Raw genomic sequence first — 115,343 nt, forward strand, 5'->3', positions numbered from 1 at the left:
CAAGAGGAATTCCTTTAAAAGAAGCCAGAGCTTTATTAATGTATGCTTTTGCAAACAACGTTTTGGAAAGTGTAAGAATCCCTGAACTTAAAAAGAGAATTACCTCTCAAATAGCATTAAAATTAGGAGTTAGTCTAGGTTTCGACCTTTAATAACAAGCATAAAAGCTCACTAAGATAAGAAGTATGAAAGTTGCCGCAGAAAACCTAGCACTTAATATAGAGAATATCCGTAATGATTTTCCTATCCTAAAAAGGAAGGTGAATGGATATCCTTTGGTGTATTTTGATAATGCTGCGACTTCTCAAACTCCTCAACAGGTAATAGATGCCATTGTAGATTATTATTCCAACTACAACGCAAACATCCATAGAGGTGTACATACTTTATCTCAGGAAGCTACCGATAAATATGAAGCAGCGAGAAAGACAGTGCAAACTCATTTCAACGCTGCAAAGTCGCATGAAATAATTTTTACTTCAGGAACTACCCACGGAATTAATCTTGTGGCCAGTGGATTTGCATCACTTTTAGAAGAAGGAGATGAAGTTATAGTTTCTGCCCTAGAGCATCATTCCAACATCGTTCCTTGGCAAATGCTTTGTGAAAAAACAGGAGCTTTGTTGAAAGTAATTCCAATGAATAATGAAGGGGAATTAGTGGTGGATAAATTTCAACAACTACTTTCAAACAAGACAAAAGTTGTTTTTTTAAATCACGTGTCCAATGCTTTAGGAACTATTAATCCCATTGAAAAAATTATAACTGAGGCTCATAAAGTTGGAGCTGCAGTATTAATTGATGGTGCACAGGCTGCACCACATATTAAAGCCGATGTTCAAGCTTTAGATGTTGATTTTTACGTAGCATCTGCTCATAAGATGTGTGGACCAACCGGAGTTGGGGTTTTATATGGAAAAGAAGAGTGGTTGAACAAATTACCTCCATATCAGGGTGGCGGGGAAATGATTGCAACAGTAAGCTTTGAAAAAACCACTTATGCCGATCTGCCTCATAAATTTGAAGCTGGAACTCCCAATATTTGTGGAGGTATTGCTTTTGGTGTTGCACTCGATTATATGAATGCTATTGGATTTGATAAAATAGCATCCTATGAAGAGGAATTGCTACATTATGGGACAGAAAAACTTCTGAAAATCGAAGGGTTGAAAATCTACGGAACGTCTACTAAGAAAACTGCTGTAATCTCCTTCAACATTGAAGGAATACATCCTTACGACATAGGTACTATAGTAGACAAATTAGGAATTGCCGTGCGAACAGGGCATCATTGTGCGCAGCCAATTATGGATTTTTATAAGATCCCGGGTACTGTACGTGCTTCATTTTTATTTTATAATACCAAAGAAGAAATTGACTTACTTGTAGAAGCCGTAAAACGCGCTAAATCTATGCTGCAATAGTAAGACTACCAATATTTACCTTTATTGAAAATGCGCCTATACTGTTTAGGTGCATTTTTTTGTAGTATCTTAATTGTTATAATTTTAAAAGCTATGAAATATATTTTCCTCACCTTATTTACAACTATGAGCATTTTGGCTTGTTCTTCCTTAAAAAACGAACAGGTTAACGACTATGTTATAACCTACAATGCTTATTCTAGAGGGTTTTCTAGCACTTATATAATTGATAAAAATCAAATTACAGTTAAAAACGGCAGGGATGACGATCAGGTAAAATCAAGTGTGATTTCATCTGCGGAAAGAAAAAAATTGGATTTAATTTTAAAATCAATAAATTTATCACAACTAAATGACTACCAACCTCCTAGCGAAGAAAGAACAAGAGACGCAGCACCACACGCCGATCTAAGTATTCAATTTAAAGGCAAGACTTATACATCTCAAACTTTCGATCATGGAAATCCCCCATTACAAATAGAAGCATTGACTAAGACTATAATAAGATTGGCGGAAACTGTTGAATAGCACTTCCTGTTATTGTACTTTTGCATAAAATATATAGCAATGAATATAAAAGAAATTCAGCAAGATATAATTGAAGAATTCTCCATGTTTGATGACTGGATGCAGCGCTATGAATATATGATAGAGCTTGGGAAATCTTTGCCGCTAATAGATGAAAAATACAAAGTTGATGAAAATTTGATAAAAGGTTGCCAAAGCAAGGTATGGGTACATGCAGAGCTGGAAGGCGATAAGTTGGTTTTTACCGCTGATAGTGATGCCATTATAACCAAAGGTATTGTAGCAATTCTTATTCGTGCATTTTCAAATCAGCATCCATCTGATATTCTCGAGGCTGACACACAGTTTATTGATGAAATTGGCTTAAAAGAACATCTTTCCCCTACCAGAGCAAATGGATTGGTGAGCATGATCAAACAACTAAAAATGTATGCAATTGCATACCAAACACAATTAGATTAATAATGGAAGAAGAAATAAACACACAGGAATTAGGTGAGAAAATTGTAAGGGTATTAAAGACCATTTACGACCCTGAAATCCCTGTAGATATATATGAGCTAGGTCTTATTTACGATGTCATGGTTAACACCGATTATGATGTAAAGATTCTTATGACCTTAACTACTCCAAACTGCCCAGTAGCAGAAACTTTACCTAGAGAAGTAGAGGAAAAAGTAAAATCTCTAGATACAGTGAAAGATTGTGAGGTCGAAATAACTTTCGATCCGCCATGGACACAGGAGTTAATGAGTGAAGAAGCTAAGTTGGAATTAGGACTGTTATAATCCTTTAGCATAAGAATATAATTATTTGAAATATGTCTACTGAAATTATTAATCGCGTAGCGAATAGCAAACTAGTTACTTTTGATCTGGAAGATTATTATCCTATCGGCAACAGAGTACTCTTTGATATTAAAGACTGGCTTTTGGAAGGTTTTGTGCTTAAAGAAATTTCTTTTAGAGAACAGGCTAAGGAGCATGACTGGAACCAATATCAGGATAGCTACGTAGCACTTACCTGCTCTACCGATGCAATAATTCCGGCATGGGCATATATGCTTTTGGCTACCTACCTGCAGCCATTTGCTAAAAAAGTTGTTACCGGCGATTTAGAAATACTAGATACCATTCTTTATACAGAAATTATCCAGAACCTGGATATTACTAATCTTACTGGAAAACCTGTAATTATTAAAGGTTGTTCTAATAAACCGGTTCCTAAGAATGCCTATTTACTTTTAATCGAAAGGCTGCAACCCGTGGCAAAAAGTCTTCTTTATGGAGAAGCCTGTTCCTCGGTGCCACTTTTCAAGCAAAAACAATCCTAACAACCTAACAAAATGAAAAAACTAGTACTATTATTAGCTGTTCTTTTTGCCGCAAACCTAGTTTCAGCACAGGAAGAAGAAAAAAAAGAAGACGAAGTACCACCAAACGGATGGTCTAAAACAGGAACTATTCAACTTTTATTCAATCAATCTTCATTCAATAATGAGTGGATTGGGGGAGGAACTTCAAGCATCGCAGGTAATCTTACCCTAAATTATGATTTCAACTATAGAATGGATGATTTCACATGGGACAATAAAATACTTGCCAACTATGGTCTTACTAAATTAAAAGGAGATGATTACGCTAGAAAAACAAGTGATCGTTTGGAATTCAATTCTATCGCAGGAAAGCAATTACCAAATTCCAACTGGTATTACTCTTATTTTTTAAATTTCAGAACTCAGTTCACTAAAGGTTATGTGTATAGTGAAGATGCTGAGACCGGGGAAACCATTAGAACCGAAACCACACACTTTTTATCTCCGGGATACCTGCAAACAGGACCGGGCATGATGTGGAAGAAGAATGAGAATTTGTATGTTAATATAGCACCTGCAACAGCAAGATTAATATTTGTAGACAGCGATTTCACTTCTACTCCGGGATATGTTGATGGTCAATATTTTGGTGTAGACCAAGGAAAATCTACAAGATTTGAATTTGGAGCATCTGTTAGTGCATTCGCAAAATATGAAATTCTAGAAAACGTAGTTATGGAACATTCTCTTGGATTGTATTCTAACTATTTAGACAAACCGGGCAATATAGATATCGATTATTTGATGAACCTTCAATTGGGAATCAACAAATACATATCTGCCAACTTATTATTTCAAGCTATTTACGACGATAATGCCGTTGCTGCATTTCAAATTAGAGAAGTATTTGGTCTTGGTTTAAACTATAACTTCTAACAGGATTTAGCATTATAGCTATATTTTTTAAAAGTCCGGAGCAGTTTGCATCGGACTTTTTTTATTCCCTTTTTTAAGGAGTTAAATTTTTGTTGAATTTCAATAACTTAAAATCGGTATTGCATACTATTGTGTAACTTTGCTTCTATGATAGAAAAGACTGACTTAACATACGAGAAGGCTGTTTTAATAGGGATTGTTACCAGAGAGCAGGATGAAGATAAATTGAATGAATATTTAGACGAACTCGAATTTCTTACCTATACCGCCGGAGGGGAAGTATTAAAACGCTTCACTCAAAAAATGGATAAGCCTAATCCAAAAACATTTATTGGAACAGGTAAAATTAATGATGTAAAGGAATTTATAGAAGTTAATGAAGTGGGAACGGCCATATTTGATGATGAGCTAACTCCTGCACAGCAAAAGAATATTGAAAAAATACTAAACTGTAAGGTTCTGGATAGAACCAACCTTATATTAGATATCTTTGCTCAGCGCGCGCAGACCAGTAATGCAAGAACACAGGTAGAACTCGCTCAATATCAATATTTATTACCTCGCCTTGCCGGAATGTGGACACACTTAGAGCGCCAGCGTGGAGGTATAGGTATGCGTGGTCCAGGGGAAACAGAAATTGAAACTGACCGCCGAATAGTACGCGATAAGATCTCCCTTCTGAAGAAAAAAATTGAGACCATAGATAAACAAATGGGTGTTCAGCGTGGAAATCGCGGACAACTCATTCGTGTTGCTTTAGTAGGTTATACCAACGTAGGAAAATCTACTTTGATGAACGTGATTAGCAAAAGTGAAGTTTTCGCCGAAAATAAACTATTTGCAACTTTAGATACTACCGTTAGAAAGGTAGTTATAAGAAACTTACCTTTCCTTCTTACCGATACAGTAGGATTTATTAGAAAACTCCCTACACAATTGGTAGAGTCTTTTAAATCTACTTTAGATGAAGTTAGAGAAGCAGATTTGCTGTTGCACGTGGTAGATATTTCTCATCCCAACTTTGAAGAACATATTGCTTCTGTTAATCAAACTCTGGCCGATATTAAGAGCGCAGATAAACCTACTATTATGGTTTTCAATAAAATTGATGCTTTTCAGGAAGAAAAGATCGATGAAGATGACCTGGTAACTGAAAAAACTGAAGTCCATTATTCTCTGGAAGATTGGAAGCAGACTTGGATGAACCGAATGGGTGATGACGTATTATTCATTTCTGCATTGAATAAAGACAATATGGAAGAGTTCAGAAAAAAAGTTTATGAGAAAGTAAGAGGAATACATGTAACTCGCTTTCCCTATAACAACTTCTTGTATCATGAATATGACGAACAGGGAGAAGAAGAGTAGCATTTTTTAATCTTAAGTTAAAGCCCTCAGGAATTCAATTCACTGAGGGTTTTTTAGTTTCCGGTTATTCTAATATTATCTATATCGTAGGTAGTAGTTTTATCTGGCACGGCTCCTAAATATTTAAAAGCAATATTTACCTTTCCTGTTAAACAAGAAATATCTAATATAGATTTTTTAAAACTAACACCATACTGGCTTGCTGGGCCTACAGGAATATTCGCCTCGAGAGTTTGCCAATTGGTAGTTAAGGGATTCCCGGTAAAATCTGTAGTTACTAGAACACTGAGTATTGTAGCATTGTCATAAGACGCCTTGATCTCGAAGGAGAGCACTTCTTGCGTACTGGTGTCGAGATTTACTGCTGGAGTTATAAGCCAGGCCTCCAATGGATTTTCTCCTGTATTGTAAGCAGAGATTCTAATAAATCGATTTCCATTTAAAATTCCATCTTCAAAACGTTCATTTCCTCCATTTATATTCACATTTGTCCATCCCCTGCCATCTAAAATATTCTCATTACTAATCCCTACAAAGTCTTCTTCAAATAGCTGCTTACTGCCTTGTAGAATATTACTACCACAATTTAAAAAAACCGGATCACAGCGGTCGTTTTCCATAAATTCTAGATCTTCAGGAGTATTTAAAACAATCACATAATGATCATCATAAAAATTTCGAGTAAGAACACCATTTAAGTTACCTGAAAATTGCGGCAGTAAGAGCGATTTAAAATCAGAATAAGTGCTGGTACTCAACATTACTGCTGAAGAACTTAAACAACTCTCCAATTGTCTTTCTCCGTCATACTGATCGGTAACCTCAGCAGCAAAAGTGTAACGTTGCTCTTCTCTAATAAGATTCCTGTTGAACTGCACATCCTCTAACCGGATATAAATATTCTTATAGGTTTCATTGAAATCAACTATATCTATTTGGAGGGGTTTGATCTCTGCTTTTTCGAGTGATCGAATAAGATGTTCATCAATTAAAGATTGCGGGATTACAACTACTTCCCCTCTATTTTGAATACCCAATTGATGACTGCCATTGTTATACCCTAAACTTAAACCATCTAATTTCACATACACTTTCCTTCCAAATTCATAAAAATCGGAAAGTGAAGAATCATCGATCAAAATTTGAATCCCTGAGCTTGGGTTTTCGGGTTTGTCCTGCAAGATCAGTTTCTTGTAAAAATTTCCTGCTTCATCGCTCGAGACAACATATCCTACAATATAGGTATCGGTATTTTGAAAAGTATAGATATCTCCTATTAAAGGTTTATAATTTCCTTTAATAGCAGAAATACTTGAGATCACTCCGTCAAAATCATCTTCCGGTACTTCTGGAGTTGGAATCTCAAAATCATCTGTATTAACACACGAAATAAGTGTGAATATAATTGAGATTAATAGCCCTCTAAAAAAGAAAATTGCTTTCATATTAAAATAGTTATCAAAATCTTATATAGAAATTAGAATAATAGGAGGCTCCTGTTCCATACCAGTATTTATTAGCAAAAATGGGGGTTTCCCTATCCCTGTCTTCCTTTAACTTAGTATAATTCACATTTCGGGATTGTTCATAACCTCCCGTTTTATAGCGTTTATCCAGAATGTTATTTAAACTCATAAAAAAACCAACATACTTATCTTTAATACGCCAGGACTTTCCTCCCGTCGCATTTAGTAGAAAATATTCTTGAAATTTTTCTTGTTTCAAGAGCTGATTTGCAGTTACAGGGTTATAAGTAAGTATAGGCAATCCATCAACATCGGTTGAAAAATTACCGGTTCTAAGTAGCGGACTTATATCAGAAAAAGCATTCGCAAAATAATTAAGGGTAGTTCCAAACCACCAAAACTCCGGATCTCGATACTCAAAGCCAATTTGTGCTGCTGTTTGAGGTCCGTTAGGCAATCTATAATCTTTTAAAAAGGAAGGCCCATAATCTAACCTGCCTGAAAAATCATCGGAAGTGAGGTGTAAATTTGGATTGTTGGCATACGTAAACTGCCCGATTCCAACTACCGATTTCAACTTTAACGTAGAAGTGAGTTGGGCTTCTACTCCCAATTCTACTCCAAAATGCTGTTTTTCAATTCCTGTAAGAACCTCTTGTACAAATGCATTGCTATTATTTCTACCCAAGCCTGAAAGTCCATCGGCATAATAAAATGAAATTTCTGTTACATCCTCGATCTTGGTAAAATAGCCGGTAAGCTTGCTTTTCAAAATTCCACTTCTAAAAATATAGCTTAGATCTACAGAGCTTAGCTTTTCCGTTTGAAGACCTTTAACGATCTCATTATTCTGCCTTGAATTGGAAAAGCTATTCATTAGCGTAGGTGGCTTTCCATAAACTCCGAAATTTAAATCTACAAGATGCTTGCCTGTAATTTTATAGGTAAAGCCGGCTTTTGCTCCAAAAGTTATAAAATTGAGGACTTCACTTTTCCCAAAAGAATTTTCCGGATAATTTCCATTCTTATATAATCCATTTCTTTGATAAGAAGTTTGTTTTGCTTCTGCTGCAACATATGCATCAAACTTCTTATAAGTAAATCTGGTATTGGCAAATGCTTCGAATTGTTGGGCTTCCAGTTCAAAATTATACTTGAACCGTTCCCCTTCCATAGCAATTCTATTTCGATTAAATAAATCGCTTTGCGCTCGATTATCAGAAGTTATTTGAGAATCACCTTCCGCAAAAAAGTCGATATCTAAATAGCCAATGCCCCCTAGTAGATCTTTTACATTGGCGAAATTTTCACTTAATAAATGGGTGTAACTTAGTTTAGCATTCAATAATATGTTAGAATTAATTGTGACAGTTGCAATGGAGTTTAATATAAGATTTGTGTCGTCATTCCGGTCTTCAGCAATGACATAAACAGAATTCCCCCCATTTTGTACAACTATTCTATTGGCCTCATAAAGATCATCCCACTCAAGCTGACCATTTTCCATGAAAGTCTGTTGCGCTCTATAAGCTGATTCAAAATTTTGATCTCCATCAAATCTTAAAAAATAACTCGGCATTTTTTGGTAATAAGATGGATCGGGGTTACTCCCTCCACCTATAAAGCTTTCCTGTCCATTTTGTAGCACTAACCGCGTCCCTCCATAGTCTATACGGCTATTTCCGATAGACCCGAATTGATAAAATATGTTGGTATTGATCATTGCTTTATCTGTTAACTTCCAGAAATGATTCAACATAAGCACTGGTTCTTTTACCTCTTTAATTCTGGAATTCCTGACCTTTCCATTTTGCATACCCCAAAATGAATTATAGATTGTACCTTTTAAATCAAAAACTTCCTGGGTATTTGCTGAAGATTTCCCCCGAGAATTAGGGGTATAAAATGCTGTAAAATTTAAACTATGTGCAGAAGTTATTCTTTTTTCTACTGCCAGAAAAAAACTATTAGCATCATAAACGGTTCCATCTACAAATCCTTCTGTTGCAAAACGTCTGGAAGCAGAGGTTGCAATCCACCACTCACCTGGTAATTCTCCAGAACTGTAACTTGCCATTGCTCTTCCTGTATAACTTCGATTAGATGCAGCATAGGAAACTCGAGCCGACTTGCTATACTGGGAGGCCCTCATAATAATGTTAGTAATTCCAGCCGCTCCACCAAAACTAACCTCTCCGGGTACCAGCCCCATATTAAATACCTGATTGCGTTGCATATCATTCAAACCACCCCAATCTGCCCATTGCGGTCTGCCATTAAACAACTTATTCATCTCTATACCATTTATTAACAGTGCTCCATAGTTACTATCTAAACCACGGGGTTTAAAAAAACTGGCGCTGAAATCGAAAGAAGCAGCATTCAAAAACACATCTCTGGCTGCCTGCAGTAATCCCGATACACTTTCCACACCAATACTTTCTTCGTTAAGTTCACTATCGGATAGGCTTATAATGCTCGCCTGCAGCTGTTCTCTAACAAAATCGGGTTGTAGTAAAATAATATCCAGATCCTTTTGTTCACCCTTTATTAAAGTAACAGGTAAGCGCAAGTTAGTAGCACCCGGCTTAGAGAACAGAAATACATACTCTCCAGAGGGAAGCTCTTCAAGGGAAATACTAAATTTACCATCTACATCGGTTTGAGTTATATAGCTAGTACTCTCAATTGTGATGCTAACCGCTTCAATTTTATCAAAAGAATTGGCGTCTACTACAATACCTTTTATGGAAGTATTTTGAGCAGAAATGTTACAAAATAAGGACAAACCAAAAAGGAGAAATAAAAACCGGTGTTTCATATAAAGCACTCAATTACAAAGATTAAAGTAGAACTAAAATCGAATGGTATTCAATTAATTTTTACCTTAATCCACATTTTCAACTTATATTATATGAAACGTTCTAATAATCAAAAATCCTTGAGTAAGATTCTTTTATGTGTCCTCTTGGGTATGATTTCCATTAATATTGCCTACTGCCAGGAGACCAGAAATTACCAGATAAATACAGTTGCGTTTTACAATGTTGAAAATCTCTTTGATACCGAAAATGATCCGGTGACTTTCGACGATGACAGAACCCCTCTGGGAAAAGATGCTTGGACAGAAGATAAATATGAGGATAAACTAAAAAATATCGCGAAGGTTTTATCTGAAATTGGACAGGACGGATCTCACAATTCGCCGGCTATTATTGGTATCTGTGAGATTGAAAATTTGAAAGTTCTTGAAGATCTTACTAATCAACCTTCCCTTATTAAATATAATTACGGTATTGTGCATTATGATTCCCCTGATATGCGTGGAGTGGATGTTGCTTTACTTTACCAAAAATCTCATTTTAAACCCTTGAATTCCCAGTCAAGAAGATTGCTGCTTTACGAAAAAGAAGCTCCTTCAAAACGTGTATATACCCGAGATCAACTGGTGGTAACCGGCTTATTAGACGGTGAAAAAGTTCATTTCATTGTAAACCACTGGCCTTCAAGAAGCGGAGGAGAAGCCCGTAGCAGTTACAAACGCGAAAAAGCTGCCGAATTGAATAGATTGATCATAGATTCGCTTCAACAAATAGACCCTTATGCTAAAATATTGAACATGGGTGACTTCAATGACGACCCTACAAATAAGAGCATAAAAAAGGTGCTTAAAACATCAGCTACTAAGAATAAAACCCAGTTCAAGCAACTTTACAACCCGATGGAAAACATGATTAAACAAGGGAAAGGAACACTGGCCTATAGAGATAAATGGAATTTATTCGACCAGATTCTCCTTACCAATCCTTTGATAAATGAAAAAGATAAAGGCTTTCAGTTCTACAAAGCAGGAATCTTCAATAAGGAATATTTAATTACAACTTCCGGCCAATTTAGAGGATATCCAAAGAGAAGTTATGGATATGCCGGTTACGAAGGCGGATATAGCGATCATTTTCCAGTATATGTATATCTTATTAAACCAGTAGAATAAACTAAAAAAGTTTCAGCTGCCCATTTTTGTACTGCTCATGAAGATGACAGTTCAAATCAGGTTTTACCCGTCCTGAAAGATATTTTTTTCTAGCTATTCGGAACTGTTGCTCTACTTGCTCAGCAATAGTACCAGAGCCTCTCATACGTCTGCCATACACGCTGTCGTTTAAATTTCCGCCATGACATTCCTGAATTTGATGCAATACTTTATCGGCTCTATCTGGCATTGTCTTTTTAATCCAATCGGTAAAAATTCCACCTATAGCTCCGTTCAAACGCACCATTGTATAGCCTACTCCAAGTGCACCTTTTTCAGAAATCGCTTTTACCAAAGGTAAGACCTCATGACTGTTGATCCCGGGAATAATAGGGGCCATCATCACGCTAACCGGAATGTTTGCTGAAGAAAGCTTTTCTAGAGTTTCCAAGCGCTTTTTCACACTCGCTGTTCTAGGTTCTAACAACCGCCTTATTTCTTCATCTAAAGATGTAATTGAAAGATTTACATGAACCAAATTGTCTGCTGCCAATTCCCTTAAAATATCAATATCACGCTGGATAAGAGCATTTTTAGTTATAATACCTACCGGATGCTTATATTTCAGAAATGTTTGTAAGAGGTGACGAGTAATTTTCAGTTTTTTCTCTATAGGCTGATAACAGTCTGTGTTACCAGAAAGCACAATGGGTACCGCTTCCCAACGAGGACTTTGGAGTTTCTTTTCTAATAAATTCACCGCATTGCGTTTTACTAATATCTTCTGCTCAAAATCTAAGCCTGCACTGTAACCCCAATATTCATGTGAATTTCTTGCATAGCAATACACACAACCATGTTCACATCCCTGATATGGATTTAAAGAAAAGCCCATTCTAATGTCTGGACTATTTACTTTGTTCACAATAGTTTTAGGAAAAGTATCTATCAATGAAGTTTTGGAATCTTGCGCCTCTTCTCCTTCCAAAGCGCAATAATTGAGAAAATCATCTCGATACTCGTGATTTTGAGCATCAAATTTATTACTAACATTAAGCTGCGCACCTCTTCCTTTAATTATATGATTTCCCTTCGACATAAAAACAAAAATATGGAATAATTCCTTTTAAAAGGAATTATTCCATATTTTTATATTGTTGAAATTCGAATGTGGAGATTACTTACCCGGAAAATCTGCTCTGCGTTTATTTAAAAATGCTGTCGTTCCTTCTTCAAAATCTTCTGTTCCAAAACATTTACCAAATTCTGATATTTCAGTTTTAAAACCATCAACCCCGGTTTCATAGTTCGCGTTCACAGCTTTAATAGCCGATTTTATGGCTACCAGCGAATTTCTCATAATTTTTCCAGCTAATCTTTCAGCAAATTCAATTAACTCTTCCTGAGTGGTAACATGGTTCACTAAATTATATTGCAATGCCTGATTGGCATCTATCATTCCTGCGGTCATGATCATTTCCATGGCACGACCTTTTCCAACCAGTTGAGGCAATCGCTGTGTCCCTCCATATCCGGGAATAACTCCAAGAGATACCTCTGGAAGCCCCATTTTGGCATTCTCACTGGCAATTCTAAAATGTGCAGCCATTGCCAACTCTAATCCGCCGCCCAAGGCGAATCCATTTACAGCAGCGATCACCGGCTTTGAAAAATTAGCTACGAAATCGAATAATTTGGCCTGCCCTTGAGCAGCCAGCTCTTCCCCTTCTTCCGGAGAGAAATCTGAAAATTCACTTATATCGGCTCCTGCCACAAAAGCTTTTTCTCCGCTTCCGGTAAGAATAATCACTTTCACCTCATCCTCCTCCGCCGCAGCTTTAAAAGCCTGATGAAGTTCGTCTATGGTCTCTTTATTCAAGGCATTCAACTTAGAAGGCCTGTTAACGGTTATTTGTAGTATCCCGTCCTTATTCTCTGATAGTACATTTTGAAAATCCATCATTTAAGTATGTTTTTGGTTAGTTGAAATCTTAGAGGAACCATGCGTGCCTCTGTTTCAAATTCATTATTCCTTTGGAAATCTAACGCTAAAGCTAGTTCCCTTATTTTTTTGTGAAGTAAAACTAATACTTCCCTTATAGGTTTCCACTAGGTTCTTAACCATGGCTAAACCTAATCCCATCCCACTGCTTTTAGTAGTAAATTTAGGCTCGAATACCTTGTCCTTATTTTCTTCATCTATTCCAATTCCATTATCAGAAACAGAAATACAAACCATCTTCCCTTCTTCTTCAACCCTTACGAGAATTCTCGGATCTGGGATATCCTGCAAGGCTTGAGTAGCGTTTTTTACCAGATTGGTAACTACGCGAATTAACTGGGTACGATCGAATTTTGCCAGGATTTCTTCTTTTTCTGAAGTAAAAATAATGTAATCTTCATTAAAGATATCCAACGCTAATTTCACAATTTTTGGAACGTTCAAGATCTCATTTTGCTGAGCAGGCATTTTTGCAAAATTCGAAAATGCCGATGCAATTGCGCTCATGGTATCTATTTGATGGATAAGCGTATTGCTGTATTCTTCTACTTTTTGGTGAATAGTAGGATCTTGAGGGTCGAACTTAAGCTGGAAACTTTGTACGCTTAACCTCATTGGGGTTAGCGGATTCTTAATTTCATGCGCGACCTGCTTAGCCATTTCTCTCCAAGCCTGTTCCCGCTCCCCTGTAGCTAATTTTACTGCGCTCTCCTCCAGCTCATCGATCATACTATTATAAGCAGCCACCAAAGTGTAGATTTCTTCAGAAGCATTATCGATATGGATCTTTTGATTGCGCTTATCCAAACGTGTTTCAATGATTTTTTCAGAAACGATTTTTAGAGATTTTGTAATGTATTTGGAAAGGAAATAAGACATCAATATAGCCAGAACGAGCATAAATAGGTAAACTTCCCCCATTTTCATCAGGAAATCGTTCAAATCCTTCTGTAATAATTCGTCATCTTGCAAATAAGGCAAGTATAGAATTGCAAGAGGTTTGAATTTACTATCAGTAATATACGTATAAGAGGATTGAAATTTTTGTCCGTTGATCTCCGATTTCTTTAAAAATCGCTTATTTCTTGATGCCTCCAGATTTTCTAAGATATACTTAGGAATTTGAATATTGGTAGTATCCCTAAAAAAGGATTCATTAGATTTTATAAGCAACTTTCCGTTAAGATCGTAAACATTAAGCTGCATCTCGTGCACTTGTGAGATCTCGTAAATCTTCTGGCGTTCTTTTAAGATAACCGCCATATTCTCTGTATTTACCAGATGTGTAGTTCCTGAAAGTACGAACTTGATATTTTCACGAATAGCCTGTTCCTTTCGCTCTAACCGTTCTCTATGATAATCTTCTGATTCTTGCTTGTACTGAAAAACCGTAACCCCTGCAATAAGTATAGAAGCCCCCAAAACCAATAAGATCATGGAAATGAAAATACGGTTTCTTAGAGATAATTTTAAAAGCTTCATAGAGTTAAGGAGTAATTAGCGTAGAAATATCAATTATCACACCATATCAGGCTTTAGAGTTTTTAGATCGAATGCGCTGGTAGAATTTAAAGCCAAGCATTAATATTACGGCTAATAGAATTAAGGCTATCACCCCATATATCCAATTAACGGCATCACGTACTATAACCAGAAAGATAACAGAAAAAAGGATCATTGTAGAACCTTCATTCCACAATCTCATTTGGTTGGAAGTCCATTTAATTTTATCATTTTGAAGATCTTTATAGATGAAGTGACATTTAATATGATAGGCATACAACAAGACTACAAATCCCAATTTTACAAGCATCCAATCCTGCTTTAACCAAAACGGCATTAAATACAAGAGTAGAAAAGCAAAGATACTCGCAAGGATTGCCGAAGGCCAGGTGATGATCTTCCAGAGGCGCAATGTCATTAGCTTTAATTGAGCTATCAAAATAGATCTTTCCGGCTCAGGCTTTTGTGAGGCTTCAATATGATACACAAACAGCCTTGGAATATAGAATAGACCCGCAAACCAGGTAATCACAAAAATTAAATGTAAAGACTTTATATAGTTGTAATATTCGATCACAGGCTAAAATTTAATTCAAATTTACTGAAATAAAATCATCTCCAACATCTATTGACTATTGAACAGGTTGAGCTTTTAATTTCAGCCTTATCTCTCTGTTCAAAAAATATCCCGTAACAATTGTAGACAAAATATCGGCGACCGGGAAAGCTAACCAAACCCCAATTTCTCCATAATATTTAGGGAGAATCAATACCAAAGGTATAAAGAAAAAACCTTGTCTAGAAAGGGTGAGCAAGAATGCCGGAACCGCTTTCCCTATGGCCTGGAAATAAGCGGAGCCTATAAGTTGAAGTGCGATAATTGGAGTTGCCGCAAATACCCAACGCATAGCCGTTGGTGTTTCAGCAATAATTATAGGGTTATCTGTAAAAACCCTTACGATATCTTCAGAAAAGAACATGATTCCGGCAAAAACCACAAGTCCTAAACCGCAGGCATAGAGAATTGCTGTGTTAATGCTCTTTCGTACTCGCTCCCACTCTCTTGCTCCATAATTGTATCCTGCAATTGGCAGAAACCCTTGGGTGACTCCTAACACAGGAAAAAGTGCGAACATGAGCATTCTTCCAATTATTGCGTAAACAGTTACAGAGTCTTCTCCTCCCAATTCGAATAAAATATTGTTCATCAGTAAATAAGTGATACTCACCACTGCTTGTCTTGCCAGAGTAACAAATCCGAGGCTGGAAATCTCACGAAGTACCGAGAGATCGAATGCAAAATGATGCAGACCTATTTTTAATTCTGAATTCTTCGAAAGAAAGAACCAAAGCACATAAGAGAAACAACACATATAGGAAATTGTTGTAGCCCAGGCAGCTCCTTCCATCCCCATATCCATAACATTAATGAAGATATAATCTAACAGCAAATTCCCCACAGAAGGAATAATCATGGCTATCATAGAAAATTTCGGCTTTCCTTCAGCTCGAATCACATTGTTCCCCATCATGCAAAGTGCTAGGAAGGGGACTCCATAAAGAACTATGGTATAATAGATCTTTGCATGCTCGAAGATATCTCCTTTTCCACCGAATGCAGGAATTATACTATCTATATAGACAAGTCCCGTGGTCACTAATAAAATAGTAAGAATAAGCGTCAGACTAATTTGATTCCCAAAGGTTTTTAATGCTTTTTCTCCTTTTCCTGCGCCCAGTGCACGTGAAATTATAGAAGAACCACCTATTCCTATGGCCATTCCTAAAGCAGCAATGAAAAAGGAAACCGGTAATACCACATTTATGGCAGCAATAGCAATAGAGCCTATCCAGTTGCCCACAAATATGGTATCAACTAGAATATTCAAAGACATTACCAGAATTCCTACCGAAGCGGGTGCGGCCTGTTTTATTAACAGTTTCCAAATTGGCTCTTTCCCTAAGGCGGTGGAATTGATTTGTTGCATTATGCTTCTACTGGATTTGAGAATGCCCATTCATCAATCCATCGGGATAGCACCTTTACCCAGTCTTCCCGGTCATTCAAACAAGGGACTACAGTAAATTTTTCTCCTCCTACTTCATGGAAGATCTCTTCCCCTTCCATGGCAATCTCTTCCAATGTTTCTAAGCAATCGCTTACAAATGCAGGAGTAACTATGGCCAGGTTCTTCATGCCTTCTTTTCCAAATCGCTCGATGGTTCTATCGGTATAAGGTTGCAACCATGGATCGAAACCTAATCTGGACTGGAAGGAAACACTATAGCTATTTTCTTTTAATTCCAAATATTCAGCTACCAAACGGGTAGTTTCGTAACATTGATGTCTGTAACAAAATTGATGAGCGGCAGAGGCTGTCTTACAGCAACTTCCGTCTATCTTACAATGGGATTTTGTAACGTCACTTTTGCGAATGTGTCTTTCCGGCACTCCATGGTAGGAGAATAAAATATGCTCGTACTTAACATCTTTTAATCTTTCAGCAACACTATTTGCCAATACTCTTATATAATCGGGATGATTGTAAAAAGCCGGAATAGAAGTAAAGGACATGTCAGGAAAAAATTCCTTTCTCAATTCTTCGGCTAGAACAAGAATGGTTTCGGTTGTAGCCATCGCAAACTGAGGATATAATGGAAAGATCAACACTTCATCTACTCCTTTATCATGTAATTCCTGCAATCCCGATTTGATATTCGGCGTTCCGTATCGCATAGCTAAAGCTATTGGCAAAGAGGTTTGTGCGTCTATCTTATCTCTTAATCTTTCGGAAAGCACAATTAACGGAGAACCTTCTTCCCACCAAATTTTTTGATAAGCTTTGGCCGATTGCTTAGGACGAGTATTCAAAATGATTCCTTTAACCAGTAAGGTTCGCGCCCATAAAGGCACATCTATCACTCGTTCGTCCATTAAAAATTCACCTAAATACTTTTTAACATCTTTAGGATTGGTACTATCGGGAGATCCCAAATTTACCAAGAGTACACCTTTACTCATTCTTTTTCTTTTTTCAGTAATTCTTTTTCGTGAATAAAATTACAATTATATACTAAGAGTGTTTGATAGTTTAAGTCGATTTCTGTAATTCTATCATTGCTAAAATCGATTGATCTTAATTAGTAGGAAGCGACAAAGACATAATGTACTTTTTTGGAGTTGTTCCAAACTTCTTTTTAAAGGCTGCAATAAAATGACTGGCAGTACTGTAGCCTACTTTTAATCCTACCTCATTCACATTATACTCTCCGGAATCCAACAACTTACGGGCAAACTCCATTTTATAATCAAATAGGAAACTGTAAACCGAATCTCCATAAATTTGCTTAAAACCCTCTTTCAACTTCTTTAAACTCAACCCAATTTCATTAGAAAGTTCCTGCAAAGACGGAGGTTCTGCCATTCGTGAAATAACCAGATCCTTAGCTTTCCTAATTTTAAGAACATTTACTTCATCTACCAGAAAAGGGCATTGCTCTACATTGGCATCTTCAGCGCGATTAAAATACAGGCTTAACAGTTCGTAAGCTTTTGCCTTGAAGTACAGCGCTTTTACCGAGGCCATCAAATTGAAGTTCATTACTTGATTTAGGGCAATTGCCATAGAAGGAGAAATATCTCCATCTTTATAATACTTCTTATCCCTGTTCCCGTCACTCAAAAATGGAATATAACTTGCCTCTTGTGAAAATAGCGAATGAAATTTCTTGATTGAAATTACCAAAGAAATCACCCAGGATTTGGGTTGCAGCTCTAAATTAAGCGGTAGATCGCGCTGTGGATTGTACAATAACAAGGAATGCTCTTCATTTAAAGGCAATTCATAACTGCTGTTGTTGAAAAGAAATTTGCTCTTTCCCTTAATGCAAAAATGAAATTGAATATAACTGCTGTCTATTTCCCGCGTTATCTTTTGAGGTTCATTCTCTTCATTTTGAAACTTTAAAATGAAAAACCCATCATCTATCTTTGTTTCATCAACAAACCCTCCAGCGGTATTTTTTTCCTTATCCATCATGTGTTTAATTGAAGTTTATTTAGAATAAATCTAAATTGAAATGTATCAACCTACCGATTAATACACAAAAATAGCCATTTTTCAAAAATCGACTCCTAATTATATGATAATTATCAGCAATCGATACATTTAGTACTTTGAGCGTTGTTTTTTGAACTATATATCATTTACTTTTGCCAAAGAATTCCTAAATCGGTTCATGGAAAACTATCACATTTCAAGAGGTAAACATTTCTACACTATAGGTTTAAGTTATAAAAAAGCTGATGCCGACATAAGAGGCCACTTTAGTTTAACTGAAGAGGGCAAACTGAATTTGCTGAATCAAGCCAAATATGAAGGCATAGATGGTCTTATTGTTACTTCCACCTGCAACCGTACCGAAATTTACGGGTTTGCCCAACATCCCTATCAACTTATAAAGTTACTTTGTGAGCATACTCATGGTACCGTAGAAGAATTTGAGAAGGTAGCTTATGTTTATAAAAATAAAGAGGCTATTTCCCACATGTTTAGAATGGGAACCGGCTTGGATAGCCAGATTCTTGGAGATTTCGAGATTATCAGTCAGTTAAAAATCGCTTTTGTGACCTCTAAAAATGCAGGTGTTGCAAATCCTTTTTTAGAGCGCCTCGTAAATGCTGTTATTCAGGCAAGCAAGCGTATTAAAAATGAAACGCAAATATCAAGTGGGGCAACCTCCGTTAGCTTTGCATCTGTACAATATATATTAAGAGAGGTTGAAAATATCTCAGAGAAGAATATTCTCCTTTTTGGAACAGGAAAGATAGGAAGGAACACTTGTGAAAATTTGGTGAAGCATACTAAGAATCACCACATCACTCTTATTAATCGCACCAAAGATAAAGCTGAAAAAGTAGCCGGAAAATTTGATCTTACGGTTAAAGATTACGCCGATTTGCAAACTGAAATTCGGGATGCCGATATCCTGATAGTGGCTACCGGAGCACAAAATCCCACCATCTCTAAAGAGCTTATCTATTCTAAAAAAGAGCTGCTTATTTTAGACCTTTCTGTTCCTAAGAATGTAAATGAAGATGTGCTGGAACTGGAAAACGTGAAATTAGTGCACTTGGATCATCTTTCTCAAATGACAGATGAGACCTTAGAGCGAAGAAAACAATTTATACCACAGGCACAGGAAATTATCTTAGAAGTGGAAAGCGATTTCAATAAATGGCTGGAAACCAGAAAATTTGCTCCTACTATAAAAGCTTTAAAGAAAAAGCTAAAGACTATGAAGGATGCCGAATTGGACTTTCAACGTAAGAAGATAGCCGATTTTAATGATGAACAGGCAGAAATTGTTAGTAATAGAATTATTCAAAAAATAATGAATCATTTTGCAAATCACTTAAAAGATGATTCTAACACCACTGATGAAAGTTTGGAGCTTATCCAAAAAATGTTTCAGTTGGAAGATTCCGTAAAATGAATAAAGTAATTAGAATTGGAACCCGCGACAGCGAATTAGCGCTTTGGCAGGCAACAACTGTACAGAATGCGCTTGAAAACCTAGGGCATAAAACTGAGTTACTGCCGGTAAAATCTACCGGGGATCTTAATTTAGATCAGCCATTATACGAAATGGGAATCACAGGGATTTTCACCAAAACCCTCGATGTTGCCATGCTTACCAATAAAATTGATATTGCGGTACACTCTATGAAAGATGTGCCAACGGCATTACCAAAGGGAATCGTAGAGGCTGCAGTTCTTAAACGTGCCACTTCTAAAGACATACTTTTACATAAAGGCTTAAATTTCCTTAATTCAAAAGGTACTATCGCTACGGGGAGCCTTCGTAGAAAAGCCCAATGGCTGAATAAATATCCTCATCATGCTGTGGTAGATTTACGTGGAAATGTAAATACCCGCATGAAAAAATTAGAGGAAAGCGACTGGAACGGGGCTATTTTTGCTGCTGCCGGACTCGAACGCATCAGTCTAACCCCCGAAAATTCTATAGATCTTGATTGGATGCTCCCCGCACCCGCACAAGGCGCAATGCTTGTTGTTGCCATTCAAGAAGATGAATTTTGCCGAAAAGCTTTGCAAGCTTTGAATCACGAACATTCAGAGATTTGTGTGCATGTAGAGCGTGAATTCTTAAAAGAATTGGAGGGCGGTTGTACAGCACCTATTGGAGCTTTGGCAACTATTGAAGGAGATATGCTTCACTTTAAAGGTGCTTTATTCAGTTTAGATGGCAGCCAAAAAGTAGAAGTAGAAAGAGATCTTCCTCTGGCAGATGCTTCTTCTATTGGAAAAATTTGTGCGCAGGAAGTTCTTCAAAATGGTGGAGCAGCTTTAATGCAACAAATAAAAGAGCTATTAAATTGATTTGATATGGCTAGCATTCTTTCCACTAAAAAACTTGCAACCAACCAGAAACAGTTGTTGCTAAATTCTGGAATTGGATTAGTGGAATATGATGCCATAAAAATTGATATTTTAAAATTCCAGCTACAAGATCACTTTTCAAAAGATGTTATTTTTACAAGTAAAAATGCAGTAAAAGCGGTTTTAGAAAATGCTCCAGATTTTAAAAAGCTACATACAGGAAAGGTCTTTTGCGTAGGTGCAAAAACTAAAGAGTTTCTGGAAGAGCTAAAAATAAATCTTACCGCTCATGCCGATTATGGCTTAGAGCTAGGTAAAATAATAGCTACTTCATATAGCGATCAAAAATTCATCTACATCTGCGGAAATAGAAGAAGAGATGAGTTCCCTGAATTTCTAAGTTCTGAAAAGATCAACTTCTCAGAAATAGAAGCCTACAAAACCTCTCTAAATAAACAGCATTTCGGTCAGGAATTTGATGGAATTCTCTTTTTTAGTCCGAGCGGAGTGCAAAGTTATACCGCAACAAATAACATAAACAACAGTACTGCTTTTTGCATTGGGCACACTACGGCGAAAGAAGTTGAAAAGCACACTTCTTCATTTGAAATTGCGAATAAACCCAGCGTAGAGAATGTAATTGTGCAAGCAGTTAATTATTTCAAAAAAAATCGTCATTCAAATAAGGTTTAACCATTTTTCAATAGACGTACTATAAGTTATGACACATATTAAAAACGATTTGTTCTTAAAGGCCCTTAGAGGTGAAACCGTAGAAAGACCTCCGGTTTGGATGATGCGTCAGGCAGGAAGATACCTACCGGATTTTATGAAGTTAAAGGAACAATACGATTTCTTCACTCGTTGCCGCACCCCAGAACTAGCCACGGAAATCACTGTAATGCCTATCAAACAAATAGGTACAGATGCGGCTATTTTATTCAGTGATATTCTGGTAGTTCCTCAAGCTATGAATATTGAGGTGGAAATGAAACCGGGCTTAGGCCCATGGCTTCCCAATCCTGTTAGAACCAGCAGCGACGTAGAAAAGGTGTTTGTACCAGATATTCAGGAAACGCTTGGTTATGTGATGGATGCCATTAAAATGACCAAACAGGAACTTAACGATGAAGTACCACTAATTGGTTTTGCGGGTTCACCATGGACCATTTTATGCTACGCAGTTCAAGGTCAGGGTTCCAAAAATTTCGATATCGCTAAGAAATTCTGTTTTACAAACCCGGCTGCTGCACATACACTATTGCAAAAGATCACCGATACCACTATAGCTTACCTAAAAGCGAAAGTGTCGGCAGGTGTAGATGCTGTTCAGATATTTGATTCATGGGGAGGAATGCTTTCGCCTACAGATTATCAAACTTTTTCCTGGAGATACATCCAACAAATTATCGATGCACTTAAAGATGAAACCCATGTAATTGCCTTTGGAAAAGGATGTTGGTTCGCATTGAATGAAATGTCAAGATCGGGCGCATCGGCTCTTGGAGTAGACTGGACTTGTTCTGCCAGAAATGCACGCTATTTATCTGGAGGAGAGATCACCCTGCAAGGAAACTTTGATCCTTCAAGATTATATTCACCCCCGGCAGAGATCAAAAAGATGGTGCATCAAATGATTAACGAATTTGGGAAAGATAAATATATCGTGAATTTAGGTCATGGTATCTTGCCCGATATTCCTGTTGAAAACGCGCGTGCCTTTGTAGATGCCGTGAAAGAATACCATATCTAGTTTATTTAAACTTAGACGAATATGTTAAGTAAGGGATTGCGAGACGAGGAGAACGAGAAGGTCAATCAAGTTTTCGATAAGATCATGAGTATTCAATTTGTTCCTGATCTATGGAAAAATGAACAACGAAAAGCTATGAATGTTCATCTTCAAAATTTACTAAATCTCACTTTAGACGATATAGAAAATAGAAGTGTGGAATCTTTATTAAATGATCTAAAAACCCATGATTTAGAGTTTGCTAATTATGAACTTTTTGGAGATCTGCTTTTAAAGCTACTTCCTTTTGAAGCCGAAACAAATCAAGCTAATCTTGCACAAAAAGCCCTTGCAGTTTTTGAAACCGCACAACAAGAAAGCAAAATATTCTCTTTCAGTTTAATTCAAAAGATAAATCACGCAAAAGCCTTGAGGTAATATCATATGAGAGATCAATTTTTTCAATATATACAAGAATTACAAGACCGAATCACTTCTAAACTCGAAGAAATAGACGGTAAAGCCAAATTCAAAGAAGATCTTTGGGATCGCGCAGAAGGTGGCGGTGGCCGAACCCGAGTAATAGAGAACGGGGATGTGTTTGAAAAAGGAGGTGTTAATATTTCTCAGGTCCATGGTCCTCTTCCTCCGGCTATGCAACAATATTTTAAGGTGGGAGATGTAGATTTTTTTGCATGCGGATTGAGCTTGGTGTTACATCCTAAAAACCCAATGGTTCCTACAGTTCATGCAAATTGGCGCTATTTTGAAATGTACGATAAAACCGGAAAGGTGATCGACCAATGGTTTGGCGGCGGACAAGATCTTACGCCTTATTATCTATTTGAAGAAGACGCTCAGCATTTTCATCAGGTTTGTAAGACTGCTTGCGATAAGCATCATCCCAATTTTTATTCTGAATATAAGCAGAAATGCGATGAGTATTTCTGGAATGCTCACAGAGATGAAGCCCGTGGAATAGGAGGTTTATTCTTCGATTACTGTAAAGCTTCCGAAGAAATGAGCATCGAAAACTGGTATAATTTTGTTACTGAAGTTGGGAACAGCTTTTTAGAATCTTATGTGCCTATAGTTGAAAAGAGAAAAGCACTGGCTTATACTGAAGAGCAGCGCACTTGGCAAGAGATACGAAGAGGCCGTTATGTAGAGTTCAATTTGGTGCACGATAAAGGCACTTTATTTGGGCTAAAAACCAACGGAAGAATAGAAAGTATTTTGATGAGTCTGCCGCCACATGTACAATGGGTATACGATCATCACCCTGAAACTGGAAGTAAAGAAGAGAAATTACTTAAGGTTCTAAAAGAACCTAAACAATGGACCTAACCTTCTTTTTATAAACACAACACGCTCAATATAAACAAGTTGAAGATATTCATCTTTGCAAATAGCTTTCAACTTTAAAATTCAATACAATGTATCCACTTAAAAGAAACCGCCGACTTAGAACTTCAGAAGTAATACGTTCTCTTGTTAGAGAAACTGCTATTACACCAAACGATTTTCTGGTTCCACTATTTGTAGTGGAAGGAAAGAATATAAAAGAAGAGATTGCAAGCATGCCTAATTATTATAGGTTCAGTCTTGATTTGTTGGAAAAAGAAGTGAAGGAGCTTTGGAATATGGGGTTAAAATCGGTGCTGTTGTTTGTAAAGGTGCCCGATAACTTAAAAGACAATGCAGGGACCGAAGCCATTAATGCTCACGGTTTGATGCAGCGTGCCATCAAAACTGTAAAGAATGTTGCGCCGGAGATGCTGGTGATGACCGATGTAGCTTTAGACCCTTACTCTTCTTTCGGGCATGATGGAGTAGTTGCCGATGGTAAAATATTGAATGATGAAACCACAGCCATTCTTGCTGAAATGGCACTAACTCACGCTAAAGCTGGTGCCGATTTTGTGGCGCCGAGTGATATGATGGACGGACGCATTTTCGAAATTAGAACCTTATTAGAAGATGAAGGTTATCATGACACAGGAATTATGAGCTATAGCGCTAAATATGCTTCCGCTTTCTACGGCCCTTTTCGTGATGCCTTAGATTCTGCCCCAGGCTTTGGTGATAAGAAAACATATCAAATGGATCCTGCCAATAGAGATGAAGCGATTAGAGAAACATTAATGGATATTGAGGAAGGAGCCGATATTGTAATGGTGAAACCAGGCTTATGCTACTTAGACATAGTAAGAGACCTTAAAAATGAAATCCATGTTCCTATAGCTGTTTACCAGGTAAGCGGAGAATATGCCATGATAAAAGCGGCTTCAGAAAAAGGCTGGTTAGATCATGACGCTGTAGTTATGGAGCAACTAACAGCAATAAAAAGAGCCGGTGCAAATATGATTGCCAGTTACTTCGCTAAAGATGCTGTTAAGCTGATATCTTAAATTATTTAGTTCACATTATTATTCATCCGTGCAGGTTTTAGACACTTGCACGGATTTTTTTATTTCCACATTAAAATAAGTTCCTAAAATTAACCTTCGAAATCACTTTCTACATACATTTGTAGTGTGAAATTCAAGAAATTAAATAGTCTTCTTCCAATACTGCTGTTAGCATTCTTAAATGTTTTCAGCAGCCTGGCTATTGCAAGCCCCGATGTTTCAAAAAATTTGAATTCGAGGGATTTTGATTATCTGCAAGCCGATCAAAATACCCAAGCGCTTTTTCTAGAAGAAATTACCGTTGCTAATTACCTTATTGCAGATCCTGAGAACTTATCGGGTGGAAGTAGTGTAATTATTACCGGTATTTCGGAAGTCACCTTTCTACGAAGTTCTTTTAATAGTTTTGCGGGGTGGACCTATCAACAGGACCAGCGTTCTATTATTTCGCATCATATCTTTCCTTTCCATTTTTTTTGGTGAAAACCCACGTTTTAATCGATTTCAACAAGCTTATATAAAAGCTTAACCATGTATTAGGTGCTTCTAAAACATGAAGATTCCTGTAAATACATTTATTTCAAAAATCATTAAAAAAAATAAAAAATGGATAACTCTTCAGCCACAATAGGCTTATTATTACTAGTGGCGTTTATTGGCCCGATCTTATTTATGATCTATAAACAATCTAATAAAGATAAAAAGCGCTTAAAAGAATTGAAAAACTTAAGTGCACAGCATAATATGAATTTAGATCATATTGAACTTTCTAACCTCTTAATTCTGGGCTTAGATTCAAAATCAAAAAAATTGATTGTAATGGAACCGGAAAATAACATGAGCTTTAATGTAATCGATCTACAAGATACCACCGGTCATATTTCTCAAAAGGGAATTCCTCTTCCAAATGCTCCAAAAAACAAAACGGCAATTACTCATATAAGTCTGGAGTTGCTTAAAAACAAGAAGGAAAAGGTTACTGAAATTGTCTTTTATGATGAAGATGATAACAACAGTTTAAATGCCGAAACCCAATTGTTTATAGCAGGAAAATGGGAGAAGCTTATTAGCACAAGCCTTTCAGCTTAATAGTATCAACTTTCAACTTAAAAAAGCTGCTGTAATTTAATTTACAGCAGCTTTTTTATTTCTTATCCTTAGCAAGTTTTCCTGTTATTCCCTAAATTACATTTTCAATTTATACCTGATGAGTAATACTCCCTCTTTAAAAGCACAACTTAAAACCCCTTTAGGGACTACCGAGATCTTTGGAGACGAAAGAGGTATTTCAAGAATTAGTATTACTAAGGAGGATATTACCGAAGACCAAGAGATTCCCCATTCTTTAAAGGATGCCGTGGCCCAACTTGACTCTTATTTTAAAGGAGAACTTAGAGAATTCGATTTAAAATTGAATCCGGAAGGAACCGATTTTCAAAAACGAGTTTGGGAAGCTTTACTCACTATCCCGTATGGAAAAACCTGTTCTTATACGGATCTTACCAAACAGCTTGGCGATATAAAAGCTATACGCGCTGCAGCAGCAGCCAATGGTAAGAATCCGTTATGGATAGTAATTCCTTGCCATAGAGTTATTGGTAGCGATGGTTCGTTAACAGGGTATGCTGGTGGATTGTGGCGTAAAAAGTGGTTGTTAGAACTTGAGACACCACCTATCCAAACCGAATTATTCTAACTGATTTCTCCCTCTCTTTTTTATATTAAAATTCACCGCAGCTTTAAAAAAATAAGTATTTTTAATAGCCCCGACGCCAATACTCAATTTTATATGTATTTGAATAAATTTCAATAATGCTGCACAATGCTTCGTAGACTCAATTTAGAACATATTCTTTTTTTAGACATTGAAACAGTGCCTGAAGAAAGGTCTTTTCAGAGTTTAACTCCTGAAAAACAAAGATTATGGGAAGAAAAATCCCAGTATCAAAGAAAGGAAGAAATAACTGCTGAAGAATTCTATAAGCGCGCAGGGATTTGGGCAGAATTTGGAAAGATCGTGTGTATTTCTGTAGGCTTCTTCAATATAAAAGAAGGAAATAGGCATTTCAGGCTTACCACCTTTAAAGGAAGAGAAGAAAACCTATTACTGGAATTTTCTAATCTGCTGGAAAAGCACTTTTATAAACCTCATCATTTGTTATGCGCTCATAATGGTAAAGAATTTGATTTTCCTTTCATTGCCAGACGAATGCTCATTCATAACCTGCCACTACCGGCGAAATTGGATCTTTTCGGAAAAAAACCCTGGGAAGTCCCCCATCTAGACACTTTAGAACTGTGGAAATTTGGAGATTATAAACATTACACTTCTCTTAAATTGCTTACCAATGTCTTGGGAATTACCTCCCCAAAAGATGATATTGATGGCTCTGAAGTGCGCGATGTTTTTTATGAAAGCCGGGAAGTGAACAGAATAATTACCTATTGCGAAAAAGATGTTATTGCAATTGCCCAGATAATTCTAAGATTAAGGCAGGAAGAACTATTGACAGATTCGGAGATAACTTCCGTTTGACCAATTTTGTGAAAATGGAAAGCTATCAAATAGAAAAAACCGCCTCTTTCGAAGCGGTTTTTTTTAGCTATAAAATTTAATTTATAGATCAAATTTGATTCCTTGTGCCAATGGCAACTCGGTAGTATAATTAATGGTGTTGGTTTGCCTTCTCATATACACTTTCCATGCATCCGATCCAGATTCACGACCTCCACCAGTTTCTTTCTCTCCACCAAAGGCTCCACCAATCTCAGCACCACTGGTTCCAATATTTACATTTGCAATTCCACAATCTGATCCATTTACAGAAAGAAAATACTCTGCTTCTCTTAAATTATTGGTCATAATTGCTGAAGAAAGTCCTTGATTTACTCCATTCTGAAGATCAATGGCATTTTCCACAGAACCTGAGTACTTCATCATATAAAGCACAGGAGCAAAAGTTTCATGCTGTACGATCTCAAAGCTATTTTCCGCTTCGGCAATTGCAGGTTTTACATAGCAACCGCTTTCGTAACCTTCACCTTGTAATACACCGCCTTCAACTATAAGATTTCCGCCTTCTTCAACTACTTTGGTCAACGCATTTTGATAGTTTTTTACAGCATCTTTATCAATAAGTGGCCCTACATGGTTTTTTTCATCTAAAGGATTTCCAATTTTTAACTGCTTATAAGCTGCAACAATAGCATCTTTCACCTTATCATACATAGATTCATGAATGATAAGTCTTCTAGTTGAAGTACAACGCTGCCCTGCTGTACCTACCGCGCCAAACACAGCACCAATAACGGTCATTTTTATATCGGCGTCTGGAGTTACTATAATGGCATTATTCCCTCCCAGTTCCAATAAGGTTTTTCCAAGACGTTCTGCTACTTTTGAAGCCACGATCTTTCCCATTCTGGTAGACCCTGTAGCTGAAATAAGCGGCATTCTTTTATCAGAAGTCATCATCTCTCCCACTTTATAATCACCGGTTACCAGACAAGAAATTCCTTCCGGCACTCCGTTCTCTTTAAATACTCTGGCAGCGATTTTCTGGCAGGCTACCGAGGTTACAGGAGTTTTTTCAGAACCTTTCCATACACAGGCATCTCCACATACCCATGCCAACGCAGTATTCCAGGACCATACTGCAACCGGAAAATTAAATGCAGATATAATTCCAACTACACCTAACGGGTGGTATTGCTCATACATTCTGTGTCCGGGACGTTCAGAATGCATGGTAAGACCGTATAACTGTCGCGAAAGCCCTACTGCAAAATCACAGATATCGATCATTTCCTGCACTTCTCCCAATCCCTCCTGATACGATTTTCCCATTTCATAGGAAACTAACCTTCCTAACGGCTCTTTCAAGCGGCGAAGTTCTTCATTGAACTTTCTAACAATTTCTCCTCTTTGTGGGGCCGGCATACTTCTCCAGGTCTTAAAACCCTCGGTTGCAGCACTCATTACCCTTTCATAATCCTCCTTTGTAGTAGCTTTCACTTTTCCTATTAAAGCGCCATCTACTGGCGAATAGGATTCTATAAGTTCTCCGCTCCCAAAGAAATCACTCCCGGTAGAAGTACCGTCATTTATATCAGCAAGACCCAGGTCTTTCAAGGCTTGTTTAATTCCAAATTTTTCAGCTATATCACTCATTAAATTTATCTTTTTATCTATAAAATTGTTTGTTCCTTGCGAAAATAAAAAATATTTAAGAAAAAGCTTAGTTTACTAATGCTTATCCTTCTGAAGCCGTAAAACGCTCGTCTACCGGCATCACTGTTCCACACTTATCACAGGTTCGTAGTTCTTTACTGCCATAAAAATGTTTAAAATGCTTTAAAAAATCGGTTTCAATATTTTCCAATGGAAAATATACTTCATGTAGTTTATGATTGCAGTTATCGCAGAACCACAGCAGGCCATCCTTGCCACCTTCTCCTAACCGCTTACGTTCTACAACTAAGCCAATAGATCCGTCATGCCTAACAGGAGAATGCGGTACTTTGGCCGGATGAAGGTACATATCGCCCGGGCCTAATTGCATGGTGCGTTTCTCCCCATCTTCCTGTACATGCACTTCTATATTCCCTTCCAGTTGATAGAAGAGTTCTTCTGTTTCATTATAATGATAATCCTTACGGGCATTGGGGCCACCTACAATCATCACGATATAATCGTCTGATTCTTTGTAAATATTCTTATTTCCAACAGGGGGCTTTAACAACTCTCTGTTTTGTTCTATCCAGGTATGGAGATTGAAAGGTTTATTGATAGCCATTTTTTAATTTTTCTTTTCCCTAAAATTAAACATTCTCATACAGATAGCTGTTATGCATCTCAAAATGTTTTTGGCGTGTGCTTAAAAGCACCGCACTATTCACTTCAAGTCCTCGTCCTACCCCGATAGTTATCGGGACGGGACTACGGGCTTTTCGTTGCTATCGCTCACGCATTTCAAGATAAGAATCTCAGGCTAAGAGTATTTTTGCTACTTTTATATATTATAGTTTAACCGCTTCAAATATGAAAAAATTACTACTTCTTTGCTGCCTAACAGTGGCTTTTGCATGCAATAATGCTTCCGAAGAAAAAAAACCAATAGGTCAACCCGATCCAGTTCCCACTTCGGATAAGGTGGAAACCGATAATTTTGGAATCGTACTGCACGGTGGTGCGGGGACTATATTAAAAGAGAATATGACAGACTCTCTCGAAAACGCCTATAAAATTGTTTTGGAGGAGGCTATACAAACAGGCCATGATATTTTAAAAAACGGAGGTACTTCTTTGGAAGCGGTACAAAAAACTATTAACATCCTGGAAGATTCTCCGCTATTCAATGCGGGGAAAGGTGCTGTTTTTGCAAACGATGAAACCAACCAAATGGATGCCGCAATTATGGATGGTGAAACATTGAACGCGGGAGCCGTTGCCGGAGTTACCACTGTTAAAAACCCCATCAATTTAGCTTTTCAGGTAATGGAGCATTCACCCCATGTATTATTATCGGGAAAGGGAGCAGAGCAATTTGCAAAAGAACGCGGACTCGAATTGGTAGATCCTTCCTATTTCTATACAGAAAATAGATTTCAATCCCTTCAGAAAGTAAAAGAAGCTGAGAAAAGGAAAGCAGATAGCCTAAATAATCAAACTGCATTTTACGACCCGTTTATCAAAGAATCTAAATTTGGAACCGTAGGCTGTGTGGCATTAGATAAGAATGGAAATCTGGCAGCGGGAACTTCTACCGGAGGAATGACCAATAAAAAATGGAACAGAATAGGAGATGTGCCAATTATTGGAGCAGGAACCTATGCTAACAATGCTACTTGTGCCGTATCAAGCACGGGCTGGGGAGAATATTTTATTAGAGGAGTGGTTGCCTATGATATTTCAGCTATGATGGAATACAAGAAAATGAGTCTGGAAGAGGCGGCGCAAGTTGTAATTCAGGATAAACTAACAGAACTTGGTGGCGAAGGTGGAATTATAGCCATAGACAAAAAAGGAAATATCGCTATGGAATTTAATTCGGCAGGGATGTATCGGGCTAGTATGAACAAAGAAGGAGAACTAACCATAGGTATCTACAAGCAAAATGAGGCGAAACCTGAAAATGAGAAGTAAACTTTCATAATAACCCACGTCTAAAGCCCCTGATTGAAAAACCAGCGGGCTTTTTCATTTTTAAATAAACACCTGTTTTATAATGTCTGGATATTCTTTTATTATATTTTTTTCCCAAAAAGAACACTATGAATTTTAAAGATCAACTTGTAAATAAGCAGTTTTACCTTACCTCCACTCTCATAGTTTTTATCATACTCTGTACATCATCAATAAAAACGCAGGCTCAAAGTCGATCCAGAGAAGAGATTAAGGATACTATTAAAAGTATGCCTTCATTTTCTATCTATCAGGACAACTATTTTATTTCAGGAGTTCCCACCAATAAAGAAATTACAAAACAAAATTCAGATATAAAATATCAAATTAGTTTTAAACAAATGGTGACAAGGGCAACCCTACCCTTTAATTCCTATTTATTCCTCACCTATTCTCAAAAAGCATTTTGGGACGTTTACAAAAGATCTAGCCCCTTTGCGGAAGTCAACTTCAACCCGGGAGTGGGCGTGGGAAAACCTGTTTTTAATAAAAATGATAAAATTGTGGGACTAGCAGAATTTAAAATGGAACACGAGTCTAATGGAAGAGATAGTATTGCTAGTCGAAGCTGGAATAGATTTACATTAACGTATAGCACTATGGTGGGTAGACATGGAATGCTAATCCTTCGAGGCTGGCTACCATTTGCTTATAAAGAAAGTAACGCTGATATCCTTGACTATGTTGGTTTGGGTGAAGCAAAATTTGAATACCATATTGTTGAAGACAAACTTATAACAGATATCACGATTAGGAAAGGTCTTAAAGATTGGCGGGGAGCAATAAGCAGTAGGCTACTCTATAAATTATTCAACAATTCCTCCAACCAATATTTAATGTTAGAATGGTTTGCCGGACATTCAGAAAGTCTTATCGATTATAGAGAATATACCAGCATGATTCGCTTGGGGTACGTAATAAAATCTTCCGACCTCAACTTACTGCGAGACAAATAAAATTAATTAACACAAAATTAAGTTTTGATTAGTTCGGTATTTCCCGAACTAATCCTAATTTTGCTGCCTTATTATTTTTTTATGAAAAAGGCAGAAATAATTTCCAGAAAGAACCAGCTTATTGAGCGCATGGGAGTGTACCTGGAAAATGAGGATAATATGGCGCCACTTGAAGCCAGAATATTTTCAACCCTCATTTTAACGGGAAAGAAAGGTATTACTTTCGAACAACTGGTTACAGATCTTTGTGCCAGCAAAAGTACTATCTGTACTCATTTAAACACCCTTCAAGTCTCTGGAAGAGCAAATTACTATACCAAGACCGGAGACAGAAAGCGATATTTTACCGTAGCTCCCAATAGGCTTATTCAGGTAATGGATGAGATGCTTCAAAAATGGAATTCACAATATGATATTCATAAAGAGGCTTTAGAGTACAAAGAATTGGTAAATACACTTGAAGAAACCTCTTTAGAACATGAATTCGACTTAGAATTCCACCAAGATTACCTTCAGTTCTTAGAGGAGGTTAGCGCTTCAGTACAAAAACTTAAAAATAAAATCATCCAAAAAGAAATACAGAATGAGAACAAGTAAATTTTTATATATCTCCCTTACCGCCATTGGCATGCTCGTATTTTTCACCGCATGTAATGACTCAGGAGCACAGCCTCAGGCACAAGCAGCTCCAGGTGCGTTCCCAACTGTAAAGGTTTCCAGTAGAGATGTAACTTCTTATAAAACATATCCAGCTAGGGTTGAAGGTACTATAAGTAGTGAGATTCGTCCAAAAGTTAGCGGATATATTCAGGAAGTAGCTGTGCAAGAAGGTCAGCGTGTTAAAAAAGGCCAATTATTGTTCCGCTTAGAGACCCAGTCTTTAAGTCAGGATGCCTCAGCTGCTAATGCGAATGTAAAAGCTGCACAGGTTGAGGTTGATAAATTAAAGCCGTTGGTTGATAAAAATATTATTAGTTCTGTTCAATTGGAAACTGCCAAGGCTAAACTTGCCCAGGCAAAAAGTGCTTATAATAGTATTGCAGCTAATATTGATTATGCCAGAGTAAAAAGCCCCGTAGAAGGCGTGGTGGGTTCCATCAATTTTAGAGAAGGCGCTTTGGTTAGCGCGCAAGATCCAAGAGCACTCACTACAGTATCAGACATTGCTGAGGTTTACGCCAATTTTTCCATGAATGAAAAAGACTTTATTGGCTTTTCTAAAAATGCCGAAGGAGCAAGTCTAGAAGAGAAAATTGCCAATCTGCCAGAGATCAAATTATTGCTTGCAGATGGATCGGAATATAGTGAAGCAGGAAAGATCGAAACAATTTCGGGAGATATCAATGCTCAAACCGGAAGTGTAACTTTCAGGGCAAAGTTCAGCAATTCTCAAGGTTTGCTTAGAAACGGTAGTAGTGTGAGTATTCTTATTCCCGAAATTTATAAAGATGTATTAGTAGTACCTACACTTTCAACTTTTGAAAGACAAGGCAAGACCTTTGTTTATAAAGTAGCAGAAAACGATAGTATTTACACTGCCGCTGTAGAGATAGCCGCTAAAGTGGATAATCTTAGCGTAGTTATTTCCGGACTGAACAACAACGATGAAATCCTGGCTAAAGGAGTTGGAAAAGTAAAATCGGGAATGATGATACAGCCCCAACTTACCAGCATAGACAGCATCACTAATTCATTTGAACCGGTATTTAAATAAAAAATATGCTTAAAACTTTTATACAACGACCGGTACTCTCTACCGTGATCTCTCTCTTATTATTAATTTTAGGAGTGATCTCACTTACCACATTACCAGTAACTCAATATCCCGATATTGCTCCTCCCACGGTACAAGTTAGTGCCGGATATCCCGGAGCGAATGCTGAAACTATCTTAGAAAGTGTTATAATTCCTATAGAAGAACAAATTAATGGGGTTGAAGGAATGACCTATATAACTTCTACTGCCAGCAACGATGGTTCGGCCAGCATACAGGTTTTCTTTGATCAGGACACCGATCCCGACATTGCTGCGGTGAATGTGCAAAACAGAGTATCCAGAGCCAATGCCTTATTACCACAGGCCGTGATCCAAAATGGGATTATTGTTCAAAAACAACAAACAAGTGCCCTGATGTATTTCTCTATCTATTCTGAAAATGACGAATATGATGGTACGTATCTTGAAAATTATATGAATATCAACATTATTCCTGAGTTACAAAGGATTAATGGGGTTGGGGAAGCCCGATCTTTTGGTGGGAAGAATTACGCTATCAGAATTTGGTTAGATCCTGAAAAAATGGCTTCCTATAGCCTGGTTCCTTCCGATGTTTCTGCCGCATTAAGCGAGCAGAGTTTAGAGGCTGCTGCAGGTTCTATAGGACAAAATAGCGGTCAGAATTTTGAATATGTGCTTCGGTATAAAGGAAGATATAAGACTGCCGAGGAATACGGAGATATTATTTTAAAGGCTCTGGACAACGGACAGATACTAAGATTACAGGATGTTGCCGAGGTAGAACTGGATGCACAAGGTTATTCTTCTAAAGCATTGGTGAATGGAAATCCTGGTGTTAACGTGGGGATTTTTCAAACTCCGGGTTCTAATGCTCAGGAAATCATTGAGGACATTCAAGTTAAATTAGAATCCCTAAAAAAGGATTTTCCGGAGGGGGTTAATTATTTCATCAATTACAACACAAACGATTTCTTAACAGCATCCATAGATAAGGTAACCGTAACTTTAATAGAAGCCTTTTTATTGGTGTTTATAGTTGTATTCATCTTCTTGCAAGATGTAAAAGCTACCGTTATCCCGGTAATAGCTGTTCCGGTTTCAATTATCGGAACATTTTTCTTCTTGAATTTATTAGGGTATAGTATCAACCTGCTTACCTTGTTTGCGCTTGTACTGGCCATTGGAATTGTGGTAGATGACGCGATTGTGGTGGTAGAGGCCGTATATGCCAAGATTGAAGGCGGCGCCAAAACTGCTGAAGAAGCCAGTATTTCAGCCATGGGTGAGATCTCAGGTGCTATTATCTCTATAACGCTTGTAATGGCAGCAGTATTTATACCGGTAACATTTCTAACTGGTCCAACAGGGGTATTCTATCAACAATTTGGGGTAACCTTAATTATTGCTGTAATTATTTCTGCAGTAAATGCTCTTACTTTAAGTCCTGCGTTATGTGCTATTTTCTTAAAACCTCATCAAGAGGAAGGCGAAAAGAAAAAAACTTTTCTTCAACGTTTTTACGATGCATTTAATACAGGCTTTGCAGCTTCCACCAGAAAATATGTACGAGGAGTACAATTTCTTACCTCGCATAAATGGATTACAGCTCTAGTATTGATAGCTGCTATTGCAGCTACATTTTGGGCGGCAAAATCTACACCTACGGGATTTGTTCCTACAGAAGACAGAGGAATCATCTTTATGAACCTTGAATTGCCGGAAGGCGCTTCTATGGATCGTACCGCTCAAGTAACTGAAACTTTATACAAGGAGATTATCAAGATACCCGGAGTACGTGGTGCTTCGATGATTAATGGTAGAAACTTTTTCTCTGGTGCAGGTGGATCTTATGCCCTCGGATTTATACCTCTGGATACATGGGATAAAAGGACCCACGACGATATTAGCATAGAAAGTATCACTGCCCAACTCAATAAACTGGCGGCAATGAATGCCCCGGATGCGAAAGTGATTTTCTTCCAACCGCCAAGTATTCCCGGTTTTGGGTCTTCAGACGGATTTGAAGCTAAGTTGTTAGACAGAACAGGAGGAAGTTTCAATGAACTGGATAAGGTAGCTTCCGATTTTACCGGTGCACTTATTCAAAAGAATGAGATAGCCTTTGCTTCCAATTCGTTTAGTACCAATTTCCCTCAATATCAAATCGATATCAACATTGCTACAGCAAAACGCGCGGGAGTATCGGTTAGTGACATTTTGAGATCGTTGCAAGGGTATGTAGGAGGAATTTTCGCAGCAGATTTCAGTCGCTTTGGAAAACAATACCGAGTATATATTCAAAGTTTACCAAACGATAGAGCCACGCCGGATGATCTCAGTAAGATGTTTGTGAGAAATAATCAGGGGCAAATGGCTCCAATAAGTGAATTTATCACTTTGGAAAGAGTATATGGACCACAATCGGTGAATAGGTTCAACCTTTTTAATGCCGTTACGCTCAATGGTTCTGCAGCCCCCGGATTTAGTTCAGGAGATGCCATTGCACAAATAGATCAATTAGCAGAAGAAACCTTGCCTGAAGGTTATGATATTGCCTATTCCGGTTTGACCCGAGAGGAGATCGCATCAGGAGGACAGGCTTCTACCATTTTTCTATTAAGTTTAGTGTTTGTGTATTTCTTATTGGCCGCACAGTATGAAAGTTATCTCATCCCATTTTCAGTATTGCTGACTTTACCTGTGGGAATTATGGGAGCTTTTCTAACTATAAAATTTGCAGGATTAGAAAATAACATCTTCTTCCAGATTGCGCTTATCATGCTTCTGGGCTTACTCGCAAAAAATGCGATTTTAATAGTTGAATTTGCTGTTCAAAGACGAAAGGATGGAATGAGCATTGTCGATGCTGCTATAGATGCCGCGCGAGTTCGACTTCGACCTATACTAATGACTTCTTTCGCCTTTATTCTTGGTTTGATGCCATTGGTGCTTGCTAACGGAGTGGGAGCTATAGGAAACAGATCTATTGGTACCGGTGCGGTAGGAGGACTTTTAGTAGGAACTATTTTGGGAGTATTTGTAACCCCTATCTTCTTTATAGTATTCCAAAGTTTACAAGAAAAGATCAGCAGAAAACCAAAACCGGACACTCAATCAATTTCAAAATATTAATGCTTTTATATATGAAAAAGCTTACCCTATATAAATCTTTTCTAATCGCAGCCATTCCTTTGCTTTTCCAAGCGTGTTTTGTTGCAAAAGATTATAAAAGAGAAGAGGCACTTGTCCCTCAAGAAAATCTTTTTAGAACCGATGCCATACCTCAAGATAGTTTGAGTATGGCAGAGGTATCTTGGAGAGAACTTTTTACCGACCCAATTCTAGCATCTTATATTGAAGAAGGTTTACAAAACAATCTGGATATTAGAATTGCTTTACAACAAATTCTAGCTGCAGAAGCTTATGTGAACCAGGGTAAGTCTGGATATCTACCAACTTTAGGAGCAAGTACGGGTGTTTCCCGTCAGGAGTTCTCCAAAAATTCAAACCCTAATCAAGCAGCTATTGGTAATTTTACCCAGTATGAAGTTGCAGCCAACCTTTCATGGGAAGCAGATATATGGGGGAAGATTCGCAGTAATAAACGCGCTTTCGATGCTTCATATCTTCAAAGCGTTGCTGCGCATCAAGCTGTTAAAACCAGATTGATCGCTTCTATTGCTACTACTTATTACCAACTTTTGGCTTTAGATGAACAAAGAAAAATTACCCTTGAAACTATAGATACGAGAAGTGAAAGCTTAGAAACCACTCAAGCCCTAAAAGAGGCAGGAAATTTAACAGAAGTGGGCGTAAAACAGACCGAAGCTCAATTAAATACGGCAAAAGCACTCTTACTGGATATTGAGAATCAAATTAGAGTTCAGGAAAATTCCCTCTCTATTTTATTAGGTCAGGCTCCACAGGCTTTAGAACGAGGAAGCTTAGAAAATCAAATTATTACTAGCGATTTAAATATTGGGATCCCTGCCCAATTATTAAGTAACCGCCCGGATATTTTGGAGGCAGAATATAATTTGATCAATGCTTTTGAACTTACCAATGTGGCAAAAAGTAATTTCTATCCTTCCTTACAGATAACCGCTTCCGGAGGATTTCAAAGTCTGGATCTGGAAAAACTATTTGATGTAAATTCTCTGTTTGCAAGTATGGTTGGTTCTTTAACGCAACCTATCTTTAACGGAAGAAGGATTAGAACCGAATACGAGGTTTCTCAAGCAAGACAAGAAGAAGCTAAATTGAATTTTCAACGTGCGCTACTTAATGCGGGAAAAGAAGTTTCTGATGCATTATACGCCTATCAATATAACACCCAGAAAATAGAAGTAAAATCTTTAGAGTTCGATGCTTACAATAAAGCTACAGGATATTCAGAAGAGCTACTGGATAATGGACTTGTAAACTATTTAGAGGTATTAATTGCCAGACAAAACAGTTTAAACTCTCAAATTGATATGGTAAATGCTAAATTCAGTCAGCTCGAAGCAATGGTAGAGTTATACAGAGCCCTTGGCGGCGGCTGGAGATAATTTGTTTTATGTTAATTGTTGAAAGGGACAGCCCCAAACTTTTAAAAGTTTGGGGCTGTTTTGTTTAAATAAAATTGGTTCGATACTTATTCAAGATATCCGAATTTTCCCATATTAACATCATTAAATGCCTGGATGATCTCCTGTTGAGTGTTCATTACAAAAGGACCATGTGCTGCTATAGGCTCATCAATTGGTTCTCCACTTAAAACCAACACTATTGCATCTTCCGTGGCTTCAATACTAAAATCTTCACCTTCATTCTCGAATAACACCAATTTATCAGTGCCCACAGTTTCTTCATTGTTTACCTTCACTTCCCCTTCAATTACAAGAATAACGGTATTATAATTGGCTGGAAAACTAAATTTCACTTTACCCCCTTCGTTCAACTTTGCATTTTGCATGTGCACAGGAGTGAAGGTGGAAGCTGAACCTTTAGTGCCATGATATTCGCCGGCAATAACCTCAACAATTCCTGCATTGTTAGGAAGTGTTACTTTATTGATATCGGCATTAGCTATTCCCTGATATTTAGGCGGAGTCATTTTATATTTTGCCGGTAGATTCACCCATAGCTGCACCATTTGGAAATCTCCTCCGGCTTTGCTGAACTCCTCCTCGTGGTATTCTTTATGTAAGATCCCCGAAGCTGCCGTCATCCACTGCACGTCACCTTGTGCAATCACACCACTATTCCCAGCACTATCATGATGCGCAATTTTACCCTGATACGCTAAGGTCACAGTTTCAAATCCGCGATGAGGATGCACACCAACCCCTCGCGCTTGTGTAGTTGGTGAAAAATAATGTTTAGAGTTATAATCCATCATTATAAATGGACTCATTCTTTCCATATCTAAGTGATATCCTCCCGGAATAAAGTTATGCACTCTAAATCCGTCGCCCACCATATGCGGGGCAGGTGGAGAAACAACTAATTCTATCTTCTTTGTTGCCATTTTTTATAGATTTTTAATTTACACTATAAAATTAAGCAGCTTTCTAAAGAATTACATTGATGTATGATAAGAAGTTATTTTGAATTCGGTTTAAAGTTACGACGTGCTAGTTCTTTTCGTACCCTGCTTAAACTTTCTGGGGTTATTCCTAAGTAGGAAGCTATCATCCACAGCGGCACTCGCAATAAAAGGTCTGGATAGAGCTCAATGAAATGCATATAGCGCTTTTCTGCGCTGGCACTTATAAGTAAATTTATTCTGGTTTGTAAATGCCGAATATGGTTGTGCAGTAAGCGTTCATTTTCCATCCTGAAAGAAGGACTTATTTCAGAGATTTTTGACACAAAATCCTTTTCTAAATAGATGATTTCGGCATCTTCTATAACATCTATATAAAGTTGTGAAGGTGCATCGAAGTAGGCACTGCTTCTATCGCTTATTATCCACTTTTCTGGTGCAAACTGTATAATGTGCTCCTTACCGTTTTCATCAAGAGTATAGGCTCTTAAAAGCCCTGTTTCAACAAAAAAGGAATGTGTACAAACCTGGTTTTCTTTTAGCAATAACTTTCCTTTCTCTACTTTTTCGCATTTCAATCCCATACCAATTTGCTCGAATTGAACATCGGTAATATCAGTATTTGTTTGAAGAAAATTCTTAAAGTTTTCCAGCATGAAATAAAGCTTATTTCAGTTTACTACCTTTTGCCGCCCACCAGGGGTGAACTTCAACTTTAAGACGACCGGCTTTTACCATAGGATCAAGTTTTGCCAAACTATCGGCCATTTTCATTGTAGGAGTGTTGTACACCACTATGCCCCTTATTTCTCCATCATCCCCAAATGGACCAATCAGGCTTGCATATCCTTCATCGGCCATTCTCCCTAAATGCTCCAAATGCTGTTTTTGTAACTGCGCAGTTTGTAGAGAATCCTGAGTTCTGTTTTCACCACTTTTCAGGAAAACTATATAATACTCCTGCATTAAATAGGTAGTATCCTCCTCTTTATAGGTAAAAGTTTGATGCCCATTAGCATTTAAATCTGCAACCTGTTGCTCTAAAGTAGGCTGTTCTTCTAAATCAGGTATTTCTAATTCTTTAACTTCTTCTTTTTTCTGCTGGCATGAACTAAGGCTTATAAGCACGCTTATTCCTAAAATTATTCTTTTCATCTGCTGATTTTTATTATAAAGTATCAATTCCCTTCTTTCCAGTTCTTATAGGGATTGCTGCTTAATTGAGAATTATAATAACGAACATCCCCCGTTACCTCTTTCCCCAACCATTCCGGTTTCTCAAAACTATCTTCTTCAGAAGTCAGTTCAATTTCGGCAAGCATTAGTCCTTCATTTTCTCCAATGAATTCATCTATCTCAAAAGTAAATTTTCCGGCCTTCACCAAATAACGGACTTTTTCAATCTTACCAGGTTCGCATAACAGCAAGAGTTGTTCAGCTTCATCAACAGCAATCTCTTTCTCCCATTCAAACCTGCTCATCCCGCTTTGTGAAGAACTGCCTTTTATTGTTAAATAGGCTTTGTCTCCATTTATTCTAATGCGTACACTTCTATCTTTATCGGTATTTAAATACCCCTGAAGAATTCGGGTATTTTGAAATGCTTCTTTTTTAAATGCGTCAGATTGCACTAAGAATTTACGTTCTATTTCTATCATTAGGCTGAAGCTATTTGCTGAATCTCATCAGATTCGATTAAAATTTTTGAATATCCAGAATTAGCACAAATGTGCATTGCTTGTGCTATAGTTTCCGGAGGTATCGACCTATATTTTTTTAAAGAACCAATTAATAAATAGTTGACTATTTTCATGCTCTGCTTGGCTAGATTCTCAAAGAAACGCTTCTCTGCCCTATCGCCAGCAATTAAGGAAGGCTGAAAAATATAGGTGCGTGAGATACCTTGTTCCAAAACTGCATGCTGCATTTCCCCTTTTACTTTATTATAAAAAACCTTGCTATTGGCATTGGCCCCTAAAGCAGAGATTACCAAAAAAGTCTCAATTTTATTTTCTCTGCATAGTTTGGCAGCACTTACCGGAATACCATAATCGATCTTGTGATACAAGTCTTTATTGGGTGTCTGGCTCTTAGTGGTTCCTATGCAGCAAAAAACTTCATCAGCCCTAAAAAAATCTTTATACTGTTGAAGTTGCAAAACGTCTATAAGATGCTCCTCTATCTTTTCATTTTGAATATTAACTGAAGATCGGGAAAACAAGATGATCTTGTTATATTTAGGATCATCAAGCAATCGGTTAAGTAAAGCTCTTCCAGTAAGGCCAGTAGCTCCCAATATAATAGCTGATTTCATAATCTTTAAGGATATATGCTCTCAAAGATAAAACTTTGAGCTTACTTATTGAGCTATAGATATTTTGTGATTTCTGAAAGCTCGAAAAATTTCTGTTTCCTTAAATTTGACTTGTGGAAGTTGGCAATATAAATCGGAAAATAATCCATGTCGACATGGATGCCTTTTATGCATCTGTAGAGCAATTGGATAATCCCGACCTGCGAGGAAAACCTATTGCTGTAGGTGGTAATGAAGAGCGAGGTGTGGTGGCTGCTGCAAGTTATGAAGCGCGAAAATTTGGAGTGCGTAGCGCTATGAGCAGTATGGTTGCAAAAAGAAATTGCCCGGAGCTCATTTTTGTGAAACCTCGTTTTGACCGATATATAGAGATTTCTAATCAAATTAGAGAAATATTTCTGGAATACACTAATCTGGTGGAGCCACTCTCTTTGGATGAAGCTTACCTGGATGTCACCGAAAATAAAAAAGGGAACCCCAGTGCCACAATGATCGCACAGGAAATTCGGCAAAAAATAAAAGAAAAGACTGGCCTGAATGCTTCTGCAGGTATTTCCCTCAATAAATTTATTGCTAAAGTTGCCAGCGACATCAATAAACCAAATGGTCAAAAAACAGTACCCCCGGAAGAAGTAGAAGAATTCTTAGAGAAATTGGAGATCAGGAAATTTCATGGTGTAGGAAAGGTGACTGCCGAGAAAATGTTTCAGCTCGGCATATTTAAAGGTATACAGCTAAAACAGAAATCGGAAGAGTTCTTAACAGAGCATTTTGGAAAGAGTGGTTCTCATTATTATAATGTTGTTCGCGGAGTGCATACCAGTGAAGTAAAACCTAATCGTATTCGAAAGTCATTAGGAGCAGAGAGAACTTTTAATGAAAATATTTCGTCTGAGATCTTCATGCTGGAACGCCTTGAAAATATAGCCGAAGAAATAGAGCGCCGCTTAAAAAAGAGCAAGGTTGCGGGAAAAACTGTCACCTTAAAGATAAAATATAGTGATTTCACGTTGCATACACGCAGCAAGACACTTCCCTATTTTATTGCCAATAAAGAAGTGATTTTAGATACAGCAAAAGAACTGCTTTATCAAGAAAAGATGAAAAATTCGGTGCGACTTTTAGGGATCTCACTTTCAAATTTGAATACTGATAAAAATGTCAAGGAAACACATAAGAAGGAAATTGCTATGCAGTTAAAATTTGAATTTTAATGTATAAAAAAACCTCTACATTATGCAGAGGTTTTTTATAATGAGAAACAATTAATTGTCTACTCTATTTCAGAAACACGAAGCGTGTTCACCATTCCTTTATCCATAATTGGCATAGCTGCTAAGTTAATAAGGAAATCACCTTCAGCCACATAACCATTGTCTTTAGCAATGTTATTCACATCTTCGATAGTTTGATCTGTACTTGAAAAACTGTCATAAAAGAAAGCTTTTACACCCCATAATAAACTTAGCTGAGATAAAATTCTCTTATTAGAAGTAAACACCAAAATATTTGATTCAGGTCTCCAAGCCGAGATCTGGAATGCAGTATACCCGCTATTTGTTAAAGTACAAATAGCTTTCGCTTTTATTTCATTCGCCATAATAGCAGCATGATAGCAAACTGCTTTTGTAATATATCGTTTAGTACGAACATGCGGTGGATCATGCGGCACTTTAATTAATGGAGAATTTTCTACACTTTGAATAATTTGTGACATCTTCTCAATTACCTGAACCGGGTAATTTCCTACAGAAGTCTCTCCACTAAGCATCACAGCATCTGCTCCATCCATTACAGAGTTTGCTACGTCATTCACTTCTGCTCTGGTAGGGGTAAGACTCGTGATCATGGTTTCCATCATTTGCGTTGCAATAATCACCGGAATTCTGGCTTTTTTGGCAACTAAAACCAGTTGTTTCTGAATTAAAGGAACTTCTTGGGCAGGAATTTCCACACCAAGATCACCGCGAGCAACCATCAACCCATCACAATAGGCTACAATTTTATCGATATTCTTAACTCCTTCAGGCTTTTCAATTTTGGAAATGATAGGAATTTTGTGTTCACTGTGTTCTTTGATCAAACTTTGAAGTTCCATCAAATCTTCGGCGTGGCGCACAAACGAAAGTGCAATCCAGTCCACCTCCAACTCACACGCGAAAATGGCATCTTTAATATCCTTTTCGGTAAGTGCCGGAAGTGAGATATTTGTATTAGGTAAATTAACTCCTTTTTTAGATTTAAGAGGACCTCCCTGAATTACTTTGGCTACAACTTCGTCCTTCTTATTGGTGCTCACTATCTCGAACATCAATTTACCATCATCCAAAAGTACACGTTCACCAGGCTGAACATCCCTAGGAAACTGATCGTAGTTCATATAAACCCTAGAAGCTGTTCCTTCAAATTCTTTTCCTGTAGCAAATGTGATAACATCACCCGGGTTTACCACAACCTCTTCTTTCATCTTCCCAACTCTAAGTTTTGGGCCTTGTAAATCGGCTAGTATCGCTGCACCAAATCCAAATTCTTCGTTTAATGAACGTATCATGGCTACACGTTCTCTTACATCTTCATAATCGGCATGGGAAAAATTGATTCTAAACACGTTAACGCCTGCTTCTAGCATATCTTTTAAAACAGATTTCTCACTGGTAGCAGGGCCTAAAGTGGCTACAATCTTCGTTCTTTTGTTTGTTGGCATTAGTCTAAAATTAAATTATTTTTTGATTTCAGTTGTTTTGGGTCAACTGTGTATGTTGTAATTATATTAGGAATAAGTGCTATCTGATTTAATAATTTTTGCAACCTAAGATCATCTATATCCTCTTCTATTTTCAAAAAGTAATCTACATCTCTATATTCTGGTATCAAATACGTGCTATGAGAAGTAATTTCCTCTTCAATAAATAAAGAACCGGAACTAATCACTTTCTTTACAGGTCCCTTATATTTATTTTTTATTAAATAACAGCTCCTATATTTAGCTGGTTCTTTAAAAACATATAACGGATATAAGGCTTGAATACTCCCATGATTAAAGTCTACATCACAACGGGCTCGTTTCAAGCAAAGATTTAGATGTTTATTAATAAAATAAGCCATTTTATATTCCTTGACAGAACTATGAATGGCAAACAAATGATACTCGTCTTCCACATCATCCATCATCAACTTGTGGGATAGCATATTCTTAATCTTTAATGCTAAAGATATAATAAGAATGCCAATTTATAGGATATTTGAGAGGATTTTTGGGATATTTCTACGAAAACGTTATAGTGCAATTGCCCGATATTATTCGATATCTATCTTATCTTGAAGTGCATAATATGCCCTTTTCGAAGCCTGCTCTTCAGCCTTCTTCTTCGATGTTGCTCGCGCCTTTGCAACCACCCTGTCGTCTATTCGCAATTTAACAGCAAAATGCTTTACTTCTTCATTTCCAGAATCCTCATAAACCTCGTAGTTGAAGGTTTTCTTTGTTTTTTGACACCATTCAATTAAAAGGCTTTTATAACTTATTACCTTACCTTCCAATTGTTCGATATCTACATAAGGATTGATCACTCTTTCGTAAACGAATTTCTTGGCATACTTATACCCTCTATCGCCATAAATAGCCCCAATAAGAGCTTCGAAGAGGTTTCCATGAATGTTAGCTCCAAACTGATCTTTGGGAATATTCGTTTGAACAAATTCGATTAAGTTTAAATCCTTACCTAATTCATTTAAATGCTTACGACTAACAATTTTTGAACGCATTTTAGTGAGATAGCCCTCATTTCCACCGGGAACAGTTTTAAAGAGGTAAGCAGCAATTATCGCGCTTAGCATAGCATCTCCCAAGAATTCCATCCTTTCAAAATTTACAGCATTCCCAAGCTTATCCTTCTGGTTTAGCGACCTGTGAGTAAATGCTTTTTGATAATGGGAAATATCTTTAGGCTTAAATCCTAAAATCTTTTGCAGGGCAATAAAAAAATTCCCGTCTTTAGAAGAACGGGAATTTAATATGTTTCGAATAACACTCATATCAGCTTATTCGTCTAATTTTTTAAATACTACACAGGCGTTATGACCTCCAAAACCGAAAGTATTACTCATAACTACGTTCACATCACGCTTTTGTGCTTTGTTAAGTGTAAGGTTTAATTCAGAATCTATATTTTCATCAAAATGCTCATGATTGATGGTAGGAGGAACTATTCCGTGCTGCATAGACAATATCGCAGATATTGCTTCTACGGCTCCCGCTGCCCCTAACAAGTGACCTGTCATGGATTTTGTTGAGTTGATATTAATATTTTTAGCATGGTCTCCAAATACTTTTCCAATGGCTTTTAATTCTGCCACATCTCCCAAAGGAGTAGAAGTTCCATGTGTATTAATAGCATCTATATCTTCGGGTTTCAACCCTGCATTTTGTAAACAATTCTGCATAACGGCAACCACTCCGGTTCCTTCAGGGTGTGGGGCTGTCATGTGATATGCATCAGATGATAATCCACCGCCAATGAATTCTGCGTAAATTTTGGCTCCGCGTGCTTTTGCGTGCTCATATTCTTCCAGTACTAGCGCTCCAGCTCCTTCCCCTAATACAAACCCATCTCGGGTTGCATCAAAAGGTCTGGATGCCGTTTCCGGACTCTCATTTCTAGTAGATAAAGCATGCATGGCATTAAAACCACCCATACCGGCTTTCGTAACCGCCGCTTCCGATCCTCCTGAAATAATTACATCGCTGTATCCCAAACGAATATTATTTAAGGCATCAAACATAGCGTTAGCTGCAGAAGCACAAGCAGAAACAGTAGTGTAATTTGCTCCCATAAACCCATGACGAATGGAGATATTACCAGGGGCAATATCTGCGATCATCTTAGGAATAAAGAACGGATTGAAACGCGGTGTTCCGTCTCCTTCAGAAAAATTGATTACCTCATCCTGAAAGGTCTCTAAACCACCTATTCCTGCTCCCCAAATTACGCCTACACGATTTTTATCCACAACATCAAGGTCTATCCCCGAGTCCTTTATCGCTTCATCTGAAGCAACTATGGCATATTGTGCAAATCTATCTAGTTTTCTTGCTTCCTTACGGTCAAAGAAATCAAGAGCATTAAAATTTTTGAGCTCACAAGCGAATTTAGTTTTGAATTTTTCGGCATCGAAATAGGTAATAGGAGCGCATCCGCTTTTACCGGCTACCAATGCTTCCCAATATTCTTCAATATTGTTTCCAATTGGCGTAAGGGCTCCTAAGCCTGTAACTACAACTCGCTTTAACTCCATATAGTACTACTCTTTTTTATTTTGCGTTTTCGATATAAGAAACTGCCTGACCAACTGTGGCAATGTTTTCTGCTTGGTCATCCGGAATTTGAATATCAAATTCTTTTTCGAATTCCATGATCAATTCCACAGTGTCTAATGAATCAGCGCCCAAGTCGTTGGTGAAGCTTGCTTCGTTAACAACTTCATTTTCGTCAACTCCCAATTTGTCAACGATAATCGCTTTTACTCTTGATGCAATGTCTGACATAATATTCTATTTTAATTTTGATTAGGTGGCAAAAATAAAAAACTTTATTTTAAAACCGGTTTTTACTTTAAAAATGTGAAGGTAATTTACGGAAATTTCATTTAAACCCTTTATTTTTACCCTTAATTATTGTTAACACAAATCAATTGACTTCAGCTAAACGCACATACACAAAGAAAGTAATAATATTTGCATCGGGTTCTGGCACCAATGCAGAAAATATCATTCGGCACTTCCAAAAAACTGATTTTGCTGATGTAATTGCTGTTTTTTCCAATAAAGCATCGGCTAAAGTGCTAAAACGAGCCCACGATCTGGACGTAAAAGCGCTATGTTTCGACAGAGAAGCATTTTTTAAAACCAATGATGTCCTTAATATTTTAAAAGATCTAAAACCTGATCTTATTGTGCTAGCCGGATTTTTATGGTTATTTCCATCAAAGATCATACAGGCATTTCCTAATAAAGTGATCAACCTTCACCCTGCACTTTTGCCAAAATATGGGGGAAAAGGAATGTTTGGAGAGCATGTACATAAGGCAGTGATTGCCAATAATGAACAAGAGACAGGTATTACCATACATTATGTGAATGAGCATTATGATGAGGGGAAAATAATTTTCCAGGCTACCGTTCCGGTTAATGCTACTGAAACCCCAGAGAGTTTGGCTTCAAAAATCCATGAACTGGAATATGAACACTTTCCTAAAGTAATTCAAAACCTTTTAGAGTCGCCTGTAAGTGAGTAATCCCGATGTGCACATTTATACCGATGGTGCCGCTAGAGGAAACCCAGGTCCTGGTGGTTATGGTATAGTGATGGAATGGGTTGGTAAACCTTATAGAAAAGAATTCTCTAAAGGCTTCAAGCACACCACCAATAATAGAATGGAGCTGTTGGCTGTTATAGATGCTTTAAAGAAACTTAAAAACCCGGGCACTTCGGTTCTCGTTTTCACCGATTCTAAATATGTAGTAGATTCAGTAGAAAAGAAATGGGTTTTAGGTTGGGAAAAAAAAGGATTTAAAGACAGAAAAAATGCCGATCTATGGAAAGATTTTTTGGTGGAATATCGAAAACATCAGGTAAAATTCAAATGGATAAAAGGTCACAATAACCATGTCCAGAACGAACGTTGCGATGTTCTTGCCGTAGCTGCATCTAAACAACCCAGACTTCTTATAGATAAAGGATTTGAAGAGTCATCTCTTTAGAACTTCCCAAAAATTTTAAAAATTCCATTTTGCTTAATACCTTCTAAAACAAAGCGTATATTTGCAGCAGAAATTTGAAATTAAGTTATGAGTAAATTATTGATAGTAGGCACAGTAGCCTTCGATGCAATTGAAACCCCATTTGGTAAAACCGATAAAATATTAGGAGGTGCCGCCACCTATATTGGCCTGTCTGCTTCTCAGTTCGATGTTGACAGTGCTATAGTTTCGGTTGTGGGAGAGGATTTCCCGGAAGAACATCTAAACTTATTAACCGGCAACAACATCAATATTGATGGACTGGAAATTGTAAAAGGAGGGAAAACTTTCTTTTGGAGTGGAAAATATCACAACGACCTTAACACAAGAGATACGCTGGACACTCAATTAAATGTTCTTGCAGATTTTAATCCTGTAGTTCCTGCAGCATATAAAGATGCCGAAATTGTAATGTTGGGAAATTTACACCCTCTTGTACAATTAAGCGTGTTGGAACAAATTACCAGCCCTAAGTTAGTAGTACTTGACACTATGAACTTTTGGATGGATAATGCTTGGGACGATCTTATGAAAGTAATTTCAAAAGTAGATGTTATCACTATTAATGATGAAGAAGCAAGACAGTTAACTGGAGAGCATTCTTTAGTGAGAGCTGCCAGAAAGATTGAAAAATTAGGCCCTAAATATGTAGTAATTAAAAAAGGGGAACATGGAGCACTACTGTTTCATAACGATCAAATTTTCTTTGCTCCTGCTTTACCTCTTGAAGAAGTATTCGATCCTACCGGAGCTGGAGATACATTTGCAGGAGGATTTACAGGATATATTGCTAAATCCAATGACATTTCTTTTGAGAATATGAAAAACGCTGTTATTTACGGTTCTACATTAGCTTCTTTTTGCGTAGAAAAGTTTGGCACAGAGCGCATGACTGGCTTAAACAAAAATGAAATCAATTCCAGATTGAAAGAGTTTAAAGACTTAACTCAGTTTGATATAGAATTAACACCAACTACTGCCCTGTAATTACAGGGCTTTTTTTGTTCCTTATTTTTTAACCCTATTTGATACCCGAAAGGAATTGTTATGAGTGACGCTTTAAAACACGAGTGCGGAATTGCACAAATTCGACTTTTAAAACCCTTAGAATATTATAAAGAAAAGTATGGTACCGCTTTTTATGGTGTAAATAAAATGTATCTCTTAATGGAGAAGCAGCACAATCGCGGGCAAGATGGCGCAGGCTTTGCCAGTATAAAACTTAATACCCAGCCGGGAGAACGTTATATTAGCAGGGTACGCTCCAATGCAGCACAACCTATTCAGGATATCTTTGCGCAAATTAACGAACGCATTAATACCGAAATTCAAGAGAACCCCGAGTATGCCAATGATGTAGCTTTACAAAAAAAGAACATCCCGTATTTGGGAGAGCTGTTTTTAGGTCACGTGCGATATGGAACTTTTGGAAAAAACAGCATAGAGAGCGTTCATCCTTTTTTACGTCAGAATAACTGGATGCATCGTAACCTGATAGTTGCCGGAAACTTTAACATGACCAATGTTTTTCAACTTTTCGATAATTTAGTTGAATTAGGACAACACCCCAAAGAGCGAGCAGATACTGTTACGGTAATGGAAAAGATTGGCCACTTCTTAGATTCGGAAGTGAGAAAACTTTACAAGAAACTTAAAAATGAAGGCTATTCAAAAGTAGAAGCTTCACCAATAATAGCAGACAGATTAAATGTTGCTAAAATTCTTCGGAAATCAGCTAAAAACTGGGATGGGGGATATGCCATGGCTGGTTTGTTAGGTCATGGAGATTCTTTCGTTCTTAGAGATCCTGCTGGAATTCGTCCCGCTTATTACTATAAAGATGATGAAGTTGTAGTAGTTGCTTCGGAACGTCCTGTAATTCAAACGGTTTTTAATGTAGATTTCGATGATGTTAAAGAGTTGGAGCCGGGACACGCAATAATCACCAAGAAAAACGGAGATGTTTCCATCAAAGAGATCTTAGAGCCATTAGAGCGCAAAGCCTGTTCTTTTGAAAGAATCTATTTTTCACGAGGCAGCGACGCCGAGATCTACAAAGAAAGAAAAATGCTTGGGCGTTTATTGATGCCTGAAGTGCTAAAATCTATAGATCACGATACGTTGAACACCGTTTTCTCATACATACCAAATACGGCCGAAACTTCTTTCTACGGAATGGTGGAAGCAGCACAGGACGAACTGAACCTTCAGAAAAACCAGGCCATTTTAAATGAGAAAGAAAATCTTACCGATGATCGTCTCCAAGAAATCCTCTCTCATAGATTAAGAACAGAAAAAATAGCTATTAAAGATGTTAAACTTCGCACCTTTATCACTGAAGACAGTAGCCGTGACGATCTAGTAGCACATGTTTACGATATAACCTACGGGGTAGTGAAACCTGAAGATAACCTTGTTATTATTGATGATAGCATTGTGCGTGGGACCACTCTTAAGAAGAGTATCATTAAAATGATGGATAGGCTAAATCCCAAACAATTAGTGGTAGTTTCTTCAGCACCTCAAATTAGATATCCAGACTGTTATGGTATAGATATGGCCAGACTAGAAGATTTAGTTGCTTTTAGAGCGACCTTAGAGCTTTTAAAAGAGACCGATCAATACCACATAATTGAAGATATCTATAAAAAATGTAAGGTTCAATTAGACCACGCAGATAAAGATGTTCAAAATTTCGTAAAAGAAATGTATGCGCCTTTTACCGATCAGCAGATTTCAGATAAAATAGCAGAGTTATTAAGTGAGAAAGACGTAAAAACCAAAGTGAAAATAATTTACCAAAGTGTTGAAAACCTTCATAAGGCCTGCCCTAAAAATTTAGGAGATTGGTACTTCACAGGAGATTATCCAACCTTTGGTGGAAACAGGGTGGTAAACAAAGCTTTTATCAACTTCTATGAAGGAAGTAAGGACAGAGCTTACTAATTTCTCTTACATATCATTTTCAAAACCCTGCAAGAATTGTATTTTAACTAATTTCCATGTAGTTTGTCTAAAAGTGTTTGGAGCAGCTCTTTTAATTTCTATATTAGCAGAGCCATAGCATAAGTAGGTTAAGTTCATGGTAGATTTGGGGCAAAAAAAGGTGGATTCTTAATCCGCCTTTTTTTATATCTAATTAAAAAATAAAAAAGCTTGCCAGAACAATATCTGGCAAGCTTTTTTATTTAATTGCTATATTGAAATAGCCTATTTCTCTTTAGAAAATCTAGCAGAAACCTCTTCCCAGTCAATCACATTAAAAAATGCATTGATATAGTCTGGTCTTCTATTTTGATAGTGTAGGTAGTATGCATGTTCCCAAACATCTATTCCTAAGATTGGAGTTCCACCACAACCAACACCTGGCATCAAAGGATTGTCCTGATTTGGGGTAGAACAAATTTCTACTTTTCCTCCTTCATGTACACAAAGCCATGCCCATCCCGATCCAAATTGTCCGGCAGCTGCTTTTGAAAACTCATCTTTAAATGCATCAAAAGATCCAAAGGCAGTATCGATGGCTTTAGCAAGATCTCCTTCTGGTTTTCCTCCACCATTTGGAGACATTATTTCCCAATATAACTTGTGGTTATAATATCCACCACCGTTATTTCTAACAGCAGTATTCGATTTATCTAAATTTTGAAGAATGTTCTCTATAGTCTTACCTTCATTCTCGGTTCCTTTTATAGCATCATTAAGTTTGCTTGTGTAACCTGCATGATGTTTACCATGGTGAATTTCCATAGTTTTTGCATCTATATAAGGTTCTAGTGCATCAAAGGCGTATTTTAATTGTGGTAATTCAAAAGCCATAATTATATATTTTTTTAAATTATTTAATCATTTGTCCCAAATTTAGCTATAAAGACCTTTATTAAAAATATTTTTGTGTTATAAAATACTTAAAGATTGTAGTCTCTCACAGGATATTTTAATCTTTGTAAGTCTAGGCTTATTCTTTAAGCTCCATTTATTCATTTCATTTTGAGAAACCAAAATACATTTACTGTTTACAATGCTTCAGCCGGCTCGGGAAAAACCTTCACCCTGGTAAAGGAATATTTACTATTACTTTTAAAGAGCACGAAGAAAGATGCCTATCGTAATATTCTAGCAATAACTTTCACCAATAAAGCTGTTGCTGAAATGAAATCGAGGGTAATAGCTGCGCTTAATGCACTGGCAACTACTCCTTGCCCCCAAAATTCTTTTGCCCTGATGGATACGCTTAAAGCTGAAACAGGTTTTTCAGAAATGGAGATTCAGCAAAAGTCAAAGGATATTCTTAAAAGCATCTTACATAACTATGCTGCTTTTGATATTTCGACTATCGACAGATTTACCCATAAAATCATTAGAACTTTTGCCAAAGACCTTGGCATACCCGTTAATTTTGAAGTAGAGCTGAACACCGAGTTTGTTCTGCAGGAAGCGGTAGACAGAGTTATTAACAGGGCGGGAGAAGACAAGAAGCTCACCAAAGTACTTTTAGCATACACCCTTTCAAAAATAGATGATGACAAAAGTTGGGATATTACTGCAGATCTATTTTCATTTTCAAGGTTACTCATACAAGAAAATCACCAACAGTACATTAAATTACTGTCAGGAAAAACTTTAAATAATTTTGAAGAATTTTCACAATCTGTAAAGACCGAAATCAGAGCTACCGAGGCTATACTAGACGAAATTTCGACACAGTTTTTCTCTCTTTGCAAAACTGAAGGACTAGAAAAAGCACATTTTTCAAGAGGCTTTGTCTATTCATATTTTAAAAAGTTAAGTGATAAAAATTACAAAGTAAGCTGGGGTGCACAGTGGCAGGAAAATATCGATACCGCGGCATTATACTCCAAAACAGTTCCCGCCTCAAAACAGGATAGTCTGGACCAAAATCAGGATTATATTTCTAGCCTTTTTAAGACATCCCGCTCTGCTATATTCAAAAGAGAATTTTTAAAAGAAGTCGCCAATAATATTACCCCATTATCTTTATTAAGTGAGATATCGGCAGAAATTCAGCATATAAAAACCGAACGAGCTTTGGTGCTCATATCAGATTTCAATCCCACAATTGCGAAAGAAATTAATAATCAGCCAGCACCATTTATTTATGAACGTTTAGGCGAACGTTATAAAAATTATTTTATAGATGAATTCCAAGACACTTCAGAAATGCAATGGCAAAACATGATCCCGCTAGTAGATCACGCCTTGTCTACCGAGCAAGTTAATAATGAAACTTCGAGCCTTACTCTTGTTGGGGATGCCAAACAATCAATTTACAGATTTCGCGGGGGTAAAGCCGAACAGTTTATAGACTTATACGGCTCAGGAAACCCATTCAATGTTGAGAAAAACATCGTCAATCTCCCAAGTAATCATAGAAGCGCCAGAAACATTGTAGAATTCAATAATTCATTCTTTAAATATGTTGCCGGGAAATTTGACAATCCTACTTACAAAACTCTTTTCGAAAATAGCTCTCAAGAAGTCATTAAAGATTTCGATGGCTATGTGAACATCTCTTTTCTAGAAACTCAAAACAAGGAGGAGGAAATGCAGGTTCATCCTGAAAAAGTCTTGGAAATAATACATAGCAAGGGATTAAAAAGAGGTGATATATGTGTGCTTACAAGGACTAAGAAGGAAAGTTTTGCAGTGGCAAATTATTTAAGTGAACAGGGAGTTGCAATAGTTTCATCTGAATCTTTATTGATCTCAAATTCTCCGGAAGTCAATTTCGTAAATGCCATTTTTCAGTTTTCATTAAGTCCGGAAGATAAAAACATCAGATGGGAGCTATTGAATTATTTAATTGAAAGATTGGAAATAGCTGATCCTCACAAAATCCTATTATCCAACTTACACCTTCCATATAATGAGTTTTTTGACTGGTTAAATGAGATTGAAATAAATTTTGACCTTGAAAAACTTCAGGTACTATCATTATATGAAGCGGCTGAATATATAATAAACTCCTTTTATCTTATTGAAACCTCCAATGCCTATTTACAATTCTATCTAGACTTCATTTTTGAACACACCAATAACAATTATGGGGGGATTCCTGAGTTCCTAGAGATCTGGGATCAAAAGAAGTCAAAACTCAGTATTCTAGCTCCAAAAACACAAGATGCTGTTCAAATAATGACCATCCATAAATCGAAAGGTTTAGAATTCCCGGTCGTGATCTATCCATTTGCCAATTCAAAAATTAAAGATGTTAGCAGGGAGAAAGTGTGGGTGCCTATGCCTGATGGTTTGGGTAATATTCCCGTAGGATATTTAAAAGCTTCCCAAAATATGCTTAATTGGGGCGAGGCAGCTTCCAATATCTATCTCGACCTGCTCGCACAAAATGAGTTTGATAGCATGAATGTTTTGTATGTAGCATTTACACGAGCATCACAACAGTTATACATTCTTTCAAATCTGGATACGGATTCAAAAGGAAATTTTTATGAAGATAAAGTCTCTGGACTTCTGACAGGTTATTTGAAATGGAAAAATCTTTGGGAGGAGTCTAAAACCTTTTATGAGATAGGAGAAAACCTTCATCTGGGGTTGCAAGCTGAAACAAGCAACTCAATAAAACCGAGTAAGAACATTTCATCTTTCACCCAAAATTCAGCAGTAAAAATTGTCACTAAAGCTGGGAGTCTTTGGGGATCGGAACAGGAAAAGGCCATTGAGAACGGAATCCTTGTTCACGATTTATTGGCAGAGATTGATACTCCTGAAGATATGCCAAAAGCCCTTGAAAAATATTCAAAGCTGAAGAAACTATCCGATTCCAAGACTAAGGAGTTAAAAGAATTGATTCTCCAAGTGCTCACGCATCCAGAGCTGAATGATTACTTTACTACCAACTATTCAATTTATCGTGAGAAAGATATCATTAGTCCAACCGGAGAGATTTTAAGACCCGACAGACTAAATTTTCAACAGAAGAAAGTAGTAATACTTGATTACAAAACCGGAAGCTCCAGCAACTCCCATATAACGCAAATGAATGGCTATGCCCAGATACTTTCTGAAATGGGTTTCGAAATATCTAAAAAAATCCTCATTTATATTAATAACAAGGTGAACATCCAATTTGTTTAAAAGATGTTTAATTTTGTAAAAAACTGAAACATGTACGGAAAAATAAAAGCACATTTAGAAAAAGAAATTGAAGAAATTAAAGAAAACGGTCTTTATAAAAAAGAGCGTATTATAACGTCCCCACAGGGCGCAGCAATAAAAATTTCTACAGGCGAAGAGGTTTTTAACTTCTGTGCAAATAATTACTTAGGCCTGTCTTCTCATCCGGAAGTAATACAAGCCGCCAAAGATGCCATGGACACTCATGGGTTTGGAATGTCTAGTGTAAGGTTTATCTGCGGAACTCAAGACATTCATAAAGAATTAGAAGCGAAGGTTGCCGATTTCTATGGCACTGAAGATACTATTTTATATGCTGCCTGTTTTGACGCCAACGGGGGGATTTTCGAGCCACTATTAAGTGATAAAGATGCTATTATCTCCGATTCTTTAAATCATGCATCTATTATTGATGGAGTAAGATTATGTAAAGCTGCTAGATATAGATATGAAAATGGAAACATGGACGATCTGGAAAAGCAACTTATAGCTGCCAATGAAAATGGAAATAGATTCAAATTAATTGTTACAGATGGTGTTTTCTCTATGGATGGGCTTGTTGCTCCTTTAGATAAAATTTGCGATCTGGCCGATAAGTATGACGCCCTTGTTATGGTTGATGAATGCCATGCTACCGGATTTATAGGAAAAACAGGGATTGGAACCCTTGAGGAAAAAGGAGTACTTGGTCGAGTAGACATTATAACCGGAACTTTTGGTAAAGCGCTTGGTGGAGCCATGGGAGGGTACACCACAGGTAAAAAAGAAATCATAGATCTTTTAAGACAACGTTCAAGACCTTATTTATTCTCAAATTCATTAGCCCCAGCAATTGTAGGTGCATCTATTAAGGTTTTTGAAATGCTTAAAGACGATACATCTTTGAGAGATAAACTGGAAGAAAACACTAAATATTTCAAAAAAGAAATTAAAGCCGCTGGCTTTGATATTATTGATGGTGATTCTGCTATTGTGCCAGTAATGTTATATGACGCTAAACTATCTCAGCAAATGGCAGATAAATTACTTGAAGAAGGTATTTACGTGATTGGCTTCTTCTACCCTGTTGTACCAAAAGAAAAAGCCCGAATTAGAGTTCAACTTTCTGCTGCACATAGCAAAGCGCATTTAGATAAAGCTGTAGCCGCTTTTACAAAGGTAGGAAAAGAATTGGGGGTTATTTAAAAATCCGAACTTGTTAAAATATTCAAAAATTAATAAATAATTAGAATAGTTTTAATGAATTTGTAATTTCGAACCTTGTTCTAGTAGTCGCTAATTTTTAGGTCATTACCCTTTAACGCCACATATAATAAGGGTTTCAAGCTCTAATTAAGAAAACTTTATTATTTTAAACTTTGTTAATATCGAATTAGCACATACTTTTGTTTCAATTAACACTTATAACTAAATAAACGAATATGAAACATCTTAGCAGATTTTTATTAGCATCCTTAGCTATCTTGAGCTTTTCTAGCATTCAAGCGCAGGATGAGAATAACCCTTGGGCCATTGGAGTTGGTACCAACGTTGTCGATTTTTACCCAACAGGTGAAGACGCTCCCGCAGGAGGTTGGTTTGACCAATACTTTAACGGAGACCACTGGAATGTTATACCAGCCGTATCCAGACTATCTGTAGGTAGATATATTGGAGAAGGTTTCGTTTTTGAGGCTGCTGGTTCAATCAATCAATTAGATAAATTTGGAGATGAGAGCTTAGATAAGCTGTCATACTATGCAGTTGATGGTTCTGTTAACTACAGCTTAAGAGCGCTTTTAAATGATGGATGGTTTGACCCACAACTTGGTGTTGGTGGTGGTTACACTTGGGTTGATAGTGAAGGTTTCGGAACTTTAAACGGTACCGCTGGTTTCAATATCTGGTTTACAGATAATATTGCTTTAAATGTACAGTCAACTTACAAGCATGCATTTCAGGATGAGAATAACCCTCATTTCCAACATGCAGCTGGTATTAAATTCGTTTTCGGAGGTAAAGATACTGACGGAGATGGAGTATATGACAAAAATGACGAATGTCCTGAAACTCCAGGTTTAGTTGAGTTTAACGGATGTCCTGATACCGATGGTGATGGAATTGAAGACCGAAAAGATGCATGTCCTGAGGTAGCTGGTTTAGCTGAATTTGATGGATGTCCTGATACCGATGGTGACGGAATTGCTGATCCTCAAGATGAATGTCCAAATGAAGCAGGAACTGCTGAAATGAATGGATGTCCTGATGCTGACGGAGATGGTGTAAAAGATAGCGCTGATGATTGTCCGAATGAGGCTGGTCCTGCTGCTAACAACGGATGTCCTTACCAAGACAAAGATGGTGATGGTGTTCTTGATAAAGATGACCAATGTCCAGAAGTTGCAGGAACTGCTGCTAACAACGGATGTCCAGAGCCAACTGCCGAAGCTATCTCTGAATTGAACGAGTATTCTAAAACTGTATTGTTCGACTTGAATAAAGCAACAATTCGTCCAGAATCTGCAGAAGCATTGAAAGCTGTGTCTGATATCATGAATGAATATCCTGCTACTGTATTCCACATTGAAGGACATACTGATAGTCAAGGAAGTGATAAATACAACTTGAATCTTTCAAAAGAGCGTGCTGCTTCAGTGAAAGAATTCTTAACCGCTAACGGAGTTCCTGCTAACAGATTAACTTCTGAAGGTTATGGAGAGTCTAGACCAATTGCAACTAACAAAACTGCAAAAGGAAGACAAGACAACAGACGTGTTGAGATTTCTTTAGACAAGGACAAAGAAATGAAAGACAAAGAATAATTAGTATATCTAATGTAGATAAAACTAAAAGTTTACATAAAAACGCTCCGATAACTCGGGGCGTTTTTTATTTTTATGCCATGACATCTTTCCTCTCCCACATTATAAAAGAATTGCTGGATAAGCATTCCAATATCTCTAATTTCAATTTTGTTCTCCCGAGTAAAAGAGCGGGTTCTTTTTTAAAAAAGGAGATTTCAAATTTTCTAGATCAACCGGTATTTTCACCTAATATAATTAGCATTGAAGAATTTGCTGAATCAGTTTCGGGATTAGAAACAATAGATTCCATTACAACGTTATTTGAATTTTACGAAGTATATAAAACTGCATCTCCAAAAGAGGATCTGGAAGATTTCGACAATTTTAGTACCTGGGCACAAACACTCATACACGACTTTAATGAGATTGACAGATATCTCATAGATCCTAATTCCATTTTTAATTATTTATCAGAGATCCAGGATATCAACCACTGGTATCTACAGGAAGAAAAGACAGATCTGGTAAAAAATTATCTGAAATTTTGGAAAAAATTACCCGCATATTATGCATCATTAAAAACAAATTTACTGGAAAAACACCAGGCCTATCAAGGGCTTGTATATAGAGAGGCATCTGAAAAGATAGAAGAATTTGCTTTAAACTCAGGTGCTAATTATATCTTCATTGGCTTTAATGCGCTTAATGCAGCAGAACAGTTAATCATTCAGAAAATGCTGGATCATGGAGCGCAGATCTTCTGGGATATCGATGAGGTCCATTTTCATGATCAGAATCATGATGCCTCCTTATTTATTAGAGATTACGCCGCTTCCTGGCCATATTATAAAACAAATACATTTAATCATATATCATCAAATTATGCAAAGGAGAAAAATATAGAACTGATAGGGATTCCCAAAAATGTAGGTCAGGCAAAATATGTAGGTGAGATTCTTTCAAATTTACCTGCTCAGGATTTAAGCAAAACAGCATTAGTACTGGGGGATGAAACATTATTACTCCCTATGTTGAATTCGTTACCTGAAAACATTTCGGCACTGAATATTACTATGGGATATCCTTTAAAATACAGTCCATTTTCCTCTTTATTTGATAAATTATTTGAATTATCTAAAATTGAAAATGATCAATTCTACTATAAAGATGTTATAAGTATTCTAAGTAATTCTGCTGTAAAGAAAGCTACACAACACCAATCAGATAAAGTTATCTCGATTATTAGAAAAGAAAATTTACTCTACTTATCAAAAGCTCAAATTCTAAGTTTTATCAATGAAAGTGATACAAGTATATTCCAGATTTGCTTTTCTGAAAAAGCTATTTCTCCCATACAACTTGTAAAAAATCTGCTCGAACTTGTTATCGGTCTTAAAGAGTATTTCAAAGAGGACGGGAATGCTTTAAGTCTTGAATTTTTATTTCATTATCATGAAGTTTTTGAGCACCTGGAGGAACTGTTAAATTCATTCACTCATATTAAGTCTATCACTTCCCTACATCATTTTTATAAAGAGTTAAGCAGTTCTCAAACCTTGGATTTTCAAGGGAAACCATTTCAAGGACTTCAACTTATGGGAATGTTAGAATCACGTGTGCTCGATTTTGAGACCATAATATTAACCTCTGTGAATGAAGGAACATTACCTGCCGGTAAAAGCAATAATTCATTTATACCTTATGAATTAAAAAAGACTTTCAACCTTCCCACCTATAAAGAAAAAGACGCCGTTTACACCTATCACTTTTATCACCTATTGCAAAGGGCTAAAAAGGTGTATTTGTTACATGACACCGATACCGAAAGTCAAATGGGTGGTGAAAAAAGCCGATTTCTTCTTCAGCTGGAAGTGGAAAAACAAGCGCTTCATAACATTCATAATTCGGTAGTTGTCCCAGAGGTGCCGAAAATTGAAAACTCTTTGCAAAGTATTCCTAAAACTCCCGAAATAATGGAGAGGTTGAAAGAATTGGCTAAAAGAGGTTTTTCTCCATCTGCGCTTACTACTTATATTAGAAATCCGTTAGATTTCTATAAACAATATATTTTAAGCATCAGGGATAAAGATGAAGTAGAAGAAACCGTGGCTCATAATACTTTAGGTACTGTGGTTCATGCAACTTTGGAAGCTTTTTACATGCCTTTAAAAGGAAGAACACTTGAGCTCGCACAACTGGAGGAATTTAAAAAGCAGATTGCCTTAGAGGTCACTGCCCAGTTTCAAAAGGAATATAGTAAGGTTCCACTTTCTAAAGGAAAGAACTTATTGATTTTAGAAGTGGTAAAGCGTTATGTTTCCAATTTTCTGAATATGGAAATGGAAGAAATAAAATCTGGAAACATCATTAGAATATTGGAAATAGAATCAAATCTAACGGCTGAAATTAATATTCCTGAATTAAATTTCCCTGTAATCATTCGAGGAAATGTTGACAGGGTAGATGAAGCAAATGGTATTTTAAGAATTATAGATTATAAGACAGGGAAAGTAATGCAAAACCAATTAGAGATACTAGATTGGGATGAGCTTACTACCGATTATGACAAGTACGCAAAACCGTTCCAGGTTTTGATGTATGCCACAATGCTCCTTAAAAACAAGGAAGTCACCTCCCCGGTAGAAGCTGGAGTGATCTCTTTTAAGAATTTAAAACCAGGATTTTTAAAATTTGCTAAAAAAGATAAACCCAGGGATAAGGACAAAGACTCTATTATTAGCGCTGAAACTTTAGAAAATTTTCAGCAGCAGTTAAAAGCTTTAATTCTGGAAATATGCAATCCAGACGTCCCTTTTGTTGAAAAAGAAATAAAATCAAATTATGGAAATTACTAAGATTAAAAATATTGAAGTTAAAGGAAATACTAAGAAACCTATTCTAACCGACCTCGTATTTTCTTCGGAAGAAAAACCTAAACCCGTCGTTATATTTTGTCATGGCTATAAAGGCTTTAAAGATTGGGGTGTATGGGATATGATGGCAAAAACCTTTGCTGAAAAAGGGTTTTTCTTTCTTAAGTTCAACTTTTCTCACAATGGAACAACTTTAGATAATCCAACCGAATTTATGGATATTGAAGCTTTCGGCGATAACAATTATACACAGGAATTAGATGACATTCAATATATAATCGATTGGCTCATGATGCCCGATTTTGAATATGCGCAACATCTTGATTATTCAAACCTCAATTTGATTGGCCATTCCAGGGGTGGAGGAATTGCAACTATTAAAGCTGCTGAAGAAGCTCGCATCAGCAAACTTATTACTTTATCTGCCGTATCCGATTTTGCTTCCCGTTTTCCGGAAGAAGAAGTATTGGAAAAATGGAAAGAAAAAGGGGTGAGCTATATTGTAAACACAAGAACGAAGCAGCAATTACCACATCATTTTCAATTCTACACAAATTTTAAAGAAAATGAAGAAAGGCTTACCATTTCAAGAGCTACTCAAGCTTTAAAAATACCTCATCTTATTGTTCATGGAAGTAAGGATACAAGTGTTTCCATTGCCGATTCCGGAAAATATTTTGAGTGGAGCCCGTTCCCGGAGTTATTATTAGTAGAAGGGGCCGATCATGTTTATGGAGCCTCACATCCTTGGGAAGCAAATGAACTACCTAATGATCTACAATATATCCTGGAAAAATCTTTTGATTTTTTAATCTCATCGAATGAAGAACTAATGGCCAACAGAAAGGGGTAAAACGAATAAGTATAGGATAAAACAGCTTCTTAGAAATTAGTTTTACCAAGTTGATTTTTTGTTTATCTTTGAAGCCAATCCCGGGGGATTAGCTCAGCTGGCTAGAGCGTTTGGCTGGCAGCCAAAAGGTCATCGGTTCGACTCCGATATTCTCCACAAAACCATCCTTTTTAGGGTGGTTTTTTTATTTTAAAAAGATCTCATTCGGCAGAAATATTGCCAATAAGGTCAAATTACTATCTTTAGACTTCCAAATTCTTTAGGTGCAAACTTCCATCAGTTTTAAAAACATCAATCGTCTAGCCATCCCCGCAATTATTGCAGGAATTGCAGAACCGCTTATTTCATTAACCGATATCGCAGTAATAGGAAATGTGGATAAAAATCCTATTGAATCACTGGCGGCAGCTGGCATTGTAGGTTCTTTTCTATCTGCAATTATCTGGATAGTTGCTCAAACCAAAACAGCTATTTCGGCAATAGTTTCAAGACATTTAGGAGCTAATCACCTTCATGCCGTAAAAACCCTTATCCCACAGGCTATCTTTTTTAATTTAGCTTTTAGCCTGGTAATATATGCCACCACAGCTTTTTTTGCGCATAGTATTTTTAGTGCTTATAATGCAGAAGGTTTAATCCTACAGTATTCTGAAGATTATTATCAAATACGCGCCTTAGGATTCCCTCTCACTTTGGTAACTTTTGCAATTTTTGGGGTATTTAGAGGTTTACAAAACACCTTATGGGCCATGAAATGCAGCCTAACAGGTGCTCTGGTTAATGTAGGTCTGGATTATTTATTGGTATATGGTGTAGAGGGCTATATCCCCGCCATGCATTTAAAGGGGGCTGCTTACGCCAGCTTAGCAGCACAGGCAGTAATGCTTATTATGGCTCTTTGGTTTTTCTTTAAAAAAACACCATTCAACTTAAAATTGAGTTTCAATATCAACCCTCGATTAAAGGGGCTCTTATTAATGGCTGCAAATCTATTTGTGCGCACTGCAGCATTAAATTTTGCCATCTATCTGGCAAATGCCTATGCCACAGGATATGGTAAAAATCATATTGCAGCACAAAGTATCCTTATGAATATATGGTTGTTCTTTTCATTTTTCATTGATGGTTATGCAAATGCCGGAAATGCAATTGGCGGGAAATTATTAGGTGCGAAAGATTATAAAAGTTTGTGGCAGTTAAGTAAAAAGATCAGTAAATATTCTGTTATCATTGCGCTTATTTTAATGGCTGTGTGCACCTTATTTTACAATCAAATTGGCTTGCTTTTTAACAAAGAACAAAGTGTGCTAGTGTTATTCTATTCTGTTTTCTGGATAGTGCTATTAATGCAGCCTATCAATGCCATCGCTTTTATGTTCGATGGGATATTTAAAGGTTTAGGCGAAGCAAAATATCTTAGAAACTTATTATTGGGGGCGACTTTTCTGGGCTTTGTTCCTACCCTGCTCCTTACCGATTACTTCGGTTTAAAACTACATGCTATCTGGATAGCTTTCTTTGTCTGGATGATTATTCGAAGTAGTGCTTTAGTAATCCAGTTCCGACGGAAATATCTTCATAAAGATTTGTGAAGAAGGTCTCTTAAATTGGTAAATCTGCGACAGTTCTTTTACATTTGGATAAATTCAGCAATCATGAGCACCACCAGAGAGAACGGTAGTTTATATACTCACACCGAAAATAAAATAGCCACTATAGAATTCGGACATCCCGCAAGCAATTCCTTTCCTTCAGAATTACTGGACCGACTTCAGAAAGAATTTCAGAAATTATCAGAAGATGACAATGTAAATGTAATCGTATTAAAGTCGGAAGGTGAAAAAGCGTTTTGCGCTGGCGCCTCGTTCGATGAACTTGTAGCAATTGATTCTCTGGAAGAGGGAAAAAAATTCTTTTCCGGGTTTGCGAATGTGATCAATGCCATGAGAAATTGTAAGAAATTAATCGTGGGTAGAATTCAGGGAAAAACTGTGGGCGGCGGAGTAGGTTTAGCTGCTGCATGCGATTATGCCATGGCTACAGAAGCTGCTTCCATTAAATTATCCGAATTAAGCATAGGAATTGGTCCTTTTGTTATTGCTCCTTCTGTAGAACGTAAAATTGGTGGAGCAGCGCTAGCCAATCTAAGTCTGGCTGCTCACGAATGGCAAAATGCCTATTGGGCAAAAGAAAAGGGCTTATATGCTAAAGTATTCGAAACTATTAAAGAACTTGATAAAGAAGTGGAGATCTTAACCGAAAAATTAGCCTCCTATAATCCTCAAGCCCTGATAGAGATGAAAAAAATCTTTTGGGAGGGCACCGATAACTGGACAGAACTATTACAGGAAAGAGCCGCTATTTCGGGCGAATTGGTATTATCAACCTTTACAAAGAATGCCTTGGCTAAATTCAAGAAGTAGAAGAATTAGGCTTTTAAACGTTATATAAAATATAAATTATGCCATTACAAATTGGAATTCCAAAAGACCAGCAACCTAGACCTGAACAGGAATGGGGATTTACTATCTGGGAGTTTATAATAGAGAATAAATGGTATTTAGCGGGTATATTATTGCTCCTCGCCATTTTCTTCTATGCCAGAAATTATATGAAAAACCACTGATTATGATTCAAAACGATGTTCCCGTAAGCGAGGAAACCTATACTATATTCAGTTTTTTAAGCGGCATGGGATTCTGGCTTCTTGTTGCCATTGCACTAATAGTGATAGTTCTTTATAAAAAATTCAAGAAATAATTAGCGGGTTTTCAACCAGCCGGTAATACTGAGTCGAGTTGTTTTAACAGGTTTCACCTCATGTTCCAGTAACTGACTTTCAAAAATAACGACTCTCCCGGGAAATGGATAAATGGTCTTTGCCACCTCTACTCCATGCTCTTCTTTATAGATCACCAGTTCCCCGCCATTTTCAGGCTTCCAGTCTTCATCATTTAAATAACATACCAAGGATAGCTTCCTTCTGTCATCATTCTGAAACGTGTCCAGATGTCTTTTGTAAAAAGTACCTTCAGGATATAGGGCATAGTGGAATTCCTTTTGAAGGATTCCTAAAAAACAGGTTTTATTCAAATATTCCACAAAAGAATTGATCTTAGAAAAAAATCGTTTTTCAGCCTCAAAAGCATTGGCTTCATTTATCCATAGAATAAAATCTCCGCGTACCGCCTTTTCAATGGTCTCATTCAGCTTATTTCCAATAGCTGCCTTTTTAAAACAATCTTCTTCATATTGCTCTAACAAATTTTCGCGAAGCTGCGCCACTTCTTCCAGGTCAAAGAAATTCTCTACAATACAATACTGATTTTCAAGGAGATCAGAAATGATCTTCTCGTATAGCGGATTTTCCCTAAACTCCAGTTGCTCAAACAATTCCACAGCTTCATTCATAATTTAAATTTTAAAAAGCCTGCAAATATACATTAGGAAGCCTTTGGTTGTATCTTAAATTTAGGCGATAAAAAACTATTATCTTTGCTGCAAATATGAAGTTATGAGTAAAATTAGGATCACCAAGCAATTCTCCTTTGAAACTGGCCATGCGCTTTATGGATATGATGGGAAATGCAAGAACGTACACGGACATAGTTACAAGCTTAGTGTAACAGTTATTGGAACTCCTATTACCGATACCACCAATGTAAAATACGGGATGGTTATCGATTTTGGCGATCTTAAACGCATTGTAAAGTCGGAAATCGTAGATAAGTTCGATCACGCCACCGTTTTCAATAAGAACACACCTCATGTAGAACTTGCTGCCGAGCTTCAGCAAAGAGATCATAACGTGATCTTGGTAAATTACCAACCAACCAGTGAGAACATGGTGATAGATTTTTCTGAAAAGATAAAAAAGAACTTGCCACCACACATCCAGTTACATTCCTTAAAACTTCAGGAAACAGATACTTCTTTTGCCGAGTGGTATGCCTGTGACAACCAGTAGGGCGCAACCCACCCGAAAAGACCGGGCGGGTCGGGCTGTTCGCTATATCCCCGATAAAAATCGGGGGATGCCGCTGCCATCCCTTGCGCAAGATTTCCTTTTATAAAAAGCCTCAATTTTAAGTATCTTTAAACGAATTCAATTAGTAATGAACATTCCTCAGGGCAAAAAAATATATTTTTCAAGCGATAATCACTTGGGAGCTCCCACTCAGGAAGCAAGCAAATTGCGTGAAAAAAAGTTTGTGCAATGGCTGGATGAAGTAAAACAAGATGCTGCTGCTATATTTTTATTGGGAGATCTTTTCGATTTTTGGTTCGAGTACAAACATGTAGTGCCAAAAGGGTTTGTTAGAACTTTAGGGAAATTAGCCGAGATTAGAGACAGTGGAATTCCCATCTATTTCTTTGTAGGTAACCACGACCTTTGGATGAACGACTATTTTGAAAAAGAATTAAATATTCCCGTCTTCCACGAACCAAAGGAATTTGAATTTAATGGAAAAAAATTATTGGTGGGTCATGGCGATGGTCTGGGGCCGGGCGATATTGGTTATAAGCGAATGAAAAAGGTTTTTACCAACCCTCTTTCAAAATGGTTATATGGCTGGTTACACCCCGATATTGGTGTGCCATTGGCGCAGTATTTTTCGGTAAAGAATAAAGCTATTTCCGGCGAGGAAGATGTAAAGTTTCTGGGGGAAGAGAAAGAATGGCTCATACAATATTGTAGACGCCGACTTGAAACACAACATTTCGATTATTTTGTTTTCGGCCATAGACACTTACCTCTGGAAATAGACCTGAATGGAAGCGCTACCTATGTTAATTTAGGAGACTGGATAAATTATTATACCTATGGGGAATTTTACGGAGAGAAGCTGCAGCTTAAAGAATATAAGATCTAGTTTTTACTGATATCTTTCAAGTAGCTGTCTAATTCTAAATGAAACAGCGTTCCTTCTATAAGATCGGCTATTTCACCTAACTCCGTTTCACTTACCACAAAGTCCATTTTCTGTAAGGGAGATTTCAACAAGATACTTCTACATTCTCCTGGGTTTTTGCATTTAGAACAGGCTTTTTTAGGTTTTGCTGCGCTAATATTCCGAGAGAAATCCTTTACCTCATCTTCTAATAAATAGAATCCCATATCCCGAAAAACAAGTTGGATCCTACCCATATTTTTTCTTTGAACACTCTCTTTCCATCTAAAAGCTATTCCAAAATTATTGTGGTAAATTACCTGTACATCATCCATCTTTGAATCGGTTTCTTCAAAGATAAAATTATTATTTAAAACGAATCTAAATAATAAGATTTTTTAGATCTTAAATAAAAATAATCCTTATAGGCTGATATCCTTAAGTCTTAACTGTAAAGACACATTTCCCTGCCATTCATTTTCATCTATCGCATATACCGCTTTTACCCTTTGGGAGTTGGCAAGTAGCTCACATTTCTGTCCCAGATTAAAGCCAATTGCATTTATGGCAAAATCTGAATTCCCTTGTTGTAATCGGCATTTTAAATGATCGGCTTCTGCTCCAACACATTTTGCGTAGCCGGTATCTTTCAAATTTTGGGTAAGAAAGGAAGGAGACATATTTCCGGGGCCATGTGGGGCAAATTGCTTTAAAATCCTGTGAAACTTGGGTGTGATATCTTCCAATTCTATCTCGGCATCTATCAATATCTCGGGGGTTAAAAGGTTTTTATCAATACTACCTGAGACCACCTCTTCAAACTTGCGTTTAAAATCTTCATATTGAGTTTCCGCCAGCGTGAGTCCGGCAGCATATTTATGTCCGCCAAATTGCTCGATATGTTCTTTGCAGGCCTCCAAAGCATCATATACATCAAAGCCTTTTACCGATCTTGCCGAAGCTGCCAACTTCTCTCCGCTTTTGGTAAACACCAAGGTGGGTCTATAGTAAGTTTCAGTTAATCGGGAAGCCACGATGCCTATAACCCCTTTATGCCAATCTTCCTGATATACAACGGTAGTAAAACGTTCTTGCTCCTTTAGGATTTCTATTTGAGAAAGTGCCTCCACTGTAATAGCCTTATCAGCATTCCTCCTATCAGAATTGAAAATCTCAATTTCAGAAGCGAAGAGTTTGGCGGTCTCTTCATTATCTTCCACTAAAAGATTTACCGCATGTAACCCATGCTTCATTCTCCCTGCAGCATTTATCCTTGGAGCTATTATAAACACCACATCGGTAATGGTAAGTATCTCTTTCTTTACCTGCTCCAGAATAGCCTTGAAACCTGTTCGTGGAGCCGTGTTAATAACATGCAGCCCGTGATATGCTAAAATTCTATTCTCCCCGGTTATAGGCACAATATCTGCACCAATTGCTGTAGCCACAAGATCTAAGTAAGGCAGTAAAATATCTATAGGGTCTCCATTCTTTTGAACCCAAGCCTGTAATAATTTAAAACCTACCCCGCAACCGCACAGTTCTTTATAAGGATACTCACAGTCTTCTCTTTTAGGATCCAACACCGCAACAGCATTGGGTATTTCTGCTCCTGGGCGGTGATGATCACAAATAATGAAATCTACATTTTTGCTTGAGGCATACGCCACTTTTTCAATAGCCTTTATTCCACAATCTAAAGCAATGATGAGGCTGATATCGTTATCGGCTGCAAAATCGATCCCTTTATAAGAAACTCCATAACCTTCATCATACCTGTCCGGGATATAAGTGGCAACATTAGGGTAGAAACTCTTCAAGAAAGAAGACATTAAAGCTACGCTCGTGGTACCATCTACATCATAATCGCCATAAACCATAATATTCTCCTCGCGCTCCACAGCTAAGGCTATTCTGTTCACTGCAGCTTCCATATCCTTCATAAGAAATGGATCGTGCAAGTCGTCTAATGAGGGACGAAAGAACTTTTTTGCTTCCTCAAAGGTCTCTATTCCTCGCTGTACCAAAAGTGATGCAATTGGGGTTTCAACTCCCAGATCAGAAGCTAATTTAGCCACGGTAAGGGAATCGGGTTTAGGTTTAAGCGTCCACCGCATAGTTCTGTAAAGTTTAAATGAAGATGACTGTAATTCCGGAAAAAACAGATCTCAAATTTAATATAATTAAACCTTCCTCCTATTTTAATTAGCCACTTTTTAGCAGCTGAATTCACGAAAAATGAAAAGAGGAAATTCGAACCATCGTCCAACTTCCTCTTATTATTTTATTAGGCTGAAAATGCTTATTTTTTACCGCTCACTACTACTACAATCTCCCCTCTGGGAGGATTTTTAGTGTAGTACTCTAAGACTTCTGCTACGGTTCCTCGTATGGTTTCTTCATGCATTTTAGTGATTTCTCGGGAGACAGAAATTTGCCTGTCTGCTCCAAAATATTCAATAAACTGACCTAAGGATTTTAAAAGCTTATGGGGGGATTCATAAAAAATGATTGTTCGGGTTTCTTCCGCCAACAACTTCAGGCGGGTTTGTCTTCCCTTTTTCACAGGAAGGAAGCCTTCAAAAACAAATTTATCGTTTGGAAACCCGCTGTTCACTAAAGCGGGAACAAAGGCCGTGGCGCCAGGCAGACAATCTACATCAACGCCTGCTTCTACGCAGGCTCGTGTAAGTAAAAATCCGGGGTCGCTGATTGCAGGAGTCCCTGCATCGCTTATAAGGGCGAAGGTTTCCCCATTCTGAATACGTCTTACAATGTTTTCCACCGTTTTATGCTCGTTGTGCATATGATGGCTTAACATGGGAGTGGTGATCTCAAAATGCTTTAAAAGCTTCCCGCTATTTCGAGTGTCTTCCGCTAATATAAAATCTACTTCCTTCAAAACCCGAATTGCTCGTAAAGTGATATCTTCTAAATTACCTATAGGAGTAGGAACCAAATATAATTTTGCCATTAATTATCTTTTATGCAATATTTTAGCGATCGAACTTATTTTCTACCAGCTCCATAAAACGCTGCTCATATTCCTCTTTTCCCATCCAGTTCTTGTAATCAGGTTTCACCACTAAGTGAATAAACTTATTGGCTTCTTCTAAGGAATGGAAAGTGTTTAACTGAGAAACAACTCTATTGTAATCCCCCGTATTACCGTCGAAAAGATGTTTAATAAAAGCCAGTCTATCATTCAAACCTATATTGATTCCTTTTTTTAATCGGTCGTTTAAAGATTTTGGCTTCTCCTTTTCCTGCTTTTTAAGTGGTTCAAAATTGGGTAAATTATCATAATCCACCCCAATATCTCTAAAATCGTTCTTTTTATAATCAGATGGATTTTCAGGAAACTTCATCTCTCCATTTCTAGAGAAGATGGTATCTACCATAGCATCTACCTTCTCTGTTTCAGGTGGCATTTGGGCAACTATATCCTTTATTTTCTCTGTATTAGGTTCGGTGATCTCTGTTTCATTGTATTCGGTGCCATCGGGAAGATATTCATCTTTTTCTTCCACTACTGGCTGGGAAGCTTGTTTAGCCTGTTCATCCATATCTACTTCTTCCTGTTTAGGAGCTTCGGCTACAATCGGTACCGGCACTTCTTTTTGCTTCTCCTCCACTCTTTCAACTTTATTCTCCACTTTAGAAGCAGGTGTGGAAAATGCTGCTAAATTTTCTTCAGTAAAAGCTAATACAGTAAGTTTCTCATAAAGTTCTCTTGCTTGTTCCTTAAGACTGCTCAATGAATTTCCTTCGGTATCTAAAAGTATTTTATTTGCCAGTTTTTTTAATTCTGCATTCAATTTATTTTTCATCTCGGGTGGTATTTAGGTTTAAGAGATAGGCTACCGGTATCATTGCAAAAATTTTACCATTCCCGGAGAGCCGGACTTTATAATTCTTTACACTTGGTTCACAAATTTAAAGAACCTGCACTCATAGCGGGTTGTATTTTTAATAAATTTGTGTCAACTTTATGCGGAATAGGGATATTTCCTTTTCTGCATTGAAAATTACAAAATGTTTCTCGAAAATACAGTAAATCACAAAGAGCAATTTGGTTGGATTGAAGTAATATGTGGATCGATGTTCTCCGGAAAAACCGAAGAACTTATCCGCCGACTCAAGCGCGCTAAATTTGCAAAACAAAAGGTGGAGATCTTTAAACCCGCCATAGATAAACGCTACCATGAAGAGATGGTAGTGTCGCACGATTCCAATGAAATTAGATCGACTCCCGTACCTTCTGCCTCAAATATTCGCTTATTAGCAGATGGTTGTGATGTAGTAGGAATAGATGAAGCCCAGTTTTTTGATGATGAGATCGTTACGGTTTGTAACGATCTTGCAAATAGAGGAATTCGAGTTATCGTGGCCGGATTGGATATGGATTTTAAAGGAAATCCCTTTGGACCGATGCCTAATTTAATGGCTACAGCCGAGTATGTTACTAAGGTACATGCAGTTTGCACTAGAACAGGTAACCTAGCACAATTCAGCTACAGAAAAGCTGTAAATGACGATCTGGTTTTTTTAGGAGAAACCGAAGAATACGAACCTCTTAGCAGGGCTGCATATTATAAAGCCATGCTTAAAGAACGTGTGAAATATTACCCTGTAAATGATGCTGAAACTGTTGATCCTAAACTAAACGATTAATGCCCATAGCCCACGAAACCCTTCTAGAAATTAATTTAGAAGCCTTAGCCCATAACTATCATTATTTAAGGTCTAAATTAGATACGGACATAAAAATGATGGGGGTTGTAAAAGCTTATGCCTATGGCGGAGAAGCTGTTACCATTTCAAAAAAATTAAGTGAGCTGGGAATAGATGCTTTTGCTGTTGCCTACACTTCGGAAGGTATTGCCTTGAGAGAAGCCGGGATAGAGAAACCTATTCTGGTACTGCATCCGCAATCCGTCAATTTTGAAAGCATTGTAGAGAACTGCCTAGAGCCGAGTATTTATAGTGTTTTTGTTTTAAAGGAATTTATAAAAACTGCCGAAAAATTGGGTTTGAAAGACTACCCTTTCCATCTAAAACTGAACACAGGGCTAAACCGATTGGGCTTTATAGAACCGGAATTAGAAACAATATTTGAAGTCCTTAAAAATACGGAGGCCGTGAAACTAAAAGGAGTTTTCTCTCACCTTGCAGCAAGTGAAGATTGGAAAGAACGTCAATTCACTCTTCAGCAAATTGGAAAATTCAGGAAGATGTCCTTTCAGATCATTGAAAACCTAGGCTATAAACCTTTACTACATTTAAGTAATACCGCTGGAATATTTAATTATCCGGAGGCTGCATTTGATATGGTTAGAAGCGGAATAGGGCTTTACGGTTTTGCAAACGACCAAAAAAATGATCCCTTCTTAAAACCCATTGCAACCTTAAAGACCATTATTTCACAAATCCATGAATTATCTGAAGGCGAATCGGTAGGGTATAACCGTGCTTTTACCGCCACAGGCAATATGCGAATGGCCACTCTGCCTATAGGCCATGCCGATGGTATTAACCGAAAATATGGCAATCAGAGAGCCGGGGTATATATTGATGGCCAATACGCACCTATAATTGGTAATGTGTGCATGGATATGATCATGATAGATATTACAGGAATTGATTGTAACGAAGGTGATGAAGTTATAATTTTCGGAGGGCCGCAACCAGCCACAAAATTTGCTGAAAAAGGAAATACAATCTCTTATGAACTAATTACCGGAATCTCGCAACGTGTTAAAAGAGTGGTGATTGAAAAGTAATTTTTTAATAATTTTATGATTTCATTAACATTTTTATGTAAATTCGCCAGTACTAACTAATTAATTTAATTATTATGGGATTCTTTAAAGACTTCAAATCATTTTTAATGAAGGGTGATATCGTCGCTCTTGCTACTGCGGTAGTAATTGGCGCAGCCTTTAACAAAATTGTTTCTTCTGTGGTTGCAGATATTATTATGCCTATTATTGGTGTTTTAACAGGAGGCACCGATTTTTCTCAAAAATTCATTTCCCTGGATGGGCAGTCATACCCAACCCTAGAAGCAGCACAAGAAGCGGAAGCTGCAATTATTACTTATGGAAATGTAATTCAGGCAATCATCTATTTTATAATTGTAGGACTTTTCATCTTCATATTACTTCGTTCTTATGAAAAAACTAAGAAAAAAGAGGAGGAAGCTCCGGCCGCACCAGCAGGTCCTACTCAGGAAGAATTATTGATGGAAATTAGAGATGAGCTTAAAAAGCAAAATCCTTAAAACATATTGTATATGAAGAATATTTACAGTTTTTACGTTGCTATCTTATTGCCATTAGGGCTTCTAGTTTCCCTATTGCGACTTGAACTAATTTCATCTACCTATTTTGTTATATTACTGCTTTCCTATTCTTTTTTATATAGGCCATTTATTGATGGAAGCAGACTGGTAGAAAAGAATATAATTTCAAAAAAAGATCGTTGGAAACTAATTAACCCGGCCTGTAGAAGTCAACATTTTAAAGAGCTGTATATTTTAAAATAAACGTTAGCGCACCGCTACATTTACATATTTCAATCCTAAACCCCGTCTTAAAGACGGGGTTCTTTTTTTACAAAAATTACAATTGTGTTCAATTTCAAATATCAAGGTTAAAATAATTTCTTCAACCGCTTGATTTTATTGTTTCTATAATACATTTGTAACTCAAGGATTTTAAGTAGATTAAACTTTAATTAGACAAACCCTCTCAAATAAGAGTGAAATAAGTGTTTTTATGAAAATAGCAGTAGTAGGCGCTACAGGTATGGTAGGCCAAGTAATTTTAAAAGTATTAGAAGAAAGAAATTTTCCCGTTACAGAATTGTATCCTGTAGCTTCTCAAAAATCTGTTGGTAATACCATCTCATTTAAAGATAAATCATATAAAGTAATAGCACTTCAGGATGCAGTAAATTTGAAGCCTGATCTTGCTTTATTCTCTGCAGGAGGAGACACTTCCTTAGAATGGGCTCCTAAATTTGCAGAAGTTGGTACTACCGTGGTAGATAATTCTTCAGCATGGAGAATGGATGCCACTAAAAAACTGGTGATCCCTGAAATTAATGCGGCAGAACTTACACAAACCGATAAGATTATTGCCAATCCTAACTGCTCCACCATCCAAATGCTTATGGCGCTTAAACCTTTGCATGATGCCTACGGAATTAAACGAGTGGTGGTCTCTACATACCAATCTATCACCGGAACCGGTGTAAAAGCGGTGGCTCAGCTGGAAAATGAATATAAGGCTGAAAAAGGAGAAATGGCTTATCCTTATCCAATTCACCGAAATGCCATTCCGCACTGCGACGTTTTTATGGACAACGGCTACACCAAGGAAGAGATGAAATTGGTTAATGAAACTAAGAAAATACTAGGAGATGAAACTATAAATGTTTCGGCTACCGCTATTCGAATTCCTGTGGTTGGCGGGCATAGCGAATCTGTGAATATCGAATTTAATAAGGATTTCGAGGAAAGTGATGTTCGCAAATTGCTAAGTGAGTTTCCGGGAGTGACCGTACAGGATAATCCTGATGTAAACAGCTATCCTATGCCAATTTATGCAGAAGGAAAAGACGATGTATTTGTTGGTAGAATAAGAAGAGATTACTCTCAGCCAAACACCTTAAATATGTGGATAGTGGCAGATAATCTTCGAAAAGGAGCTGCTACCAACGCTGTTCAAATTGCTGAATATCTGGTAGAGAATAAATTGGTATAAGTTCATTTCACAGGGAAGTACCTGAATAAATGTAACTTACAAGTAATTTCTGATACTAATATGTATCACTAAAGCCATATACATTTATGAAAAAAATATTAATAGGAAGCTTTATAGCCGCAAGTATGCTTTCCTGCGGACAAGATTCCAAAAAAGAAAAAGAAGAATTGGCATTCGAATATCCTGAAACCAAAAAAGTAGATACGGTTACCGATTATTTTGGAACCCAAGTGAAAGACCCTTATCGTTGGCTGGAAGATGATAGAAGTGAAGAGACTGAAAATTGGGTGAAATCTCAAAATGAGGTCACTTTCGACTATCTGAAAAAGATTCCTTACAGAAAAGAGCTTAACGACCGACTTACAAAACTTTGGAACTATGAGAAATTAGGTGCGCCATATACTGAAGGAGATTATATCTATTTCTATAAGAATGACGGACTTCAGGACCAATATGTAGTATATCGTAAAAAGGGTGAAGACGCAGAAGCAGAAGTTTTTCTTGACCCTAATAAATTTAGTAAAGATGGAACCACCTCTTTAAGTGGCTTAAGTTTTTCTGAAGATGGTAAACTAGCGGCTTACAGTATTTCTGAAGGTGGAAGCGATTGGAGAAAAGTGATCGTTCTTAATGCTGAAACCAAAGAGGTGATTGAAGATACCATTGTCGACGTAAAGTTCAGTGGGATTTCATGGAAAGAGAATGATGGTTTCTATTATTCAAGTTATGAAAAACCCAAAGGAAGTGAACTTTCAGCAAAAACAGATCAACACCGACTTTTTTACCATAAACTGGGAACAAAACAAAGTGAAGATAAGCTGATCTTTGGGGGAACTGAAGCCCAAAAACACCGTTATGTGGGTGGTGGCGTCACTGAAGACAATCATTACCTATTCATTTCCGCAAGAAATTCAACCTCAGGAGGAAAGCTGTTCATGATGGATCTTACTAAACCCAATCCTAAACTGGTGACCATTCTTGATCATGAAGACACCGATTCTTATGTAATTGAAAATGATGGCAGCAAGCTCTATATAGTTACCAATATGGATGCGCCAAATAAAAAGATTGTTACTGTAGATGCGTCTAATCCAACGCCGGAAAATTGGAAAGATTTTATTCCTGAAACAGAACATGTATTAAGCCCTTCCACTGCAGGAGGATCATTTTTTACTGAATATATGGTAGATGCGGTTTCAAAAGTGAAACAATACGACTATAATGGGAAACTGATTCGTGAAGTAGAATTACCTGGAGTTGGATCTGTAGGTGGTTTTGGCGCAAAGAAAGAAGAAAAAGTGCTTTATTATTCTTTTACAAATTATGTAACGCCGGGTAGCATCTATAAATATGATATCGCCAAAGGAACTTCAGAATTATACAACAAGCCTGCTATCGACTTTAATCCGGAAGATTACGAGAGCAAGCAGGTATTCTATACTTCTAAAGATGGAACAAAGGTACCAATGATTATTACCCACAAAAAAGGTTTAAAATTGAATGGTAAGAATCCAACTATCCTTTACGGGTATGGAGGTTTCAATATTTCTTTAACTCCGTCCTTCAGTATAGCGAATGCTGTCTGGATGGAGCAAGGTGGTGTATATGCCGTTCCAAATTTGCGTGGTGGTGGAGAATACGGAAAAGAATGGCATGATGCAGGAATAAAAATGAAGAAGCAGAATGTCTTTGACGATTTTATTGCTGCAGCTGAATTTTTGATCAAAGACAAATATACTTCCAGCGATTACCTTGCAATTCGAGGGGGATCTAACGGCGGACTTTTAGTAGGAGCAACCATGACCCAGCGTCCTGAATTAATGAAAGTCGCTCTACCCGCAGTAGGAGTTATGGATATGCTTAGATATCACACTTTTACCGCAGGAGCAGGATGGGCTTACGATTATGGAACTTCTGAAGACAGCAAGGAAATGTTCGATTATCTATATGGCTATTCACCCGTTCAAAATGTAAAAGAAGACGTAAAATATCCAGCAACCTTAGTTACCACTGGAGATCATGACGATAGAGTGGTGCCTGCTCATTCTTTTAAATTCACTGCAGAACTTCAGGAAAAACAAGCCGGTACGAATCCGGTTATGATCAGAATTGAGACAAAAGCGGGACATGGCGCGGGTAAACCTACTGCTATGATCATCGAAGAATACGCTGATATCTTTGCGTTTACCTTATATAATATGGGCTATGATGTATTACCAGAAAAAGTAAGCGAAAAAGTAAAAGGTTAAAAATTATTTCAATACTTTATAGAGCCTCTAAGCTATATGTTTAGAGGCTTTATAATTTCAAAATAGCTGCATGTTACAAGTAAAAAATATAGATTTTTCATACCACACCTCACCGGTACTGCAAAACATTTCCTTTCAGGTTAACAAAGGTGAACACGTCTCGCTTATTGGAGCAAGTGGCTGTGGAAAAAGCACTTTATTACAACTTATTTACGGTCTGCATCATACCGATGGGCGAATTTATTGGAATGACATTGAATTACTGGGGCCGAATTTCAATTTGGTACCGGGAGAAGATTTTATTAAATACTTGGCTCAGGATTTCGACCTAATGCCGCCTTTAAGTGTGGCAGATAATGTGGGAAAATACCTAAGCAATATGTATCCAAAGAAAAAGAAACAGCGCATTCAGGAATTATTGGAAGTAGTAGAAATGCACGATCTTGCTGGTGTTAAGGCAAAGAATTTAAGCGGCGGACAGCAGCAAAGGGTTGCGCTGGCTCGTGCTCTGGCTAAACAACCGGAGTTGCTTCTTTTGGATGAACCTTTCAGTCATATCGATCATTTTCGAAAGAATAATTTAAGAAGACGGGTATATAAATATTTGAAAGAACAGAATATTACCTGCATTACAGCTACCCACGACAGTACCGATGCGCTTTCTTTTGCCGACAAGAGTATTATTATGAAAAATGGCAAAATTCATGCTCAGGGCAAGCCAAAAGATATTTATACTATGCCACCAAACAAATACGTTGCATCCTTGTTTGGGGACATTAACGAGATCACCATTAATAAGCTGATAGAAGGTGAAAAAAGCAAAAAACGCGTATTGCTCTATCCGCATGAAATAAATGCGGTAGAAAACTCCGAAATAAGCGTGAAAGTGTTGCAGTCTTTCTTTACAGGGAAAGAGTTTCTGATAAAAGCTGATTTGAAAGGAACAGAAATATTATTTGAACATAAAACCGATTTAAAAAAGACTGAAACCGTATTTGTGGAGATCCCAAAACAACTGATACTTTCTCGATTAAAGAAAAAGTAACTCTAATTAACTTCTTTAATAATGAAAGTCTTCCCGTTAAAACTGAAGTTATCTGCCTCAGCTTTTCCAAGCAAGATCTGGGCAATAGGAGAATTAGCACCTATAGCGTAATATTTTCCATCTTCACACGTAAGTTCCCCAGCAGGGATGGATATAAAATAATTTGCACCCGTAGTCTTTACTACACTTCCCAGCTGAATAGTAGTAGAATTAGAACTATTTTCCACTCTATGTAAGGTCTCCTTCAGCTTTCTAAAATTCTGAAGTTGAGCAGAAAGTTTATTGAACTCTAAATTGATCATCTCCCTCCCGGTTTCATACTTATCCCCGGCACTGCTTTTCGTATCATTTTCTAGAGCCAGTTGCAAATCGTTAACAGCAACAGTGATCCTCTCAATTCTGGAATCAACGTATTCTTTACAAGAATCTAATAGCAGGAATCTGGTGTTCAAGAGATGAAATTTTTATTTAAAACTAAAGGTACCTATATTCTGCATCTGTCGAACGATCCATGATTTTCTGCCCTGAATATAACTACTGGCAGGATTTGCGCGATATACTCGCGGATTGGGTAAAATAGCGGCAATTGCTGCCGACTCATAGGCCGATAGTTTTGAAGCCGGCTTTCTAAACCAGGCCTGAGATGCTGCCTCGGCTCCGTAAATACCTTTCCCCATCTCAATACTGTTCAAATACACCTCGAGAATACGCTCCTTGCCCCAGATAACTTCTATTAAAAACGTAAAATATACTTCTAAACCTTTTCTAAGCCAGGTACGTTGAGGCCACAAAAAGACATTTTTGGCCGTTTGCTGTGAGATAGTACTAGCCCCTCGCACTCGTTTTCCCTTCTTATTATTTTCTATAGCTTTTTCAATAGCTTTCATATCAAAGCCCGAATGCTCTAAAAAATTCTGATCCTCACTCGCTATCACTGCCATTTGTAAATGCTTTGAAATCTCTTCCATAGGCACCCAATCATGGTGAATGGGCTCCTCTGGATTTTCAAAATAGCGAATCGCCATTAAAGGTGTGAATGGCACGGGCACCCATTTAAAGACCACCACCAAGAAGATAGATAGGGCAAAAAACCACAATATCAATTTCATAAAAAACCGTAATATTCTTCTCATGGTTTTATTTTTAAAAGCTTGCAATAGTATAATTAATATCTGAAGTTTTAAGCTGCGGGGTGATAGATTTTTTAAATAAGATCTGCCAGCTCTTTTCCTACTAAGCTTCCTATGGCAACCCCCATTCCCCCCAGTCTAACTCCACAATACACATTTTCTGAAAGCTGCTTGAGAATAGGTTTCTTTTGTGCACCAACTCCCATTACACCACTCCACCTGTGTGCAATTTCGAAATCCTGGTCTGGGAGGATGGTATTTTTAAGCAATTCTTCCAGTTTATTTTGAATAACTGCTGTTTGCTCCATGACAGTGGTTTCTTCAGTCTTAAAATCCAGGTTACGCCCGCCACCAAATAAAACACGATTGTCGATATTTCGGAAATAATAATAACCTTTATCAAGATGAAAAGTACCTTTTATTGGAAGATCTTTAATAGGCGTAGTTATTAATACTTGTGCTCTCGCAGGTTTTACTTCTGATATTCCCAGTTTTGCAGCAAAGCCGTTGGTGGCAATCAGTAATTTTTTTGTGGTGAACTGAAATTGCTCTGTCTTTACTTCCACCTCTCCATTTTTCTCTGTGAATTCCTCTACATTAATAGTGTTTAAAATCTTGACCCCGGCCCGCTGTACCTTATAAAGCAATGCCTCCATCATTTTCCCGGTATTTATCTGCCCTTCATATTTGTTGTACAACAAGTTTTGATTTATATTCTTAAAACCAAACGTATTAGCCACTTCACTAAAAGCCTTCTCCTTAAAAATAGGAAATAATAGCTTATTTACCTCTTGCATTTTAGACAGACAATTTGAGAATAATACCTCATCTTGCGGTAAAAAAACTTCGTAACCTCCCCAATGTTTATAATCTATGTCATCATCTCCTAAATTCTGTCGCAGAAGTTGTAGGCCGTCAAGCTTTTTCTGAATAAGTTCTACTACTTCTGACGGGGTATGAGAATTAAGATCGTCTACAATTTCTGATAGGCTTCCAAAACAGGCGAAACCGGCATTTTTAGTACTTGCTCCGTTAGGTAAGAAGCCTCTTTCCAGAACAAGGATCTTGGCTTTAGGAAAACGGGATTTAAGATGTAAAGCGGTGTTTAAACCCACTATACCACTTCCTACAATGGTAAAGTCTATATTTGACAACCAGGTTTGATATTCCCAATAAGAAAGGTTCATGTATTTTTTTTAGATATTGAAAATTACATAAACTTTTTGAGAAGATGATTGCTATCATTTCTAACCCAGATTTGCGTTAGGGTTAGCAGCGGTTAGCTTTTTGGGGATTTTCTCCCAAAAACTAAAAGCGCATAGCCCGACCTCGCTATTTTTATAGCATGGTAACGCCCAAAAAAAGCAAACCCCCGATCGCTCGAGGGTTTTAGTTTTATTCTTCTACAATGGGATTCATTTCCCAACTTTCCATGAATTTAGTGGTGTAATTACCATCTATATAATCTGGATGATCCATTAGCTGCCTGTGGAAAGGAATAGTAGTTTTCACACCTTCTATTACAAACTCGTCTAAGGCACGTCTCATTTTGCTAATTGCTTCTTCTCTGGTTTGAGCAGTAGTAATTAGTTTGGCGATCATAGAATCGTAATTTGGAGGAATAGAATATCCGCTATAAACGTGAGTATCTATTCTAACTCCGTGTCCACCGGGAGCATGCAAGTTGGTGATCTTCCCTGGGGATGGTCTAAATCCGTTATAAGGATCTTCTGCATTAATTCTACATTCAATAGAGTGCAGTTTTGGGAAATAATTCTTCCCTGAAAGCGGAATTCCAGCCGCAACTAAAATTTGCTCTCGAATTAGATCGTAATCTATAACTTGCTCTGTAATTGGATGTTCTACCTGGATACGAGTATTCATTTCCATGAAGTAGAAATTACGATGTTTATCTACCAAAAATTCTACAGTCCCTGCTCCTTCATATTTTATGAATTCTGCCGCTTTTACAGCCGCATCTCCCATTTCTTTACGAAGCTTGTCGGTCATGAACGGAGAAGGAGTTTCTTCGGTAAGTTTTTGATGTCTTCTTTGAATAGAGCAATCTCTTTCTGAAAGATGACAGGCTTTCCCGGTACTATCTCCAACTACCTGGATCTCGATATGGCGAGGCTCTAAAATAAGCTTCTCCATATACATTCCATCGTTTCCAAAAGCTGCTGCTGCTTCCTGACGGGCAGAATCCCATGCTGCTTGCAACTGGTCTTCTTTCATTACAGCACGCATCCCTTTACCTCCACCACCGGCGGTAGCTTTAAGCATAACGGGGAATCCCATGTCTTTAGCCACCTGAAGACATTCTTTATAATCTTTTAATATCCCCTCTGATCCCGGAATACACGGCACTCCTGCAGCTATCATAGTAGCTCTGGCAGAGGCTTTATCTCCCATTTTATCGATCATGCTCGGGCTTGCCCCAATGAATTTGATATTGTGTTCCTGACAAATTTTTGAAAATTTAGAATTTTCTGCAAGGAATCCATATCCAGGGTGAATAGCATCAGCATTCGTTATTTCAGCTGCTGCTATAATATTTGAGATCTTTAAATATGATAAATTACTAGGGGCTGGACCAATACATACAGCTTCATCAGCAAACCTTACATGAAGGCTTTCGGCATCGGCAGTAGAATAAACCGCAACGGTTTTAATTCCCATTTCTCGACACGTTCTTATAACGCGCAAAGCGATTTCCCCTCTATTGGCAATTAATATTTTTTTAAACATACCTTTATATTTTTTACTGAAACAGTAAAATTAATTTCTAGAAGAAATGTTCAGTTAAGATGGATCTACCAAAAATAATGGCTGATCGAATTCTACCGGAGAAGAATCGTCTACCAATACTTTAACTATCTTTCCGGATACTTCACTTTCTATTTCATTGAACAACTTCATCGCTTCAATGATACAAAGTACATCTCCTTCTTTAATAGTATCTCCAACCTCAACAAATACAGGTTTATCTGGAGATGGTTTACGGTATAATGTTCCAATGATAGGCGATTTAACCGTAATATATTTCGAATTGTCTTCGGCAGGTGCTGCGCTTTCATTAGCTGGAGCCTCTGCTGCAGGTGTTGGAGCTTGTTGTGGGACGGCAGGTAATTGCTGTTGCATCTGACCTCCCATAGGGATGTGCTGTACATACGTAGTCTCCTTATCTTCAGATCCTGTCTTAATAGTAATCTTTATGTCGTCCATTTCAAGTTTAACCTCACTGGCACCAGACTTAGCTACAAACTTGATTAAATTCTGAATTTCTTTTAAATCCATAATATTAGGGTGTTAGTTTATTAAGAATTATAAGCCCATTTAAGATAGATAGATCCCCAAGTGAATCCTCCTCCAAAAGTGGCGAAAATAATATTATCTCCTTTTTTAAGTTGTTTTTCGTAATCGCTTAGCAATAGGGGAAGTGTAGCAGAAGTGGTATTTCCATAGCGATGGATATTCATGAGTACCTTTTCTTCTTCCAGATTCATTCTATTAGCTGTTGCGCTAACGATTCTTTTATTTGCCTGATGAGCTACAAGCCAATTGACATCGTTGTTGGTAAGATCGTTTTTCTTCATTATCTGTTCACTTACATCGGCCATGTTGGAAACAGCGAATTTAAAAACGGTCTTCCCGTCTTGCTGTACATAATGACGTTTGTTAGTAACAGTTTCTTCAGAAGGCGGCATAAGCGAACCACCGGCTTCAATCTTTAAAGAATGTCTTCCAATTCCATCACTTCTTAAAAGTTCATTTTGGAAGCCAAGCCCTTCATTATTAGGTTCAAATAGTACTGCACCGGCACCATCTCCAAAGATGATACAGGTAGTTCTATCAGAATAGTCTATAATAGAAGACATCTTATCGGCTCCTATTAACAACACTTTTTTGTATCTACCAGATTCAATATAAGCGCTGGCGGTAGACATTCCATAAAGAAAACCGGAACATGCGGCCTGCAAATCGTAACCAAACGCGTTTACAGCACCTATTTCTGTTGCTACATAAACAGCTGTTGCAGCCACAGGCATATCGGGTGTTACTGTTGCCAGTAGCACAAGGTCTATTTCTTCCGGGTTGATATTGGCTTTAGTAATAAGGTCTTGTGCGGCTTTAATAGCCATATAGGAAGTTCCCTTTTCAGGGTCCTTTAGGATTCGGCGCTCGTTAATTCCTGTTCGTGAAAGTATCCACTCATCATTGGTATCAACCATTTTCTCCAACATCTTGTTGGTTAAAACGTCCTCAGGGACGTAGGCGCCTACAGCGGTAATAGCTGCGTTGATTTTATTCATAAAAATCGAATTTTATATTCCAAATAAAGCCCGGTAAAAGCAATTTGAAATAAGAAAAGTACTAAAATTTCTTCGAACGGGGGCGCAAATTAAGGCCTTTTTAGGACTTAATCAACTAAAACAAAAAACTCTCACCAGGTGAGAGTTTGTATAACAGCAAAGCTCTGTATATTAAGCTTCTACTTCTTCAGTGTTGTCAATTAACACTTGACCACGGTAATATAATTTACCTTCATGCCAATGTGCTCTATGGTACAAATGCGCTTCTCCTGTAGTAGGATCTTTGGCAATTTGTGGAACAGAAGCCTTGTAATGCGTTCTTCTCTTATCTCTTCTGGTTTTAGAGGTCTTTCTCTTAGGATGTGCCATTGCTACGTATTATTTATCGTTTAATAAGTTTTTTAATTTATTCCACCGAGGGTCGATATTCTCCTCGTTTTCATTATCATCAATATCTTCTTCTGCCTGTTTAGGGCTTAACTCTTCTAATTTTTCGAGCATTTCAGACTCGAGTGTTCCATCTTCAACACCAGGATGAACCCTTTTGGAAGGAACCGACAATACGATCAACTCATACAGATATTGTGAAATATCTACCTGATACTCTCCATGAGGCAGTATCAACAATTCTTCATTATCGTCGTTGAATTCTTCACCAAACTTTATAACCAAAATCAACTCTCCTTCAATTGGAAGGTCGAAAGGCTCATCGGTAAGGTCGCAATTTACGTTTACTACTCCTGAAACTTCAAAAGTAAGCTCCATAAAAGTAGATTTTTTATCTAATGTCACTTTAGCCAGAAGCTTAGCGTCATTAAATTCATCGTATTCAAAATGCTCAAAGAACTCTTTCCCTATTTGGTATTCAAACTCGTGCTTTCCGGTTTTTAATCCCACGAAAGGGATTGTAAACTCTGCAAATTTCCTCATAACATCATCGATTTCGAGCACTTGCCCTTCGGGAAAGGCAGGTGCAAAGATATAAAATATAATGAATTACAGGTTCTTTATAAACAAATTTTTGTTTATATCTTTTTTCCTTGTTTTTTCAGGGGATTGCTGGTGAGTTTGGTAAACTCTGCCCTAGTATTATAAATTTCAATCGCTTTAAAAACAGCTTCTTTAAACGAATTTATACTTGCGCAATTCTTTCCTGCTATTTCAAATGCAGTACCATGATCGGGCGAAGTTCGTACTTTGTTTAATCCAGCAGTATAATTTACACCATGTCCAAAGGATAGGGTTTTAAACGGGATAAGCCCCTGATCGTGATAAGACGCAATAATTGCATCAAAATTCTGGTAACTCTTGGTCCCAAAAAAACTGTCGGCAGCATAGGGCCCATATACCAGATCTCCTTTTTCCCTGATCTTTTGAAGTGTTGGTTTCAAAATCGTTTCATCTTCCTGACCAATTAATCCGCTATCCCCACTGTGTGGATTGATACCCAACACTGCAATTTTAGGTTTTGCTATTCTGAAATCCTGTTGCAGTGTTTTTTTTATGATGGATATTTTCTTTTCTATCAATTCCGGAGTAATTACCTGAGTAATGTCTTTTAGCGGCACATGATCGGTAAGTAAACCAACTCTCAAGGTATCGGTAATCATAAGCATTAGACTATCTCCTTTTAATTCTTTTGCCAAATAATCTGTATGCCCAGGGAATTTAAAAGAATCTGACTGAATAGTTTGCTTATTTATAGGTGCCGTTACCAATACATCTATAGCATTGGTTTTTAGAGCAGCAGTTGCAGCTTCCAAAGACCTAAACGCATATTTTCCAATTTTCGGGTCTTCTTCTCCAAAATTAATAAGAACATTTTCCTTCCAGACATTCACAACATTCACTTTTCCATCTATAGCTTGGGAAGCATCATCTATTCCTTGGAAATTTAAGGAAAGGTCAAAATGCTTCTTATAGAAATTCAAGGTTTTAACTGATGCAAAAATTACAGGAGTACAGAAATCCAACATCCGGGAATCTTCAAAGGTTTTAAGAACGATCTCGCCCCCAATACCATTTAGATCTCCAATGCTAATTCCTAATTTTATTTTTTCGTCAGACTTCATAAATAATCCCCGTTTTTTATTTCTATTTTTACTCCACAAATGTAAGAATAATCTAGCAGCATGTTTACGGGAATTATTGAAGAACTGGGAGAAGTTAAAGAATTGATTCGTGAGAATGAAAATCTTCACATAATAGTAGAAGCCAAAATGGCATCAGAACTAAAGGTAGATCAGAGTGTCTCCCACAATGGAGTGTGTCTTACCGTAGTAGCTGTTAATAACTCTACCTATACCGTTACTGCTATTAACGAGACCTTAGAGAAAACAAATCTGGGAAAACTTAAAGTTGGCACTGCTGTTAATTTGGAACGAGGAATGAAACTGGGCGCCAGACTTGATGGCCATATCGTTCAAGGTCATGTAGACCAAACCGGAGAATGCCTGAATATTAGTGAGGAAGGTGGAAGCTGGGTCTTTACATTTAAATATGATCCCTCTCAAAGCAATATCACTATAGAGAAAGGGTCTATAACAGTGAATGGTGTTAGTTTAACGGTGGTGAATTCTAAGAAGAATGAATTTAGTGTAGCAATAATCCCTTACACTTATAATCACACCACTTTTAAACACCTTAAAAAAGGTGATGTTGTTAATTTAGAATTCGATGTTATTGGGAAATACGTAAAAAGACTACAAGAACTGTCTTAAGCGGGTTTCTTATTTCTTAAAACATAAACCCCAAGTAACACACCTGCAATTATTAGCACAGGAATGTAATCATCTATTGGAAGGCCGGGAGGTGGTGGTATTCCCTGCTTTTGAGGGGTAGGAGGTTCTTGTTCTGCAACAGCAAGGCAGTTTCCACACATCATAAGCAAAAAAAACAGGGGGAATATATTTCGCAAAATGGTATACCTCATAGTCATGCGCAATTTACTACAAATTTGAATCCAAAAAAGAGGATTTGAGAGATATTAACGTAAATATATGGAACTTGGTTTTAGATAAGGTATTAAATATCAGTATTTTCAATTAACAATTGATTCTAAGCTTATTATAAAATTCTTATTTATATATATACTTTCCAAAAAGTTTAAGTGGTATTAAAAATTTTCTATTTCACCATACAAACCGAATTGATATTTCCATCACCATCATATTCCTTCACTGAATTATCCGGATCTAGCACCCATTGTCCATCTACAATGAATTTATAATGATGCTTACCACCGTGTAGTTTTATGGTTCTGGTCCAGCCTGTTTCAGTCCTTTTCAATTTAATGGCATTACTAGACCAATTACTGAACGAACCTGAAAGAACCACTTCTTTAGCATTTGAATGACCTGGAAGATAAAATTTAACCGACTTTTTAATGTTTATTGCAGAGTTATATCCATTAAATTCGTTCCGTCTCTTATAAGGATTTGCTTTATCCTCTACCCAATTCCCGTCTATGATAAATTTATACTCGTAAATATCAGGGCGCAACTGCAAAGTAAGCGCCCAACCCGAATCGGTTTTTTTCATTTTAAACGCTTCTTCATTCCAACGATTAAAGGTTCCGCTTAAGATCACCTTTTTAGCATCGTGATGCCCCTTTAATTCAAAATGAGCGTTTCCGTTCTCATCGGGGTGAGCTGTGAACATTTTCAAATTATAAACATTCAATCGGGATCCATCTCCATCAACAGCAGGAGTGATGTTAGCATCCCTTCTGGAAGGTTCTGCCCAATAGGCATTATTGACCACAAATTTGAATTCCCAGGCAAACTCATCAGTAAAATCATCAATTTTTTTTCTGAGTTCATACCTGTTAGGTCCCACTTTTTTCATGACCCATTTCTTCTTTGACCAGCCATTGAAATTTCCCGAAACCACAACACTCTGAATAGCTAAGTCGTTAAAATCCCGCAGATCTCCCGAAATATCATCAGTTGCCTTTTCATATTCTCTGCTATCAAAAGAAAACACCACCTCATCCCCCTCTATTCTATAACCTTTATATTCTTTATCCTGAGAAAAAGAGATAAGGGAGGCGAAGAGAGCTATGATGAAAATAATATGTTTTGTATTCAGTTTCAAGGATTAAAATTTAAAGGAAAATCGATAAAATATAGCATTTTCTTTTGATAATTAATAATGGTTCTTTTTTGCGCAAAGAACTGATAGCCTAATATTCCATCTAAATGTGTGCCAAAAGCTTCCTGCATTCTACTGAGATTAGTAAGGATGGTGTTCATAGGACCAAAATATATGTTATCGGTCAATTTTATACCATAAAGTTTTCCTGCAAGCACTTCTGCTTTTTCACCACCTGATCCTACAAGAATGAGCTTTTTATTTGGTAAAAAGAATTTCAGGATCTTATTATTCCCATTTTTATTTATCTGGTTAAATTCGGCGCCACTATCCAATCCAAATTTCATTTTATTCCCGTCGATATAGGTATCTAGAATTATGGTATGTCTATTAAGCCTAAATGCTATACTATCGGTGATTTTTTCAAGATACACTTCTTTGTCCAGCTTCACCCCATTCTTATCAACCTTGCTAAGGGTTATCTGATTTAAATGAAGATCAATAAAAACCTCATATTCTTTAAGGATGTTATAACCGATAATCCCCAATAGATTCATTTTTTTCCTCTTTTCGATATGAGAAAGATCAATAACATCAGAAGTGGCGTTATTAATGCTAAAATTTTTCAGAATAAATTCTTTTAAATTTCGCGTATATACTCCATCTATACTTCTTATCACTCCCGAAGTAGATGTGCTTTTTCGAGAGCTATAAAATCTTTGTGAAAAATGCACCTTGTTCAAAATAAGGCTTTCTGAACCGGTATCAATTATAAAATTCCCTTTTTTATCAAGCAGTTCTGCCTCAACTACAATTAAGTTATCAATCAATTTAAAAGGAATTCTGGCGGTATATTCATTTAGAATTTCGGCTTTCGGAAAAACAAGACCTTCCTCGAATTCGGTAGCTTGAGAAGAAAAGCTTCCTAGTAAGATTAATATGATAAGTAAAGACTTCCTCATATATAATAGACCCTAAATTTAAACGGAAGTTACAGGAAGTTATTAATTTTTAACGGATTAGGAATTAGATTATTTCACCCCTCGCTAGCCCCTAAAATAAAAAAATCCCTACAAACGTACTGTTTATAGGGATTCATATGTGTATTCTGTGGTCCCACATGGGCTCGAACCATGGACCCCCTGATTATGAGTCAGGTGCTCTAACCAGCTGAGCTATGGGACCTGTAACGGAGGGCAAATTTAGATAAATGCTTATTACGCACCAAATAAATTATTTAATTATTTCGCAATTTCTTGACATAACTCTACCAACACGCCATTAGAACTCTTTGGGTGAAGAAATGCCACCAACTTATTATCGGCTCCTTTCTTAGGTTCGGCATTCAATAAAACAAAGCCTTCCCTCTGTAAACGAGACATTTCCGCATAAATGTCTTCAACATTAAAAGCTATATGATGTATCCCTTCTCCACGTTTCTCTAAAAATTTCGCGATAGGACTGTCGGATCTGGTAGCTCCTAATAATTCTATTTTACTCTCTCCAACTTTAAAAAATGAGGTGTTTACTCCTTCACTTTCCACTTCTTCCATTTTATAACTCGCTGTTCCCAGCAAAGCTTCATAAGTTTTATTTGCTTCGGCAAGATCTTTTACCGCTATTCCAATATGCTCAATATTTTTCATTTAAACTGGTATTTGCTAATTTCACAATATCACAATTGCAATTACAATAAGTATTTCAGCTTATAAAAATACTATAATCTTTAAATATGCTACTTTTGCAACATGGAAACAAATAGACAAAAAAAAATAGGTGGGGTTTTACAAAAGGATTTAGCAGAAATCCTTCAAAACCACTTGAGAGATTCTGGGGTTACGGGTATTTTGATCTCAGTTTCTAAAGTTACCGTTACTACCGATCTTTCAATAGCAAAAGCATACCTTAGTATCTTCCCTTCTAAAAATGCTGCGGAAATATTAAAGGAGTTGAATCTTATTAAATCGAAGATAAAGCACGAAATGGCTCAGCGCACCAAAAATCAGTTGAGACGCATGCCAGACATGGAATTCTTTATTGATGATTCTTTGGAATACATCGAGAACATCGATAAATCTATAAAAGGAGAAGAAAATCCTATTACTCAGCCAGATTTATTAGATAAAAGGAAAAAATCCTAATTTGAATTTTTCCCTGTACATCGCCAAGCGGTACCTTTTTTCCAAAAGCAGTAATAATGCCATTAATATTATAACTGTTATTGCGGCCATTGGTGTTTTTGCAGGGGCATTCTCCTTATTTATAGTATTATCGGGTTTTTCGGGGCTGAGAGATTTCAGCTTGTCTTTTTCAAATGAATTTGATCCCGATCTCAAAATCTTTCCGGCTATAGGAAAGACATTAGAATTTCCGGAGGAAAAAGAGGATAAAATCCTTAAGCTTCAAGGAGTTGATTCTTATTCAAAAGTCATTGAAGAAAGGGTATTCTTAGAATTCAATTCTAAAACACATACTGCCTTTATTAAAGGCGTAGATACTAATTATCAGAAGGTCAATAAAATTGACAGTTCTTTGGTTTTTGGCACCTGGCTTAGTACTAACGATTATCAGGTAGTGATAGGAAATGGGATCTCCCGTCTGCTATCGCTTAGTCCTAACGACTATAATAATTTACTGAATATTATGGTTCCTAAGCCTGGAAAGGGGCAAATCACCAATCCTACCGATGCTTTCAATAAAGAGAGTGTAGTGGTTACCGATATTTATAGTGTTAATGAAGAACTGGACAGTAAATATGTTTTTACAACACTTCCTCTTGCAGCCGATCTTCTAGATATGAAATTAGGAGAAATCTCGGCTGTGGAAATAAAAACCACTCCGGAAACCGATATTGAGCTTTTAAAAACCGATCTAGAGAAGCTATTTGATACTCCTGTGGTAGTAAAAAACAGGGCACAACTAAATGAAACGCTTTACAAGATGTTAAATACCGAAAACCTCGCGGTATATCTTATTTTCACTTTGGTTTTAATAATTGCGCTCTTTAATGTTATTGGATCCATTATCATGGTGATCTTAGATAAACGCGAGAACATACAAACCCTTAATAAACTTGGAGCCAATCCTAATTCTATTAGAAATATCTTCTTTTTCCAAGGTGCACTTATGACGCTTGCAGGAGGGATTATAGGTTTATTGTGCGGCTTACTGGTAGTATATTTACAAATAAAATTCCAGCTGGTAATGATTACTCCCAATTTACCTTACCCGGTAAAGATAAAACTTGAAAATATTCTCATCGTCTTACTTACTATCGGTATTTTAGGAATGTTAGCTTCTTATATAGCCGCTAGCAGAAGTAAAAAAGCGCTTACAGTTCAGGCTTAAACGAATTCGAAGCCGGCAAATTCCTTTTCAACTTCATCAAACGCTGCAAAAACATCAATCGAATCATCGCTAGTAACCATTTTTGCACGATACTCTTTAAAATGAGGAATGCCCTTGAAGTAATTGGTATAATGTCTACGGGTTTCAAAAACCCCTAATTTCTCCCCTTTCCAGTCGATAGCCATTTCTAGATGCCTTCTGGCAGCCTGCACGCGTTCTTCTAAAGTTGGTGGCGCTAGATGCTCTCCTGTTTCGAAATAATGCTTCACCTCTCTAAAAAACCAAGGGTAACCAATACTTGCGCGCCCGATCATCGCCCCATCCAATCCGAATTTATCTCGCATGAGCATGGCTTTTTCAGGAGTATCCACGTCGCCATTTCCAAAGATTGGAATATGCATACGTGGGTTGTTCTTTACATCGGCAATCGGCCCCCAATCGGCTTCTCCTTTATACATTTGTGCCCGGGTACGACCATGAATTGCGATAGATTTTGCTCCTACATCCTGCAAGCGCTCGGCAACCTCCACAATTTTTATAGAATCATGATCCCAACCAAGTCGGGTTTTAACGGTAATAGGAAGGTTGGTATGCTTAACCATGGCTTCGGTAAGCGACACCATTAGGTCGATATCTTTCAGAATCCCTGCACCGGCACCTTTAGAAACCACTTTTTTAACAGGGCATCCAAAATTGATATCTATAATATCTGGTCTGGACTTTTCGACGATCTCTACAGATTGCAGCATAGATTCCAGATTGGCACCAAAGATCTGGATACCAACGGGACGTTCCTTTTCGTAGATATCCAACTTCATGACGCTTTTTGCCGCATCACGAATCAATCCTTCCGAGGAAATGAATTCGGTATATACCACATCTGCCCCCTGTTCCTTGCATAAAGCACGAAAAGGTGGATCACTCACATCTTCCATGGGTGCTAAAAGCAACGGGAAGTCTCCTACATCTATATTTCCAATTTTTGCCAAATCCTCTGTTTTTCAGGTGGCAAAATTACTAAATAAATCCTTTGGTTGAAAATAAGAAGTGTAGAGCTTTAGCGAACTATACTTTATCCAAACGTTCGCTTTCTTCAGCATCGATGGCTCTGCTGTTATCATTTAGTTTAAAATTACCGAATTTATAGATTACACCAAATTTGAGCATTCTAGATTCGGGCTTCGCGAAAAAGCCGTTATTCTGATTTAGATATTCCGATTTCAAGGGAATATTCATCGAATTGAAAGCATCTTCCAGGTTAATGGTGGCAGTAAGTCTGGAGTCGAAAAAGGTCTTTTTAAGTCCTACAGTTAACCCGTATTGAGGATCGTCGTATTTATATGATCCTGCAATAAAAGCAGGTAAATAAGTCCCAATAACTTCTGCAGAAAAACTATGATCTTTAGAAAGAGTGAAAGAGTTGTAAGCCTGAATATAGGTGCTCAAAACATCATTTTTCACCAATTCGCCTCCACTTTCTAATGCCGGGAATTCATTTTCCATATAGAAGAAAGAGGCGTACGTGGAGATCATCCACCAATCTTTCAAATAGGAATAATAGGTGATATCAAAACTGAACTGCTGTTCGTAATTCATATTCAAATTTACGGCTCTTAAATTCCTGTTCACATTATCCTGAAAAGGGATGAGGGCGATAGGGTTTTCTGCCCGGTCCCAATAAAGATCAAAGAACCAGGTGTTCTTATAATTATAATTTAAGCTGATCTTATTGGAAATGGAAGGCATAAGATCTGGATTTCCATCCTGAAAACTCTTCTCATTTATAAAATACCTGTACGTATTTAAGCTTTGGAAACTTGGTCTGGATATTCTTCTACTATAATTCAGTCCAAAAGAATGATCTTCTGCAGCTGCATAAGTAAGATAGAAAGTTGGAAAAAGTTCAAAGTAGTTCTGAGTGTTCACAGTTCCAAAAGTTCTAGAATCTCCCTGAACATTGGTGTATTCTCCACGAAGCCCCAGCTTCATGCCCCACTTTTCCCAATCTTTAGAAATACTGGCATAACCGGCGTAAATGTCTTCATCATACGAAAGATCATCAGAAAGTGCCGAATTAAAACTGCTAATTCCATTATTTCTGCTGAAAAAATCCTGACCGCTCTCATTTCTTAAACCCGAATATTTCACACCAGTTTCAAAACTCGTAGACCCCAGCGGTGTAGTTATATCGATCTGCCCGGTGTAAATATCGCTGAACTGATAACCTTCTGTTGCAAATGTATTTTGATTTAGAAGATTCCCATCTGATAGAAAATAATCAGTTCGAATATCCTGATTCATATCATCACTATAATCAATATAGTTTGCAACCGCCGAAAGCGTTCCATTCTCACCTAACTTGGTATTATAGGTGGCACTTAAAAGCACATTTTCAGTATCATTCTTAAGCTTACTGTTGGTTGTAAACAATGAATCTAAAGTATTTGTTGCGCTATATATCTCTGTTAAACCTTTTATATCTGAATCTTTCTTAGGAGTAAAAAGGAGATTTGCGCTAATACCTAACGAACTTGTTTCACTAAGTGTAAAATCCATAATGGTATTAAGACTATGTGAAGAACTTTCAGTATTTCTTTCAAAATCTGTAATCCACTGAGAGTCTACATCGTTATTTGAGTTCGGCTTGAAAAATTCAATATAGCTGTCATCATTCTTATAATCATCCCTTTGGTTATAATTATAGCTGGCGTAAAAGTTTAACCAGTTATTCTTGTAGTACTGACTTGTTCCTAGATTATATTTTGGAACGACCGCGATGGTATTTGAAGCATTAATGCTTCCTTTATAACCTATTGAGATATTCTTAGAAGTTGTTATATTTAAGATCACTCCGCCCTCAGCATCATACTTTGCCGGGGGATTGGTGATCACCTCAACAGTCTTTACATTTCCTGCTGAAAACCCTTCAAGCAGCTGCTGAAGTTCCTGTGAACTGAGATAAACCTTCCTGTCATTAATATAAACCGTGGCTGGCCTGTTCTTTACTAGTAAATTTCCCTGGCTAACAATCACGCCGGGGGTTCTCTTCAATATATCGAAAGTGTTTCCTGTAGATAATGTAGTATTTTCTACATTGAAGACCAACCTGTCTACCTTCCTGCTAATCTTTGGTCGCTGTGCATTCACCACAACTTCATCCAGGTCATTTTCAGACTCTTGTAGAGTGATATTGTCTAAATCTTGGTTGCCACCGATATTTATCTTTTTCAGGTAATCTTCATAACCAACAAAACTTATTTGTAAAAGATACTTACCATCAATAACATCTTCAATTATAAATTCACCATTTTCTTCAGAGACCGTTCCTTTATAAACAGTGGTAGAATCTTTTGCGTGAAGCAAAATGACATTCGCAAAAGCTACCGGATTCTTGTCTTTATCTATTATATTTCCATTCACGGTATTTTGTGAAAATACCTGCATGGATAGCAGCATTACCAAGCTGTAAAGGAGAGGGAAAGCAAGTTTGTTCATTAAAGAATATTAGGAGTTTCAAGGCTTATTAAGCTTTGTATTGAAACAAATATACTATTTCTTTAAAAACCTCTAAATAATTCCTAATTAATTTGAAAAAACTCTGATAACTCTAACATCTACATAAACCCTCATAATACTTATACAATCCTAATTTTTCATAGCATCATAAATTGCCTGTTGGATATTGGTTCGGGTGTTTAATGAATACAATCTTGTATTATCTCGTGTTGGCAAAACTCGGTTTGAAAGAAACAGGTACAATAAATCGGTTGCAGGGTCCATCCAAACCATAATTCCTGTAAAGCCAGTATGCCCATAACTTAGTTCACTTGCATCTTTAGCGGCATTTCCATTCTCGGTACGTTCTCCCAAAGAAGGCTTATCAAAACCTAAACCTCTTCTATTGTCATTTTCGGGAAACTGATACTTTGTAAATTCTTTTAAGGTTTCTTCTGAAATATACTGAACACCTCCATACGATCCTCCATTAAGATACATTTGCAGAAGTTTTGCCAGATCGTTTGCATTTGCAAAAAGACCGGCATTGGCTGAAACTCCACCCATCATAATCGCGCCTTCATCATGAACTGACCCGTGAATTGATTTTTTCCGAAAGAAAAAGTCGTTTTCAGTAGGTACAATCCGGTCTATTGAAAATTTATTGTTGGGTTTATAAGTAAGCGTAGTTGCTCCTAAAGGTGTATAAAAATTATCATCTACATAAGTTACAAAATCCTCTCCAGAGATCTTTTCCACAATCCCGGGAAGTAAATAGAATACCAATCCCGAATATTCATATTTTTTAACCTCCTTAACAGGTGATTCCTTTATAGCCTTATATATTTTAGATTGATAATTCTTATGAAGCCATAAATTACTGGCTACTTTCACAGGATATCGTGAGGAAGAATCCTTTTTAAACGTATGCCATTTATAGCTACCATTCTTTCTCAAAGTGTTTTTCCAGTAAGGAATCCAAGGCTGAAAACCCGCCTGATGTGCAAGTATCTGCCTAAATGGTACATTGGCTTTATTTGAATTCTTAAAATATGGTAAATAGGTATCGATCCCTGTTTCAAGATCAAATTTTCCTTCATCGTATAACTTCATTAAAGAAGGTAAAGCTGAAGAAACTTTGGTAACCGAGGCCAAATCATATATATCGGTGGTTTTTACTTTTATAGTATCACTGTATTTATGATATCCATATGCCTTATTCAAAATTACTTTTTGATCTTTTGCTATAAATAACTGTCCGCCTGGAATCGCCTTTGCATCCATAGCCTTTTGCATTAAAGAATCAACCTTTTGGTACAACAGTTCTGAATTTAACCCTGCATCTTCCGGTAAGGTATATTTAAAACGGAGTCCGCCTTTTACTTCTAAGCCTTCTCCACTCTTAAATTTTTCCCCTACACTCACAGGAAGTTTCCCATTTGCGCTAACTCCTCCAAAAATAAGCTGAGCAGCCAGATCTTCTGAATTTTCACTATCCTGATACGTTAATATTAAAGCCTCTGCATTTTCAATATCCTTTACATCATCCATCACATATGGATTCTTAAAGAAGGATGCTATTGTTGTTTTACTTTTGATAAGTTCTGATAAGAATTCCTGAGCTTCCGAAGAAAGTTTTAAATCATTTCTTGGGTATGAGCTATGATCATGAACCCCTGCAATTACAAGGTTGTAATTATTAAGTTGCTCTTTTATTGCTGAAAGTTGCTCTGGAGTTACTTCATTAGGAACATTAAAATTATCTACTTGTGCATAAAGAGATAAAGATTTCTGAAACTTGCTTTCCTTTTTCTTACCAAATGAAATCGCCGCGATCTTTAAGGTATCAAGCTTTTGAAGCGGTAGAATTTGTTGCTCATTTTTAAGAACAGTTAACGAAGCTTCGGTTAATCTTCTGTTCAGCAACTTAGCTTCCGGAGTATTTACATCTTCAATAATATTCTCTAAAGATGTGGGCTGATAATTATTTAATCCCACCCATTGTTTAAGCGCCAGTATTTTTCGGCAACGATTGTCAATATCGGCTTGGGTGATAAGGCCTTTTCTCATTGCTTTGCGCACTTCCTGTATAGCCTTTGGTACAGCCACTGTGAATTCCAATAATCCATTTCCTGCCAGAATAGCATCTTTATCTACAATTCCCGGAGCATTGTCTTTAGTAACACCTTTCATATTCATGGCATCGGTAACAATTAACCCCTTAAAGCCAAGTTCCTCTTTCAATAATCCCGAAATAATTGGTTTTGATAATGTAGAAGGAACGCCTGTAGAGTCTAATGCCGGTATGTCTAAATGTGCTACCATTACTCCGCCAATTCCTGCTTTAATAATTTCTCTGAAGGGATAAAGCTCTGTAGTATCCAGCCTTTTTCTCGAATGATTTATTTGTGGGAGCGCATAATGAGAATCGGTATCGGTATCTCCATGACCAGGAAAATGCTTGGCTGTAGGTAACACCAAATTATCTTGCAACCCACGCATATAAGCAATTCCCTTTTTTGCAACATTGTATTTATTCTCACCAAAAGACCTGTAGTTAATAACAGGGTTATTGGCATTGTTGTTTACATCTACTACAGGGGCAAAATTAAGATGAAGCCCTACTCTTTTAATTTGTCTGGCTACCTCAACTCCCATATCGTAAATTAGCGAATCTTCCTGCATGGCACCTAAGGCCATCTGAAATGGATAGCTGATAGTAGTATCCAATCTCATACCCAAACCCCATTCGGCATCTATAGCGCCTAATAATGGAACTTTTGAAGCAGCCTGATATTCGTTCATGAGCTTGGCTTGCCTAGCCGGCCCACCCTGAAAGAAGATTAAACCTCCTATTTTGTTTTCGGTAATTTGCTTTAAGATCTCTTTTCTATGTTCGTCATCCCTATTAGAGTAGGCTGCAATCATGATAAGCTGGGCAATACGTTCATTAGGTGTTAATGTAGCCATTACCGAGTCTACCCAAGTACTGTGCTCGTATTGTAAAAATTCAGGTGATTGAGCCTGAGTTTGCGCACTCACACTTGAACTAAGTAATAGACTTGTAAGAACAATACAAGCAGATTTTAAGATTTTCATATTGAAAATTGATTTTAATTATTAGTGAAGCTTCTTCACACTTTTATATAAATATTCTTTTTATCCATGACATAGCCTACCAGCCACATCAATAACATATAACAAACGGCAAAGGCCAAAGATGCATTGTAGGGCGTAAGGTGATTTAAAAATATATTATTGTAAAGCCATGTTTTTGACGCAATTCCATCAATTCGTATAATATTCATCAACATGACCACTATCCCTGAAAGGGCGAAAATAAATAGCGGATTCTTTCCGAAGACCTCAAAGAAATACGTCCATCTCTTAAAGTTCCAAAGCTCAATTATACTTATTAAGGCAGCTATAATTACTAGATCCCATCCTACACTTAATAATACATACGAGCTCGTCCAGATAGGTTTATTAATAGGAAAGAAAGGGTTCCAGATGTAGGCCACAATAATTAGTACTATCCCTGCCACTATAAGTTTCCACACTGTGGAGAATGTGTTCCCAGATTTTTGAATGAACATTCCTGTTATATACCCTGCAACTACATTTACCACCGCAGGCAAAGAACTTAATAAACCTTCAGGATCGAAGGTTACGCCGAAACCTCTCCAAAGATTTTCCGGTCTAAATATGAGTAGGTCAAATTTTAAAGCAGCATTTCCAGTTAAACTATATGGCTCGGGATGTGTGCCAAAAACATACATTATTAACCAATATCCTGATAAAATCCATAGACTCACTAGAGCAGCGCCCTTCAATTTAAGATAATGAATAAGTAAAGAGGCCAACAAATAACACACCGCGATACGCTGTAAAACTCCCATAATGCGCATATTGACCAGATTCTTAAACACAAGGTCTCCTGCTTCATTTCTGTAAACAAAAGGAAAGGCACTTAGAAAGAGTCCGATTAAAAAGATGAGAGCACTACGCTTTAATACTTTTTGAAGAAAGGCTGTATGAGATTTGTTTTGATATTTTTTCAAACTAAAGCTCATAGCATTTCCAACTACAAATAAAAATGAGGGAAAAACAAGATCGGTAATTGTAAACCCATGCCAGGCGGCATGTTTAAAGGGTGCATAAATGGTCCCCCAACTTCCTGGTGTATTTACTAAAACCATCAAGGCAATGGTTAATCCTCTTAAAACATCTAAAGATAGATAGCGAGTAGATTTTATTGCCATAGTAGGGTTATATTAAGTTTTACAGCTTGTTAAATTTATTTTTCTTAATATAAATTTGCTTTATCTCCTTTAAAATCAACGTAGAGCTAAAGATTAATTAATAAAAAAGAAACTTTATTTTTAAAATGAAAGTTTAAAAATATAAATTTTAAATAAATAATCAATCTTTTATAAAAAAATAGGTAAAGTCTTTTCAGAAAATTTTATTTTACATATTTTTAGAAAAAATTAACTTTTAGCGCGAAGTATGTTTTTAGCCCTAATAGTAAATGATATAACAATTATTCAACCGAAAGATTAAATATGTCTCAAGTTTTACCTGATTTCTTAATGAATAACGACCCGCCATCAGGGCTTAGTAATGTAGAACGCAAAAAATACTTACAGAAGATACGTATTATAAAACACCTTTATTTAAATGGTGCAAATACCAACGCAGACATATGTAACACTTTTAATGTAAGTCTGCCAACCTCCATGTCTTTGCTTAATCAATTGGTGGCAGATGGCATTGTTTCAAAACAAGGAAGAGGAGAATCTGTAGGAGGTAGAAAACCTGATCTTTTTGGATTGAAGAAAAACATCTTCTTTGTGCTGAGTATTCAGGTAGAGAAATTCAAAGTGAAATTAGCCATTTTAGATAATACGCATCAAATACTTCACGAAAAAACCGTTAAGACCAAAATATCTAAAGATTTTAAAAGTGTAGATGTCCTATATAAATACGCTTCAGAATTAATAAAAACTTCTAAGATAGATACAGAAAAACTCTTGGGTATAGGAATTAGCATGCCTGGGCTGGTATCTTCGGAAGAAGGAAGAAACTTCACCTATTTTATTAGTGATGAAGAACCTGAATCACTTCAGAGTGCTTTAGAGAAAAAGTTCAAAAAACCGGTGGTTATCCTTAATGATGCGAAAAGTGCCTGTTTAGCAGAATGCCGATTCGGCCTTGCCAAGAACAAAAACAATGTTCTGGTAATTTCAATGGATTGGGGAATTGGACTTGGAATTATAATGGGCGGTAAAATGCATACCGGTGCTTCTGGATTTGCGGGTGAGTTCGGGCATATTCCCATGGTGGAAGACGGATTGCTTTGTCACTGTGGAAAACGTGGATGCTTAGAAACCGTAGCCTCAGGATTTGCGCTCGTTGAAAAAGCAAAACAAGGAATAAGAAATGGCCAAAACTCCATTTTAAGCACTTTAGTGCATGAAGACTTAGATAAATTAGAGCCACAGGTAATAATTGAAGCTGCCAATAGAGGCGATCAATTTGCTATAAATGTACTCTCGGAAATAGGTATAAGCCTTGGGAAAGGTATTGCAATTCTAATTCAAATTTTCAATCCGGAATTAATCATCCTTGAAGGGAAAATTGCTGAAGCAAAGCAGTTCATTATAACACCTATCCAGCAATCTATAAATACTTATAGTATGATCCAGCTTAAAGAAAGAACAGAAATCTCCCTTTCAACATTGGGGAAAAACTCCAGTTTACTAGGTGCAACCGTTGCGGTTATGGATCATATTTTTAAAGGACAAATAGCAAGTGTAAAATCACAAATAGTTAAATAACCCTACTTACTTAAACTATCAACAGAAGAATTTTGTTTTATTATGGCCAGATTAAATTTACTAGAAGAAACCCGATTTGAAAAGTTACCGGTTAGCGTATACGCAGATGAGCATATTGCCTCCAAAGCTGTTGCTGCCAGGATAGCTTCCCTAATAAAAAGAAAACAGGCCGCTGGAGAACAAGCGGTTCTAGGTTTAGCAACGGGTGCAACTCCCATTGAAGTGTATGCAGAACTTATTCGCCTTCATAAGGAAGAAGGTTTAAGCTTCCAAAATGTTATTACCTTCAACTTAGATGAGTACTACCCTATGCAACCTGATGCCGTACAGAGTTATGTGCGATTTATGGATGAAAATCTTTTTAACCATATAGATATCAAGAGAGAAAATATTCATGTTCCAGATGGAACCTTGAAAAAAGAAGCAATTGCCGACTACTGCTTAGCCTATGAACAGCAAATTACAGAAGTAGGAGGATTAGACCTACAAGTACTAGGAATTGGTAGAACCGGGCATATTGGTTTCAACGAACCGGGATCTGCTCCAAATTCAGGAACCCGACTTGTAACTTTAGACGATCTTACCCGTAGAGATGCTTCCAGAGATTTTGGAGGGAAGGAAAATGTGCCTACCAAAGCCATTACCATGGGAATTGGAACCATCTTTAAAGCACGGGAAATTATTTTAATGGCCTGGAGCAAGAAAAAAGCTCCCATTATTAAAAAAGCTGTAGAAGGAGAAATCTCAGGAAATGTTCCTGCAACTTATTTGCAACTTTCTGATAATGTAGAATTCATTCTTGACACTGAAGCGGCTTCAGAACTTACCAGGTTTGATATTCCATGGTTGGTAAAAGACTGTATCTGGGATGAACAACTCATCAAAAAAGCGGTTATCTGGTTATCTTCAGAAGTAGACAAACCAATATTAAAGCTAACCGATGAAGATTACAACAATCACGGGATGGCGCAATTGGTTACCGAAAAAGGACCTGCTTACAATATAAACATTCAGGTTTTCAATAAATTACAGCACAGTATTACAGGATGGCCGGGAGGAAAACCTAATTCTGATGACTCTCAACGACCTGAAAGAGCAGAGCCGGCTAAAAAACGCTCTCTCATCTTTTCTCCACATCCCGATGATGATGTAATTTCTATGGGGGGAACTTTTATTCGATTGGTAGATCAGGGACATGATGTACATGTGGCCTATCAAACATCTGGGAACACCGCTGTTTGGGATACCGATGTGCTTAGATATATGGAATTTGCAATAGATTTCGATAAAAGTATTGGAAAAGATACCAAGGAACTCACAGCTATTTATGAGAAAATGAGAGTGTTCCTGGAGAAAAAACAGCCTAACGAGATCGATCTCCCGGAAATTAGAAATGTGAAAGCATTTATCCGAAAATCGGAAGCAATTGCAGGAGCCAGATATGCCGGACTTCAGGATGAGAATATCCATTTTATGGCGCTTCCATTCTATGAAACGGGGAAAACAGTTAAAAATCCGGTTACAGAAAAAGATGTGCAATTAACCATGGAACTGCTTCAGCAAATAAAACCGCATCAAATATTTGCCGCGGGAGATTTTGCCGATCCTCATGGAACTCATATTGTTTGTTTCAGAATAATTATTGAAGCCCTTACCAGACTCAGAAAAACCGAAGAATGGACAAAAGACTGCTGGTTATGGATGTATCGCGGAGCATGGCTCGAATTTGAAACTCATGAAATTGAAATGGCGGTGCCACTTTCTCCACAGGAAGTACAACGCAAGCGAAATGCAATTTTCCAACACCAGTCTCAAAAAGATAGACCAGTATTCCCTGGAGACGATGAGCGCGAATTCTGGGTAAGAGCGCAGGAAAGAAATCACGAGACTGCGGTGAATTATCACAACCTGGGTATGGCTAATTATGAAGCCATGGAAGCCTTTGTGCGCTGGAAATTTGATGAAAAAAATACCTTATAAGCTCACTTAATATATACATTAAATGAAACATTTACCAAGTCTGGTTGCGATACTACTGCTTATTGCTCTTATTGCTTCCTGTTCATCTAATCCTTATTCTAAAACCAATAGGGTCTATAAAAAGCAAGCTAAGGAATACGGAAAACAGTTAAGTAAATTTCCCATAGAGCATAGTGAGAAAGAGGCTACCTTGAATTTTGGTGAATATGAAGTTGGTACCACCAATTTCAATTTAAGAAAGCCAAATTATGTTGTGATACATCATACAGCGCAGGATTCGGTAGCCCAAACCTTGAAAACCTTTACTCTGGTGCGAACACAGGTAAGCTCGCATTATGTAATTGGAGATAATGGAGAGATCTATCAAATGCTGAACGATTATTACAGAGCATGGCACGGAGGTTCCGGACAATGGGGAAATAATACCGATCTTAACTCTTCTTCCATAGGAATAGAATTAGACAACAATGGGTCGGAAGTGTTTTCTGAAGCGCAAATACAGAGTTTAATGCAACTGCTAAAAGTTTTAAAGGAAAAATATAATATCCCGGCAGCCAATTTTATTGGACATTCGGATATTGCTCCTACTCGAAAAGTGGATCCTAACAGGAATTTCCCTTGGAAGCAACTTGCTGAAGAGGGCTACGGACTTTGGTATGATGATATTCCTTTTGTAAGTGTGGAAGATACCCTTGTAACGGAGAAGGAAATAGTTAAAGAAGTACCGATTTTAGAAGAGCCTACGGTAGAAAATGATAGTATTTTTGAAGTGAAAGAACAAAAAGTAGTTTCACCGCTAGATGTTAGCCCGGAGATCGCTTTGAAGATCATTGGATACGACACCAGTAATATGGATGCAGCAATACGAGCCTTCAAACTTCATTTTATACAAACAGAGGTTAATGCCAATCTCACAGACAGTGACCTTAAGATTTTAAATAACTTATATAAGAAGTATTTGAAATAAATCGCTTCACATCTAACCTCAGCTAAAAAAATTAGATATCATGAAAAAACTGTTTTTTTTAAGTTCAATTTTTTATCTGTTCGTTCTAAATGTCACGCTGGCGCAGGAATTTAAATTTGCATTTGTATCAGATACACATATTGGAACAGAAACCGCTGCTGAAGATTTAGAAAGAACTGTGGTCGATATTAATAATCAAAATGATATTGAATTTGTGGTGCTCACAGGGGATATCACCGAAATGGGTACCGATATCGAGCTGGCTGAGGCTAAAAAACTATTAGATAAGCTTGATGCTCCCTATTACATCGTTCCCGGAAATCACGATACAGGTTGGTCGGAGTCTGGCGGAGTGAGTTTTATCAAAGAGTTTGGGTACGATAAATTTGTGTTTGAGCACAAAGGCTACAAATTTATTGGATGCGCTTCTGGGCCCTACGTTCGAATGTCGGATGGGCACATTCCAAGAGATGCCGTAGTTTGGTTGGATGAAGTGCTTAATCAAACTCCTAAAGATCAGCCTATAGTGTTTGTAAACCATTATCCGCTAGACAACAGTCTGGATAATTGGTATGAAGTTATAGACAGACTAAAAGAATACAATACTCAGTTTGCAATTTGCGGACACGGACATAGAAATAAGGCCATGGATTTTGAAGGAATTCCGGCTACTATGAGCCGATCAAATTTAAGAGCGAAAGACACAATCGGAGGGTATAATATTGTAGAAGTTACTCCAAAAATAGCCAGCTTTAAGGAAAGGATTCCTGGAAAGGAAACACTGCCTGTTTGGAGAAGTATAGACTTAGGCAATAGAACATTTTCCAAAAATATTGACTTCGAACGGCCTACTTATGCCGTAAATGACAGTTTTCCAGAGGTTAAAAAAATATGGAGCTATCACTCTAATGCCAACGTAATCTCTACTCCTGCCAATACAAAAGACTTGGTTATTTTCGGAAATAGCACCGGGCTTATTGAAGCACTATCAATTAAAACCAGTGAAAAAGTATGGAATTATAAAACAGAAGGTGGAATATTCTCATCTCCGTCAATCTATAAGAATACTGTAATTCTGGGATCGGGTGATGGATATATCTATTGTTTAAATTCTACCGATGGAAGCTTGGTTTGGAAGACTAAGACCGAAAAATCTGTTCTGGGTTCCCCATTAATTAACAACGGGATTATTTATATAGGTGGTAGTGATGGAAAATTTAGAGCTTTAGATGCCAATACAGGAAAAGAAATCTGGAATTTTAGTGAATTGAATGGACCTGTAGTGAGCACTCCCCTTATCCATAACGGGAAAGTGATTTTTGGAGCTTGGGATAAAAACCTTTACGCCTTATACCTTGAAGATGGGAGTTTGGCTTGGAAATGGTCGAATGGCTCTGCTAATAGAATGTTCTCCCCTGCCATGGTAATTCCAGTGGCATTTGATGATGTGATTTATATTGTAGCTCCAGACAGATATATTTCTGCAATTAATGCTACTTCCGGAGAAACGCTATGGAGAAGCAATGAAGCTACTGTGCGAGAATCTATCGGTATTTCCGAAGATAATAGCCTTATTTATGGAAAAACCATGAACGATGAGATAGTTGCTTTTAAAACCGGTAAAAATAAAGCAGAACTTGCCTGGAGAAAGGATTTTGGTTTTGGATATGAACATGTACCTTCTATGCTGATAGAAAAAGGGAAGTCACTTTATTTCGGCACTAAAAATGGGGTTGTTTACAGTATAGATCCTACCACCCAAACCCACAATTGGTCATATAAAATAGATAATTCTATGGTAAACACCGTTAATGTTCTGGATGAGCATCAACTGGTGGCTGCAACTATGGATGGTAAAATCGTAATGCTTTCCTGGTAACTAAAATTTTGAATAAGCCTTAAAAAAAAGCCCTCTTGAGTTAAGAGGGCTTTTTAATTGTTAATCTTAAAACTTAATACTTATTACATCTTGATTTTAGTAGTATCTACCGGACTCGTAAAAATATCTTTTTTAGCAAGATATATTAAGCCTTTATCATTGGTATTTAAAACTCGCTTACTACGTAAATATCTATTATAGTTATATTCATCAAAATCGGCTGCTGTGGTGTCCATAGTACTTATATGTACATTCCCCATAGAGTGGATGAATTTGTTATCACCAATCCACATCCCAACGTGTATCACTCTTTCTGAAGTAGAATCGGTAGCCGGTCTTCCGAAGAAAAGAAGATCTCCCGCAACAAGATTTTCGAAATTCTTAGTAGAATCTACTTCGGTTCCGGTGTGAATTTGTTGAGAAGCATCTCTGGGAATCACCATTCCATTAAGGAAGTAAACTGTCTTTGTAAATCCGCTACAATCCACTCCTTTAGGAGAAGTTCCACCCCATAAATAAGGAAGTCCCATGAGTTGTTTAGAAGTTTTCACTAGATCTTCCCCAGATTCCTTTAAAGAAGCTACCCATTTCTTATATGGAAAAGCATCAGCCTTCGCTACATAAGCTTTTTTACCGTCAGGGTATTTCACCTCGTAAAATCCAATCTGGTCGCTTACAAGCTCTAAAATGTCCCCGGCAACAAGATCTGAAACCAACTGAGCATCTTTTGAAGTGCTTTCATAAGAACCACCAAAAGGATTAAGATAGATCAGTTTTTCTGCCGATTTCCATTCAGCAAATTCTTCTTCAGAAAAATTCTGAATTCCACCATAATCCACCCAGGCAATGTACCCGTCTGGAGTTTGTATTAAAAACCAACCATCCTGCTTCTTCAAAACATTTACTGGAGTACCCAAGGTTGCTTGAGTCACCAGCTCAGCCGAATGTGTTGGGTTACCACGTAAGTTAGCCACAGAGATCTTGATAACCCCTTGATTCTTGCCTTCTAAGCCTGCAGGTAATAATTGAATGCTATCTGTGAACTTAATGCTTTTAGACTCTAATTTTTCCTTCAAGGCATTTACAGCTTCCGGAATATTAGATTCTCCTTTAAGCGTGTAAACCTCATCATGCGCAATCGCTTCTACATCAAAAAGAGCGACTCTTTTATCTGGAGCATATTCATCTTTAACTTCAGAGATCACCTCTGTAGCCTCATTTTCCTGTTCTTCTTTCTGCGCCCCTTCTTCTTTACATGAAGTAAAGATCAAGAGCGTAAGAAGTGCTAAGTAATTCAGTTTTTTGACCATATTCCTACTATTTTAAATTGAATGTTCTTTATATAATTGAGCTCCCGTTCCATTTCTATCAGGGAAATGAACTTTTTCATCGTAGATTTTCACGCCATCAGCAATATCCGATTTTAATAGTAGCGGGCCGTCCATATCTACATAATCTAAAAGAGGTAAAAGTTGCGCTATTGCTGAGACTCCCACGGTAGATTCTGTCATACAGCCTACCATCACTTTTAAACCTAATCTTCTAGCTTCTTCTACCATCCTTTTGCCGGGTGTTAGTCCGCCGCATTTGGTTAATTTAATATTTACACCATGGTAATAGGCTGCACACTTTTTAACATCACTCTCCACAATACAACTCTCATCTGCAATCAAAGGTAATACGGAATTCTTATACAAGAGTTTCATTCCTTCAATATCATTTACCGCTAAAGGTTGCTCAATGAATTCTACATTTAAATCTTTAAGCTGATTGGCATTTTCTATCGCTTGCTCTGCAGTCCAGGCGGCATTTGCGTCTACTCTAAATACTGCATTGGTATGTTTTCTAAGCTCTTTTACAATTTTTACATCTTCATTAGTGCCTAATTTGATCTTATACAAAGGCCAAGGAAATTCGCTTATCTTCTGAATCATCTTCTCCACCGTATCAATGCCTATGGTGTAATTTGTAAGAGGAATCTTATCCAGAGTGAGTCCCCACATCTTATAGAGCGGCAACCCGTTCCTTTTACCATGAAGATCGTGCATGGCAATATCTAAGGCACACTGTGCAAATGGGTTTTCCTTTAAATGTGGAGACGTAAGTTCCCAAAGCTCTTCGGGTGTGCTATCTATATTCTTCTGAACAAGTGGTTCCACCTTTTTCAAGGCAGCGATCATATTTTCAACAGTAACTCCATAATAGGAAGTGGCAGCAGCTTCGCCATAGCCTGTAAAATCTCCCTGAGTTAATGCCACGATAAGAGTAGGCTGAAAATCCCGAGAACCATAACTTATGGTAAAGGTGTTCTTTAATTCCAGGTTAAAAGTAAAGGTCTCTAACTTCATTTTATTGTTATTTGAAATCATTTCTTCGCTTCATTTTGTGCAAAATATGCCATCATAAAAATAGCATCTGCTGTTCCATCCATCGTAGGTTCGTTGGTAGAGTAATCTCCAAAATCATCGTGATACACCACATAATCATTTTGAAATTGAGCAAATTCATCAGCCTCCTTTAAATTGATCCCTTTAAGATCGTTATAGACCGAAGCATATACCGGTCCATCTACCAATCCACCAGGCACTTCCTCTCGGGTTAAGAACCACACACTGGTATGTACATCTTGAGGATACTCGCCATTTCTAGGGATATTGGTAAACATTGAAGTTCCCCACGGATTTCTGCCTAAAAGCCAGTCTCTTTGTGCCAGCATAAAATCATGATACTCATTTGTTCCCGTCATTTCCTCTAGCAATAAGATTTGAGTGATCAAATTCACAGAGAGATTATTGGAACACCAGATAAACGGCACTCCAACCTTGAAAGGATTTTGACTTCCCATGGCCAGACATTCATCAATTCCTTTTCTATAATATCCTGCAAGTTCCTTTTTCAGATCCTCGTTCACAAAAGGATACAGCACATAATGCCCAATATTAAAAAACGGGTAATAACGATAATGCTCGGCTGTTGACTTTCCCATCCAGGAAACTGAATTAGCCATTTTTGCATAGGCGATGGCATCATTAAGGTAGTTAGGATCTTTAGTATTTGCATATAATTCAGCTGCCCCCCATTCCATATCATCTGCCCAGGTATCTTCATTATATCTATAAGGAGCCCCGTAAGAATTTCCCTGTTGGAAACCTTCCTGCTCTTTTCCCATTTTATAAAGCTCGTTTGCGGCAAGGGCACATTTTTGTGCAAAAACCGGATCATTCAGATCATGTTTCCAAATTCTGGCGGCAATTGCCATAGCTGCTGCCGATCTTCCGGCAAGATTTGCTATTCCTGTAGCTTTACTTTTGAATTCTCTCAAGCCCTGAGGCTTTCCTGTAGCGAAATAAGCTACTCTATAAGAATTTGGTCCCCATCCGTAATCTGATGAATCTTTATCAGGCCATTTCATACCCAAATGGTCTCTGTCATCGGCCACCTGATGAAATAATTCATTCTTACCACTATGCATTTTGTGTATCCAATCTAATCCCCATTTAGCTTCATCCAAAACATCGGGAATACCGTTGGGTTTTAAATGTCCCAAAGCATCTACCTTATCAACAAATTTTTCAGGAGCCAGTTCATAGGCCTTCAGCATTCTGGCGGTTGCATTGCTGGAAGTGATGAGGTATTTGAGCTGATCGCCGGCATCATGCCACCCGCCACTAACATCTATATAAGTAGAATCGGGCATTGGTCCATACATGCTTCTCCCATCCCGCTGGTGACATACCATATCCAGAAAGGGATTGTATCCACAGCGCTGCTGCCTCATAAACCCGATGAGGTCTTCGTGATAATTTTTATAGGAATACGCTTCTCCTATTCCGAAGTTGGAAGAAATTGCATCTTGTTTTTCAATTTTCAGATAATAGCTCCCTTTTATCTCCAAATCTGAAAAATCTAACTCATAATAATACTTAAAATTCCCCCATCCCTTCATCTTCACAGGGTGAATATTTCCCTTGAATACGGGTTTATGGGAGGCAACTGAATATACTCTGAATTTGTCTTTTATTGGCGTTTCAGAAAAAGCTATTGCTACCTTTGTATCGGCTGAAAGATATCCCACCTGATTGAGTCTAATATAAACTTCATTTTCCTGTGCCTGCGTAAAATTACAGAAGTGTAAAAGCAGCAACAGCAATATTTGAAAAGATGGAAATGTAGACTTCATACTATTTCATTTTAAAGAAAACCCGGTTTACGTATATAAAGAGTCCAAAGCCCAAAAAAGGTAATGGCCGCATTTACAAGTAAAATTTCAAATCCGAATTTATAACCATAGAACCAGGTAACAGAATTCTGATCTAGAATAACTGAAAGTATAGGAGCAATTATGCACACTACAGGAACCCATTTATCTTTTACTGTTCTTTTAGTCATTAATCCGAATGCGAAAACTCCTAATAGAGGTCCGTAGGTGAATCCTGCTACCTTAAAAACTGCACTTACCACGCTAGAATCGTTTATAGCATTGAAGATAACGATAACCAAAAACATGATTAGCGTAAACCCAATGTGCACCCAAAGGCGAATATTTTTCTGGTTTTTCTCTTTCTTCTGAATATCAAGAATATCTACACAAAAAGAAGTTGTAAGCGCTGTAAGAGCAGAATCGGCACTGGAGAAGGCCGCGGCTATAATCCCTAATAAGAATACAATTCCTGCAAATATTCCAAATTGATTTAAAGCCAGAAAAGGATAAAGATCGTCACTGCGTTCGGGAATAGGAATATTTTGATCTAAAGCATATTTATACAATAACACTCCTAAAGCCAGGAACAATAAGGTTGAAAAGAAAAAAGTGATGGAAAACCAAAAGATATTCTTTTGGGCATCTTTCTGATTTTTACAGGTTAGATTCTTCTGCATTACATTTTGATCAAGCCCATTCATGGCGATAGTTATAAACACCCCTGCGAGAAATGTCTTAAAAAAGTTTCGGTTAGAGCGCCAGTCCCAATCAAAGATCTTAGACATCTTACTTTCAGAAATCACGCTAAAGACTTCAGAAGTTTTTAGATCCATGTGATTTATAATAACCCCAATACTTATAATTACGGCTAAGAGTAAAAAAGTGGTCTGTAAAGTATCTGTCCACACAATTGTTTTAATTCCTCCTCTAAAAGTGTATAACCAGATAAGAAATATGGTTGTAAGAACAGTCACGTAGAAAGGGATTCCGAAGGCATCAAAAAAAGCGATCTGCAACACCACTGCCGCAAGAAAAAGCCTAAAAGAAGCCCCTATGGTTTGGGAGATTAGGAAAAATGAAGCACCAGCATAATAGGAATTCTGCCCAAATCTATCTTTTAGGTATTCATAAATAGAAACCAACTTCAGCTTATAAAAAAGGGGAATGAGCACTAAAGCTATAATGGCGTAACCCACCATATTCCCCATTACAAATTGCAGATAGGTCCATGCCGTGTTTCCAACTTCTCCAGGAACCGAGATAAAAGTTACTCCGGAAAGTGAAGCTCCCACCATACCATATGCCACCAGGAACCATGGCGACTGCCGGTTGGCTGTAAAAAAGGTAGTATTATCGGAAGTTTTAGAGGTGAAATGGCTAATCCCCATCAAGAGAAGGAAATATCCGGCAATGACACTAAATACTAAAATGGGGCTCATAGTAGCTATTGTTTATTTTAAAATAATTTCTTTGAATTCACTTTGCACACCATTTCGGTCTACAGCTGTAACGCCAATTTTACTTAACTTTTTCTTTTTCTCTCCAACTACATATTGCAGTTCTAAAGACATTTGAGAAGCATTCAGTATTTTGTAATCCCAAGCGCCATCGGCATATTTAAAGTATAATACCCATTTTGAGATTTCATCGGTATTTACATGAGTCCATGCAATTCTAAGTCGTTCTCCAAAAACTGAAGACCCAACAACAGGCGGTGTGGGTTGTTCTTTACTTAACCAAGGACTTGCGGGTACTAGGGCTTTCTTTTTATACGGCCCCTCTAAAAGTGCTTTCGATAAATTAGGGTTATTAACAAGAGGGCCTATACTCCAGTGGATAGTACCTTTACTCTCGGGTAACATACCTCGGGTTATCATAATTTGATTAAGTGTTTCATCGGTATTTTGATCGTCTCCGCCAAGACCTACATTAATTCCCGGCCATAAATGACGATTCTTGGTATTCTCGCTCTCCCACCATCCCAATAATACCGGGAAACTCTGATTGAGCTGATTGATCTTCCAATAAAGTTGCGGAGTAAAATAATCTACCCAGCCCTTGTTAAGCCAGAGTTTAGCATCGGCATACAACTCACTGTATTGATCCATCCCTGAAATAGACTCTGGATACCCCGGGCGCCATATTCCAAATGGACTTAAACCAAATTTCACAAATGGTTTTTCAGCTTTTATCTCTTTATAGATACGCTCAATGAAAGTATTCACGCTTTCTCTACGCCAATCGCCTTTAGAAAGCTTTCCTCCTTTAGAAGTATATGCTGAATAGCTTTTAGCGTCAGGAAAATCTTCATTATTATTATAAGAAGCATATGGGTAGAAATAATCATCGAAATGAACTCCGTCGATATCATATCGCTTCACAATATCCATTACTACTTCGGAAGTATGATCTTGAGTTCCTTTTTGAGAAGGATCCAGCCACCACATTCCATTTTTCAATTTAAATGCAAGCTCAGGATGGGTTTTAATAATTGATTGTTCGCTAATTTCTCCCCCAGTAGTATGATACGCACGATACGGATTTAACCATACATGCAATTCCAGTCCACGCTTATGAGCTGCTTCTGTCCAGAATTCTAAAGGGTCGTATAACGGATTAGGGGCTGTACCCTGCTTTCCTGTTAGAAAATGTGACCATGGCTCCAAATCGCTATTGTAAAGCGCATCTGCTTGTGGTCGAACCTGGAAGATAACCGCATTGAAATTATGAGCTTCCAAATAGTCTAAAAGCTTGATCGCTTCTTTTTGTTGCTCGGCAACTGGTAATCCCGATTTGCTGGGCCAGTTAATATTAGCAACCGTAGCTACCCATGCCGCACGAAATTCTTCAATTTTAAGAGGGGCGTTTTCCTTAAATTCTTTTTCCTCTGGAACTGGTTTCTCTTCTTCTTTTGGGGATTCTACCTCAACTTCTACTTCTTTAGGAGAAACAGGTTTTTCCTCAACGGATGGTTTAGCTGTTTTACAAGAGTTGAATGTTAAAGCACATAGCATTAACACCAAAATAGATTTTATTTTTAGCGACATATATGTATGGATAAAGCTTATAAAAAAGGATATCTAAACCTCATTAGAACTATCTTAGATCATTGCATTTAAATGCTTTATACACAAAATCTTAATATGATATTTCTAATGCTTATTTTTAGATATCCCTTAAACTGTTTTTATTCAATTAATCGGCTACATTCCACCAAAGTGGTGTAGTTAATCGAATGTATGGATCGTTATTCGGCATATTTTCATAGTTTCTGTCCTCTTCATTATATTCATACATCATTGCCTGAATCCAATCATTGTCATTAGGAAAAATACTAAGATTCACATTTTCCGGGCGTTTTAATCCGGGATAGATATCAGAACTATAATCCATTCTTCTCATATCTACCCAAGTTTCAGGATTTAAAACATTAGCTATATATTTTTGAATCATTATTTCTGATAGGCCAAAATTCGATTCTCCGATTGTGGCATCAATTTTCTGAATATAAGCATTGATCTCGTCAGAGCCTACCCCTAGTTTTTCCATATCTGCACGAATTCCAATTTTATAATCGGCATAAGCTCCAGACTTATCTCCACTTCTAAATTTGGCTTCAGCTTCAATAAACTTCACTTCGCTGAAGGTCATCATATAAGTAGAAGAATTAGGTTGGGTGTAAAAACCTCCATTACCAAGCGAAAAATCGTCTCCAGATTCTCCGTTCAAACCGCGGCCTGTTACTACTCCATGGTATCCTCCATTTACAGCTTCAGGAACTATGATCGTTAAACGTGGGTCTTCATACGGAGTTTCCAAATCCAAGGAATTCTTCAATAGCTCCACGAAGAAATCTGAAAAATAATCGAATCTTGAAGAACCATATCCACTCTCACTAAAAGGCTGATTATCATTTTCCATTTCACCGCCACCATACTGTATCAATGCATTTAAATCGTTAGAACTAATCCCTTTTTCCGCAGCTTCTATAATTGCTTGAGGATTGTATGCTAACTCCCCTGAGGATTTTTTATTTAAATGGTTCAAGTATCTGGCTTTTATAGAATACGCAAATTTTTTCCACTTCTCATGATCTCCGCCATATAACACATCTCCACCTTCATCGTTAAGTCCAATTGGGCTGGCCTCATCTAGCTGTACGATAGCTTCATCAAGCAACTGAATTATGCGGCTATAAACCTCTTGCTGTGTTTGGAATTTAGGAGTAATATTTAAAGATGATTCACTGTCGTATGTTTCATCTAAAACAATATCTCCATATTGATCGGTGGTCATTCCAAGGATATAGGCTCTTAAAATTTTACCTACAGCTTCATAGTTAGGAGCATTATACTGTTTTCCCAGATAAATTAAATCGGCTGTATTTGGTAATGCGTATACATAGGCATTTTGCCATAAGAAATAACTCCCCGTAGTTAAGAACGTGTTCCAAGATTCAGAATAATACGCTGCTGTATTCTGCGAACCGTATTGAACCACTCCCAGTACTTCTCTCGCTCCTCTATATTGTGCCGTAGCAACCGTATTTTCTATTGCACCCTGAATACGATATTGGGGTGCTAATGAGGTTGTAGTTGGTGCGGTTACCGATCCGTTTACATCAAAATAATCTTCACTACACGATGTTGTAAAGGCAATGATGCTTATTGCAAATAAATATTTATATAACTTCATGTCTCTTAAAATTTAAATTTTAATCCTAAATCAAATCCTTTAGTGTTAGGAGTTCCTAAATTATCAATTCCAACAGATCCTGCTCCGGCAATCCCTGCACCATAGGTATTTACTTCAGGGTCTACTCCACTATAATCTGTAATTGTAAATAAGTTTCTACCAGTGGCATATAGTTGCGCCGACTTAATTGAAAGCTTTTCCATTAAAGTAGAAGGAAGATTGTATGTAAGGGTTATATATCTTAATCTCATAAATGACCCATCTTCAATGAAATTCTCTGCATTTTCGGAATAGTAATTCTGATAGTATTCCTGATCTTTTGCAATTTGTATGGTATTTGGATTACCTTCAGCATCAACCCCATCTATCACAATAGTTTCTCCTCTATCAAGTGTATTGCTGCTTAAGCCATAATATGCAAGTGCAGATTCTGTTGCATTGTATACTTCATTACCTTGCACAATATCAAATAAGAAAGAAAGATTGAAGTTCTGGTAACTCAACGAGTTTGTGATGCCTAATGTCCAGTCTGGCAATCTATTTACATCATCAAAAATTGCAGCTTCTAGACTTGGCAAACCGCTAGAATTCACAACGATATCTCCATTGTCATTCCTTTTTGGGCGGTACCCTCTTAACCCGAATAAAGATCCATCGAGTATAGCTGCCCCTGCGGCAGTATTGTTAAAGGTCCAGGAATCTGACAAGTATACCTCATTTAACTGTCCTGGAAGATCCTGTACCTCACTTCGGTTCAACCCAAAGTTATAATCCATATTCCATTGTAAACTGGACGATTTCGGTAAAACTTTAACTGTAAGGAGCGCCTCAATACCTTTATTAATAATTGATCCTCCGTTTAAAGTTGCATAAAATGTTCCCGCAGATGGTGGAACTCTAATATCTCTTAAAATTTGATTATCCGATTCGCTATAGTATACACTAAAATCAAGACCTACTCTACTTTCAAAGAATCTAGAATCTATACCAAATTCATAACTATCTGTAAATTCAGGTTCAAGATTTGGATTACCAACATCTACCCCATTATAGGTATAAGCTGAACTTGCCAGTCCGTTAATGTTAGTACCTAAAGAACTTTCTAAAGCACCAATTGGAGCATCTTTACCAACCTTAGCCCATGTAGTTCTAAACTTTAAATAAGTTAATCCTTTAGATGATGTAATATCATTACCGGCATT

At 37.3% G+C, this 115,343-nt stretch carries 107 protein-coding genes and 2 tRNA genes (2 of these 109 only partly in view); 57 read left to right on the forward strand and 52 right to left on the reverse strand.

The genetic code is table 11. From position 1 onward, the window contains the following. From sufD to hflX, 8 genes are all read left to right on the forward strand, one after another. A protein-coding gene (gene sufD, locus L1I30_RS02395; RefSeq protein ID WP_236132652.1) for a Fe-S cluster assembly protein SufD crosses the window boundary here: on the forward strand, positions 1–152 show its final stretch. The gene continues 1,162 nt to the left of window position 1, outside the view; only the last 152 of its 1,314 coding nucleotides appear in the window; its start codon lies beyond the left edge, outside the window; its stop codon occupies positions 150–152. Between the two features lie 33 nt (positions 153–185). Beyond that, positions 186–1,424, forward strand: coding sequence for an aminotransferase class V-fold PLP-dependent enzyme (locus tag L1I30_RS02400; protein WP_236132653.1), 1,239 nt, complete (start codon positions 186–188; stop codon positions 1,422–1,424). Positions 1,425–1,517: 93 nt separating this feature from the next. Continuing rightward, a complete protein-coding gene (locus tag L1I30_RS02405; RefSeq protein ID WP_236132654.1) occupies positions 1,518–1,952 on the forward strand; it encodes a hypothetical protein in 435 nt (144 codons plus the stop codon). 39 nt (positions 1,953–1,991) lie between these two features. Then, on the forward strand, positions 1,992–2,414 hold the full coding sequence (locus L1I30_RS02410) for a SufE family protein (protein WP_236132655.1): 423 nt from the start codon (positions 1,992–1,994) through the stop codon (positions 2,412–2,414). A 2-nt stretch (positions 2,415–2,416) separates the two neighbouring features. Next, positions 2,417–2,740, forward strand: coding sequence for an SUF system Fe-S cluster assembly protein (locus L1I30_RS02415; RefSeq protein WP_236132656.1), 324 nt, complete (start codon positions 2,417–2,419; stop codon positions 2,738–2,740). Positions 2,741–2,772: 32 nt separating this feature from the next. Continuing rightward, positions 2,773–3,285 (forward strand): DUF2480 family protein, encoded by a 513-nt coding sequence (locus L1I30_RS02420; protein WP_236132657.1) that lies wholly within the window; start codon positions 2,773–2,775, stop codon positions 3,283–3,285. A 12-nt stretch (positions 3,286–3,297) separates the two neighbouring features. Continuing rightward, positions 3,298–4,203: a DUF3078 domain-containing protein gene (locus tag L1I30_RS02425; RefSeq protein WP_236132658.1), complete on the forward strand. Its 906-nt coding sequence runs from the start codon at positions 3,298–3,300 to the stop codon at positions 4,201–4,203. Between the two features lie 147 nt (positions 4,204–4,350). Beyond that, complete coding sequence (gene hflX / locus L1I30_RS02430; protein ID WP_236132659.1) at positions 4,351–5,571, forward strand: GTPase HflX; 1,221 nt, start codon at positions 4,351–4,353, stop codon at positions 5,569–5,571. A 53-nt stretch (positions 5,572–5,624) separates the two neighbouring features. On the opposite strand, the gene L1I30_RS02435 is transcribed toward hflX, so the two are convergent. Together L1I30_RS02435 and L1I30_RS02440 are read right to left on the reverse strand one after the other, a co-directional pair. Next, on the reverse strand, positions 5,625–7,016 hold the full coding sequence (locus L1I30_RS02435; RefSeq protein ID WP_236132660.1) for a DUF5689 domain-containing protein: 1,392 nt from the start codon (positions 7,014–7,016) through the stop codon (positions 5,625–5,627). Positions 7,017–7,029: 13 nt separating this feature from the next. Continuing rightward, positions 7,030–9,858, reverse strand: coding sequence for a TonB-dependent receptor (locus L1I30_RS02440; protein WP_236132661.1), 2,829 nt, complete (start codon positions 9,856–9,858; stop codon positions 7,030–7,032). Between the two features lie 93 nt (positions 9,859–9,951). Between L1I30_RS02440 and L1I30_RS02445 the strand changes: the two genes are divergently transcribed. Then, positions 9,952–11,031: an endonuclease/exonuclease/phosphatase family protein gene (locus L1I30_RS02445; RefSeq protein WP_373314904.1), complete on the forward strand. Its 1,080-nt coding sequence runs from the start codon at positions 9,952–9,954 to the stop codon at positions 11,029–11,031. 1 nt (position 11,032) lies between these two features. Here L1I30_RS02445 and L1I30_RS02450 read toward each other — a convergent pair whose 3' ends face one another. The 7 genes from L1I30_RS02450 to L1I30_RS02480 all read right to left on the reverse strand — a co-directional run bounded on the left by L1I30_RS02450 (position 11,033) and on the right by L1I30_RS02480 (position 18,555). Next, positions 11,033–12,109: a PA0069 family radical SAM protein gene (locus L1I30_RS02450; protein ID WP_236132662.1), complete on the reverse strand. Its 1,077-nt coding sequence runs from the start codon at positions 12,107–12,109 to the stop codon at positions 11,033–11,035. Between the two features lie 78 nt (positions 12,110–12,187). Further along, the gene (locus tag L1I30_RS02455) at positions 12,188–12,970 is read right to left on the reverse strand and encodes an enoyl-CoA hydratase/isomerase family protein (RefSeq protein ID WP_236133046.1); all 783 of its coding nucleotides are present in this window, start codon (positions 12,968–12,970) and stop codon (positions 12,188–12,190) included. A 66-nt stretch (positions 12,971–13,036) separates the two neighbouring features. Further along, on the reverse strand, positions 13,037–14,494 hold the full coding sequence (locus L1I30_RS02460; protein ID WP_236132663.1) for a sensor histidine kinase: 1,458 nt from the start codon (positions 14,492–14,494) through the stop codon (positions 13,037–13,039). Between the two features lie 46 nt (positions 14,495–14,540). Then, a complete protein-coding gene (locus L1I30_RS02465; protein ID WP_236133047.1) occupies positions 14,541–15,089 on the reverse strand; it encodes a CopD family protein in 549 nt (182 codons plus the stop codon). Positions 15,090–15,147: 58 nt separating this feature from the next. After that, positions 15,148–16,503 carry an MATE family efflux transporter gene (locus L1I30_RS02470; protein ID WP_236132664.1) on the reverse strand — a complete coding sequence of 452 codons (1,356 nt, stop codon included), beginning with the start codon at positions 16,501–16,503 and terminating at the stop codon, positions 15,148–15,150. Further along, positions 16,503–17,537, reverse strand: a complete 1,035-nt coding sequence (gene hemH / locus L1I30_RS02475; protein WP_236132665.1) for a ferrochelatase — start codon at positions 17,535–17,537, stop codon at positions 16,503–16,505. The genes L1I30_RS02470 and hemH overlap by 1 nt, the downstream gene beginning before the upstream one ends. A 115-nt stretch (positions 17,538–17,652) precedes the next feature. After that, positions 17,653–18,555, reverse strand: a complete 903-nt coding sequence (locus L1I30_RS02480) for a helix-turn-helix domain-containing protein (RefSeq protein ID WP_373314905.1) — start codon at positions 18,553–18,555, stop codon at positions 17,653–17,655. 199 nt (positions 18,556–18,754) lie between these two features. On the opposite strand from L1I30_RS02480, the gene hemA reads away from it, so the two are divergent. From hemA to L1I30_RS02535, 11 genes are all read left to right on the forward strand, one after another. Beyond that, positions 18,755–20,011, forward strand: a complete 1,257-nt coding sequence (gene hemA / locus L1I30_RS02485) for a glutamyl-tRNA reductase (RefSeq protein WP_236132666.1) — start codon at positions 18,755–18,757, stop codon at positions 20,009–20,011. Then, positions 20,008–20,919: a hydroxymethylbilane synthase gene (hemC, locus tag L1I30_RS02490; RefSeq protein ID WP_236132667.1), complete on the forward strand. Its 912-nt coding sequence runs from the start codon at positions 20,008–20,010 to the stop codon at positions 20,917–20,919. Before hemA ends, hemC begins: the two co-directional genes overlap by 4 nt. 6 nt (positions 20,920–20,925) lie before the next feature. After that, positions 20,926–21,612, forward strand: coding sequence for a uroporphyrinogen-III synthase (locus L1I30_RS02495; protein WP_236132668.1), 687 nt, complete (start codon positions 20,926–20,928; stop codon positions 21,610–21,612). Positions 21,613–21,640: 28 nt separating this feature from the next. Next, the gene (gene hemE / locus L1I30_RS02500; protein ID WP_236132669.1) at positions 21,641–22,672 is read left to right on the forward strand and encodes a uroporphyrinogen decarboxylase; all 1,032 of its coding nucleotides are present in this window, start codon (positions 21,641–21,643) and stop codon (positions 22,670–22,672) included. Between the two features lie 21 nt (positions 22,673–22,693). After that, complete coding sequence (locus tag L1I30_RS02505) at positions 22,694–23,089, forward strand: hypothetical protein (protein ID WP_236132670.1); 396 nt, start codon at positions 22,694–22,696, stop codon at positions 23,087–23,089. A gap of 6 nt (positions 23,090–23,095) precedes the next feature. Beyond that, complete coding sequence (gene hemF / locus L1I30_RS02510) at positions 23,096–23,998, forward strand: oxygen-dependent coproporphyrinogen oxidase (RefSeq protein WP_236132671.1); 903 nt, start codon at positions 23,096–23,098, stop codon at positions 23,996–23,998. A gap of 89 nt (positions 23,999–24,087) precedes the next feature. Then, positions 24,088–25,062 carry a porphobilinogen synthase gene (gene hemB / locus L1I30_RS02515; RefSeq protein WP_236132672.1) on the forward strand — a complete coding sequence of 325 codons (975 nt, stop codon included), beginning with the start codon at positions 24,088–24,090 and terminating at the stop codon, positions 25,060–25,062. 126 nt (positions 25,063–25,188) lie between these two features. After that, entirely contained in the window at positions 25,189–25,545 is a 357-nt protein-coding gene (locus L1I30_RS02520; RefSeq protein ID WP_236132673.1) for a hypothetical protein, read from the forward strand. Between the two features lie 123 nt (positions 25,546–25,668). Beyond that, positions 25,669–26,151, forward strand: a complete 483-nt coding sequence (locus L1I30_RS02525) for a hypothetical protein (protein WP_236132674.1) — start codon at positions 25,669–25,671, stop codon at positions 26,149–26,151. A 118-nt stretch (positions 26,152–26,269) separates the two neighbouring features. After that, positions 26,270–26,758 (forward strand): methylated-DNA--[protein]-cysteine S-methyltransferase, encoded by a 489-nt coding sequence (locus L1I30_RS02530; protein WP_236132675.1) that lies wholly within the window; start codon positions 26,270–26,272, stop codon positions 26,756–26,758. 126 nt (positions 26,759–26,884) lie between these two features. Continuing rightward, on the forward strand, positions 26,885–27,598 hold the full coding sequence (locus L1I30_RS02535; protein WP_236132676.1) for a 3'-5' exonuclease: 714 nt from the start codon (positions 26,885–26,887) through the stop codon (positions 27,596–27,598). An 81-nt stretch (positions 27,599–27,679) separates the two neighbouring features. Here L1I30_RS02535 and amaB read toward each other — a convergent pair whose 3' ends face one another. Beyond that, positions 27,680–29,233, reverse strand: a complete 1,554-nt coding sequence (amaB, locus tag L1I30_RS02540; RefSeq protein ID WP_236132677.1) for an L-piperidine-6-carboxylate dehydrogenase — start codon at positions 29,231–29,233, stop codon at positions 27,680–27,682. An 82-nt stretch (positions 29,234–29,315) separates the two neighbouring features. After that, entirely contained in the window at positions 29,316–29,858 is a 543-nt protein-coding gene (locus L1I30_RS02545; protein ID WP_236132678.1) for a 3-hydroxyanthranilate 3,4-dioxygenase, read from the reverse strand. Positions 29,859–30,103: 245 nt separating this feature from the next. Here L1I30_RS02545 and L1I30_RS02550 point away from each other — a divergent pair, with 245 nt between their 5' ends. From L1I30_RS02550 to L1I30_RS02575, 6 genes are all read left to right on the forward strand, one after another. Further along, positions 30,104–31,207 (forward strand): isoaspartyl peptidase/L-asparaginase family protein, encoded by a 1,104-nt coding sequence (locus L1I30_RS02550; protein WP_236132679.1) that lies wholly within the window; start codon positions 30,104–30,106, stop codon positions 31,205–31,207. Positions 31,208–31,335: 128 nt separating this feature from the next. Then, entirely contained in the window at positions 31,336–32,202 is an 867-nt protein-coding gene (locus L1I30_RS02555; protein WP_236132680.1) for a phospholipase A, read from the forward strand. A gap of 81 nt (positions 32,203–32,283) precedes the next feature. Further along, positions 32,284–32,799 carry a GbsR/MarR family transcriptional regulator gene (locus tag L1I30_RS02560; protein ID WP_236132681.1) on the forward strand — a complete coding sequence of 172 codons (516 nt, stop codon included), beginning with the start codon at positions 32,284–32,286 and terminating at the stop codon, positions 32,797–32,799. After that, entirely contained in the window at positions 32,786–33,916 is a 1,131-nt protein-coding gene (locus L1I30_RS02565) for an efflux RND transporter periplasmic adaptor subunit (protein ID WP_236132682.1), read from the forward strand. Before L1I30_RS02560 ends, L1I30_RS02565 begins: the two co-directional genes overlap by 14 nt. A 5-nt stretch (positions 33,917–33,921) precedes the next feature. Further along, a complete protein-coding gene (locus L1I30_RS02570) occupies positions 33,922–37,071 on the forward strand; it encodes an efflux RND transporter permease subunit (RefSeq protein WP_236132683.1) in 3,150 nt (1,049 codons plus the stop codon). Positions 37,072–37,082: 11 nt separating this feature from the next. Next, positions 37,083–38,489, forward strand: coding sequence for an efflux transporter outer membrane subunit (locus L1I30_RS02575; protein WP_236132684.1), 1,407 nt, complete (start codon positions 37,083–37,085; stop codon positions 38,487–38,489). Positions 38,490–38,575: 86 nt separating this feature from the next. On the opposite strand, the gene L1I30_RS02580 is transcribed toward L1I30_RS02575, so the two are convergent. From L1I30_RS02580 to L1I30_RS02600, 5 genes are all read right to left on the reverse strand, one after another. Continuing rightward, a complete protein-coding gene (locus L1I30_RS02580; RefSeq protein ID WP_236132685.1) occupies positions 38,576–39,451 on the reverse strand; it encodes a pirin family protein in 876 nt (291 codons plus the stop codon). A 74-nt stretch (positions 39,452–39,525) separates the two neighbouring features. Continuing rightward, positions 39,526–40,125, reverse strand: coding sequence for a Crp/Fnr family transcriptional regulator (locus tag L1I30_RS02585; RefSeq protein ID WP_236132686.1), 600 nt, complete (start codon positions 40,123–40,125; stop codon positions 39,526–39,528). A 10-nt stretch (positions 40,126–40,135) separates the two neighbouring features. Beyond that, the gene (locus L1I30_RS02590) at positions 40,136–40,624 is read right to left on the reverse strand and encodes a YciI family protein (RefSeq protein ID WP_236132687.1); all 489 of its coding nucleotides are present in this window, start codon (positions 40,622–40,624) and stop codon (positions 40,136–40,138) included. Between the two features lie 23 nt (positions 40,625–40,647). Next, positions 40,648–41,127, reverse strand: coding sequence for a CYTH domain-containing protein (locus L1I30_RS02595; RefSeq protein ID WP_236132688.1), 480 nt, complete (start codon positions 41,125–41,127; stop codon positions 40,648–40,650). Further along, entirely contained in the window at positions 41,127–41,783 is a 657-nt protein-coding gene (locus L1I30_RS02600; RefSeq protein ID WP_236132689.1) for an NAD-dependent epimerase/dehydratase family protein, read from the reverse strand. Before L1I30_RS02600 ends, L1I30_RS02595 begins: the two co-directional genes overlap by 1 nt. 113 nt (positions 41,784–41,896) lie before the next feature. On the opposite strand from L1I30_RS02600, the gene dinB reads away from it, so the two are divergent. Beyond that, a complete protein-coding gene (gene dinB / locus L1I30_RS02605) occupies positions 41,897–42,997 on the forward strand; it encodes a DNA polymerase IV (RefSeq protein ID WP_308444036.1) in 1,101 nt (366 codons plus the stop codon). Positions 42,998–43,056: 59 nt separating this feature from the next. On the opposite strand, the gene pyk is transcribed toward dinB, so the two are convergent. The 5 genes from pyk to L1I30_RS02630 all read right to left on the reverse strand — a co-directional run bounded on the left by pyk (position 43,057) and on the right by L1I30_RS02630 (position 47,328). After that, positions 43,057–44,487: a pyruvate kinase gene (gene pyk / locus L1I30_RS02610; protein ID WP_236132690.1), complete on the reverse strand. Its 1,431-nt coding sequence runs from the start codon at positions 44,485–44,487 to the stop codon at positions 43,057–43,059. Continuing rightward, positions 44,487–44,972 carry an IPExxxVDY family protein gene (locus tag L1I30_RS02615; RefSeq protein WP_236132691.1) on the reverse strand — a complete coding sequence of 162 codons (486 nt, stop codon included), beginning with the start codon at positions 44,970–44,972 and terminating at the stop codon, positions 44,487–44,489. Before L1I30_RS02615 ends, pyk begins: the two co-directional genes overlap by 1 nt. 108 nt (positions 44,973–45,080) lie before the next feature. After that, positions 45,081–45,818 carry a ribonuclease III gene (gene rnc, locus L1I30_RS02620; protein WP_236132692.1) on the reverse strand — a complete coding sequence of 246 codons (738 nt, stop codon included), beginning with the start codon at positions 45,816–45,818 and terminating at the stop codon, positions 45,081–45,083. 6 nt (positions 45,819–45,824) lie between these two features. Continuing rightward, positions 45,825–47,078: a beta-ketoacyl-ACP synthase II gene (gene fabF / locus L1I30_RS02625; protein ID WP_236132693.1), complete on the reverse strand. Its 1,254-nt coding sequence runs from the start codon at positions 47,076–47,078 to the stop codon at positions 45,825–45,827. A 16-nt stretch (positions 47,079–47,094) separates the two neighbouring features. Then, entirely contained in the window at positions 47,095–47,328 is a 234-nt protein-coding gene (locus L1I30_RS02630; RefSeq protein ID WP_236132694.1) for an acyl carrier protein, read from the reverse strand. A gap of 146 nt (positions 47,329–47,474) precedes the next feature. Here L1I30_RS02630 and purN point away from each other — a divergent pair, with 146 nt between their 5' ends. From purN to L1I30_RS02650, 4 genes are all read left to right on the forward strand, one after another. Beyond that, complete coding sequence (purN, locus tag L1I30_RS02635; protein ID WP_236132695.1) at positions 47,475–48,077, forward strand: phosphoribosylglycinamide formyltransferase; 603 nt, start codon at positions 47,475–47,477, stop codon at positions 48,075–48,077. Then, positions 48,070–48,543, forward strand: a complete 474-nt coding sequence (gene rnhA / locus L1I30_RS02640) for a ribonuclease HI (protein ID WP_236132696.1) — start codon at positions 48,070–48,072, stop codon at positions 48,541–48,543. Before purN ends, rnhA begins: the two co-directional genes overlap by 8 nt. A gap of 87 nt (positions 48,544–48,630) precedes the next feature. Further along, complete coding sequence (locus tag L1I30_RS02645; protein ID WP_236132697.1) at positions 48,631–49,569, forward strand: PfkB family carbohydrate kinase; 939 nt, start codon at positions 48,631–48,633, stop codon at positions 49,567–49,569. A gap of 60 nt (positions 49,570–49,629) precedes the next feature. Beyond that, complete coding sequence (locus L1I30_RS02650; RefSeq protein WP_236132698.1) at positions 49,630–51,528, forward strand: amidophosphoribosyltransferase; 1,899 nt, start codon at positions 49,630–49,632, stop codon at positions 51,526–51,528. 264 nt (positions 51,529–51,792) lie between these two features. Here the strand turns inward: L1I30_RS02650 and L1I30_RS02655 are convergent, their stop codons facing one another. Continuing rightward, the gene (locus L1I30_RS02655) at positions 51,793–52,401 is read right to left on the reverse strand and encodes a superoxide dismutase (protein WP_236132699.1); all 609 of its coding nucleotides are present in this window, start codon (positions 52,399–52,401) and stop codon (positions 51,793–51,795) included. Positions 52,402–52,572: 171 nt separating this feature from the next. On the opposite strand from L1I30_RS02655, the gene L1I30_RS02660 reads away from it, so the two are divergent. From L1I30_RS02660 to L1I30_RS14300, 10 genes are all read left to right on the forward strand, one after another. Next, positions 52,573–55,698 (forward strand): UvrD-helicase domain-containing protein, encoded by a 3,126-nt coding sequence (locus tag L1I30_RS02660; protein ID WP_236132700.1) that lies wholly within the window; start codon positions 52,573–52,575, stop codon positions 55,696–55,698. Between the two features lie 30 nt (positions 55,699–55,728). Then, a complete protein-coding gene (gene kbl, locus L1I30_RS02665; RefSeq protein ID WP_236132701.1) occupies positions 55,729–56,922 on the forward strand; it encodes a glycine C-acetyltransferase in 1,194 nt (397 codons plus the stop codon). A gap of 236 nt (positions 56,923–57,158) precedes the next feature. After that, entirely contained in the window at positions 57,159–58,538 is a 1,380-nt protein-coding gene (locus L1I30_RS02670; RefSeq protein WP_236132702.1) for an OmpA family protein, read from the forward strand. A gap of 80 nt (positions 58,539–58,618) precedes the next feature. Then, positions 58,619–61,375 carry a PD-(D/E)XK nuclease family protein gene (locus L1I30_RS02675; protein WP_236132703.1) on the forward strand — a complete coding sequence of 919 codons (2,757 nt, stop codon included), beginning with the start codon at positions 58,619–58,621 and terminating at the stop codon, positions 61,373–61,375. Beyond that, positions 61,362–62,246, forward strand: a complete 885-nt coding sequence (locus L1I30_RS02680; RefSeq protein ID WP_236132704.1) for an alpha/beta hydrolase family protein — start codon at positions 61,362–61,364, stop codon at positions 62,244–62,246. Before L1I30_RS02675 ends, L1I30_RS02680 begins: the two co-directional genes overlap by 14 nt. 82 nt (positions 62,247–62,328) lie before the next feature. Beyond that, positions 62,329–62,402, forward strand: a tRNA-Ala gene (locus tag L1I30_RS02685). Positions 62,403–62,509: 107 nt separating this feature from the next. Further along, positions 62,510–63,838 (forward strand): MATE family efflux transporter, encoded by a 1,329-nt coding sequence (locus L1I30_RS02690; protein ID WP_236132705.1) that lies wholly within the window; start codon positions 62,510–62,512, stop codon positions 63,836–63,838. A gap of 63 nt (positions 63,839–63,901) precedes the next feature. After that, positions 63,902–64,669, forward strand: coding sequence for an enoyl-CoA hydratase/isomerase family protein (locus L1I30_RS02695; protein WP_236132706.1), 768 nt, complete (start codon positions 63,902–63,904; stop codon positions 64,667–64,669). A gap of 38 nt (positions 64,670–64,707) precedes the next feature. After that, positions 64,708–64,872: a hypothetical protein gene (locus L1I30_RS02700; protein ID WP_236132707.1), complete on the forward strand. Its 165-nt coding sequence runs from the start codon at positions 64,708–64,710 to the stop codon at positions 64,870–64,872. 2 nt (positions 64,873–64,874) lie between these two features. Further along, on the forward strand, positions 64,875–65,006 hold the full coding sequence (locus L1I30_RS14300) for a hypothetical protein (protein WP_262911013.1): 132 nt from the start codon (positions 64,875–64,877) through the stop codon (positions 65,004–65,006). On the opposite strand, the gene L1I30_RS02705 is transcribed toward L1I30_RS14300, so the two are convergent. Next, a complete protein-coding gene (locus tag L1I30_RS02705; protein WP_236132708.1) occupies positions 65,007–65,657 on the reverse strand; it encodes a 2OG-Fe(II) oxygenase in 651 nt (216 codons plus the stop codon). Positions 65,658–65,760: 103 nt separating this feature from the next. Between L1I30_RS02705 and L1I30_RS02710 the strand changes: the two genes are divergently transcribed. Continuing rightward, a complete protein-coding gene (locus L1I30_RS02710) occupies positions 65,761–66,213 on the forward strand; it encodes a 6-pyruvoyl trahydropterin synthase family protein (RefSeq protein WP_236132709.1) in 453 nt (150 codons plus the stop codon). 148 nt (positions 66,214–66,361) lie between these two features. Continuing rightward, on the forward strand, positions 66,362–67,120 hold the full coding sequence (locus L1I30_RS02715; RefSeq protein WP_236132710.1) for a UDP-2,3-diacylglucosamine diphosphatase: 759 nt from the start codon (positions 66,362–66,364) through the stop codon (positions 67,118–67,120). Here the strand turns inward: L1I30_RS02715 and L1I30_RS02720 are convergent. The 4 genes from L1I30_RS02720 to L1I30_RS02735 all read right to left on the reverse strand — a co-directional run bounded on the left by L1I30_RS02720 (position 67,117) and on the right by L1I30_RS02735 (position 70,968). Continuing rightward, on the reverse strand, positions 67,117–67,473 hold the full coding sequence (locus tag L1I30_RS02720; RefSeq protein ID WP_236132711.1) for a hypothetical protein: 357 nt from the start codon (positions 67,471–67,473) through the stop codon (positions 67,117–67,119). The two genes, L1I30_RS02715 and L1I30_RS02720, sit on opposite strands and share 4 nt — an antisense overlap. A gap of 87 nt (positions 67,474–67,560) precedes the next feature. Beyond that, the gene (gene recJ / locus L1I30_RS02725; protein WP_236132712.1) at positions 67,561–69,255 is read right to left on the reverse strand and encodes a single-stranded-DNA-specific exonuclease RecJ; all 1,695 of its coding nucleotides are present in this window, start codon (positions 69,253–69,255) and stop codon (positions 67,561–67,563) included. Positions 69,256–69,440: 185 nt separating this feature from the next. After that, entirely contained in the window at positions 69,441–70,112 is a 672-nt protein-coding gene (gene rsmI / locus L1I30_RS02730) for a 16S rRNA (cytidine(1402)-2'-O)-methyltransferase (RefSeq protein ID WP_236132713.1), read from the reverse strand. 22 nt (positions 70,113–70,134) lie between these two features. Then, positions 70,135–70,968 (reverse strand): DUF8457 domain-containing protein, encoded by an 834-nt coding sequence (locus L1I30_RS02735; protein WP_236132714.1) that lies wholly within the window; start codon positions 70,966–70,968, stop codon positions 70,135–70,137. A 205-nt stretch (positions 70,969–71,173) separates the two neighbouring features. Here L1I30_RS02735 and L1I30_RS02740 point away from each other — a divergent pair, with 205 nt between their 5' ends. The 7 genes from L1I30_RS02740 to L1I30_RS02770 all read left to right on the forward strand — a co-directional run bounded on the left by L1I30_RS02740 (position 71,174) and on the right by L1I30_RS02770 (position 78,201). Then, the gene (locus L1I30_RS02740; protein ID WP_236132715.1) at positions 71,174–71,812 is read left to right on the forward strand and encodes a thymidine kinase; all 639 of its coding nucleotides are present in this window, start codon (positions 71,174–71,176) and stop codon (positions 71,810–71,812) included. Next, positions 71,812–72,921, forward strand: a complete 1,110-nt coding sequence (gene alr, locus L1I30_RS02745; RefSeq protein WP_236132716.1) for an alanine racemase — start codon at positions 71,812–71,814, stop codon at positions 72,919–72,921. Before L1I30_RS02740 ends, alr begins: the two co-directional genes overlap by 1 nt. Positions 72,922–72,995: 74 nt before the next feature. Then, positions 72,996–73,421, forward strand: a complete 426-nt coding sequence (gene mscL / locus L1I30_RS02750) for a large-conductance mechanosensitive channel protein MscL (protein ID WP_236132717.1) — start codon at positions 72,996–72,998, stop codon at positions 73,419–73,421. 12 nt (positions 73,422–73,433) lie between these two features. Next, positions 73,434–73,685, forward strand: coding sequence for a hypothetical protein (locus L1I30_RS02755; RefSeq protein ID WP_236132718.1), 252 nt, complete (start codon positions 73,434–73,436; stop codon positions 73,683–73,685). Positions 73,686–73,917: 232 nt separating this feature from the next. Then, positions 73,918–74,907, forward strand: a complete 990-nt coding sequence (locus L1I30_RS02760) for an aspartate-semialdehyde dehydrogenase (RefSeq protein WP_236132719.1) — start codon at positions 73,918–73,920, stop codon at positions 74,905–74,907. 86 nt (positions 74,908–74,993) lie between these two features. Next, positions 74,994–77,156: a prolyl oligopeptidase family serine peptidase gene (locus tag L1I30_RS02765; RefSeq protein WP_236132720.1), complete on the forward strand. Its 2,163-nt coding sequence runs from the start codon at positions 74,994–74,996 to the stop codon at positions 77,154–77,156. Between the two features lie 70 nt (positions 77,157–77,226). Beyond that, entirely contained in the window at positions 77,227–78,201 is a 975-nt protein-coding gene (locus L1I30_RS02770; protein ID WP_236132721.1) for an ABC transporter ATP-binding protein, read from the forward strand. A gap of 2 nt (positions 78,202–78,203) precedes the next feature. Here L1I30_RS02770 and L1I30_RS02775 read toward each other — a convergent pair whose 3' ends face one another. The 9 genes from L1I30_RS02775 to pdxA form a co-directional block, all read right to left on the reverse strand. Further along, positions 78,204–78,653 (reverse strand): transcription elongation factor, encoded by a 450-nt coding sequence (locus tag L1I30_RS02775; RefSeq protein WP_236132722.1) that lies wholly within the window; start codon positions 78,651–78,653, stop codon positions 78,204–78,206. A gap of 12 nt (positions 78,654–78,665) precedes the next feature. Then, a complete protein-coding gene (mtgA, locus tag L1I30_RS02780) occupies positions 78,666–79,334 on the reverse strand; it encodes a monofunctional biosynthetic peptidoglycan transglycosylase (RefSeq protein ID WP_236132723.1) in 669 nt (222 codons plus the stop codon). Between the two features lie 71 nt (positions 79,335–79,405). Next, positions 79,406–80,518, reverse strand: coding sequence for an NAD(P)/FAD-dependent oxidoreductase (locus L1I30_RS02785; protein ID WP_236132724.1), 1,113 nt, complete (start codon positions 80,516–80,518; stop codon positions 79,406–79,408). 208 nt (positions 80,519–80,726) lie between these two features. Further along, a complete protein-coding gene (accC, locus tag L1I30_RS02790; protein ID WP_236132725.1) occupies positions 80,727–82,079 on the reverse strand; it encodes an acetyl-CoA carboxylase biotin carboxylase subunit in 1,353 nt (450 codons plus the stop codon). 54 nt (positions 82,080–82,133) lie between these two features. Next, on the reverse strand, positions 82,134–82,628 hold the full coding sequence (accB, locus tag L1I30_RS02795) for an acetyl-CoA carboxylase biotin carboxyl carrier protein (RefSeq protein WP_236132726.1): 495 nt from the start codon (positions 82,626–82,628) through the stop codon (positions 82,134–82,136). Between the two features lie 20 nt (positions 82,629–82,648). Then, complete coding sequence (locus L1I30_RS02800; protein ID WP_236132727.1) at positions 82,649–83,644, reverse strand: beta-ketoacyl-ACP synthase III; 996 nt, start codon at positions 83,642–83,644, stop codon at positions 82,649–82,651. A 171-nt stretch (positions 83,645–83,815) separates the two neighbouring features. Continuing rightward, complete coding sequence (gene rpmF, locus L1I30_RS02805; protein WP_139066239.1) at positions 83,816–84,013, reverse strand: 50S ribosomal protein L32; 198 nt, start codon at positions 84,011–84,013, stop codon at positions 83,816–83,818. 9 nt (positions 84,014–84,022) lie between these two features. Beyond that, positions 84,023–84,574, reverse strand: coding sequence for a YceD family protein (locus L1I30_RS02810; protein ID WP_236132728.1), 552 nt, complete (start codon positions 84,572–84,574; stop codon positions 84,023–84,025). 95 nt (positions 84,575–84,669) lie between these two features. Beyond that, positions 84,670–85,716, reverse strand: a complete 1,047-nt coding sequence (gene pdxA, locus L1I30_RS02815) for a 4-hydroxythreonine-4-phosphate dehydrogenase PdxA (protein ID WP_236132729.1) — start codon at positions 85,714–85,716, stop codon at positions 84,670–84,672. A gap of 60 nt (positions 85,717–85,776) precedes the next feature. Here pdxA and L1I30_RS02820 point away from each other — a divergent pair, with 60 nt between their 5' ends. Continuing rightward, entirely contained in the window at positions 85,777–86,364 is a 588-nt protein-coding gene (locus tag L1I30_RS02820; RefSeq protein ID WP_236132730.1) for a riboflavin synthase, read from the forward strand. Here the strand turns inward: L1I30_RS02820 and L1I30_RS02825 are convergent. The 5 genes from L1I30_RS02825 to mce all read right to left on the reverse strand — a co-directional run bounded on the left by L1I30_RS02825 (position 86,361) and on the right by mce (position 89,382). Next, complete coding sequence (locus tag L1I30_RS02825; protein WP_236132731.1) at positions 86,361–86,576, reverse strand: Fjoh_0651 family PID-CTERM protein; 216 nt, start codon at positions 86,574–86,576, stop codon at positions 86,361–86,363. The two genes, L1I30_RS02820 and L1I30_RS02825, sit on opposite strands and share 4 nt — an antisense overlap. Positions 86,577–86,770: 194 nt before the next feature. Then, the gene (locus L1I30_RS02830; RefSeq protein ID WP_236132732.1) at positions 86,771–87,739 is read right to left on the reverse strand and encodes an early set domain-containing protein; all 969 of its coding nucleotides are present in this window, start codon (positions 87,737–87,739) and stop codon (positions 86,771–86,773) included. Further along, positions 87,736–88,698, reverse strand: coding sequence for a hypothetical protein (locus tag L1I30_RS02835; protein WP_236132733.1), 963 nt, complete (start codon positions 88,696–88,698; stop codon positions 87,736–87,738). Before L1I30_RS02835 ends, L1I30_RS02830 begins: the two co-directional genes overlap by 4 nt. Positions 88,699–88,847: 149 nt before the next feature. Further along, positions 88,848–88,921, reverse strand: a tRNA-Ile gene (locus L1I30_RS02840). 56 nt (positions 88,922–88,977) lie between these two features. Further along, on the reverse strand, positions 88,978–89,382 hold the full coding sequence (mce, locus tag L1I30_RS02845; RefSeq protein WP_236132734.1) for a methylmalonyl-CoA epimerase: 405 nt from the start codon (positions 89,380–89,382) through the stop codon (positions 88,978–88,980). 102 nt (positions 89,383–89,484) lie between these two features. Between mce and rbfA the strand changes: the two genes are divergently transcribed. Next, positions 89,485–89,877 carry a 30S ribosome-binding factor RbfA gene (gene rbfA / locus L1I30_RS02850; protein WP_236132735.1) on the forward strand — a complete coding sequence of 131 codons (393 nt, stop codon included), beginning with the start codon at positions 89,485–89,487 and terminating at the stop codon, positions 89,875–89,877. A 1-nt stretch (position 89,878) separates the two neighbouring features. Next, positions 89,879–91,084, forward strand: coding sequence for an ABC transporter permease (locus L1I30_RS02855; RefSeq protein ID WP_236132736.1), 1,206 nt, complete (start codon positions 89,879–89,881; stop codon positions 91,082–91,084). On the opposite strand, the gene dusB is transcribed toward L1I30_RS02855, so the two are convergent. The 4 genes from dusB to L1I30_RS02875 form a co-directional block, all read right to left on the reverse strand. Further along, entirely contained in the window at positions 91,081–92,073 is a 993-nt protein-coding gene (gene dusB / locus L1I30_RS02860) for a tRNA dihydrouridine synthase DusB (RefSeq protein WP_236132737.1), read from the reverse strand. The two genes, L1I30_RS02855 and dusB, sit on opposite strands and share 4 nt — an antisense overlap. A 76-nt stretch (positions 92,074–92,149) precedes the next feature. Then, a complete protein-coding gene (locus tag L1I30_RS02865) occupies positions 92,150–94,579 on the reverse strand; it encodes a TonB-dependent receptor domain-containing protein (protein ID WP_236132738.1) in 2,430 nt (809 codons plus the stop codon). A gap of 150 nt (positions 94,580–94,729) precedes the next feature. Continuing rightward, positions 94,730–97,678, reverse strand: coding sequence for a serine hydrolase domain-containing protein (locus L1I30_RS02870; protein WP_236132739.1), 2,949 nt, complete (start codon positions 97,676–97,678; stop codon positions 94,730–94,732). A 35-nt stretch (positions 97,679–97,713) separates the two neighbouring features. Continuing rightward, positions 97,714–98,841 carry an acyltransferase family protein gene (locus L1I30_RS02875; RefSeq protein ID WP_236132740.1) on the reverse strand — a complete coding sequence of 376 codons (1,128 nt, stop codon included), beginning with the start codon at positions 98,839–98,841 and terminating at the stop codon, positions 97,714–97,716. 303 nt (positions 98,842–99,144) lie between these two features. Here L1I30_RS02875 and L1I30_RS02880 point away from each other — a divergent pair, with 303 nt between their 5' ends. The 4 genes from L1I30_RS02880 to L1I30_RS02895 are packed head-to-tail and all read left to right on the forward strand — an operon-like array spanning position 99,145 to position 105,245. After that, entirely contained in the window at positions 99,145–100,419 is a 1,275-nt protein-coding gene (locus L1I30_RS02880; protein WP_236132741.1) for an ROK family protein, read from the forward strand. A gap of 42 nt (positions 100,420–100,461) precedes the next feature. Next, the gene (gene nagB / locus L1I30_RS02885; RefSeq protein ID WP_236132742.1) at positions 100,462–102,399 is read left to right on the forward strand and encodes a glucosamine-6-phosphate deaminase; all 1,938 of its coding nucleotides are present in this window, start codon (positions 100,462–100,464) and stop codon (positions 102,397–102,399) included. Between the two features lie 22 nt (positions 102,400–102,421). After that, the gene (locus L1I30_RS02890; protein WP_236132743.1) at positions 102,422–103,366 is read left to right on the forward strand and encodes an N-acetylmuramoyl-L-alanine amidase; all 945 of its coding nucleotides are present in this window, start codon (positions 102,422–102,424) and stop codon (positions 103,364–103,366) included. 40 nt (positions 103,367–103,406) lie between these two features. After that, positions 103,407–105,245: an outer membrane protein assembly factor BamB family protein gene (locus L1I30_RS02895; RefSeq protein WP_236132744.1), complete on the forward strand. Its 1,839-nt coding sequence runs from the start codon at positions 103,407–103,409 to the stop codon at positions 105,243–105,245. Positions 105,246–105,328: 83 nt separating this feature from the next. Here L1I30_RS02895 and L1I30_RS02900 read toward each other — a convergent pair whose 3' ends face one another. The 7 genes from L1I30_RS02900 to L1I30_RS02930 all read right to left on the reverse strand — a co-directional run. Beyond that, complete coding sequence (locus L1I30_RS02900; protein ID WP_236132745.1) at positions 105,329–106,555, reverse strand: C40 family peptidase; 1,227 nt, start codon at positions 106,553–106,555, stop codon at positions 105,329–105,331. A 12-nt stretch (positions 106,556–106,567) separates the two neighbouring features. Beyond that, entirely contained in the window at positions 106,568–107,593 is a 1,026-nt protein-coding gene (locus L1I30_RS02905; RefSeq protein ID WP_236132746.1) for a dipeptide epimerase, read from the reverse strand. Between the two features lie 17 nt (positions 107,594–107,610). Next, positions 107,611–109,425 (reverse strand): glycoside hydrolase family 9 protein, encoded by a 1,815-nt coding sequence (locus L1I30_RS02910; protein WP_236132747.1) that lies wholly within the window; start codon positions 109,423–109,425, stop codon positions 107,611–107,613. Between the two features lie 11 nt (positions 109,426–109,436). Next, positions 109,437–110,885, reverse strand: a complete 1,449-nt coding sequence (locus L1I30_RS02915) for a sodium:solute symporter (RefSeq protein WP_236132748.1) — start codon at positions 110,883–110,885, stop codon at positions 109,437–109,439. A 12-nt stretch (positions 110,886–110,897) separates the two neighbouring features. Next, on the reverse strand, positions 110,898–112,493 hold the full coding sequence (locus L1I30_RS02920; RefSeq protein WP_236132749.1) for a glycoside hydrolase family 10-like protein: 1,596 nt from the start codon (positions 112,491–112,493) through the stop codon (positions 110,898–110,900). Between the two features lie 148 nt (positions 112,494–112,641). Next, on the reverse strand, positions 112,642–114,141 hold the full coding sequence (locus tag L1I30_RS02925) for a SusD/RagB family nutrient-binding outer membrane lipoprotein (protein WP_236132750.1): 1,500 nt from the start codon (positions 114,139–114,141) through the stop codon (positions 112,642–112,644). A gap of 5 nt (positions 114,142–114,146) precedes the next feature. Then, positions 114,147–115,343 carry the final stretch of a SusC/RagA family TonB-linked outer membrane protein gene (locus L1I30_RS02930; RefSeq protein ID WP_236132751.1) on the reverse strand. It continues 1,869 nt past the right edge of the window, so 1,197 of the gene's 3,066 nt are visible here — the last part of the coding sequence; the start codon falls outside the window, past its right edge; the stop codon is at positions 114,147–114,149.

Origin of the sequence: Gillisia lutea (genome assembly GCF_021568705.1) — a bacterium.
Classification (GTDB): domain Bacteria; phylum Bacteroidota; class Bacteroidia; order Flavobacteriales; family Flavobacteriaceae; genus Gillisia; species Gillisia lutea.

What these genes read in the sequence shown, in the direction of transcription:
- L1I30_RS02580 (WP_236132685.1), bottom strand. Translation starts at nt 39,451, where the DNA reads ATGGCAACAAAGAAGATAGAATTAGTTGTTTCTCCACCTGCCCCGCAT.
- L1I30_RS02760 (WP_236132719.1), top strand. Translation starts at nt 73,918, where the DNA reads ATGAAAATAGCAGTAGTAGGCGCTACAGGTATGGTAGGCCAAGTAATT.
- L1I30_RS14300 (WP_262911013.1), top strand. Translation starts at nt 64,875, where the DNA reads ATGATTCAAAACGATGTTCCCGTAAGCGAGGAAACCTATACTATATTC.
- L1I30_RS02920 (WP_236132749.1), bottom strand. Translation starts at nt 112,493, where the DNA reads ATGTCGCTAAAAATAAAATCTATTTTGGTGTTAATGCTATGTGCTTTA.
- L1I30_RS02765 (WP_236132720.1), top strand. Translation starts at nt 74,994, where the DNA reads ATGAAAAAAATATTAATAGGAAGCTTTATAGCCGCAAGTATGCTTTCC.
- kbl (WP_236132701.1), top strand. Translation starts at nt 55,729, where the DNA reads ATGTACGGAAAAATAAAAGCACATTTAGAAAAAGAAATTGAAGAAATT.
- alr (WP_236132716.1), top strand. Translation starts at nt 71,812, where the DNA reads ATGCCCATAGCCCACGAAACCCTTCTAGAAATTAATTTAGAAGCCTTA.
- L1I30_RS02435 (WP_236132660.1), bottom strand. Translation starts at nt 7,016, where the DNA reads ATGAAAGCAATTTTCTTTTTTAGAGGGCTATTAATCTCAATTATATTC.
- recJ (WP_236132712.1), bottom strand. Translation starts at nt 69,255, where the DNA reads ATGCGGTGGACGCTTAAACCTAAACCCGATTCCCTTACCGTGGCTAAA.
- hemB (WP_236132672.1), top strand. Translation starts at nt 24,088, where the DNA reads ATGTATCCACTTAAAAGAAACCGCCGACTTAGAACTTCAGAAGTAATA.
- hemH (WP_236132665.1), bottom strand. Translation starts at nt 17,537, where the DNA reads ATGAGTAAAGGTGTACTCTTGGTAAATTTGGGATCTCCCGATAGTACC.
- L1I30_RS02820 (WP_236132730.1), top strand. Translation starts at nt 85,777, where the DNA reads ATGTTTACGGGAATTATTGAAGAACTGGGAGAAGTTAAAGAATTGATT.
- mscL (WP_236132717.1), top strand. Translation starts at nt 72,996, where the DNA reads ATGGGATTCTTTAAAGACTTCAAATCATTTTTAATGAAGGGTGATATC.
- L1I30_RS02555 (WP_236132680.1), top strand. Translation starts at nt 31,336, where the DNA reads ATGAATTTTAAAGATCAACTTGTAAATAAGCAGTTTTACCTTACCTCC.
- L1I30_RS02705 (WP_236132708.1), bottom strand. Translation starts at nt 65,657, where the DNA reads ATGAATGAAGCTGTGGAATTGTTTGAGCAACTGGAGTTTAGGGAAAAT.
- L1I30_RS02550 (WP_236132679.1), top strand. Translation starts at nt 30,104, where the DNA reads ATGAAAAAATTACTACTTCTTTGCTGCCTAACAGTGGCTTTTGCATGC.
- L1I30_RS02870 (WP_236132739.1), bottom strand. Translation starts at nt 97,678, where the DNA reads ATGAAAATCTTAAAATCTGCTTGTATTGTTCTTACAAGTCTATTACTT.
- L1I30_RS02455 (WP_236133046.1), bottom strand. Translation starts at nt 12,970, where the DNA reads ATGGATTTTCAAAATGTACTATCAGAGAATAAGGACGGGATACTACAA.
- L1I30_RS02560 (WP_236132681.1), top strand. Translation starts at nt 32,284, where the DNA reads ATGAAAAAGGCAGAAATAATTTCCAGAAAGAACCAGCTTATTGAGCGC.
- hflX (WP_236132659.1), top strand. Translation starts at nt 4,351, where the DNA reads ATGATAGAAAAGACTGACTTAACATACGAGAAGGCTGTTTTAATAGGG.
- L1I30_RS02450 (WP_236132662.1), bottom strand. Translation starts at nt 12,109, where the DNA reads ATGTCGAAGGGAAATCATATAATTAAAGGAAGAGGTGCGCAGCTTAAT.
- L1I30_RS02470 (WP_236132664.1), bottom strand. Translation starts at nt 16,503, where the DNA reads ATGCAACAAATCAATTCCACCGCCTTAGGGAAAGAGCCAATTTGGAAA.
- L1I30_RS02825 (WP_236132731.1), bottom strand. Translation starts at nt 86,576, where the DNA reads ATGAGGTATACCATTTTGCGAAATATATTCCCCCTGTTTTTTTTGCTT.
- L1I30_RS02445 (WP_373314904.1), top strand. Translation starts at nt 9,952, where the DNA reads ATGAAACGTTCTAATAATCAAAAATCCTTGAGTAAGATTCTTTTATGT.
- L1I30_RS02530 (WP_236132675.1), top strand. Translation starts at nt 26,270, where the DNA reads ATGAGTAATACTCCCTCTTTAAAAGCACAACTTAAAACCCCTTTAGGG.
- L1I30_RS02925 (WP_236132750.1), bottom strand. Translation starts at nt 114,141, where the DNA reads ATGAAGTTATATAAATATTTATTTGCAATAAGCATCATTGCCTTTACA.
- fabF (WP_236132693.1), bottom strand. Translation starts at nt 47,078, where the DNA reads ATGGAGTTAAAGCGAGTTGTAGTTACAGGCTTAGGAGCCCTTACGCCA.
- L1I30_RS02645 (WP_236132697.1), top strand. Translation starts at nt 48,631, where the DNA reads ATGAGTAAATTATTGATAGTAGGCACAGTAGCCTTCGATGCAATTGAA.
- L1I30_RS02915 (WP_236132748.1), bottom strand. Translation starts at nt 110,885, where the DNA reads ATGAGCCCCATTTTAGTATTTAGTGTCATTGCCGGATATTTCCTTCTC.
- accB (WP_236132726.1), bottom strand. Translation starts at nt 82,628, where the DNA reads ATGGATTTAAAAGAAATTCAGAATTTAATCAAGTTTGTAGCTAAGTCT.
- L1I30_RS02710 (WP_236132709.1), top strand. Translation starts at nt 65,761, where the DNA reads ATGAGTAAAATTAGGATCACCAAGCAATTCTCCTTTGAAACTGGCCAT.
- L1I30_RS02715 (WP_236132710.1), top strand. Translation starts at nt 66,362, where the DNA reads ATGAACATTCCTCAGGGCAAAAAAATATATTTTTCAAGCGATAATCAC.
- L1I30_RS02410 (WP_236132655.1), top strand. Translation starts at nt 1,992, where the DNA reads ATGAATATAAAAGAAATTCAGCAAGATATAATTGAAGAATTCTCCATG.
- L1I30_RS02480 (WP_373314905.1), bottom strand. Translation starts at nt 18,555, where the DNA reads ATGATGGATAAGGAAAAAAATACCGCTGGAGGGTTTGTTGATGAAACA.
- mtgA (WP_236132723.1), bottom strand. Translation starts at nt 79,334, where the DNA reads ATGAGAAGAATATTACGGTTTTTTATGAAATTGATATTGTGGTTTTTT.
- L1I30_RS02680 (WP_236132704.1), top strand. Translation starts at nt 61,362, where the DNA reads ATGGAAATTACTAAGATTAAAAATATTGAAGTTAAAGGAAATACTAAG.
- L1I30_RS02895 (WP_236132744.1), top strand. Translation starts at nt 103,407, where the DNA reads ATGAAAAAACTGTTTTTTTTAAGTTCAATTTTTTATCTGTTCGTTCTA.
- L1I30_RS02675 (WP_236132703.1), top strand. Translation starts at nt 58,619, where the DNA reads ATGACATCTTTCCTCTCCCACATTATAAAAGAATTGCTGGATAAGCAT.
- L1I30_RS02590 (WP_236132687.1), bottom strand. Translation starts at nt 40,624, where the DNA reads ATGAAAAGAATAATTTTAGGAATAAGCGTGCTTATAAGCCTTAGTTCA.
- L1I30_RS02650 (WP_236132698.1), top strand. Translation starts at nt 49,630, where the DNA reads ATGAGTGACGCTTTAAAACACGAGTGCGGAATTGCACAAATTCGACTT.
- L1I30_RS02910 (WP_236132747.1), bottom strand. Translation starts at nt 109,425, where the DNA reads ATGAAGTCTACATTTCCATCTTTTCAAATATTGCTGTTGCTGCTTTTA.
- L1I30_RS02525 (WP_236132674.1), top strand. Translation starts at nt 25,669, where the DNA reads ATGGATAACTCTTCAGCCACAATAGGCTTATTATTACTAGTGGCGTTT.
- hemC (WP_236132667.1), top strand. Translation starts at nt 20,008, where the DNA reads ATGAATAAAGTAATTAGAATTGGAACCCGCGACAGCGAATTAGCGCTT.
- L1I30_RS02785 (WP_236132724.1), bottom strand. Translation starts at nt 80,518, where the DNA reads ATGAACCTTTCTTATTGGGAATATCAAACCTGGTTGTCAAATATAGAC.
- hemE (WP_236132669.1), top strand. Translation starts at nt 21,641, where the DNA reads ATGACACATATTAAAAACGATTTGTTCTTAAAGGCCCTTAGAGGTGAA.
- L1I30_RS02900 (WP_236132745.1), bottom strand. Translation starts at nt 106,555, where the DNA reads ATGGTCAAAAAACTGAATTACTTAGCACTTCTTACGCTCTTGATCTTT.
- L1I30_RS02615 (WP_236132691.1), bottom strand. Translation starts at nt 44,972, where the DNA reads ATGCTATCCCACAAGTTGATGATGGATGATGTGGAAGACGAGTATCAT.
- L1I30_RS02425 (WP_236132658.1), top strand. Translation starts at nt 3,298, where the DNA reads ATGAAAAAACTAGTACTATTATTAGCTGTTCTTTTTGCCGCAAACCTA.
- L1I30_RS02535 (WP_236132676.1), top strand. Translation starts at nt 26,885, where the DNA reads ATGCTTCGTAGACTCAATTTAGAACATATTCTTTTTTTAGACATTGAA.
- L1I30_RS02770 (WP_236132721.1), top strand. Translation starts at nt 77,227, where the DNA reads ATGTTACAAGTAAAAAATATAGATTTTTCATACCACACCTCACCGGTA.
- L1I30_RS02595 (WP_236132688.1), bottom strand. Translation starts at nt 41,127, where the DNA reads ATGATAGAAATAGAACGTAAATTCTTAGTGCAATCTGACGCATTTAAA.
- L1I30_RS02415 (WP_236132656.1), top strand. Translation starts at nt 2,417, where the DNA reads ATGGAAGAAGAAATAAACACACAGGAATTAGGTGAGAAAATTGTAAGG.
- amaB (WP_236132677.1), bottom strand. Translation starts at nt 29,233, where the DNA reads ATGAGTGATATAGCTGAAAAATTTGGAATTAAACAAGCCTTGAAAGAC.
- L1I30_RS02695 (WP_236132706.1), top strand. Translation starts at nt 63,902, where the DNA reads ATGAGCACCACCAGAGAGAACGGTAGTTTATATACTCACACCGAAAAT.
- L1I30_RS02565 (WP_236132682.1), top strand. Translation starts at nt 32,786, where the DNA reads ATGAGAACAAGTAAATTTTTATATATCTCCCTTACCGCCATTGGCATG.
- L1I30_RS02420 (WP_236132657.1), top strand. Translation starts at nt 2,773, where the DNA reads ATGTCTACTGAAATTATTAATCGCGTAGCGAATAGCAAACTAGTTACT.
- L1I30_RS02880 (WP_236132741.1), top strand. Translation starts at nt 99,145, where the DNA reads ATGTCTCAAGTTTTACCTGATTTCTTAATGAATAACGACCCGCCATCA.
- L1I30_RS02495 (WP_236132668.1), top strand. Translation starts at nt 20,926, where the DNA reads ATGGCTAGCATTCTTTCCACTAAAAAACTTGCAACCAACCAGAAACAG.
- L1I30_RS02890 (WP_236132743.1), top strand. Translation starts at nt 102,422, where the DNA reads ATGAAACATTTACCAAGTCTGGTTGCGATACTACTGCTTATTGCTCTT.
- rsmI (WP_236132713.1), bottom strand. Translation starts at nt 70,112, where the DNA reads ATGGCAAAATTATATTTGGTTCCTACTCCTATAGGTAATTTAGAAGAT.
- mce (WP_236132734.1), bottom strand. Translation starts at nt 89,382, where the DNA reads ATGAAAAATATTGAGCATATTGGAATAGCGGTAAAAGATCTTGCCGAA.
- L1I30_RS02585 (WP_236132686.1), bottom strand. Translation starts at nt 40,125, where the DNA reads ATGCTGGAAAACTTTAAGAATTTTCTTCAAACAAATACTGATATTACC.
- L1I30_RS02400 (WP_236132653.1), top strand. Translation starts at nt 186, where the DNA reads ATGAAAGTTGCCGCAGAAAACCTAGCACTTAATATAGAGAATATCCGT.
- L1I30_RS02655 (WP_236132699.1), bottom strand. Translation starts at nt 52,401, where the DNA reads ATGGCTTTTGAATTACCACAATTAAAATACGCCTTTGATGCACTAGAA.
- rbfA (WP_236132735.1), top strand. Translation starts at nt 89,485, where the DNA reads ATGGAAACAAATAGACAAAAAAAAATAGGTGGGGTTTTACAAAAGGAT.
- rnc (WP_236132692.1), bottom strand. Translation starts at nt 45,818, where the DNA reads ATGAGTGTTATTCGAAACATATTAAATTCCCGTTCTTCTAAAGACGGG.
- L1I30_RS02875 (WP_236132740.1), bottom strand. Translation starts at nt 98,841, where the DNA reads ATGGCAATAAAATCTACTCGCTATCTATCTTTAGATGTTTTAAGAGGA.
- L1I30_RS02460 (WP_236132663.1), bottom strand. Translation starts at nt 14,494, where the DNA reads ATGAAGCTTTTAAAATTATCTCTAAGAAACCGTATTTTCATTTCCATG.
- L1I30_RS02720 (WP_236132711.1), bottom strand. Translation starts at nt 67,473, where the DNA reads ATGGATGATGTACAGGTAATTTACCACAATAATTTTGGAATAGCTTTT.
- L1I30_RS02630 (WP_236132694.1), bottom strand. Translation starts at nt 47,328, where the DNA reads ATGTCAGACATTGCATCAAGAGTAAAAGCGATTATCGTTGACAAATTG.
- L1I30_RS02735 (WP_236132714.1), bottom strand. Translation starts at nt 70,968, where the DNA reads ATGAAAAATAAATTGAATGCAGAATTAAAAAAACTGGCAAATAAAATA.
- nagB (WP_236132742.1), top strand. Translation starts at nt 100,462, where the DNA reads ATGGCCAGATTAAATTTACTAGAAGAAACCCGATTTGAAAAGTTACCG.
- L1I30_RS02440 (WP_236132661.1), bottom strand. Translation starts at nt 9,858, where the DNA reads ATGAAACACCGGTTTTTATTTCTCCTTTTTGGTTTGTCCTTATTTTGT.
- L1I30_RS02800 (WP_236132727.1), bottom strand. Translation starts at nt 83,644, where the DNA reads ATGAATAAAATCAACGCAGCTATTACCGCTGTAGGCGCCTACGTCCCT.
- L1I30_RS02505 (WP_236132670.1), top strand. Translation starts at nt 22,694, where the DNA reads ATGTTAAGTAAGGGATTGCGAGACGAGGAGAACGAGAAGGTCAATCAA.
- rpmF (WP_139066239.1), bottom strand. Translation starts at nt 84,013, where the DNA reads ATGGCACATCCTAAGAGAAAGACCTCTAAAACCAGAAGAGATAAGAGA.
- L1I30_RS02700 (WP_236132707.1), top strand. Translation starts at nt 64,708, where the DNA reads ATGCCATTACAAATTGGAATTCCAAAAGACCAGCAACCTAGACCTGAA.
- L1I30_RS02865 (WP_236132738.1), bottom strand. Translation starts at nt 94,579, where the DNA reads ATGAACAAACTTGCTTTCCCTCTCCTTTACAGCTTGGTAATGCTGCTA.
- pdxA (WP_236132729.1), bottom strand. Translation starts at nt 85,716, where the DNA reads ATGAAGTCTGACGAAAAAATAAAATTAGGAATTAGCATTGGAGATCTA.
- L1I30_RS02810 (WP_236132728.1), bottom strand. Translation starts at nt 84,574, where the DNA reads ATGAGGAAATTTGCAGAGTTTACAATCCCTTTCGTGGGATTAAAAACC.
- L1I30_RS02545 (WP_236132678.1), bottom strand. Translation starts at nt 29,858, where the DNA reads ATGGCTATCAATAAACCTTTCAATCTCCATACCTGGATAGAACAAAAC.
- pyk (WP_236132690.1), bottom strand. Translation starts at nt 44,487, where the DNA reads ATGCCAACAAACAAAAGAACGAAGATTGTAGCCACTTTAGGCCCTGCT.
- L1I30_RS02835 (WP_236132733.1), bottom strand. Translation starts at nt 88,698, where the DNA reads ATGAGGAAGTCTTTACTTATCATATTAATCTTACTAGGAAGCTTTTCT.
- hemF (WP_236132671.1), top strand. Translation starts at nt 23,096, where the DNA reads ATGAGAGATCAATTTTTTCAATATATACAAGAATTACAAGACCGAATC.
- L1I30_RS02755 (WP_236132718.1), top strand. Translation starts at nt 73,434, where the DNA reads ATGAAGAATATTTACAGTTTTTACGTTGCTATCTTATTGCCATTAGGG.
- L1I30_RS02405 (WP_236132654.1), top strand. Translation starts at nt 1,518, where the DNA reads ATGAAATATATTTTCCTCACCTTATTTACAACTATGAGCATTTTGGCT.
- hemA (WP_236132666.1), top strand. Translation starts at nt 18,755, where the DNA reads ATGGAAAACTATCACATTTCAAGAGGTAAACATTTCTACACTATAGGT.
- L1I30_RS02600 (WP_236132689.1), bottom strand. Translation starts at nt 41,783, where the DNA reads ATGAAATCAGCTATTATATTGGGAGCTACTGGCCTTACTGGAAGAGCT.
- L1I30_RS02670 (WP_236132702.1), top strand. Translation starts at nt 57,159, where the DNA reads ATGAAACATCTTAGCAGATTTTTATTAGCATCCTTAGCTATCTTGAGC.
- accC (WP_236132725.1), bottom strand. Translation starts at nt 82,079, where the DNA reads ATGTTTAAAAAAATATTAATTGCCAATAGAGGGGAAATCGCTTTGCGC.
- L1I30_RS02575 (WP_236132684.1), top strand. Translation starts at nt 37,083, where the DNA reads ATGAAAAAGCTTACCCTATATAAATCTTTTCTAATCGCAGCCATTCCT.
- L1I30_RS02905 (WP_236132746.1), bottom strand. Translation starts at nt 107,593, where the DNA reads ATGAAGTTAGAGACCTTTACTTTTAACCTGGAATTAAAGAACACCTTT.
- L1I30_RS02570 (WP_236132683.1), top strand. Translation starts at nt 33,922, where the DNA reads ATGCTTAAAACTTTTATACAACGACCGGTACTCTCTACCGTGATCTCT.
- L1I30_RS02740 (WP_236132715.1), top strand. Translation starts at nt 71,174, where the DNA reads ATGTTTCTCGAAAATACAGTAAATCACAAAGAGCAATTTGGTTGGATT.